General features: G+C 72.4%; 80 protein-coding genes, 3 rRNA genes and 1 other RNA gene (2 of these 84 only partly in view). 39 read left to right on the top strand and 45 right to left on the bottom strand.

Annotated elements, in window-relative coordinates:
• Nucleotides 1-1,131, bottom strand: partial view of a hypothetical protein gene (locus tag CNQ36_RS13550; RefSeq protein ID WP_121546191.1) — the 5' portion only. Its footprint begins 384 nt before the window's first position; the window shows 1,131 of its 1,515 coding nt (coding positions 1-1,131); it begins with the start codon at nt 1,129-1,131; the stop codon falls past the left edge of the window.
• A gap of 179 nt (nt 1,132-1,310) precedes the next feature.
• Nucleotides 1,311-2,273, bottom strand: a complete 963-nt coding sequence (locus CNQ36_RS13555; protein ID WP_121546192.1) for a LysR family transcriptional regulator — start codon at nt 2,271-2,273, stop codon at nt 1,311-1,313.
• A gap of 83 nt (nt 2,274-2,356) precedes the next feature.
• Here CNQ36_RS13555 and CNQ36_RS13560 point away from each other — a divergent pair, with 83 nt between their 5' ends.
• Both CNQ36_RS13560 and CNQ36_RS13565 read left to right on the top strand, forming a co-directional pair.
• A complete protein-coding gene (locus tag CNQ36_RS13560; RefSeq protein WP_121546193.1) occupies nt 2,357-3,670 on the top strand; it encodes an MFS transporter in 1,314 nt (437 codons plus the stop codon).
• A gap of 90 nt (nt 3,671-3,760) precedes the next feature.
• Nucleotides 3,761-4,768: a LacI family DNA-binding transcriptional regulator gene (locus CNQ36_RS13565; protein WP_121546194.1), complete on the top strand. Its 1,008-nt coding sequence runs from the start codon at nt 3,761-3,763 to the stop codon at nt 4,766-4,768.
• A gap of 9 nt (nt 4,769-4,777) precedes the next feature.
• On the opposite strand, the gene CNQ36_RS13570 is transcribed toward CNQ36_RS13565, so the two are convergent.
• From CNQ36_RS13570 to ftsE, 6 genes are all read right to left on the bottom strand, one after another.
• Complete coding sequence (locus tag CNQ36_RS13570; protein WP_176117386.1) at nt 4,778-5,758, bottom strand: extracellular catalytic domain type 1 short-chain-length polyhydroxyalkanoate depolymerase; 981 nt, start codon at nt 5,756-5,758, stop codon at nt 4,778-4,780.
• 130 nt (nt 5,759-5,888) lie between these two features.
• Nucleotides 5,889-6,292: a transfer-messenger RNA gene (gene ssrA / locus CNQ36_RS13575) on the bottom strand.
• Between the two features lie 117 nt (nt 6,293-6,409).
• Complete coding sequence (gene smpB, locus CNQ36_RS13580) at nt 6,410-6,889, bottom strand: SsrA-binding protein SmpB (protein ID WP_004930759.1); 480 nt, start codon at nt 6,887-6,889, stop codon at nt 6,410-6,412.
• A 60-nt stretch (nt 6,890-6,949) separates the two neighbouring features.
• Nucleotides 6,950-8,110, bottom strand: coding sequence for a S41 family peptidase (locus tag CNQ36_RS13585; protein ID WP_206278453.1), 1,161 nt, complete (start codon nt 8,108-8,110; stop codon nt 6,950-6,952).
• Between the two features lie 67 nt (nt 8,111-8,177).
• Nucleotides 8,178-9,095 (bottom strand): permease-like cell division protein FtsX, encoded by a 918-nt coding sequence (gene ftsX, locus CNQ36_RS13590; protein WP_004930754.1) that lies wholly within the window; start codon nt 9,093-9,095, stop codon nt 8,178-8,180.
• A gap of 29 nt (nt 9,096-9,124) precedes the next feature.
• Nucleotides 9,125-9,814: a cell division ATP-binding protein FtsE gene (gene ftsE / locus CNQ36_RS13595; protein ID WP_004930751.1), complete on the bottom strand. Its 690-nt coding sequence runs from the start codon at nt 9,812-9,814 to the stop codon at nt 9,125-9,127.
• A 206-nt stretch (nt 9,815-10,020) separates the two neighbouring features.
• Between ftsE and CNQ36_RS13600 the strand changes: the two genes are divergently transcribed.
• Nucleotides 10,021-10,212 (top strand): hypothetical protein, encoded by a 192-nt coding sequence (locus CNQ36_RS13600; RefSeq protein ID WP_004930749.1) that lies wholly within the window; start codon nt 10,021-10,023, stop codon nt 10,210-10,212.
• A 95-nt stretch (nt 10,213-10,307) separates the two neighbouring features.
• On the opposite strand, the gene CNQ36_RS13605 is transcribed toward CNQ36_RS13600, so the two are convergent.
• The 4 genes from CNQ36_RS13605 to CNQ36_RS13620 all read right to left on the bottom strand — a co-directional run bounded on the left by CNQ36_RS13605 (nt 10,308) and on the right by CNQ36_RS13620 (nt 15,705).
• A complete protein-coding gene (locus CNQ36_RS13605) occupies nt 10,308-10,979 on the bottom strand; it encodes an LPXTG cell wall anchor domain-containing protein (RefSeq protein WP_121546197.1) in 672 nt (223 codons plus the stop codon).
• Between the two features lie 310 nt (nt 10,980-11,289).
• Nucleotides 11,290-12,396, bottom strand: a complete 1,107-nt coding sequence (gene prfB, locus CNQ36_RS13610; RefSeq protein WP_121546198.1) for a peptide chain release factor 2 — start codon at nt 12,394-12,396, stop codon at nt 11,290-11,292.
• Between the two features lie 305 nt (nt 12,397-12,701).
• Entirely contained in the window at nt 12,702-13,946 is a 1,245-nt protein-coding gene (locus CNQ36_RS13615; protein WP_121546199.1) for a serine/threonine-protein kinase, read from the bottom strand.
• A gap of 109 nt (nt 13,947-14,055) precedes the next feature.
• On the bottom strand, nt 14,056-15,705 hold the full coding sequence (locus CNQ36_RS13620) for a serine/threonine-protein kinase (RefSeq protein ID WP_121546200.1): 1,650 nt from the start codon (nt 15,703-15,705) through the stop codon (nt 14,056-14,058).
• A 497-nt stretch (nt 15,706-16,202) separates the two neighbouring features.
• Here CNQ36_RS13620 and CNQ36_RS13625 point away from each other — a divergent pair, with 497 nt between their 5' ends.
• The 9 genes from CNQ36_RS13625 to CNQ36_RS13665 all read left to right on the top strand — a co-directional run bounded on the left by CNQ36_RS13625 (nt 16,203) and on the right by CNQ36_RS13665 (nt 33,690).
• Nucleotides 16,203-19,664, top strand: coding sequence for an FHA domain-containing protein (locus CNQ36_RS13625; protein WP_121548450.1), 3,462 nt, complete (start codon nt 16,203-16,205; stop codon nt 19,662-19,664).
• A gap of 458 nt (nt 19,665-20,122) precedes the next feature.
• Nucleotides 20,123-21,535: an ABC transporter substrate-binding protein gene (locus CNQ36_RS13630; RefSeq protein WP_163013261.1), complete on the top strand. Its 1,413-nt coding sequence runs from the start codon at nt 20,123-20,125 to the stop codon at nt 21,533-21,535.
• Between the two features lie 7 nt (nt 21,536-21,542).
• Nucleotides 21,543-22,892, top strand: coding sequence for a carbohydrate ABC transporter permease (locus tag CNQ36_RS13635; protein ID WP_163013262.1), 1,350 nt, complete (start codon nt 21,543-21,545; stop codon nt 22,890-22,892).
• A complete protein-coding gene (locus CNQ36_RS13640; RefSeq protein WP_121546201.1) occupies nt 22,889-23,779 on the top strand; it encodes a carbohydrate ABC transporter permease in 891 nt (296 codons plus the stop codon). The genes CNQ36_RS13635 and CNQ36_RS13640 overlap by 4 nt, the downstream gene beginning before the upstream one ends.
• Before the next feature lie 149 nt (nt 23,780-23,928).
• Entirely contained in the window at nt 23,929-26,196 is a 2,268-nt protein-coding gene (locus tag CNQ36_RS13645; RefSeq protein ID WP_163013263.1) for a bifunctional glycosyltransferase/CDP-glycerol:glycerophosphate glycerophosphotransferase, read from the top strand.
• Nucleotides 26,197-26,342: 146 nt separating this feature from the next.
• Nucleotides 26,343-28,547, top strand: a complete 2,205-nt coding sequence (locus tag CNQ36_RS13650) for a CDP-glycerol glycerophosphotransferase family protein (RefSeq protein ID WP_121546203.1) — start codon at nt 26,343-26,345, stop codon at nt 28,545-28,547.
• A 7-nt stretch (nt 28,548-28,554) separates the two neighbouring features.
• Nucleotides 28,555-30,777 carry a bifunctional glycosyltransferase/CDP-glycerol:glycerophosphate glycerophosphotransferase gene (locus CNQ36_RS13655; RefSeq protein WP_121546204.1) on the top strand — a complete coding sequence of 741 codons (2,223 nt, stop codon included), beginning with the start codon at nt 28,555-28,557 and terminating at the stop codon, nt 30,775-30,777.
• Nucleotides 30,774-32,063: a hypothetical protein gene (locus tag CNQ36_RS13660; protein WP_121546205.1), complete on the top strand. Its 1,290-nt coding sequence runs from the start codon at nt 30,774-30,776 to the stop codon at nt 32,061-32,063. The genes CNQ36_RS13655 and CNQ36_RS13660 overlap by 4 nt, the downstream gene beginning before the upstream one ends.
• A 73-nt stretch (nt 32,064-32,136) precedes the next feature.
• A complete protein-coding gene (locus CNQ36_RS13665; protein ID WP_121546206.1) occupies nt 32,137-33,690 on the top strand; it encodes a hypothetical protein in 1,554 nt (517 codons plus the stop codon).
• On the opposite strand, the gene CNQ36_RS13670 is transcribed toward CNQ36_RS13665, so the two are convergent.
• Nucleotides 33,680-34,093, bottom strand: coding sequence for an organic hydroperoxide resistance protein (locus tag CNQ36_RS13670; protein WP_121546207.1), 414 nt, complete (start codon nt 34,091-34,093; stop codon nt 33,680-33,682). The genes CNQ36_RS13665 and CNQ36_RS13670 overlap by 11 nt on opposite strands.
• Before the next feature lie 130 nt (nt 34,094-34,223).
• On the opposite strand from CNQ36_RS13670, the gene CNQ36_RS13675 reads away from it, so the two are divergent.
• The 3 genes from CNQ36_RS13675 (at nt 34,224) to galE (ending at nt 37,444) form a co-directional block, all read left to right on the top strand.
• Nucleotides 34,224-34,730, top strand: a complete 507-nt coding sequence (locus CNQ36_RS13675) for a MarR family winged helix-turn-helix transcriptional regulator (RefSeq protein WP_121546208.1) — start codon at nt 34,224-34,226, stop codon at nt 34,728-34,730.
• 74 nt (nt 34,731-34,804) lie between these two features.
• Nucleotides 34,805-36,406, top strand: a complete 1,602-nt coding sequence (locus CNQ36_RS13680; RefSeq protein ID WP_121546209.1) for a glycosyltransferase family 2 protein — start codon at nt 34,805-34,807, stop codon at nt 36,404-36,406.
• 57 nt (nt 36,407-36,463) lie between these two features.
• Nucleotides 36,464-37,444 (top strand): UDP-glucose 4-epimerase GalE, encoded by a 981-nt coding sequence (gene galE, locus CNQ36_RS13685; RefSeq protein ID WP_121546210.1) that lies wholly within the window; start codon nt 36,464-36,466, stop codon nt 37,442-37,444.
• Nucleotides 37,445-37,563: 119 nt separating this feature from the next.
• Here galE and CNQ36_RS13690 read toward each other — a convergent pair whose 3' ends face one another.
• The gene (locus CNQ36_RS13690) at nt 37,564-38,190 is read right to left on the bottom strand and encodes a TetR/AcrR family transcriptional regulator (RefSeq protein ID WP_040908681.1); all 627 of its coding nucleotides are present in this window, start codon (nt 38,188-38,190) and stop codon (nt 37,564-37,566) included.
• A gap of 186 nt (nt 38,191-38,376) precedes the next feature.
• On the opposite strand from CNQ36_RS13690, the gene CNQ36_RS13695 reads away from it, so the two are divergent.
• The 4 genes from CNQ36_RS13695 to CNQ36_RS13710 all read left to right on the top strand — a co-directional run bounded on the left by CNQ36_RS13695 (nt 38,377) and on the right by CNQ36_RS13710 (nt 44,129).
• Nucleotides 38,377-39,306 carry an ABC transporter permease gene (locus CNQ36_RS13695; RefSeq protein WP_121546211.1) on the top strand — a complete coding sequence of 310 codons (930 nt, stop codon included), beginning with the start codon at nt 38,377-38,379 and terminating at the stop codon, nt 39,304-39,306.
• A complete protein-coding gene (locus CNQ36_RS13700; RefSeq protein ID WP_121546212.1) occupies nt 39,299-40,144 on the top strand; it encodes an ABC transporter ATP-binding protein in 846 nt (281 codons plus the stop codon). Before CNQ36_RS13695 ends, CNQ36_RS13700 begins: the two co-directional genes overlap by 8 nt.
• A 101-nt stretch (nt 40,145-40,245) precedes the next feature.
• On the top strand, nt 40,246-42,438 hold the full coding sequence (locus tag CNQ36_RS13705) for a CDP-glycerol glycerophosphotransferase family protein (RefSeq protein ID WP_121546213.1): 2,193 nt from the start codon (nt 40,246-40,248) through the stop codon (nt 42,436-42,438).
• Nucleotides 42,435-44,129, top strand: a complete 1,695-nt coding sequence (locus CNQ36_RS13710; protein ID WP_121546214.1) for a glycosyltransferase family 2 protein — start codon at nt 42,435-42,437, stop codon at nt 44,127-44,129. Before CNQ36_RS13705 ends, CNQ36_RS13710 begins: the two co-directional genes overlap by 4 nt.
• A gap of 106 nt (nt 44,130-44,235) precedes the next feature.
• Here CNQ36_RS13710 and CNQ36_RS13715 read toward each other — a convergent pair whose 3' ends face one another.
• From CNQ36_RS13715 to CNQ36_RS13730, 4 genes are all read right to left on the bottom strand, one after another.
• Nucleotides 44,236-45,756, bottom strand: a complete 1,521-nt coding sequence (locus CNQ36_RS13715) for a hypothetical protein (protein WP_410177118.1) — start codon at nt 45,754-45,756, stop codon at nt 44,236-44,238.
• A 184-nt stretch (nt 45,757-45,940) separates the two neighbouring features.
• The gene (locus CNQ36_RS13720) at nt 45,941-50,887 is read right to left on the bottom strand and encodes an NAD-glutamate dehydrogenase (protein WP_121546216.1); all 4,947 of its coding nucleotides are present in this window, start codon (nt 50,885-50,887) and stop codon (nt 45,941-45,943) included.
• 920 nt (nt 50,888-51,807) lie between these two features.
• Nucleotides 51,808-52,479, bottom strand: coding sequence for an HAD family hydrolase (locus CNQ36_RS13725; protein WP_121546217.1), 672 nt, complete (start codon nt 52,477-52,479; stop codon nt 51,808-51,810).
• Between the two features lie 46 nt (nt 52,480-52,525).
• A complete protein-coding gene (locus CNQ36_RS13730) occupies nt 52,526-53,032 on the bottom strand; it encodes a DUF6912 family protein (protein ID WP_121546218.1) in 507 nt (168 codons plus the stop codon).
• A 320-nt stretch (nt 53,033-53,352) separates the two neighbouring features.
• Between CNQ36_RS13730 and CNQ36_RS13735 the strand changes: the two genes are divergently transcribed.
• Entirely contained in the window at nt 53,353-53,943 is a 591-nt protein-coding gene (locus tag CNQ36_RS13735; RefSeq protein WP_121546219.1) for an Rv3235 family protein, read from the top strand.
• A gap of 83 nt (nt 53,944-54,026) precedes the next feature.
• Here the strand turns inward: CNQ36_RS13735 and secA are convergent, their stop codons facing one another.
• Nucleotides 54,027-56,873 carry a preprotein translocase subunit SecA gene (gene secA / locus CNQ36_RS13740; RefSeq protein WP_121546220.1) on the bottom strand — a complete coding sequence of 949 codons (2,847 nt, stop codon included), beginning with the start codon at nt 56,871-56,873 and terminating at the stop codon, nt 54,027-54,029.
• Nucleotides 56,874-57,152: 279 nt separating this feature from the next.
• Between secA and CNQ36_RS13745 the strand changes: the two genes are divergently transcribed.
• Complete coding sequence (locus tag CNQ36_RS13745) at nt 57,153-57,722, top strand: GNAT family N-acetyltransferase (protein ID WP_004930689.1); 570 nt, start codon at nt 57,153-57,155, stop codon at nt 57,720-57,722.
• A 49-nt stretch (nt 57,723-57,771) separates the two neighbouring features.
• Nucleotides 57,772-58,959, top strand: a complete 1,188-nt coding sequence (locus tag CNQ36_RS13750) for a winged helix-turn-helix domain-containing protein (protein ID WP_121546221.1) — start codon at nt 57,772-57,774, stop codon at nt 58,957-58,959.
• Between the two features lie 20 nt (nt 58,960-58,979).
• On the opposite strand, the gene CNQ36_RS13755 is transcribed toward CNQ36_RS13750, so the two are convergent.
• The 7 genes from CNQ36_RS13755 to mtnA all read right to left on the bottom strand — a co-directional run bounded on the left by CNQ36_RS13755 (nt 58,980) and on the right by mtnA (nt 67,669).
• Entirely contained in the window at nt 58,980-59,726 is a 747-nt protein-coding gene (locus tag CNQ36_RS13755; RefSeq protein ID WP_040907016.1) for a response regulator, read from the bottom strand.
• Between the two features lie 203 nt (nt 59,727-59,929).
• Nucleotides 59,930-60,622 carry a ribosome hibernation-promoting factor, HPF/YfiA family gene (gene hpf, locus CNQ36_RS13760; protein WP_040907014.1) on the bottom strand — a complete coding sequence of 231 codons (693 nt, stop codon included), beginning with the start codon at nt 60,620-60,622 and terminating at the stop codon, nt 59,930-59,932.
• Nucleotides 60,623-60,932: 310 nt separating this feature from the next.
• A complete protein-coding gene (locus tag CNQ36_RS13765; RefSeq protein ID WP_121546222.1) occupies nt 60,933-61,847 on the bottom strand; it encodes a ComF family protein in 915 nt (304 codons plus the stop codon).
• Between the two features lie 89 nt (nt 61,848-61,936).
• On the bottom strand, nt 61,937-63,748 hold the full coding sequence (locus CNQ36_RS13770) for an LpqB family beta-propeller domain-containing protein (protein ID WP_121546223.1): 1,812 nt from the start codon (nt 63,746-63,748) through the stop codon (nt 61,937-61,939).
• A complete protein-coding gene (gene mtrB, locus CNQ36_RS13775; protein ID WP_121546224.1) occupies nt 63,735-65,825 on the bottom strand; it encodes an MtrAB system histidine kinase MtrB in 2,091 nt (696 codons plus the stop codon). Before mtrB ends, CNQ36_RS13770 begins: the two co-directional genes overlap by 14 nt.
• 1 nt (nt 65,826) lies before the next feature.
• On the bottom strand, nt 65,827-66,516 hold the full coding sequence (gene mtrA, locus CNQ36_RS13780) for a two-component system response regulator MtrA (protein WP_004930665.1): 690 nt from the start codon (nt 66,514-66,516) through the stop codon (nt 65,827-65,829).
• A gap of 4 nt (nt 66,517-66,520) precedes the next feature.
• On the bottom strand, nt 66,521-67,669 hold the full coding sequence (mtnA, locus tag CNQ36_RS13785; RefSeq protein WP_121546225.1) for an S-methyl-5-thioribose-1-phosphate isomerase: 1,149 nt from the start codon (nt 67,667-67,669) through the stop codon (nt 66,521-66,523).
• Nucleotides 67,670-67,809: 140 nt separating this feature from the next.
• Between mtnA and CNQ36_RS13790 the strand changes: the two genes are divergently transcribed.
• Genes CNQ36_RS13790 through CNQ36_RS13810 form a run of 5 tightly spaced genes read left to right on the top strand, consistent with a single transcriptional unit; the run spans nt 67,810 to nt 73,345 of the window.
• Entirely contained in the window at nt 67,810-69,099 is a 1,290-nt protein-coding gene (locus CNQ36_RS13790; protein WP_121546226.1) for a DUF7847 domain-containing protein, read from the top strand.
• A gap of 4 nt (nt 69,100-69,103) precedes the next feature.
• Entirely contained in the window at nt 69,104-69,853 is a 750-nt protein-coding gene (locus CNQ36_RS13795) for a DUF4129 domain-containing protein (RefSeq protein ID WP_121546227.1), read from the top strand.
• Nucleotides 69,850-71,046, top strand: coding sequence for a DUF4350 domain-containing protein (locus tag CNQ36_RS13800; protein ID WP_121546228.1), 1,197 nt, complete (start codon nt 69,850-69,852; stop codon nt 71,044-71,046). Before CNQ36_RS13795 ends, CNQ36_RS13800 begins: the two co-directional genes overlap by 4 nt.
• Nucleotides 71,046-72,035, top strand: a complete 990-nt coding sequence (locus CNQ36_RS13805; RefSeq protein ID WP_121546229.1) for an AAA family ATPase — start codon at nt 71,046-71,048, stop codon at nt 72,033-72,035. Before CNQ36_RS13800 ends, CNQ36_RS13805 begins: the two co-directional genes overlap by 1 nt.
• The gene (locus CNQ36_RS13810) at nt 72,035-73,345 is read left to right on the top strand and encodes a DUF58 domain-containing protein (protein WP_121546230.1); all 1,311 of its coding nucleotides are present in this window, start codon (nt 72,035-72,037) and stop codon (nt 73,343-73,345) included. The genes CNQ36_RS13805 and CNQ36_RS13810 overlap by 1 nt, the downstream gene beginning before the upstream one ends.
• 82 nt (nt 73,346-73,427) lie before the next feature.
• Here the strand turns inward: CNQ36_RS13810 and rrf are convergent.
• From rrf to CNQ36_RS13835, 4 genes are all read right to left on the bottom strand, one after another.
• Nucleotides 73,428-73,544 (bottom strand): 5S ribosomal RNA (gene rrf, locus CNQ36_RS13815).
• Between the two features lie 84 nt (nt 73,545-73,628).
• A 23S ribosomal RNA gene (locus CNQ36_RS13820) occupies nt 73,629-76,752 on the bottom strand.
• A 312-nt stretch (nt 76,753-77,064) separates the two neighbouring features.
• A 16S ribosomal RNA gene (locus CNQ36_RS13825) occupies nt 77,065-78,590 on the bottom strand.
• The 16S, 23S and 5S rRNA genes sit together here, the layout of an rRNA operon.
• Before the next feature lie 556 nt (nt 78,591-79,146).
• Nucleotides 79,147-80,154, bottom strand: coding sequence for a stage II sporulation protein M (locus CNQ36_RS13835; protein WP_121546231.1), 1,008 nt, complete (start codon nt 80,152-80,154; stop codon nt 79,147-79,149).
• A 149-nt stretch (nt 80,155-80,303) separates the two neighbouring features.
• Between CNQ36_RS13835 and CNQ36_RS13840 the strand changes: the two genes are divergently transcribed.
• On the top strand, nt 80,304-81,290 hold the full coding sequence (locus tag CNQ36_RS13840; RefSeq protein WP_121548452.1) for an RDD family protein: 987 nt from the start codon (nt 80,304-80,306) through the stop codon (nt 81,288-81,290).
• 26 nt (nt 81,291-81,316) lie between these two features.
• Here CNQ36_RS13840 and CNQ36_RS13845 read toward each other — a convergent pair whose 3' ends face one another.
• From CNQ36_RS13845 to CNQ36_RS13890, 9 genes are all read right to left on the bottom strand, one after another.
• The gene (locus tag CNQ36_RS13845) at nt 81,317-81,931 is read right to left on the bottom strand and encodes a hypothetical protein (RefSeq protein ID WP_004930633.1); all 615 of its coding nucleotides are present in this window, start codon (nt 81,929-81,931) and stop codon (nt 81,317-81,319) included.
• 154 nt (nt 81,932-82,085) lie between these two features.
• The gene (ahcY, locus tag CNQ36_RS13850) at nt 82,086-83,543 is read right to left on the bottom strand and encodes an adenosylhomocysteinase (RefSeq protein ID WP_121546232.1); all 1,458 of its coding nucleotides are present in this window, start codon (nt 83,541-83,543) and stop codon (nt 82,086-82,088) included.
• A gap of 312 nt (nt 83,544-83,855) precedes the next feature.
• Nucleotides 83,856-84,836 (bottom strand): cation diffusion facilitator family transporter, encoded by a 981-nt coding sequence (locus CNQ36_RS13860; protein WP_121546233.1) that lies wholly within the window; start codon nt 84,834-84,836, stop codon nt 83,856-83,858.
• A 134-nt stretch (nt 84,837-84,970) separates the two neighbouring features.
• Nucleotides 84,971-86,131 carry a mannose-6-phosphate isomerase, class I gene (manA, locus tag CNQ36_RS13865; protein WP_121546234.1) on the bottom strand — a complete coding sequence of 387 codons (1,161 nt, stop codon included), beginning with the start codon at nt 86,129-86,131 and terminating at the stop codon, nt 84,971-84,973.
• A gap of 88 nt (nt 86,132-86,219) precedes the next feature.
• The gene (locus tag CNQ36_RS13870) at nt 86,220-87,347 is read right to left on the bottom strand and encodes an SIS domain-containing protein (protein ID WP_121546235.1); all 1,128 of its coding nucleotides are present in this window, start codon (nt 87,345-87,347) and stop codon (nt 86,220-86,222) included.
• A gap of 85 nt (nt 87,348-87,432) precedes the next feature.
• A complete protein-coding gene (locus CNQ36_RS13875) occupies nt 87,433-87,603 on the bottom strand; it encodes a Trm112 family protein (RefSeq protein WP_004930620.1) in 171 nt (56 codons plus the stop codon).
• A gap of 541 nt (nt 87,604-88,144) precedes the next feature.
• Nucleotides 88,145-89,509 (bottom strand): phosphomannomutase/phosphoglucomutase, encoded by a 1,365-nt coding sequence (locus CNQ36_RS13880; protein ID WP_121546236.1) that lies wholly within the window; start codon nt 89,507-89,509, stop codon nt 88,145-88,147.
• Between the two features lie 101 nt (nt 89,510-89,610).
• Nucleotides 89,611-91,227, bottom strand: a complete 1,617-nt coding sequence (locus CNQ36_RS13885) for an L-lactate permease (RefSeq protein WP_121546237.1) — start codon at nt 91,225-91,227, stop codon at nt 89,611-89,613.
• A gap of 131 nt (nt 91,228-91,358) precedes the next feature.
• Entirely contained in the window at nt 91,359-91,781 is a 423-nt protein-coding gene (locus tag CNQ36_RS13890) for a DUF3499 domain-containing protein (RefSeq protein WP_040907000.1), read from the bottom strand.
• A 283-nt stretch (nt 91,782-92,064) separates the two neighbouring features.
• Here CNQ36_RS13890 and CNQ36_RS13895 point away from each other — a divergent pair, with 283 nt between their 5' ends.
• Nucleotides 92,065-92,559 carry a metallopeptidase family protein gene (locus CNQ36_RS13895; RefSeq protein ID WP_121548453.1) on the top strand — a complete coding sequence of 165 codons (495 nt, stop codon included), beginning with the start codon at nt 92,065-92,067 and terminating at the stop codon, nt 92,557-92,559.
• 475 nt (nt 92,560-93,034) lie between these two features.
• Here the strand turns inward: CNQ36_RS13895 and CNQ36_RS13900 are convergent, their stop codons facing one another.
• The 3 genes from CNQ36_RS13900 to CNQ36_RS13910 form a co-directional block, all read right to left on the bottom strand.
• Nucleotides 93,035-94,540: a DUF5719 family protein gene (locus tag CNQ36_RS13900; protein WP_121546238.1), complete on the bottom strand. Its 1,506-nt coding sequence runs from the start codon at nt 94,538-94,540 to the stop codon at nt 93,035-93,037.
• Entirely contained in the window at nt 94,537-98,238 is a 3,702-nt protein-coding gene (locus CNQ36_RS13905) for a glycosyltransferase family 2 protein (RefSeq protein WP_121546239.1), read from the bottom strand. The genes CNQ36_RS13900 and CNQ36_RS13905 overlap by 4 nt, the downstream gene beginning before the upstream one ends.
• A gap of 211 nt (nt 98,239-98,449) precedes the next feature.
• Nucleotides 98,450-98,713 (bottom strand): WhiB family transcriptional regulator, encoded by a 264-nt coding sequence (locus CNQ36_RS13910; RefSeq protein WP_004930599.1) that lies wholly within the window; start codon nt 98,711-98,713, stop codon nt 98,450-98,452.
• A gap of 714 nt (nt 98,714-99,427) precedes the next feature.
• Between CNQ36_RS13910 and CNQ36_RS13920 the strand changes: the two genes are divergently transcribed.
• The 4 genes from CNQ36_RS13920 to CNQ36_RS13935 are packed head-to-tail and all read left to right on the top strand — an operon-like array spanning nt 99,428 to nt 103,292.
• The gene (locus CNQ36_RS13920) at nt 99,428-99,934 is read left to right on the top strand and encodes a cysteine dioxygenase (protein WP_121546241.1); all 507 of its coding nucleotides are present in this window, start codon (nt 99,428-99,430) and stop codon (nt 99,932-99,934) included.
• 33 nt (nt 99,935-99,967) lie between these two features.
• Nucleotides 99,968-100,939, top strand: coding sequence for a 2-phospho-L-lactate transferase (cofD, locus tag CNQ36_RS13925; protein WP_004930594.1), 972 nt, complete (start codon nt 99,968-99,970; stop codon nt 100,937-100,939).
• The gene (locus tag CNQ36_RS13930; RefSeq protein ID WP_121546242.1) at nt 100,936-102,231 is read left to right on the top strand and encodes a coenzyme F420-0:L-glutamate ligase; all 1,296 of its coding nucleotides are present in this window, start codon (nt 100,936-100,938) and stop codon (nt 102,229-102,231) included. The genes cofD and CNQ36_RS13930 overlap by 4 nt, the downstream gene beginning before the upstream one ends.
• Nucleotides 102,232-102,290: 59 nt before the next feature.
• On the top strand, nt 102,291-103,292 hold the full coding sequence (locus CNQ36_RS13935) for a DNA-3-methyladenine glycosylase family protein (RefSeq protein ID WP_121546243.1): 1,002 nt from the start codon (nt 102,291-102,293) through the stop codon (nt 103,290-103,292).
• 375 nt (nt 103,293-103,667) lie between these two features.
• On the opposite strand, the gene manB is transcribed toward CNQ36_RS13935, so the two are convergent.
• Nucleotides 103,668-104,750 (bottom strand): mannose-1-phosphate guanylyltransferase, encoded by a 1,083-nt coding sequence (gene manB / locus CNQ36_RS13940; protein WP_121546244.1) that lies wholly within the window; start codon nt 104,748-104,750, stop codon nt 103,668-103,670.
• A 94-nt stretch (nt 104,751-104,844) separates the two neighbouring features.
• Nucleotides 104,845-106,266: a peptidoglycan recognition protein family protein gene (locus CNQ36_RS13945; protein ID WP_121546245.1), complete on the bottom strand. Its 1,422-nt coding sequence runs from the start codon at nt 106,264-106,266 to the stop codon at nt 104,845-104,847.
• A gap of 138 nt (nt 106,267-106,404) precedes the next feature.
• Between CNQ36_RS13945 and CNQ36_RS13950 the strand changes: the two genes are divergently transcribed.
• The 5 genes from CNQ36_RS13950 to CNQ36_RS13970 all read left to right on the top strand — a co-directional run bounded on the left by CNQ36_RS13950 (nt 106,405) and on the right by CNQ36_RS13970 (nt 114,121).
• Nucleotides 106,405-107,166 (top strand): TIGR03089 family protein, encoded by a 762-nt coding sequence (locus CNQ36_RS13950; RefSeq protein ID WP_121546246.1) that lies wholly within the window; start codon nt 106,405-106,407, stop codon nt 107,164-107,166.
• Nucleotides 107,167-107,363: 197 nt separating this feature from the next.
• The gene (locus tag CNQ36_RS13955) at nt 107,364-108,569 is read left to right on the top strand and encodes an LCP family protein (protein WP_121548454.1); all 1,206 of its coding nucleotides are present in this window, start codon (nt 107,364-107,366) and stop codon (nt 108,567-108,569) included.
• A gap of 242 nt (nt 108,570-108,811) precedes the next feature.
• Entirely contained in the window at nt 108,812-110,590 is a 1,779-nt protein-coding gene (locus tag CNQ36_RS13960) for an LCP family protein (RefSeq protein WP_121546247.1), read from the top strand.
• A 77-nt stretch (nt 110,591-110,667) separates the two neighbouring features.
• The gene (locus tag CNQ36_RS13965) at nt 110,668-112,350 is read left to right on the top strand and encodes an LCP family protein (protein ID WP_228312969.1); all 1,683 of its coding nucleotides are present in this window, start codon (nt 110,668-110,670) and stop codon (nt 112,348-112,350) included.
• A 229-nt stretch (nt 112,351-112,579) separates the two neighbouring features.
• Nucleotides 112,580-114,121 (top strand): LCP family protein, encoded by a 1,542-nt coding sequence (locus CNQ36_RS13970; RefSeq protein WP_228313133.1) that lies wholly within the window; start codon nt 112,580-112,582, stop codon nt 114,119-114,121.
• Nucleotides 114,122-114,174: 53 nt separating this feature from the next.
• Here the strand turns inward: CNQ36_RS13970 and CNQ36_RS13975 are convergent, their stop codons facing one another.
• Nucleotides 114,175-115,212 (bottom strand): glycosyltransferase family 2 protein, encoded by a 1,038-nt coding sequence (locus CNQ36_RS13975; RefSeq protein ID WP_121546249.1) that lies wholly within the window; start codon nt 115,210-115,212, stop codon nt 114,175-114,177.
• Nucleotides 115,213-115,341: 129 nt separating this feature from the next.
• On the opposite strand from CNQ36_RS13975, the gene CNQ36_RS13980 reads away from it, so the two are divergent.
• A protein-coding gene (locus CNQ36_RS13980) for an LCP family protein (protein WP_121546250.1) crosses the window boundary here: on the top strand, nt 115,342-115,343 show a 2-nt sliver of it. The gene runs 1,474 nt beyond the window's last position; a 2-nt sliver of its 1,476-nt coding sequence is all that appears in the window; its start codon straddles the right edge of the window (only 2 of its three bases are visible, at nt 115,342-115,343); its stop codon lies beyond the right edge, outside the window.

Genomic DNA, 115,343 nt, shown 5'->3' on the forward strand with positions numbered 1-115,343 from the left:
CGGCGTGGCGTCGGGGTCGAGGCTGCTGCCGGAGCCGGGCGTGGTGTCCGTGTCGTCGGCCGGCTGCGGGGTGGTCTCCACCTTCCCGGCGGGCTTGTTCTCCTGGCCGGGGACGGGCATCCAGGGGGCGTCGGAGTTGCCGGACAGCAGGGTGGCGACCATCACGACGGCATAGCCGGCGCAGGCGAGGCCGACGGCCATGCCGATACGGCGGTAGAGCCGGCTGCGCCGCCCGGACTCGTCGACGAATACCGGCCCGGCGGCGTCCTGTCCCGTGCTCGGCCCGCCCTGCGAGCGGCGCAGCTCCAGGCCTTCGCCTATCTGTACGGAGTCGAGCTGGACCGTCACCTCGTGCGGGTCGTGGGTGGCCTCGCCGGAGTCGCCCGCCTCCTCCTGCCAGGGGTCACGGGCGGGAGTGCGGGCGGCCGTCGGGAAGCCGGGGCCGGAAGGGCCCTGGGGCGCCGTCGCCGGGGCGGGCGACGGCCGCCGGGCCTCGGAGGGGCGGGGGATGCGCAGGGCGGTGGTGCGCTCGGTGTCCCAGACACCGTCCGGACCATCCTGTGCCGCTGGGTCCCGGCCGTCACCAGCCGCCCCGGCCCGCGCAGCGGGATCCGGACGGCGGGCAGCTTCGGGCAGCACCTCGGTCCGGTCAGCGTCCCAGGAAGCGGTGCCCCGACCCCCGAACGAACCCGGGCGGTCCGCACCCGACCCATGACGCGCCTCACCAGCCGCCCCGGCCCGCCCGGCAGCTTCGGGCAGGACTTCGGTCCGGTCGGCGTCCCAGGACGTGTGGGCCCGACCGGCGAACGAGCCCGGGCGATCCCCGCCCGACGCGTGGCGGGCGTCACCCGCCGCCCCGGCCCGTGCGGCGGGATCCGGGCGGCGGGGAGTCTCGGGCAGGACCTCGGTCCGGTCGTTTCCGCCGGGGAAGACTCCGAGGCGGGCCCAGCGGTCGTCGAGGGAGCCGGGGCCGGAATCGGCCACGCGGGTGTCCGCGCCGGCTGTCGCGCCGGGCTTGTCGCTCAGGGGGAGGACCCGCGTCTCCCGCAGGTTCTCGTCCTCGGCGTTCCGCCCGAACCTCCCGGCGGAGTCCGGCCGTTCCGGTTGGGCGTCTTCTCGCCAGTTTTCCACGCGCACGCACTTCCCCCCACAGGACAGTTCCGGCGCGCGTACGACTTGAGCACCCGCCGGCGGACCGGGCCCCCACCCGCTCCGAGCGCCCCGCTTATCACACTGTGCTCGGGCAATGAATGTAGCGCACGCGGAGGTTTTGTGTTTGCCGCGCTGCCATTCGTATCAGGAGTGAGACATCATGGCACCGCCATCACCGCGGTGTCCCGATCGGGAAGCCAGCACTCCGGGGACTGCCGCAGCCAGCCCTCCTCCTCCGCGACCAGGGCCGCGGCCCGCCGCAGTGCGTCCAGGCCGGGATGAACCAGCCCTTTTCGCCACACCAGGGACACCGGCGACAGCGGGACCGGGTCCACGAGAGGGCGTAGCACCGTCGAGGGCAGTGGCGGAAAATCGACCACGGCGAGGATCGGATGACGCGTTCTCGCCATGATCCGCTGGAACTCCTCGTCCCCGACGGCCAGTGGCGCGGGCGGCGCGAGGGCGATGTCCCGGCCCTCGAACAGTGACCGGGCGAGGTCCGTCCACTCAGGTGTGCGAGGGTTTCCGGCCCCCGCGTACACCGTCTCGCCGGCAAGCGCGGCCAGCGGCACCTCGGCCCGCGCGGCCAGGAGGTGGTCCTCGGGCAGTACGAGCGCCATCGGCTCGTAGCGCACGGGCTGGTGGCCGAGTCCGGACCGCAGGGCGGGGGCGAGCCCCGCGAACCGTCCGAAGGACGCGTCGAGGCGCCCGGCGAGGAGTTGCTCCGCCGCGCCGGTCAGGCCGCTCTCGTAGCGGGCCATCAGTTCGTGGCCGGGGGCGAGTTCGCGGGCGCGGTGCAGCACCCGGCGCGGGGTCGGCAGGCCCGGGGAGTTGAGGTCGACCAGCAGGGGCCGGGTCTGTCCGGCGGCGGCGAGGAGGTCGTCCTGCGCCTGGAGCACGGCGTGGGCGTACGGCAGCAGGCGCTCACCGTCGGCGGTGAGCGTCACCTGGCGGGTGGTCCGGACGAACAGTTCGCTGCCCAGTTCGCGTTCCAGTCGCCGTACGTCCCTGCTGAGGGCCTGCTGGGCGACGTAGAGGCGGGCGGCGGCCCGGGTGAAGTGCAGCTCCGCGGCGACGGTCACGAAGGCGCGGAGCAGACGGGGGTCGAGGTGGGCGGGCACCGGGCGAACTTACAACACGGGTGCGTCAATCGGCACCGGGAAGGTGTTGGACCGGCGGCACGGCCACGGGTGACGGTGGGGCCATGCCTCAGCCGACCTCCCCGGACACTCCCCTGCTCACCGTGACCGCCGACACCCTGGTCGTCGCCGACTTCCGTCCGCGCGGGCCCTCCGCGCCCCGCCCGAAGGGTCCGTACCGCCGTCTCTTCGATCTGCCCGGCGCCCGCGCGTTCACGGCCGGCAACCTCATCGCGCGGCTGCCGATGGGCATGCTCAGCGTGAGCGCCGTCGTGATGATCGCCGGGACGCGGGGGTCGTACGCGCTGGCCGGCGCCGTCACCGCGACGGGCCTGGCGGCCACCGCGGTGGTCGCCCCGTGGACCGCGCGCCTGGTCGACAGGTACGGGCAGGCCCGGATCGCCCTGCCGGCCACCGTGTTCGCCGTGCTCGGCTCGCTGGCGCTACTGCTCTGCGTGCGTCACGGCGCCCCCGACTGGACCCTGTTCGCCTGCTACGCCGCGACCGCCACCACCCCCAACACCGGCGGGATGTCCCGGGCCCGCTGGGCCCATCTGCTGAAGGGCGACGCCGAGGCCCTGCACACCGCGAACTCGTTCGAGCAGGCCGCCGACGAACTGTGCTTCATGCTCGGCCCGGTGCTCGCGGCCTTCCTGTGCGCGACGTTCTTCCCCGAGGCGGGCACGCTGGTGGGCGCCGTGCTGCTGCTGACGGGCGTGGCGCTGTTCACCGCGCAGCGCTCGACCGAGCCGCCGGCCGGGCGGCGTTCCACCGCGCGGGCGCCCTTCCGCGCGCCGGGGATGCGTCCGCTGCTGCTGGTCTGCCTCGCGACGGGAGCGGTGTTCGGCTCGATGGAGGTCGTCACCATCGCCTTCGCGGACGCGTCGGGGCACCACGCGGCGTCCGGCGCGGTGCTCGCGCTGCAGGCGGCCGGTTCCTGTGCGGCGGGACTGCTGTACGGGGCGGTGCGCCCGGCGGGGTCCGCGCGGGCACGGCTGCCGTGGTGCCTGGCGGCGATGGCCGCGCTGATGACGCTGCCGCTGCTGGCGGCCGGTCTGACCGGCTCGCTCCTGGTGCTGGCGGGGGCGCTGCTGGTCGCCGGGATGGCGACCGCCCCGACGATGGTGACGACGATGACCCTGGTCCAGCGGTACACGCCCGAGGGCCGGCTGAACGAGGGGATGACGCTCGCGGTGACCGGGCTGCTCGGCGGGATCGCCTGCGGCAGCGCGGCCGGCGGCTGGACGGTGGAGCACGTCTCGGCGGCGGCCGGATACGGCGTGCCGGTGACGGCGGCGGCGACCGCCCTGCTCGTCTGTCTGGCGGCCTTCCGGTTCGGGCCGTCGAACCGCTCCACCGATTTCCGCCCGGCCCATTGACGCGCACAGGTCCCGCACATACCTTCACCCGTCGAAGCGCTTCGAAACCGCTTTCTATCCCCCCACGGACAGTGCCAGTGAGGACCCCCGATGGTGAAGATCACGGATGTGGCCCGGCGCGCCGGGGTCTCCCCGAGCACCGTCTCCTACGCGCTGAGCGGCAAGCGTCCGATCTCCGACGCCACCCGGCTGCGCGTCCAGGCGGCCGTCCGTGAGCTGGGCTACCGCGCCGACGGCGGCGGCCGCTCCCCGGCCGGCCGCCGGACGAAGGTGCTGGCCCTGGCGGTCCCGATGCGCTCCGGCGTCCATGTGCCGGTGGTGACGCAGTTCGCGGTGTCGGTGGTGACGGCCGCCCGCGCCCATGACCACGACGTCCTGCTGCTCACCGAGGGGGAGGGCGAGGAGGCGCTCCGGCGCGCCGCGGACACGGGGCTCGCGGACGCGGTGATCGTGATGGACGTACAGCTCCAGGACCCGCGGCTGCCGTTGCTGCGGTCGCGCGGCTTACCGTCCGTGCTGATCGGCGTGCCGGCCGAGCCGGACGGACTCACCTGCGTCGATCTGGATTTCCGGGCGGCCGGCGAGCTGTGCGTGGGCCATCTGGCGCGGCTGGGGCACCGGGTGGTGGCGCTGGTCGGTTCGCCCCCGGAGGTGTACGTGCGGCGGACCGCGTTCGCGCGGCGCCTCGTGGAGGGGTTCACCTCCGCGGCCCACCGGCACGGGCTCACCTGCGCCGTACACCCGTGCGGGACCGGCCGGGACGCCGCCCGCGCGATCGCCGAGCGGCTGGTGCGCGAGCTGCCCGCGCTGACCGGGGTGGTCGTGCACAACGAACCGCTGCTCGACCCGCTGATCGACGCCTTCGAGCGGCTGGGGCTGAGCATCCCCGGCGATCTGTCCCTGACCGCCGTCTGCCCGTCCCCGCTCGCCGCGTCGGCCCGCGTCCCGGTCACCTCGGTCGCCGTGCCGTCGGCGGAGCTGAGCACCCGCGCGGTGCACCTGCTGGTACGGAAGCTGTCCGGCGCCCCCGTACCCGGGGCGACCCTGCTGCCGCCCCGGCTGACGGAACGGGCGAGCACGGCACCGCGCGGGGCGTGACGCACCGGTTCAGCCCAGCTGCCAGGCCTTCCCGAGCCGGTGGGCGGCGCACAGGCCGACGTCCAGGAAGTACGCCCCGGCCGTCCCGCACTGCTCGGTCCCGCTGCCCGGGTCGACGGGCTGGCCGTGCCCCATGCCGTCGATGCTGTACGTCTCGACGACCGCCTTCCCGTCCGGGCCGCGGAAGATCTGGTGCGGGTGTCCGGCGACGGTGTCGCTGACGTCGGCGGTCCGGTCGGCGCCCTGCACATCGGTCCACTGCTCGACCAGGTCGGTCATGTTGACCGGCTTCACCGTGTAGTCGGCCGTGCCGTGCAGGACGGTGAGGGCGGGCCAGGGGCCGGTGTACCCGGGCCGCGCGGCGCGCACCCGGTCGCCCCACTGGGCCGGGGTCTGGGTGGCGCCGACGTACATGCACACGAACGGTGATCCGGCGGCCTGCGCGCACCCGTAGGGCAGCCCGGCGACGACGCCGCCCGCGGCGAACTTCTCCGGGTAGGCGGCCATCATCACGGCGGTCATCCCGCCGCCGGCGGACAGGCCGGTGACGTACACGCGCGAGGCGTTCCCGGAGACGTCGGCGAGCTGCCGGTCGACCATCTGGGCGACGGAGGCGGCCTCTCCCTGCCCGCGCCGGATGTCGGCGTCCTGGAACCAGTTGAAGCACTGGCTGGAGTTGTTGCCGCTCTGCTGCTGGGGCAGCACGACGGAGAAGCCCCAGCGGTCGGCGAGCGTCGTCCAGCCGGTGCCGGTGGCGTAGCCGGCGGCGTTCTGGGTGCAGCCGTGCAGGGCGACCACCACGGGCCGGCCCGCGGGCAGCCCGTCGGGGACGTACCGGTACATCTTCAGGGCGCCCGGGTTGCTGCCGAAGCCGGTGACCTCCTGGAGGGAGGCGGCCGAGGCGGGGGTGGGGGTCAGCAGGACGGAGAGGAGGGCGGCCAGGAGGGCCGTCAGCACGGTGGGGCGTAGTGCGGCTCTGGTCTGTGTCATGGAGAGCGAAGGTAGAACCGTGAACCACCGGTCGATATGGGTGTGGTCCCCACATCGCCAAGCTCGATCATGTGGCCGCATGACAGAGGCCCCGCCGCTACCAGCGACGGGGCCTCTGCCCACATGGGATGAGTGGAGATGGCGGGAATCGAACCCGCGTCCAACGGTGCGGAACCAGGGCTTCTCCGTGTGCAGTCGGCTGTGCTTTTCTCGGCCCCGGAGATCACGCCGACAAGTCTCCGACGGGCCCAGTCACTGTGTGGTTTCCCTCTTCACCCCGTGACCAGGATCAAGGTTTAGTCCCCTAGATGATGCCAGGATCCGGGTCGGGAACATCCCCGGGCTGACACTCCCTTAAGTAGGGGAGCCGCTGCTCGCTACCTGAAGATCAGGCAGCGAGGGCGAGCTCGCCCTGGGAGATGGATCGCTTGGAATTGGCGATTATTTTTTTCGGCCTGTGGTTTACGAGATCATGGCCGCTTCCTCGACACGCTTCCCCTGCTTCGACAGCCGCTGTCGAAACCGATCATCCCCATGTTGATTTTTCAAAACCCTCCGGAGAGGGGGCTCGCACCCGCTGTGAGGTGCTGTCGCCATCGTACGTGACCAACGCGGGTCGGTGCCAGCGTATTCCCGCGCCCTCGGCGGTGCCTAGGCGCGCTGCTTCCTGCGGACCGCGGAGATCGCCTTCTCGGTCTCGCGCCGGTCCTGCTTCTCGCGGAGCGTCTGCCGCTTGTCGTACTCCTTCTTGCCCTTGGCCAGCGCGATCTCGACCTTCGCACGGCCGTCCTTGAAGTACAGGGCGAGCGGCACGATGGTGTGCCCCGTCTCCTGCGACTTGGACTCGAGCTTGTCGATCTCCTCGCGGTGCAGCAGCAGCTTGCGCTTGCGCCGCGCGCTGTGGTTGGTCCAGGTGCCCTGGCTGTACTCCGGCACGTGCACGTTGTGCAGCCACGCCTCGTGGTCGTCCAGCTGGACGAAGCCGTCCACCAGCGACGCCCGTCCCTGGCGCAGGGACTTCACCTCGGTGCCGGTGAGGACCAGGCCGGCCTCGTAGGTGTCGATGATGAGGTAGTCGTGCCGCGCCTTCTTGTTCTGCGCGATCAGCTTGCGCCCTTTTTCCTTAGCCATAGTGCCGCCCATTTTCGCACTACGGAGGGGGTCGGCGGGAAGCCGATTATCGCCGGTGGCCTACCGGCCGAGTCCGCCGAGGACCGTCTCGGCCCGCCGGAGCGCCTCTTCCTCCCCGGCCTCCAGGTCGGGGGTGAGGCCGTGGCCGTCGACGCCCCGGCCGGAGGGGGTGCGGTAGTGGCCGACGGTCAGCTCGGCGACGGAGCCGTCGGGCAGCGTGGTCGGCATCTGCACGGAGCCCTTGCCGAAGGTGCGGGAGCCCACGACGACCGCCCGTCCGCGGTCCTGCAGGGCGCCGGTGAGCAGCTCGGCCGCGCTCATGGTCCCGCCGTCGACGAGCGCGACCAGGGGCCTGGTGGTGTCGCCGTCCGGCTCGGCGTGCAGGGCGCGCTGCTCGCCGTCGACGTCGTAGGTGGCGACCAGGCCGCCGTCGAGGAAGGCGGAGGCCGCGGTGACCGCCTCGGCGACCAGTCCGCCGGAGTTGCCCCGCAGGTCCAGGACGAGGCCGGCGCCGGCCGGGGCCTGCCGCACGGCGGTGCGGACCTCGTCGCCCGAGCCCTTGGTGAAGGCGCCGACCTTGATGACGGTGACGCCGGAGGCCAGCCGGCGGACGCCGACGGTGTCCCGGGAGAGCCGGGCCCGGCGCACGGTCTCGTGCCACGAGCGGCTGCCGCGTTCCAGACCGAGGCGGACGGTGGTGCCGGCCCGCTCGCCGGTGGTCTCGCCGCGCAGTATCGAGACGACCTCGGTGACGGGCCGCCCGTCGACCTTCTCCCCGTCGACGCTGCGCAGCCGGTCGCCCACGCGGATTCCGGCGTCGGCGGCGGGCGTGTCGTCGCCGACCTTCGTCACCTCGATACGGCCGTCCCGCTCCCGGGCCCAGAGGCCGACGCCGGTGTAGCGGCCGTCCAGGGCCTCCTCGAACTCCTCGTACTCGGACTCGGAGTAGACGGCCGCCCAGCGGTCCCCGCTGCGGCTGACGGCGCGCCGGGCGGCCTCCATGGGGGAGGTGCCGTCGGCGGCGGCCTCCTCGGCCGCCTCGGCGATGTCGGCGTGGTGGCGGGAGGGAGCGGCGGGGGCCCCGTCCGCCGGGGTCCCGCCCTCGGTCCCGGGGAGGTTGCCGGTGGCGGCGCCGGCGACGAGCACGCTCGCGAACACCAAGGTCAGGGCGGCCCCGCGGCGGATGCGGCGGGGCTGACAGAACAGGGCACGACCTGACATGCCGGTGAGTCTAGGACAACGCGAAGGGGCGCACGGTCCGTTGACCGCACGCCCCTCTTGGCAAGAGTCACACCTTCAGATACTTGCGCAACGCGAAGAACGCGGCCAGCGCGGGCATCAGGAGACTCGTCGCGAGGATCAGCGGAAGCTTCGTCAGGACGGCGTCCCAGCCGATGAAGCTGATCAGGGTCAGCTTCTCGGACAGGGCCAGTCCGTGGTCGATGAGGAAGTACCGCCCGACCAGAAGGAATCCGCACGCGAGCATGCCGCCGATGAGTCCGGCGACGGCCGCCTCCATGATGAAGGGCGCCTGGATGTAGAAGCCGGAGGCGCCTACCAGCCGCATGATGCCGGTCTCGCGGCGGCGGCTGAACGCGGAGACGCGCACCGTGTTGACGATCAGCATCAGGGCGACGATCAGCATCAGCGCCATCACCGCGAGAGCGGCGACGTTCATGCCTTCCAGCAGCTCGAAGAGGTTGTCCAGGAGCCCCTTCTGGTCCTGCACCGACTGCACGCCGTCACGCCCGTTGAAGGCGGTCGCGATGACCTGGTACTTCTCCGGGTCCTTCAGCTTGATGCGGTAGGACTCCTGCATCTGGTCCGGCGTCAGGGAGCTGGCCAGCGGGGAGTCGCCGAACTGCTCCTTGTAGTGCTTGTACGCCTCGTCCTGCGACTCGTACGTCACCGAGTCGATGACCGTCATCTTCTCCAGGTCGGACTTGATCTGACCCTTCTGGTCGTCGGTCACCGCGCCCTTGGCGCAGTTGGGGTCGGACTCGGCGTCGCTCTTGTTGCACAGGAAGATGGAGACGTTGACCTTGTCGTACCAGTAGCCCTTCATCGTGTTCACCTGGTCGCTCATCAGGAGCGACCCGCCGAACAGGGCGAGCGACAGGGCGACGGAGACGACGACGGCGAAGGTCATCGTCAGGTTGCGGCGGAGACCTACGCCGATCTCCGACAGGACGAACTGGGCGCGCATGGCGTCTGATCAAGCCTTTCCGTGGAGCGTCAGTGCTGGTAGCCGTAGACGCCGCGTGCCTGGTCGCGGACGAGACGGCCCTGCTCCAGCTCGATGACGCGCTTGCGCATCTGGTCCACGATGTTCTGGTCGTGCGTCGCCATCACCACGGTGGTGCCCGTCCGGTTGATCCGGTCGAGCAGCTTCATGATGCCGACGGAGGTCTGCGGGTCGAGGTTGCCGGTGGGCTCGTCGCAGATGAGCAGCTTGGGCCGGTTGACGAAGGCCCGGGCGATGGCGACGCGCTGCTGCTCACCGCCGGAGAGCTCGCCGGGCATCCGGTCCTCCTTGCCGCCGAGCCCGACGAGGTCGAGCACCTGCGGCACGGACTTGCGGATCTCGCCGCGGGACTTGCCGATGACCTCCTGCGCGAAGGCGACGTTCTCGGCGACCGTCTTGTTCGGCAGCAGGCGGAAGTCCTGGAACACGGTCCCCAGCTGGCGCCGGATCTGCGGCACCTTCCAGTTGGAGACGCGCGCGAGATCCTTGCCCAGGACGTGCACCTGCCCCTGGCTGGCCCGCTCCTCGCGGAGGACCAGCCGCAGGAAGGTGGACTTTCCGGAGCCGGAGGACCCCACGAGGAAGACGAACTCGCCGCGCTCCACTTCCAGGGAGACATCCCTGAGCGCAGGACGGTTCTGCTTGGGGTAGGCCTTGGACACGTTGTCGAATCGGATCACGGATGCACCACGGGTAGCCGGGGGTAGATGAGCGTGACCATACGCGACCCGGGGAGGCGAGCGCAGGCACCGGAGGCGTTGTGCAGCGGTTCGCCCTTTTGTTCCGGCCCCGGGCGGCAGCCGCGGGAACCTGGCACAGTGGAAGGGGAACGTTCGCGAGGAAGTGGGCGTTGTTCATCTGGAACAGGTGCGAGGAGGGCGAGCGCATGACGTACGACAGGCTGGTGTGCGCGAACTGCGCCGCGCCCGTGAGCGAGGGCCGGTGCCCGGTGTGCCGCGCGAACCGTGAGCGGCTGCAGCAGGAGAACTTCTTCGCCGGGCTGAACCCCATGATGCTGATCGCCCTGCTCGCGGTGCTGATCGCGGCGGTGGCGCTGCTGGCCCACCAGACCGTCTGACACGCCCCGAAACGTAAGCGAGGGCCCGGAGCGCGGTTGCGCTCCGGGCCCTTCGCCTCAGCTCACGCGTACGGTGCGTGCGCGGGCGGCCACCGTCAGGCGGCGGCGCCCCCGCGGCCGTCCATCAGGCGCGGCAGGATCCGGAAGCCGATGCCGCCGGCGATCATCGTGGCGGCGCCGATCAGCAGGAAGGTGGTCTCGGCGGCACCGGTCTCGGCGAGCTCCTTGCCGTTGCCCTGGGCCGAGGTGGCCGGGGCCTCGTCGCCGGTGTCGGTGAGGGCGGAGGAGCCCTCGTCCTGCGGGGAGGCGCCGCCGTCGGGGTCGGCGGCGTTGCCGCCACCGTTGCCGCCGCCGTTGCCGTTGCCGTTGCCCGGGTTCTCGGAGGGCTCCTCGGTGGGCTCGGTGGGCTCCCCGGTGGGCTCCTCCGGGTCCGTGGGGTCGGTCGGGTCGGTGGGGTCAGTCGGATCGGTCGGGTCCGTCGGGTCCGTGGGGTCAGTCGGATCGGTCGGGTCCGTGGGGTCCGTCGGGTCCGTGGGGTCCGGGTCCCCCGGGATCGAGGTCGGCGGGTCCGTGGGCTCCTCCTCGCCCGGGTCGTCCTCATTGCCGGCGTTGGCGCTGACACCGAGGCCGAGGCCCTCGTCGCTCGCCGAGGCGCTGACGCCGATGTCGAGTGCGGAGGCCGCGCCGGCCGCCGTCAGCGAGGCACCGGCCGCGATCACGGCGCCCGCCGCGATCCGTGCGACACGGATCCGCGTCTTCTTGGTCATGTGGTTGCTACCCCCAGTAGCTCATCGTCAATGAGGCGGCGCTCGGGGCCGTGATCAACGGGGGTGCTGCTGCGGTGGAACGCCCCCCGGTTCACATGCGCCCCAGAGATACGCATGCCACACTCCACCCTTCCGATTTTCCAAAAGAACGTCAAGGCCGTTGCGTACGCGATGTCCAACTAAGCGCGCTTTGCGGAACATTGAAGCTGTGAGTGTGATGTAAATCCCGGACATCCCCGGCACGCAAAAGGCAACTGCCGCCTCAGGGGCGGCAGTTGCCTTGTCGACAAAGCGGCGTTCGCGCCGGCAGTTACTTCTCCTGCTGCTTGCGCCAGCGAATTCCGGCCTCGAGGAAACCGTCGATCTCACCGTTGAATACGGACTCGGGGTTACCGACTTCGTGCTCCGTGCGCAGGTCCTTGACCATCTGGTAGGGGTGCAGCACGTACGAACGCATCTGGTTGCCCCAGGAGTTGCCGCCGTCGCCCTTGAGGGCGTCCATCTTGGCCTGCTCCTCCTGGCGGCGCCGCTCGAGGAGCTTGGCCTGGAGCACGTTCATCGCGGTCGCCTTGTTCTGGATCTGCGAGCGCTCGTTCTGGCAGGAGACCACGATGCCGGTGGGGAGGTGGGTGAGCCGCACCGCGGAGTCGGTGGTGTTCACGCCCTGGCCGCCGGGGCCGGAGGAGCGGTAGACGTCCACGCGCAGCTCGGACTCGTCGATCTCGATGTGGTCGGTCTGCTCGACCACGGGGAGGATCTCCACGCCCGCGAAGGAGGTCTGGCGGCGGCCCTGGTTGTCGAAGGGCGAGATGCGCACCAGGCGGTGGGTGCCCTGCTCGACGGAGAGGGTGCCGTAGGCGTAGGGCGCCTGGACGGAGAAGGTGGTCGACTTGATGCCGGCCTCCTCCGCGTACGAGGTCTCGATCAGCTCGGTCTTGTAGCCGTGCTGCTCGGCCCAGCGCAGGTACATCCGCTGGAGCTTCTCGGCGAAGTCGGCGGCGTCGACGCCACCGGCCTCCGCGCGGATGTTGACGAGCGCCTCACGGGAGTCGTACTCGCCGCTGAGCAGCGTCCGGACCTCCATCTCGTCCAGCGCCTTCTTGACGAGGGTGAGCTCGGACTCGGCCTCCGCGCGGGTGTCCGGGTCGTCCTCCTCCTCGGCCATCTCGAAGAGCACGGCGAGATCGTCGATCCGGCCGCGCAGCCCTTCGGCCTTCCGCACCTCGGCCTGGAGGTGGGAGAGCTTGCTGGTGATCTTCTGCGCCTCGTCCGGGTTGTCCCACAGGGACGGCGCGGCCGCCTGCTCCTCGAGCACGGCGATGTCTGCCCTCAGCTTGTCGAGGTCCAGGACGGCCTCGATCGACTCCATGGTCGAGGAGAGGGACTTGAGCTCTTCGGATACATCGACGACTGCCACGCCCTCCAGCGTAACGGCTCCGCCGGGCGGCCCACGCAGTGCGCCGTGGCGGCTGCCGCCCGGGGCGCCGCCCCCGGCCCCCTGCTCACCCCGCCCGCCACGGCGGAGCCGCCCGCCGACAGGGGCTGACCGGGGACACCCCGGGGGACTGAGGTCCACGCCTGCCCCCTACCGCCCCGGCGGCAGAGCCGCATGTCGGCACGAGCTCACGGCGCTGGGGAAGGCGGGTGGGAGGGGGCCTCGCTCCGGGGCCCTTGCGTCCCCGTGGCGGGGGCGGAGACCGGCACGGCGTCGTGCCCCTGGGGTCACGGGTTGGCCGGGGCCGAGTTGCGGGTGTCGTCGGGGGTGGGGGGCTCGTCGTCCGTGGTGGCGAGCCAGGTGCCGATGCCGGCCGCGGCGAGGAGCACCGCCGCCACCGCCAGGGTCAGGCGTCGCCGGCGGGTCACGGCGCGGTTGCGGGCGGAGCCCGGTCTGCGGGCGCCCGTCGCGCGGGGCGCGCGGGCCGTGCCGCGGGCGCCGCCGGCCAGCTCGTCGGGGGCCGGGACCCTCATCGACGTATGCGTGTCGCGGTTGGAGTCGGCCGGCTTCGCCCCCGGCACCAGCGGGACGGCGCCGCGGCGGCGTACCGGTTGCCCGGAGGCCGGGACGGAACCGGAGGGCGGCAGGTCCTCTCCCTCCTCGTCCGGCTGCTCGGTGTCCGGCTCGTCCACGTCCAGCGGCGGCATGCCCTCCAGCATCGGCAGCAGCTCGCGCAGCCGGGCGCCCAGCTCCGAGGCGCGCAGCCGGGACGCCGGGGCCTTCGCCAGGCACTGCACCAGCAGCTGCCACAGCTCGTCCGGGATGCCGGGGAGGGGGACCACCGTCTCGGTGACGTGGCGGCGCAGGACCGCCCCCGGGTGCCCGCCGCCGAACGGCGTGAAGCCCGCGAGCAGCTCGTACAGGACCGTGGCCAGCGCGTAGATGTCGACCGACGCGCGCGGCGGCAGGCCCTCCACGATCTCCGGCGCCAGATAGTCCGGAGTGCCGATGATCTTCGTGGCGCGGGTGCGGCGCGGCGTGTCGATGAGTTTCGCCACGCCGAAGTCCGTGAGCAGGGCGCGGTGCGAGCCGCCGGGGCCGAGCGGGCCCTGCATGTCGAGCAGCACGTTCTCCGGCTTGACGTCGCGGTGCACGACCCCGGCCGCGTGCGCCGCGGCCAGCCCGTCGGCGACGTCGGCGACGATCGCCACGGCGGCCTCCGGCGCCAGCCTGCGCTCCCGGTCGAGGCGGGTGCGCAGGTCCGTGCCGCGGACCAGGTCCATCACCAGCGCGAGATCGTTGCCGTCGACCACCAGGTCGCGCACCGAGACGACGTGCGGGTGCTCCAGACCGAGCAGCGCGGTCCGCTCCTGCACGAAGCGGCCGACGAGCTCCTGGTCCGAGGAGAGATCCTCACGCAGCAGCTTGATGGCGACGGGCCCGTCGGGGCCGTCGCCCAGCCACACCGTGCCGGCGCTGCCCCGCCCGAGGATCTGATGGGCGGTGTACCGGCTGCCGATTCTCCGTGCCAAGACTGCTCCTACCGACGCGTGTTGTCGCCAAAGCTACGCGTCCGGAGCACCGGCCTTCACGCGGGATCCGGAAATCAGCCCTCAGATGTCGACAAATCAGCAAACAGGCTCAGTTGGAGCCGGAGGGCACCGAGGGCTCGTCGGGGCCGCCCAGGTCCTCGATCCAGCCCGTCACCGAGCCGAACCAGTCGCTGAGCTGCTCCCAGTAGCCCTTGCCGGTGCCGATCCAGTCCTGGAGCGGGCTCAGCTCCCAGATCAGCCAGCCGGCCACGAACAGGATGACGAGGGTGAACAGACAGCCCTTGAGGCAGCCCAGACCGGGGATGCGCATCGGGTTCGCGCTGCGCTGCCGGGGCGGCCGGGGCTCCCGGGCCGGGCGCTGCGGCTCCGGCGCGTACCGCTGGGGCTGCGGCTGCTGGGGCCGCTGCGGCGGCGGGGCGTACTGCTGCGGCTGGTGCTGCTGCGGGTACCCGTAGCCGGGGCCGGGCTGCTGCGGCTGCCGGCGCTGCGGCGGCTGCTGCGGCGGCTGCTGCGGGGGCCGGGCGACCTGCCGCTGGGGGCGGCGGCGCAGCGGGTCCTGGTTCGGGTCGAGGTACTGGACCTGGGTCTGCTCGTTGCGGTCGCGGGCCGCGCGGAGCTGGTTCTGCCAGGGGTGCGGGTCCTCGGGGCCGGCTCCGGGCTGCCCGGGCGGCACGGGGGGCATGACGGCCGTCGGGTCGGCCGCGCCGCCCGGTCCGCCGGTCTGCGGCAGGACGCTGGTCGCGCCGTTGGGGTCGTAGGTGCCCGCGCCGTGCGGCAGCACCTGCGTCGGGTCGGCGGCGCCGGGTTCACCGGGGACGGGGGCGGGCGCCGGGTCGGGCAGGAGGAGCGCGCCGACGTTCTCGGCGGCGGCGATCTGCCCGGAGTTCGCGTGCACGCCGATGCCGTCGGCGACGACCCGCAGGCCGCGCGCCAGGTTCTCGGCGCTGGGCCGCTGTTCCGGGTTCTTGCGCAGGCAGCGCTCGATGACCGTCCACAGCGGGTCGGGGACGGTGGAGGGGCGGCGCGGTTCGGCGCTCAGGTGCTGGTGCAGCACCTCCAGGGCGGAGCCGCCGGAGAACGGCGGGCGCCCGGTGACCAGCTCGTACAGCAGGATGCCGGCGCCGTAGATGTCGACGGCGGAGGTCTGCGGGCGGCCCTCGGCGGACTCGGGCGCGATGTAGGCGGGCGTGCCGACGAACTCGTGGGTGCGGGTCAGGCCCGGGGAGTCGGCGAGGCGGGCGATGCCGAAGTCGGTCAGCATCGGGTGCATCTCGCCGCCCTGCTGCTTGAGCAGGACGTTGGCGGGCTTCAGGTCGCGGTGCACCACCCCGTCGGCGTGGCTGGCGCCGAGCGCGTCGGCGATCTGCGCGGTCAGCAGGGCCGCGGCGACCGGGGTGAACGGGCCGTTCTCGCGGAGGTGGCGGTGCAGGTCGGGGCCCTCGACGAGGTCCATGACCAGGGCGAGCAGATCGCCCTCGACCACCAGGTCGCGGACCCGGACGATGTTGGGGTGGGTGAGCCGCAGCAGCACGGAGCGCTCGCGGAGGAAGCGCATCACGACGTCGGCGTCGTTGGCGAGCTCCTCCTTGAGGACCTTGATCGCGACGGTCTCGCCGGGCTGTCCGGCCACGGCCGCCTCGGCGCCCGCGGTCTCCCGCTGGCGGGCTCGCCACACGGTGCCCGTGGCGCCGCGTCCGAGCGGCTCCTCGAGCAGGTACTTGCTCCCTACCGGCCGCACGTCATGGGCTCCCTGCTGCTTGCTTGGCGTACACCGCGGTCCACTCCGTGCTCACGGAATGTTCCGACCCACTGTAGTGCCGCCGCGCGTGATACCGGATGGTCGTCTTCGACGCGGTCCCACTACAGGTCGTACGTATACGGGTCCTACGCAACGGCCCCCGTTCCTGTTCGACGGTTCGACGTTCGAAGGTTTGGAGGAAAGACGCTCCACTCGGTCCGTTGGTTGCCGCGTGCCGGACATGACCGATCTCAAGTGGAACCGAATCGATCATTCACCCGTCACCGGTCAGGCACTTTTGCGGGCAGAGCCGACCAATCAAGATCATTTGATGCCCGGGGGCGGGCGCGTTGTCGGTGGCAGGTGCGAGGATGCCTGCAGTACTGGCCGTACGTGCGCGTGTGGCGGTGGGGGAAGGCCGTGGTCGGGGGGAGACCGCGGTGGGGCTGGGTCCCCCCGCGTCGCGGGCGCCCGCGCAGAAGGGACAGCTGACGGCGATGCAGATCCGGCTGACCGTCGTGGACCCGCTGGGCCCCTCCTCCCCCACGCGGGAGCGGGCCGCGAGCTGCGACGTGCTGGTCACGGCGCCCGCGGGCACGGCCCTGGCCGCGGTCGCCACCGCGCTGGCCTCCGTGGTCTCCGGCGGCGACGGCGCGCCCGGCTCCTCGGGCACACCCGTGCTGTACGCCGGTGACCAGCGCCTGGACGCCCAGCGCTGCACGCTGGGCGAGCCGCCGCTGATCGACGGCGCGGTGCTGGCCGTGGGCGCCCCGGGTGAGCCCGAGCCGCATCCCGAGCTGGACGAGGCCCCGACCCGGCTGCATGTCGTCGCCGGTCCCGACGCGGGCGGCGTGCACCTGCTGCACGGCGGCGAGATCCGCATAGGCCGGTCCGCCGACGCCGACGTGCCGCTCGACGACCCGGACGTCTCCCGGCTGCACTGCGCGGTGACGGTCGGCTCCGACGGCCGCGTCTCCGTCGCCGACCTCGGCTCCACCAACGGCACGACCCTGGACGGCCGGCGCGTGGGCCCCCGCCCGGTCCGCCTCGCTCCGGGCTCGCTGCTCCGCATCGGCGAGTCGGCCCTGCGCCTGACCCCGGCGGCGGGACCGCGCGCCCGGGCTGCGACCACGCCGGACGGCGAGGGGTACGTACGGGTGCCGGGGGCGGGGGGCGGAGGCGGCGGTGCCGCCGGGGCGGACGTCCCCGCGCGGGATGCTCCGCGCCCGCGCGCCGCACCGCCGGAGGCGCCGTCCGCACGGACGCACCACGCCTACGGCACGGCGGACTGGACGACACCCGGCACGGCGGACCGGACGACGCCCGGCGGGGCGGACGGGGGCGGGGCGCGCGAGCCCGGCCGGGGTGGACCGGACACCGGCCGGGAAGCGGTGGTGCCGGGGCAGGGCGGGGCGCCGGCCGCCGAGCGGCAGGGTCACGCCGGCGGCGGGCGGACGGTGCGGGTCGCGGCGCGCGGGGACGAGGTGCCGCGGATGCCCAAGGGGCGGCGGGTGTCGCAGCCCCGGCCCGCCGGTGACGAGACGCACGCGGGAAGCGGCGCGCTCGACAGCGGCTTCGGTCACGCCCCCGTCGGCGGCGGCGCGGCGCACGGCGCCTCACGGGACGAGGCACCCGGCGCGCTGCGCGGCGCGCCCCCGGACGGCGCGGCCGGTGACGGACGGTACGAGCACGGCTCCTCCCGCAAGGGCACGCCCCCGCGCGGGACCGACTTCCCCGAACCGCCCGCCGGGCGGAAGCGGGGCGGCATCGGCGCCTGGGCACGGCGGCTGGCCGGGGGACGGCAGGAGCGGGACGCAGCGGACGCGTGGGACGCGCACGGGGAGGCCGCGGAAGGGCCCGCGACACAGCCGGCGCCCGCCGCCCCCGTACTGCCCGAGACCTGGCCGGACCCCGCCACCCTGCTGCTGACCGCGCTGGGCCCCGGCCCCCGGCTGTGGGAGCGCGGCCCGGGCCATCCGGAGGCGCTCGCGGTGCGGCTCGGCACGGCCGACCGTCCGGCGCCGGACGGCTCCGGCCTGCTGCCCGCCGTACCGGTGACCTCGGGACTGCGCGAGGCCGGCGCGCTGGGCCTGGCCGGCCCGCGCGACCGCCTCGCCGGACTGGCCCGCGCGGTGCTGGCCCAGCTCGCCGCGCTGCACTCCCCCGAATTCCTGGAGATCGTCCTGCTCGCAGCGGACCCCTCCCGTCCCCTCGCGGAGCGCACCGCCGAGTGGTCCTGGCTGGGCTGGCTGCCGCACGTACGCCCGGCGCACGGCCAGGACTGCCGGCTGCTCCTCGCGCACGACCGCGAGCAGGCCACGGCCCGCGCCGAGGAACTGCTGCGCCGGCTGGACGACCACGACCACGCGGGCCCGGCCGCCCGGATATCCGACGAGGGGCCGTGCACCGTGGTCGTCGTGGACGGCGACCCCGGGAGCGCCGAGGTCCGTGAGGCGGTGGCCCGGCTGGCCCTGGAGGGCCCGCGGGCCGGGATCCACGTGGTGTGCCTCGCCGAGACGGCCGCCGCCTCCCCCGCGTCCCCGGTCACGGAGACGTACGAGGCGGCCTGCTCGGTGGCGCCTGCGTTCCGGCAGTGCGGGGCGGTCGCCCTGCTCAGCGGGGACGTGGCGACCACGCTGCGCCTGCTGCGGGTGGCCGGGACCGGATCCGGCACACCCCCCGGGCCGGTCGGGCACGGCACCCTCGCCACCGTCGACGCGGTCTCCCCCGCCTGGGCCGAGCGCTTCGCGCGGGCGCTCGCCCCGCTGCGCACGGACGGCGCCCACGGCGAACGGCACGCGCGTGTGTCGGCGCCGCTGCCCCAGTCGGCGCGGCTGCTGGACGAGTTGGGCCTGGCCCGGGCCACCCCGGCCTCGCTGATGGCCCGCTGGGCGGACGCCGCCGACGACACCCGGGCGCTCGGCGGACGCGTCACCGCGATACTGGGCGCCGGACCGCGGGGCCCGGTCACCGCCGACCTCGCCGCCGACGGACCGCACCTGCTGATCGAAGGTCCCTCCGGCAGCGGCCGTACGGAACTGCTGCGGGCGGTCGTCGCCTCGCTGGCCGCCGCCGAGCGTCCCGACCGGCTGGGGATCGTGCTGGTCGACGGCCGGGGCGGGCCCACGACGGGCGCCGCGCACGGCGAAGGACTGCGCGTGTGCACGGACGTCCCGCACGTCACCACCCATCTCTCCGCCAACGACCCGGTGCTGATGCGGGAGTTCGCCCAGTCCCTGAGCGCCGAGCTGAAGCGGCGCGCGGAGCTGCTGGGCCGGTCCGACTTCGCGGAGTGGCACACCGGGCGGGAGCTGTCGGACCGCATGGTCGCCCAGCGCACGGCCGGCGGGGAGCAGAACGGGGACCTCGACGGGCCGCCCAGTTCGACGATCCGGCTGCGGCCGGGCGCGGAGCGGCGCAGGACGGAGGCGGCGCCGCCGCTGCCCCGGCTGGTGGTGGTCGTGGACGACCTGGACGCGCTGGTCTCACCGCCGCTCGGTGCTCCGGGCCGGCCCGCCGCCGGTTCGGTGATGCGCGCGCTGGAGGCGGTGGCGCGGGACGGGGAGCGGCTGGGTGTGCACCTGGTGGCGGCGACCGGGCCGTGCGCCCGGACGGCGCAGACGGAGCCCGCGCGGCGGGCGTCGTTGCGGGTGGCGCTGGACGCGCCGGTGCCGGGGGGCGGACCGGAGGAACCGGCGCCGGGGCGGGGGCGGTTGGCACGTCCGGGGGACGGGCCGGAGACGGCGTTCCAGGGTGGACGGGTGACCGGCCGTATTCCGCGGACGGCGACGATGCGGCCGACGGTGGTGCCGCTGGAATGGCACCGGATGGGGGATCCGCCGGCTCGGCGGCAGGTGCGGGAGCTCGGTAACGGGCCTACGGATCTGGCGTTGCTGGCGAGTGCGTTGGAGCGGGCGGCGCGGGAGGTGTCCGCGGCGGAGGTGCCGTCACTGCTGTGACGGGCGCTTCGGTGCCTTTACGTGGCTGTGCCTGTGCCCGGTGCTGGGGCTGAAGCTGGGCGGGGGTGGGTTGCGCGGCCCGGCGCTTGCGGGGTGCCGTCGCGCCCACCCGTGCCGCCCCAGCGGCACGACTGCCCGCGGAGTGCGGAAGCCCGGCTGCCCGCGGAGGGCGGGGGAGGGCGGAAGGCCGGCTGCCCGCGGAGGGCGAGGGAGGGCGGAAGGCCGGCTGCCCGTGGAGGGAGGGGGAGGGCGGAGGCCCGGCTGCGCGCGGAGGGCGGGGGAGGGCGGAGGGTCGGCTGTCCGTGGAGGGCGGGGGTTGGTGGTGACGGGTGGTTACGACGGGGTCACGATCGGTCGGTTGGCGTGGGGGGTGGTCTTGCCACCCCTGACGGCCGGGCGTAGACCAGTGCGCACGGGACAGCGCTCGACGTTCGACGAGTTCGAAGAACGGGGCAGTGATGCGCGGAACGAGCAGGATCATCCGGATACCCAGGTCGCCCGACGGTTACGTGACGACTCCCCGCACCCGAAGAGCCGCGGCGCTGCTCGCCGCGGGTGTGCTCGCGGTCTCCCTCACCGCGTGCGGAGGCGGCGACGACGACGAGGACAAGGGCGGCGACAAGGGCAGGGGCGGCGGGACCCCCGGCACCGTCACCCTCCCGAAGCTGGACGGCGAGACCCTGGAGGTCGCCGCCGTGTGGACCGGCGCCGAGCAGAAGAACTTCAAGCAGGTCCTCGCGGAGTTCGAGAAGCGCACCGGCGCCAAGGTGACCTTCGTCCCCGCCCAGGACCCGATCATCAACTTCCTCGGCTCGAAGATCGCGGGCGGGGCCCCGCCGGACGTGGCGCTGCTGCCGCAGCCGGGCGCCATCAAGCAGGCCGTCGACAAGGGCTGGGCCAAACCGCTGGGCGCCGGGGCGACGAAGGAGCTCGGCAAGAACTACTCGCAGGGCTGGCAGGACATCGGCAAGGTCGACGGCAAGCAGTACGGCGTCTACTACAAGGCCGCCAACAAGTCGCTGATCTGGTACAACGCCCAGGTCTTCGAGAACGCGGGGGCGTCCGAGCCCAAGACGTGGGACGAACTGCTCACCACCGCGCAGACGGTGTACGACTCCGGTGTGACGCCGTTCTCGGTCGGCGGCGCCGACGGCTGGACGCTCACCGACTGGTTCGAGAACATCTACCTCTCCCAGGCGGGCCCGGAGAAGTACGACCGGCTCGCCCGGCACGAGATCAAGTGGACGGACCCGTCCGTCAAGGAGGCCCTGACCACGCTCGCCGAGGTCTGGGGCAAGAAGGACTACGTCGCGGGCGGCCCGTCCGGCGCGCTGCAGACGGAGTTCCCGGCGTCCGTGACGCAGACCTTCACCGGTGGCGACCAGCCCAAGGCCGGCATGGTCTACGAGGGCGACTTCGTGCAGGTCAACATCGGCGAGACCAAGGCCGAGGTGGGCACCGACGCGAAGGTGTTCCCGTTCCCGGCCGTCGGTGACACCGCGCCGGTGGTGTCCGGCGGCGACGCGGCCGTGATCCTGGAGGACTCGAAGGCGGCGCAGGCGCTGGCCACCTTCCTGGCCTCGCCGGACGCGGCGGCGATCCAGGCGAAGCTGGGCGGCTTCCTCTCGCCGAACAAGGCCATCGACCCGTCGGCGTACCCGAACGACGTGCAGAAGAAGATCGCCGAGGCGCTGATCGCGTCCGGCGACGACTTCCGTTTCGACATGTCCGACCAGGCCCCGCAGGCGTTCGGCGGCACACCCGGCAAGGGTGAGTGGAAGGCGCTGCAGGACTTCCTGAAGAACCCCAAGGACGTCGCCGGCGCGCAGGCGAAACTGGAGGCCGACGCGGCCGCGGCGTACGGGAACTGAACCGGCGATGGCGTCGGACACGGCGGCGGGGGCCCCGAGGACGGCCCCTGTCGCTCCCAAGTCGCGCAAGAGTGTCACCGGCACCCGGAGAACGGTCGCGGCGCTGTTCCTGCTGCCCGCGCTCGTCCTGCTCGGTGCGCTCGTGGTCTACCCGATCGGGTACTCCGTCGTCCGCAGCTTCTACGACCAGTCCGGCGACGGCTTCGCCGGATTCGACAACTACCAGTCCCTGTTCACCGACGACGGCATCCGCACCGCCCTGAAGAACAACGTCCTGTGGGTGGTGTTCGCGCCCACGGTGGCGACCGCGCTCGGCCTGGTCTTCGCGGTGCTGACCGAACGGGTGCGCTGGGGCACGGCGTTCAAGCTGGTCGTCTTCATGCCGATGGCGATCTCGATGCTGGCGGCCGGGATCATCTTCCGCCTGGTGTACGACCAGGACCCTGACAAGGGCGTCGCGAACGCGGTGTGGGTGGGGGTGCACGACACCTTCGCCCAGTCGTCGGCGTTCCCGAAGGCGCATCCGGGCCGTGAGTCGCCGCTGGAACCGGCGGGCGGGGGCGCGTTCGTCACCAAGGGGACGGTGAGCGCCGGGGACACGGTGACGCTGCCGCTGGTCGGTGTCGCCCCGGACCTGATGCCGGACGGGGCGAAGCGGGCCGCCGCGCCGAAGCCGGACGGCGACCGGATCAACGGCACCACCTGGCAGGACTTCACCCGCGGCAAGGGCGTCGGCACGCTGAACCAGGTCGACGCCGCCGAACTGGGCTATGCCGGGATGCGCGTCGAGGCCGTCAAGGACGGCGAGGTGGTGGAGACGGCCACGGCGGGCGACGACGGCTCCTTCTCGCTGTCGGCCGAGGCGGACGGGGCCCGGCTGCGGCTCCCGGCGAGCAACTTCCAGGAGCCGTACAACGGGCTGGACTGGCTCGGCCCGTCGCTGGTCACGCCCGCGATCATCGGCTCTTACATCTGGATGTGGGCGGGCTTCGCGATGGTGCTGATCGCGGCCGGGCTCGCGGGGATGCCCCGGGAACTGCTGGAGGCCGCGCGGGTCGACGGCGCGAACGAGTGGCAGGTGTTCCGGCGGATCACGGTGCCGCTGCTGGCGCCGGTCCTCGCGGTCGTCACCGTCACCCTGATGATCAATGTGCTGAAGGTGTTCGACCTGGTCTTCATCATCGCCCCGGGCTCCTCCCAGGACGACGCGAACGTCCTCGCGCTGGAGCTGTACCGCAAGGGCTTCTCCGAGGACCAGCCGGGCGTCGCCAGCGCGATCGCGGTGTTCCTGCTGCTGCTGGTGATCCCGGTGATGTGGTTCAACGTGAGGCGGCTGCGGCGGGAGGTCAGGCGATGAGCGCCACGAAGGCGGGCGCGGCGCCCGCCGCGGCCGGACGGTCGCTGGGCTCCCGGCTGAGCGAGTGGGTGAGCGGCGGTCTGGTGCGGGTGTTCCTGATCGTCGTGGGGCTGTTCTGGCTGGTCCCCACGGTGGGGCTGCTGCTGGCCAGTCTGCGCACCCCGCAGGACATGGCCGCCGACGGCTGGTGGACGGTGTTCACCGAGCCGTCGCAGCTCACCTTCGGCGCGTACGAGACGCTGCTGGAGAACGACGACATCACCGGCTCGCTGCTGAACACGGTGTACATCACCGTCCCGGCGACCGTGCTGGTGGTGGTGATCGGCTCGCTCGCCGGGTACGCCTTCGCCTGGATGGAGTTCCCGGGCCGGGACTGGTGGTTCCTGGCCGTGGTGGGGCTGCTGGTGGTGCCGGTGCAGGTGGCGCTGATCCCGATCGCCGAACTCTTCGGCAAGCTGGGCGTCTTCGGCTCCCTGACGGGTGTGGTCCTGTTCCACGTCGGTTTCGGTCTGCCGTTCGCGGTGTTCCTGCTGCGGAACTTCTTCGCGGAGATCCCGAGGGAGCTGCTGGAGGCGGCCCGGCTGGACGGGGCGGGTGAACTGCGGCTGTTCGTGCGGGTGGTGATGCCGCTCGCCGGGCCGGCGATCGCCGCGCTCGGCATCTTCCAGTTCCTGTGGGTGTGGAACGACATGCTGGTCGCGCTGATCTTCACCGATTCGGGGAGCCAGCCGATCACGGTCGCCCTGCAGACACAGGTACGGCAGTTCGGCAACAACATCGACGTGCTGGCGCCCGGCGCGTTCATCTCGATGGTGGTCCCGCTGGTCGTGTTCTTCGCGTTCCAGCGGCAGTTCGTGTCCGGGGTGATGGCGGGCGCGGTGAAGTAGCCGACGCCGGACGGATGTACGAAGGGGCGGGTCCGCGCGGGTCCGCCCCTTCGTGTGACGGGCGTCCCCCGGATGCCGCAGGGGGCGTAACCAAGTCGGCCCAGGGGCCGTTGCCGGGCCGAACGCCCGCACCGACCGTTGGATGCCCCTTGCCCAGGTTCAGTGTCATTGTCCCCGCGTACCAGGTTCAGGCGTATCTGCACGAGTGCCTGGAGTCGGTGCTGTCGCAGTCGTATCCCGATCTCGAACTGATCGCCGTCGACGACTGCTCGCCGGACGCCTGCGGTGAGGTGATCGACGAGTTCGCGGCCCGCGACCCGCGCGTACGGGCCGTGCACCTGCCGCACAACTCCGGTCTCGGCGGCGCCCGCAACGCCGGGACGGAGCGGGCGACCGGCGACTACCTGGTGTTCCTGGACGGCGACGACACCCTCACGCCCGACGCGCTGCTCGCCCTCGCCGACCGGCTGAAGGAGACCGGCGAGCCGGACGTCCTGGTCTACGACTACGCGCGCACCTACTGGTCGGGCCGGTCCGTGCGCAACCGGGCCGCCGCCGAACTCACCGAGCGGGGACCGGCGCCGTTCCGGCTGACGGACCGGCCGGGGCTGCTGAACGTGCTGATGGTGGCCTGGAACAAGGCGTACCGGCGGGAGTTCGTGCGGCGCGCGGGGTTCGCCTTCCCGCCGGGGTACTACGAGGACACCCCGTGGACGTACCCGGTCCTGATGACTGCGGAGTCGATCGCCACCCTGGACCGGGTGTGCGTGCACTACCGGCAGCGCCGGACCGGCGGCATCCTGCACACCACCAGCGATCGGCACTTCGACGTCTTCGACCAGTACGACCGGGTCTTCGCCTTCCTCGACGAGCGGCCCGCGCTGGAGTGCTGGCGGCCGGTGCTGTTCCGGCGGATGGTCGACCATCTGGTGACGGTGTACGGGCGGCGAGACCGGCTGCCGCGCGGCTCGCGCGCCGCGTTCCTGCGCCGGGCCCGCGCCCACTACCGGCGCCACCGGACTCCGGGCGCGTCCGTGTCCGCGCGCACCCGTGTGCACCACACGCTGACGCGGTTCGGGCTGCACCGCACCTACCAGGCGCTGCGGCTGGCGGCGGCCCTGCGCCGGGGGGCTGCCCGGCTCGCCCGGAGGCTGCTGCGCGTCCTGGGCCGCACCGCCCTGCGCCTGCACTACCGCTTCCAGCGACTGCTCCCGCTGCGCGACGACCGGACCGTCTTCACCGTGCACGGACACCACGGTCACGGCGGGGACCCGGGCGCCCTGGAGTCCGCGCTGCGCGCGCTCGCCCCGCACATGCGCACCGCCTGGGTGGTGCGCCCCGAGCACCGCGGCACCGTGCCGCCGGGGGTGCGCGCCCTGGTCCCCGGTTCGGCCGCGCACTGGACGGCGCTCGCCCGCTCTGCGTACCTGGTGACCGACGCCGACGCCGTCCCCGGGCTGGTCAAGCGCGAGGGGCAGGTGCTGGTGCAGACGCGGCGCGGCACCCCTCTCGGACACGAGGGCCTGGACCTGCTGGAACGTCCCGCCGCGGCCGGCGGGACCGACTTCGCGCGGTTCCTGCGAGGCGTCGACCAGTGGGACCACGTCGTCTCCGCCGACCGGCACTCCACCCTGACCTGGGAGCGGGTGTGCCCCGGCCGCTACACCACCCTGGAGTACGGCCGGCCGCGCACCGACCGGTTCCACACGGCGACCGCGGCGGACGTGGCCCGGCTGCGGGAGTCCCTGGGGATCCCCGAGGGGTCGGTGGCGCTGCTGTACGCGCCGGCCCACCGCGACTACCGGCGCACCCAGCGGCCGACACTCGACCTGGAGCGCGTGGTGCGCCGTCTCGGCCCCGGGTTCGTCGTGCTGTCCCTGGCCCCCCGGCCGTGCGCGGGGCCGCTCGAGGCGGCCTCCGACCGGGTCCTGGACGTCAGCGGCCATCCGGACCCGGTGGCGCTGTGCCTGGCCTCGGACGCCCTGGTCACGGACTACTCCTCGCTGATGTTCGACTACGCGGGCCTGGACCGGCCGGTGGTGCTGTACGTCGACGACTGGGAGGCGTACGAGGCGGCCCGCGGCGCCTACTTCGACCCGCGGGCCCTCCCACCGGGCGCGGTCGCGGGCGACGAGGACGAGCTGATCGACATCTTCGCCACCGGCCACTGGTGCGGCGCCCGTTCCACCCGGCTGCGGACGGAGTTCCGCGCCCGGTTCTGCCCGCACGACGACGGCCGCGCCGCCGAGCGGGTGGTGCGCCGGGTCTGGCTCGGGGAGACGGCGCTGCCCCCGGTGGTCCCGCCGGACGAACGCCGTCCGGTGCCGTCGGCCGCCGCCGCGTCCGGCCCGTCGTCGCTCACGACGGTGCCGCCGCAGCAGCCCGCCGGTCTGCTGACCGTCACCGATCACGGCTGAACGCCGTTGCCCCCGCAGGGAGTCCCATGCCCCACGGTTCGTCGCGCCCCACCCCGAGCCGGCCGCCCACCTGGCGGCCGGCGGGGCGGCCCGGCCGGCGCCCCGCCCGCTGAGGGCGTCCCGACCCCGTCAACGGAAAGAGGAGTATGCCCCGCTTCAGCATCATCGTCCCGTCGCACGGGGTCGCCGGCCGGCTGGGCCGGGCCCTGGACTCGGTCCTCGCCCAGTCCTTCGGCGACTTCGAGCTGATCCCGGTCTGCGACGCGCCCGGGTCCGCCGCGGCCGACGTCGCCGCCGGGCACGCCGCCCGGGACTGCAGGGTGGCCCCGGTGCACGCGCCGCCGTCGGCCGGGCTCGCGGGGGCGCGCAACGCGGGGATGCGGGCGGCCACGGGGACGTATCTGCTGTTCCTCGACGGCGACGACGTCCTGGTGCCGGGCGCGCTGGCGGCCCTGGACGCCCGGCTGACGGAGACCGGGCCCGTGGACGTGCTGCACTTCGAACACGAGCGGGCGCCCTGGTGGGAGGGCGAGCCCGGCAACCCGGCCGCGCCGCTGCTGGCGGACGCCCCGGACGGCGTCTTCGCCCCCGGCCGCGCCCCGCGGCTCACCGGCGTGCTCCTTCCGGCGTGGAGCGCGGCCTGGCGGCGCGCGTTCACCGTCGAGCGGGGCCTCGCCTTCCCCGGCGGTCACTTCACGGACGTCGGCTGGGGCGCGGTGGCGATGCTCGGCGCCGAGCGGGTGGCGGTGCTGCGGTCGGTCGTCGTACGGCATCTGGTGCGCCGGCAGGGCAGCCGGCTGAACCTGCCCGGGCACCACCACGCCGAACTCCTCGACCAGGTCGAGCTGGTGCTCACCCGGGCCGCCCGAGAGGGGCTGCCCGCCGAGCGGTCGGGGCCGCTGTTCGAGCAGCTCTTCGGCCTGGTGCTGAAGACGGCCGCCCATCCGCGGCGGCTCCGGTCGGACCGCCGCGCCTTCTTCCGCCGGGCGGGCCGTCTGTACCGCCGGCACCGCCCGGCCGGGTACCGGCCCCCGGGCGGCAGCCTGGGGGTGCAGCACCGGCTGCTGGCGTCCGGCTGCTACCCGGCGTTCGCCGCCCTGCGCGGCGCCCGCCGCGCGGTGACGGGGGCGACGGCGCTGCTTCCGCGCCCGCGCGGGCTGCGCACCCGGCTGCGGTACCGGGCCCAGCTGCGCCGCCCGCTCGATCCGCACCTCGCCGTGTACTGCGCGTACTGGGGCCGCGGCTACGCCTGCAACCCGGCCGCGATCCACGCCAAGGCCCGCGAACTCGCCCCGCACATCCGCTCGGTGTTCCTGGTGGAGGCCGAGCACGCGCACACCGTGCCGGACGGCGTCGAGTACGCGGTCGTCGGCAGCCGCCGCTACTGGGAGGTGCTGGCCCGCGCGACGTACCTCGTCAACAACGCCAACTTCGCGGAGGGCGTGGTCAAACGCCCCGGCAGCGTCCACCTGCAGACCCAGCACGGCACCCCGCTGAAGACCATGGGCGTCGACCAGTCGGTGTACCCGGTGGTGGCCGCCGCGACCGGCAGCTTCACCAGACTGCTCGGCCGGGTGGACCGCTGGGACTACAACCTCTCCTCCAACCCCCACTCCACCCGGGTGTGGGAGCGCGCCTTCCCCGGCTCCTACGAGCACCTGGAGTACGGCTATCCGCGCAACGACGTGTACTGCACGGCCGGCGCCGGGGACGTGGCCCGGATCCGCGCGGAGCTGGGCGTCCCGGAGGGCGCGCGGGCCGTGCTGTACGCGCCGACGCACCGCGACCACCACACCGGCTTCGAGACCGGCCTCGACCTGGAGGCGTTCTGCGAGGCGGCCGGCGACGACGTGGTGGTGCTGCTGCGCGCCCACTACTTCTACGACCGGGGCGGGCGCAGCGGCGGCGGCCGGGTCATCGACGTCACCGCGCACCGCTCCTCCGAGGACGTGTGCCTGGCCGCCGACGCGCTGGTCACCGACTACTCGTCGATCATGTTCGACTACGCCAACCTGGACCGTCCGATCGTCGTGTACGCCGACGACTGGGACGTCTACCGGGAGACCCGGGGCGTCTGCTTCGACCTGATGGACGGCCCGCCGGGCCCGGTCGCCCGCACCCCCGACGAGCTGGCCCGGGTGTTCCGCGACGGCTCGTACGCGAACGCGGAGTCGGACGCGCTGCGGGCCCGTTTCCGGGAGCGGTTCTGCCCGTTCGACGACGGGCGGGCCGCCGAACGGGTGGTGCGCCGGGTGCTGCTCGGCGAGCCGCCCGAGGCGCTGCCGCCCGTGATCCCGCTCGCGGAGCGGGTCCCCGCCCCCGCGGCCGCCGCCACCCTGGTGAGGAGCTGACACCGCAGTGCCCCGCTTCAGCGTCATCGTCCCCGTCCACAAGGTGCAGGGGTACCTGCACGCCTGTCTCGACTCGGTGCTCGGGCAGTCGTACCGCGACATCGAGGTGATCGCCGTCGACGACCGCTCCCCGGACGGCTGCGGGGCGATCCTCGACGCGTACGCGGCCCGCGACGAGCGGGTCCGGGTGCTGCACCTCCCGGAGAACGTGGGCCTCGGCCGGGCCCGCAACGCCGGGATGCCGCACGCGACGGGCGACTACCTGTTCTTCCTGGACAGCGACGACACCCTCACGCCGGGCGCGCTGCGCGCCCTGGCCGACCGGCTCGACGAGACCGGCGACCCGGACGTCCTGGTCTTCGACTACGCCCGCACCCACTGGTGGGGCGGCACCCGCCGCAACGTCCTGGCGCCGCTGCTGGCGGAGACGTCCGGCGGCACGTTCACGGCGGCCGAGCGGCCCGCGATCCTCGATCTGCTGATGGTGGTGTGGAACAAGGTCTACCGCCGCGACTTCGTCGAGCGGGAGGGCTTCACCTTCCCGCCCGGCTACTACGAGGACACGCCCTGGACCTTCCCGGTGCTGCTCAGCGCGGAGCGCGTCGCCACCCTGGACCGGATCTGCGTGTACTACCGGCAGCGCCGCCGGGGCAGCATCCTGTCCACCACCAGCCGCAAGCACTTCGACGTGCACGAGCAGTACGCGCGGGTGTTCCGGTTCGTCGACGCCCGCCCGGCGCTGGCGCACTGGCGGCCCTTCCTGCACGCCAAGATGGGCGAGCACTGTCTCGACATCCTGGCCAAGCCGGACCGCCTGCCGCCGTCCGACAAGGCGGAGTTCTTCCGCCGCACGGCCGAGATGTTCCGGGCGCACCGGCCGGAGGGCGTCCGGGTCCCCGACGAACTGCGGGTGCTGGAGGGGAGCTACGCCGGGTACGTGCTGCGCCGAGGGGCCGGGCGGGCGGGCCGTGAGCTGGGGCGGCGGGCCGCCCAGGCGCGTGCGGCGACAGCGGCGCGGGCCTCCCGGGCCCGGTCCTCGCTCAACCCGTACCGGCCGCTGGACCCCGGCCTCGTCGTGTACTCGGCGTTCTCGCACCGGGGCGTGCTCGGCGACCCGGCGGCCGTCCACCGCGCGGCGCGCGAGATCGCCCCGCACCTCAGGGGCGTGTGGGTGCTGGCCGACGAGGAGGGGGTGGCCGGGCTGCCGCCGGACACCGAGTACGTGCTCCTGGACTCGCCGGGCTACCGCAGGGTGACCGAGCGGGCCACCTTCTTCGTCAACAACGTCAACTGGCCCGGGGCGCTGGTCAAACGCCCCGGCAGCGTGCACATCCACACCCATCTGGGCACCCCGCTGAAGTACATGGGCGCCGATCTGCTGGACCGGCCGGGCGCCCGGCACGGCACCGACGTGCCGCGGATGCTGCGCCGGGCCGACCGCTGGGACTACAGCCTGGTCGCCAACCGGCACTCCGAGCTGGTGTGGGAGCGGGCGTACCCCTGCCACTTCACCTCCGTGCGCACCGGCAGCCCCCGCAACGACGCCCTGGCCGGCGCGGGCCCGGACAGCGGCCGCGCGGTCCGCGAGCGGCTCGGCATCCCGGAGGGCGACACGGTGGTGCTGTACGCGCCGACCCGCCGCGACTACCGCAGGGACGGGCTGGTGGAGCGGATCGACTACGCCCGGTTCGCCGCGGACCTGGGCGAGGGCCGCACCCTGGTGGTCCGGCTGCACCCCTCGCTGGCCGCCGGGCCGGCGCGCGGACTGGGCCTCGCGGAGCTGCACCGGCGGGGCGTGCTCGTCGACGCGACGGACGAACCGGAGGCGGGGGACGTGCTGCTCGCCGCCGACGTGCTGGTCACCGACTACTCGGCCCTGATGTTCGACTACGCCGTGCTGGACCGGCCGATCGTGATCCACGCCGACGACTGGGCCGCGTACCGGGCGAGCCGGGGCGCCTATCTGGACATCACGGCGGAGGCGCCGGGCCATGTCGCGCGGTCCTACCCGGAGCTCGCCTGGCTGTTCGACTCGGGGACCTGGCGGGACGCGGAGGCGGCGCGGCTGCGGTCGGCGTTCCGGAAGCGGTACTGCGAGTTCGACGACGGACGGGCCGCGGAGCGGGTGGTGCGGACGCTGATGCTGGGCGAGCGGATGCCCGAGCGGCCGGCCGGACCGGCCCGGGTGCCCGGCCAGGCCACCGGCCGCGACCGGCTGACCCCGTCGTGAGGCCGCGCACCCGGGTGCTGCTGCTGGCCGCCGTCTTCGCGCTGCTGCAGCTCGCCAACGTGACTGGCCGGGACACCCCCGACAGCAAGAACTACCTGTCGTACGCGCTGAGCCTGACCGGTGCGGACAAGCGGGAGGCGGCGTCCGCCACCATCGACTACTTCTGCGCCGGCCGGGCGACGATCGCGCACCGCGGGCAGAACGTCGACGTGGTCCGCTTCCACGCCCCGGACCCCGCACCGCGGGTGGTGCGCGAGTGCCGGGAGCGGGAGTGGCGGCAGGTGGAGGCGCGGCTGAGGGCCGGGCAGACCGGCGGGCACACGGTGCCGTTCATGCCGGAGCGGTTCATGCGGATCTTCGAGGTGCGGCCCGGCTATCCGCTGTTCCTGGCCCCGTTCGTCGGGCTGTTCGGGGTGACCTGGGGGGTGTGGGCGGCGGGCGTGGTGGTCACCTGCGCGGGCGGGGTGCTCGCCTTCCTGGTGCTGCGCGCCCTGGCGGTGTCCGTGCCGCTCGCGCTCACCGGGCAGGCGCTGTTCCTGTTCCTGCCGTGCGGGACGACCGCGATGCGCCCGATGGCCGAGGGGCTGCTGCTGGCGCTGACGCTGGCCGCGCTGTGGGGCTGCGCGCTGGTGCTGGAGGGGCGGCGCGCCCGGACGGGTCTGGCGCTGGCGGGCGGGGCGCTGCTCGCACTGTTCACCGTCAAGCACTCGCAGGCGCTGTTCCTCGGGCTGTGCCTGGCGGGCGCGGGCGGGGTGATCGCCGTATGGCGCCGGTGGCGGGGACGGGGGCCGGGGCGCGGGGTGGCGGCGCTCGCCGCGACGGGGTGCGCGGGGGCGCTCGGCGCGGTGCTGCTGGCCCGGCTGCTGGACCATCCGTCGATGTCGGAGAGCGTGCAGGACCTGCTCACCGATCACTTCGCCCGCCCCGACCGGGAGCGGCCGTGGGCGGAGTTCTTCCAGCTCCAGGGGAACTTCTGGACGGAGTGGCTGCGCCGGCAGCTGTGGGAGCCGGTGTTCGTGGCGTTCCTGGCGGCCGGTGTCATGGGGGCGCGGCGGCGCCCGGTGTTCGGCGCGTTCCTGGTCGCGGCGGCCGCCACGGGGGTCCTCAACCAGGCCGGGCATCCGGACATCAACATCTGGGGCGAGCGGCTGATCACGGCGGCGTGGCTGCTGCCGGTGCTGGGGGTGCCGCTGCTGCTGGAGCCGCTGGCGCGGCGGGCGACGGTGCCGGCGCAGGGGGCGCGGCCGACGGCCGCCCCGGACCATCAGGATCACTCGATGAGGTGACTCGAGGTCATCCCCTTGACCTCGGCGGGAACATACGCCAAATGCCTCACACGCTCCCCTCCCCCACCGCCCGATGAGCGCCCCGGTCCTCGTCCGGCGGACGGTGCGCGGTGCCACGGCGCTGCGCGGCGGCGGGGCCTGGCGCCCCACCCCGTACCAGCTGTTCGGGTTCCTGTTCTGGCTGGTGATGTCGCTGGCGTACTGGAGGGTGCCGCTGTGCTGCGACGCCGGGCAGCACGCGGCGGTCGTCGAGCGCCTCAAGGACGATCTGCTCCACCCCCGGCACCCGATGGCGGACCTGCCGGGGGCGGGCAGCCCCTACTACTCGCCGTTCGCGCTGGCGCAGGGCGGGTTCGCCCGGCTGACGGGGCTGGGCGGCTGGGAGGTGCTCCGGCTCACCGGGCCGCTGAACCTGCTGGTGCTGCTGAGCGGGATCGGCCGCTTCGTGCGGGTGCTGACCCCGCGCCCCTGGGCGCCGGTGCTGGCGCTCGGCGCGATGACGCTGCTGTGGGGGCTGGAGCGGGCCTGGTGGAGCGGCTACCTAAACCTGATGTCGATGACGGGCAACCTCGCCTACCCGTCGGCGCTCGCGATCGGTCTCGCCTTCTGGGCGTGGGCGCTGACCGGGGCGCTGGCCCGGAACGCGGGGGCCGTGCGGTACGTGGGGCCGAGCGGGCTGCGCCCGGTGCCGGGGTACGCGGCGCTGGGCGCGCTGTACGGGCTGATCCTGCTGGTGCATCCGATCACGGCGGTCGCGGCCGCGCTGGGGGCGGTGGCGCTGATCGCCGGCTGGCAGCGGCGCTGGGGGCCCGCCGCCCTGGGCCGGTGGGCCCTGACCGGGGCGGTGGCGCTGCTGACGGCCGCCTGCTGGCCGTACTTCGACGTGTTCGCGCTGGCCGGGGACGACAGCGTGGACGCGATGCACCGGCGGCTGTACCTGGACCTCGGCGGGCAGTTCGGGCTGGCGCTGCTGGGGCTACCGGCGCTGTGGCTGCGGGCGCGGCGCACCTCGTGGCGTGATCCGCTGGTGCTGATGTTCGTCCTGGACTGCCTGATGGTGACGTACGGATGGGTCAGCGGGCACTACACGTACGGCAGGATCCTCGGGCTCACGCTGGTGGCGCCGCAGTTCGCGCTCGCGGTGGAGCTGGCGGCGCCCCGGCCGTGGCCGGTGTGGCGGCGGCTCCTGGGCGGGGCCGCGGCGGCGGGGGCGTGCGCCGGGTTCCTGACCGTGCAGGCCGGGGCGGTGGTGCCGGCCGGTTTCGAGCAGCCGCCGAGCTGGCCGGACTACGCGTGGGCCGCACGGCACATCGGACCGGGCGAGGTGGTGATCGCCGACGGCTACTACGCCGTCCACGCGATCGCCGGGTACGGGCCGAACCTCGCCGCGCCGGCCTGGCCCGACGCGGCGCTGGACGAGAAGGAGCGGCTGCGGCGGGCGGCCGATGTGCGGGCCTACCTCGACCCGGGTTCGAGCCGCGCCGAACGGGCCGCGGTGGTCCGCCGGTACCACGCGCGCTGGGTGCTGCTGACGCCCCGGCAGCGGGTGCCCGGGGAGGCGGTGGTGGTGGCGTGGAGCCGGCGGACGGGGGAGGTGCTGGCGCGGCTGCCGGGGACTACTCGATGACGAGGTCGACGTCGATGTTGCCGCGGGTGGCGTTGGAGTAGGGGCAGACCTGGTGGGCCTGCTCGACCAGCTTGCGGCCGGTCTCCTCGTCCACGCTGTCGGGCAGCTCGACGCGGAGCGTCACGGCGAGCCCGAAGCCCTCGCCCTGCTTGCCGATGCCGACCTCGGCGGTCACCGCGGCGTCGCTGACGTCGACCTTCGCCGCCCGGCCGACCACACCGAGGGCACTGCCGAAGCAGGCCGCGTAGCCGGCGGCGAAGAGCTGCTCGGGGTTGGTGCCCTGGCCGTCGCCGCCGAGCTCCACGGGGGCGCTCAGACCGAGGTCCAGCTTGCCGTCGGAGGTGACGGCGCGGCCCTCGCGGCCGTGGGTGGCGGTGGCGACAGCGGTGTAGAGCGCGTCCATGGAAGGACCTTCCCTCTCGAGTCGGTGGCGCGGCCAGGCCGGTGGTGGCCTCGGTCGCCGTGCGACCACAAGTAGAGCACACAACTCAATTGCGCACAACTAAATGGCCCACCAGAGCTATCCTGGAGGCATGACACCGACTCCGACTCCCCCACCCGCCGCACAGGCGCCACCCCCACCACAGGGCGCCGCGGACGACTGGCTCCGCCTCGACCAGCAGATCTGCTTCACGCTGAACGCGGCGTCCCGCGCCTTCAACGGCGTGTACCGGGTGGTCCTCAAGGACCTCGGGCTCACCTATCCGCAGTACCTGGTCATGCTGGTGCTGTGGGAGCACGGCGGCCTGCCCGTGAAGCGGCTCGGCGAGCATCTGCGGCTGGACTCCGGCACGCTGTCCCCGCTGCTCAAGCGGCTGGAGGCGGCCGGCCTGGTGAGCCGGGAGCGCAGCGCGCGCGACGAGCGGTCGGTGGAGGTCCGCCCCACCCCCGAGGGCGTCGCGCTGCGGCAGCGGGCCCTGGAGGTGCCGCGCCGGATCGTGGCCGCGACCGGCTTCGAGATCGACGAGATCGTCGAACTGAGCAGCCGGCTGCACCGGCTCACCGCGGCGCTGGACACGGCGGCGACGGAAGGCGCGTAGCCCGCCGCACGTGTACGGAACGCCCCTTTCCGGGCAAAGGGTAGGAACAGCCCGTAAAGCGCCCCGAGGACGTCATGCACCCCCCTCACCCCCAGGTCTCCGTGGTCGTCATCGGCCACAACGACGCCGCCCATGTGGCCGACGCCGTGCGCTCCGCGCTCGGACAGGGACCCGCCGTCCGCGAGGTCGTCGCGGTCGACGACTGCTCGACGGACGGCAGCGCCGCCCTGCTGGACCGGCTCGCCGCCGGCGAACCGCGGCTGCGGGTGATCCGGCGCCCGGTCAACAGCGGCGGCTGCGGCACTCCGCGCAACACCGGGCTCGCCGCGGTGACCTCGCCGTACGTGATGTTCCTGGACAGCGACGACGTCCTGCCGCCCGGCGCGGCCGACGCGCTGCTGACCGCCGCGACCGGCGCGGACGCCGAGGTCGCCGCCGGACTGTGCGTGCGCCGCGAGCTGCCGTCGGGGCGCGAGGTGCCCTGGGAGCCGGGCCTGTACGCCTCGCCCGCCGTGCTCGCCCGCCCGGCGCGGCGCCCGCGCCTGGTCCACGACACCCTGTGCGTCAACAAGCTCTACGCCACCGCCTTCCTGCGCGCGCACGCCATCCGCTTCCCCGAGGGCCGGTTCCCCTACGAGGACCTCGTGTTCACCGCGCGGGTGTGGGCCGCGGGGCCGCGCGTCGCGCTGGTCCCCGACCCGGTGTACGTGTGGCACGTCCGCCGGTCGGCGCGCCGGCTGTCGATCTCGCTGGACCGGGCGGACGTCGACAACTGGCGGGCCCGCACGCACGCGTGCCGCACCGCCCACGAGATCCTGCTGGCCGCCGGCCAGAAGCGGCTGGCCCGCAGGGCACGGGCCAAGTTCCTCGACCACGACCTGCGCATGTACGTCCGGGAGCTGCCGCTGCGCGACGAGGAGTACCGGCGCGGCTGGTGGGCGCACACCCGGGCGTTCCTCGCGGACTACGACGCCGCCGACTGGGCCCGCGACCCCGTCGCCCCCGGCCGGCTGATCGGACGGGTGGTGCTGGCCTCCCCCGAGCCGTGCGACCTGCCCCGGCTGCGGGAGCTGGCGGCCCGGCCGGCCCGGCTGTGCCCGCCCTACGTCCGCGCGGAGGACGGCACGCCCCGCTGGTCGGACGGCCTGCCCGGGATCACCCTGGAGACTCTGCTGACCCGCCCCGCGCCGCTGCTCCCGCTCGCCGTGGACGCGGAACTGCGCCCCCGCGCACGCGGCGTACGGCTGCGGCTGCGCCTGCACGAGCTGTACGGCCGGGTGGCGCAGGCGGGACCGCGGTCGGTGGAGGTGGAGTGGCGGCACCGGGACCGGGACGGCACCGCCGTCCGCCGTACCGTGCCGCTGCGGGCGGCTCCCGGGCACACCTGGGTCGCCGGGACGACCGTACGGCTGGACCGGCTCGCCACGCTCGGCACCGGCGCCTGGGACCTGCGGCTGCGGGTCCGCTTCCGGGACGGATCGAGCCGCCGGGTCACGGCGCACGCCCTCGCCGGGCCGGGCCTGCTGCGCCGCCGCGCGGTGCCGAGCCCCCGGCACGGCGTGGTGCTGGTCCGCCCGTACGCCACGCACTCCGGCTCGCTGGCGCTGCGTGTGGCAACCGGGGTACGCGGAGTCGTGCCGGTGCTACGCGCACGGCTGTGGCGCCTGCTTCACTGAGCACCGACCATTTCCGGACCGGACGGGCACGGGCCACAGACAGGGGGCGACCATCCCATGACCTGGTTGATCACCGGCGGCGCCGGTTACATCGGGGCGCACGTCGTGCGGGCGATGACCGCGGCGGGCGAACGGGCGGTGGTGTACGACGACCTGTCCACCGGCCTCCCCGGCCGGGTGCCGGACGGGGTCCCGCTGGTGACCGGCTCCACCCTGGACGGCGAGCGGGTGGCGCGCGCCCTCGCGGACCACGAGGTCACCGGCATCGTCCACCTGGCGGCGAAGAAGCAGGTCGCCGAGTCGGTGTCGCTCCCCCTGTACTACTACCGGGAGAACGTCGAGGGCCTGCGCGTCCTGCTGGACGCGGGCGCCTCGGCCGGCGTCCGCTCCTTCGTCTTCTCCTCCTCGGCGGCGGTGTACGGCATGCCGGACGTGAAGCTGGTGACCGAGGAGACCCCGTGCCTGCCCATGTCGCCGTACGGCGAGACCAAGCTGGCCGGCGAGTGGCTGGTCCGCGCGGCCGGCGCGGCCGCCGGGCTCGCGACGGCCTGCCTGCGCTACTTCAACGTGGCCGGCGCGGCCCGCCCGGACCTCGCCGACACGGGCGTCCACAACCTCATCCCGATGATCTTCGAGAAGCTGACGGACGGCCTGCCGCCGCGCGTGTTCGGCGACGACTACCCGACCCCCGACGGCACCTGCGTCCGCGACTACATCCACGTCCTCGACCTGGCCGAGGCCCATGTGGCGGCGGCCCGCGCGCTGCGCTCCGCCCCCGGCCGGAACCTCACCCTCAACATCGGCCGCGGCGAGGGCGTCTCCGTCCGGGAGATGATCGACCGGGTCAACGCCCTCACCGGTCACGACCGCCGGCCCACGGTCTCTCCCCGCCGCCCCGGCGACCCGGCCCGCGTCATCGCCTCGGCCGACCGCGCGGCCGTGGAGCTGAACTGGAAGGCCCGCCACGACACCGATGCCATGATCACCTCGGCCTGGTCCGGCTGGCTCCGCCTCCACCCCTCGGCGGCCCGCCCCTGACAGCCGGCGGCCCGGCACCGCGTGATCCGTCCGTCCCGGACGGTCCAGAGCGACACGACCCGGTGGACGCCCATCGTCTCGTGGGGGACCCAGGGGCCGCCGACAAGCCCCGGCCGGTCTCACAGGGCCTTCAGGGCCTCCGTGGTGGCCCGCGTCAGGGCGTCCAGGTAGCCCTTCGGGAGCCGGGGGCTGCGGATGACCACCGAGCGCCAGTAGAGGGGGCCGGAGATCAGGTCGACGGCCAGGGCGTGGTCGGCGCCGGGGCGGAGGTCACCGCGCTGCTCCGCCGCCGCGACGATGCCCTTCGCGACTCCGTCCTGGCCCTCGCGCAGCGCCTTCTGCAGGGCCTCGGCGATGTCCGGGTTACGGGCGGCCTCGGCCTGGAGGTCGGGGAGGATCTGGGAGGCCACCGGGTGGCGCAGCGCGCGGGAGGTGACCTCGTACAGCAGCCGCAGGTCGCCCTCCAGGGAGCCGGTGTCCGGGGCGGGCAGGCCCTGGACGGCGATCGCCGACACCAGGTCGAGGACCAGGTGCTGCTTGGAGCGCCAGCGCCGGTACACCGCCGTCTTGCCGACGCCCGCGCGGCGCGCGATCCCCTCGATGGACATCCGCGCGTAGCCGGCCGCGGCCAGTTCCTCGAGGACGGCCGCCCGGATGGCCTCCGTCACGTCCTCCCTCAGTACGGCGGCCCCGGCGGGGGCCCTGCGGCGCGGACGCGGCTGGGGCTCGTCGGAGTTCGTCGTCATGCCGACCAGCATAGGGCGACGACGGAACGGTTGCGTTCCGACGTACGCTCCGATTACGCTCGCGTCGCGACGATACGGTGCCGTTCCGACGTATGAGCCGTACGAGTCGGGTCACGTCACGTCGATGTCGCGTGACGACTGCGTACGAACCGTTGCCACCCCCTCCCCCTAGCGAAAGCAGCGGATGTGAGTCAGGTCCTCCACACACCGCCCCCCGCTCCGACGGGCCCGATACCGCCCGAGGGCGACCTCGCGGCCCTCGCCGCCCGGCACGGCCTCACGGTCAGCGGCGCCCGGCCGTCCCTCTTCGAGTACGTCCGCCAGCTCTGGGGACGGCGGCACTTCATCCTCGCCTTCTCCCGGGCGAAGCTGACCGCCCAGTACAGCCAGGCCAAGCTGGGCCAGCTGTGGCAGGTGGCGACCCCGCTGCTGAACGCGGCCGTGTACTTCTTCATCTTCGGTCTGCTGCTGAACGCCCGCCGGGGCATCCCGCACGAGATCTACGTGCCCTTCCTGGTGACGGGCGTGTTCGTGTTCACCTTCACCCAGAGCTCGGTGCTCACCGGCGTGCGGGCGATCTCCGGGAACCTCGGACTGGTGCGGGCCCTGCACTTCCCGCGGGCCTCGCTGCCCGTCTCCTTCGCGCTCCAGCAGCTCCAGCAGCTGCTGTTCTCGATGGCCGTGCTCGTCGTCGTGATGATCGCCTTCGGCAGCTACCCCGGCCTGTCCTGGCTGCTGGTGATCCCCGCGCTGCTGCTGCAGTTCGTGTTCAACACCGGCCTCGCGCTGATCTTCGCGCGGATGGGCAGCAAGACGCCCGACCTGGCCCAGCTGATGCCGTTCGTGCTGCGCACCTGGATGTACGCGTCCGGCGTGATGTTCAGCATCCCGGCGATGCTGCACGACAAGGACGTGCCGGGCTGGCTCGCCGACGTGCTGCAGTGGAACCCTGCGGCGATCTACATGGACCTGATGCGCTTCGCGCTGATCGACGACTACGGGACCTCCTACCTGCCCCCGCACGTGTGGGCGTTCGCGCTGGGCTGGGCGGTACTGGCCGGCGTGGTCGGGTTCGTCTACTTCTGGAAGGCTGAGGAGAGGTACGGCCGTGGCTGACACCGGCGACAACAAGATCCCCACGGTCGTCGCGGACCGCGTCGACATCGTCTACCGGGTCAACGGCACCGGCGCCGGGCGTGGCTCCGCCACCGCCGCCCTCAACCGCATCCTGCGCCGCGAGCAGACCGAGAAGGCGTCGGGTGTGCGCACGGTGCACGCCGTGAAGGGCGTGTCCTTCGTGGCGTACCGGGGCGAGGCGATCGGGCTCATCGGCACCAACGGCTCGGGCAAGTCGACCCTGCTCAAGGCGGTCGCCGGCCTGCTCCCGGTGGAGAACGGCCGTATCTACACCGACGGCCAGCCCTCCCTGCTCGGCGTCAACGCGGCGCTGATGCGCGATCTGACCGGCGAGCGCAACGTCCACCTCGGCGGGCTCGCCATGGGCATGTCCCGCGAGGAGATCAAGGCGCGGTACCAGGAGATCGTCGACTTCTCCGGGATCAACGAGAAGGGCGACTTCATCACCCTGCCGATGCGGACGTACTCCTCCGGCATGGCGGCCCGGCTGCGCTTCTCCATCGCCGCCGCCAAGGACCACGACGTCCTCCTCGTCGACGAGGCGCTGGCCACCGGCGACCGCTCCTTCCAGAAGCGTTCCGAGGCCCGGATCCGGGAGCTGCGCGGGCGGGCGGGGACGGTGTTCCTGGTCAGCCACAACAACAAGTCGATCCGCGACACCTGCGACCGGGTGCTCTGGCTGGAGCGGGGCGAGCTGCTGATGGACGGGCCGACGGAGGACGTGCTCAAGGAGTACGAGGCGTTCACCGGGGGGACGGACAAGGCCCGCAAGCCGAAGCCGAAGCCGAAGCCGAAGGCGGCGCCGGTCCCCTCCTGACGCGCGGACCGCGTGCCCTCGCGACCTTTTCATCGTATTGGTGTCAATATGACTGAAGCGGGAAGCCCGGTGGGACGTCGAGCAGCCGAAGGAGCCCCGAGATGCCCGAGCTCAGCGTCGTCGTCCACGGGCCGAACACCCAGGACCACCTGACCGGCCTGCTCGACTCCCTCGCCGACCGCCCCCTCCCGGACACCGAGGTCGTCGTCGCCGCCGTCGGTGACTGGGCCCGTCGTACGGCGGAGCGGCACGCGCCCGACGTCCAGGTGCTGTCCCTGCCCGAGGGCACGTCCGACGCGGCGGCCCGCGCGGCGGGGGCCGCCCGGGCCGGCGGACGCTGGCTGCACTTCGTCCGCGCCAAGGACGGCCTGCCGCCCGGCAGCACCCGTACCGTCGCCGAACGGGTCGCCGGACTCACCGGCACCGCGGACGTCCTCCTCCTCGACCACCTCCGCAGCACCTGGCGCGGCTCCGGTCTGCCCTCGGCGGACGGCCCGCTGCTCGCCCGCGCCGGCCGCACCGGCCTCGCCCTCGACGACAGTGCCTATCTGCTGCGCCTGACCCCGCTGCTCGGCGCCCGCGTGCTGCGCGCCGGCTTCTGGCGGGCGCACGAGGAACAGCTCAACGGCGACGACGAAGCGGGCACGGCGCTCGCCGCCCTGCTGCTCGCCGACCGCGTCGCCGCGCTGCCGCACATCGCCTACGAGGACCGCCGGCTGCGGCCCGCCGGACTCCCCCCGAAGACCCCCGAACAGCACTACGCGCTCGTCGACCGCTACGAGCGTCTCCTCGACCTCGCCCGCGAACGCCCCGCCGTGTACACGGTGCTGTACGAGATCATGGTCCGCGACTGCCTGCGCGCCTTCACCCGCGACGGCATGCCCGAGGACGTGGCCCGGGAGTTCTTCCACCGGGCCTCCGTCGCCGCGCTGCGCCGCCGCCCCGAGGGCCACCGGCGCCCGGCCGGCCTCGAGGGCATCCGCCGCTCGCTGCTCGAGGAGGGCGCCTACACCAAGTACCGGGCCTTCCAGGCCGCCAACCGCACCCGGCGCGCGGTGCGGTCCACGGTGCGCGCCGGCAGGCGGCAGCTGGGCACCCGGGTCCGCGACCTCCAGTACCGCCGGGCCCTGCACCGGCCCGTCGACCCCCATCTCGCGGTGTTCGCCGCCTACTGGAACCGCGGGGTCTCCTGCAACCCGGCCGCGATCGCCGCCAAGCTCGCCGAACTCGCCCCGCACATCCACCCCGTGTGGGTGGTGACCGACCGCAACGCCGCCCTGCTCCCGCCCGGCACCGACCACATCGTCCCCGGCACCCGCCGCTACTGGGAGGTGCTCGCCACCGCGAAGTACCTCGTCAACAACGTCAACTTCCCGAACGCGGTGGTCAAGCGCCCCGGCACGGTCCACGTCCAGACCCACCACGGCACCCCGCTCAAGCGCATGGGCGTGGACCAGCTGCCGTTCCCGGCCGCCGCCCAGGGCCTGGACTTCGAGGCGCTGCTGGAACGCGTCGACAAATGGGACTACAGCATCTCCAGCAACAGCCACACCACCCGGATGTGGGAGAGGGCCTACCCGTCCCGGTACGTCTCACTGGACCACGGCTATCCGCGCAACGACGTCTACTACACGGCCGGCGCCGCCGAGATCCGCGCCGTCCGCGAACGCCTCGGCATCGCGCCGGGCCGCCGGGCCGTCCTGTACGCGCCCACGCACCGCGACTACGAGGCCGGCTGGACCCCGCGCCTGGACCTCGCCGCCCTCTCCGACCGGCTCGGCGAGGACACCGTCCTGCTGGTGCGCGGCCACTACTTCTACGACGGCGCCGCCTCCCCGCTCACCAGCCTGCGCCGCTCCGGCCGGGTGGTGGACGTCTCGTCCTACGACCCGGTCGAGGAGCTGTGCCTGGCCGCCGACGTCCTGGTCACGGACTACTCGTCGATCATGTTCGACTACGCCAACCTGGACCGCCCGATCGTCATCCACGCCGACGACTGGGAGACGTACCGCACCACGCGCGGCGTCTACTTCGACCTGACGGCCGAGGCGCCCGGTCCGGTGGCCCGCACCCAGGAGGAGCTGACCGGGATCCTCACCACCGACGCCTGGCGCGACGAGAACGCGGCGAAGGCGCGGGCCGTCTTCCGGCGCCGGTTCTGCGAGTACGACGACGGCCGCGCCGCCGAACGCGTCGTGCGCCGGGTCTTCCTCGGCCAGGACGAGGCGTCACTGCCGCCGGTGCTGCCGGTCGGGGAACGCACCCCGGCGCCCACGCCCGAGGAGGCGGCATGAGCACCCCGCCGGTCCCCGACGTCACCGTGACGGTGATCGTCCACAACGACGCCGAACGGCTGCCCCGCGCGGTGGAGTCGGTGCGCCGGCAGACCCACCGGAACCTCGAGATCGTCATCAGCGACGACCACTCGACGGACGACACCCCCCGGGTGGCGCGGGCGCTGGCCGCCACCGACGGCCGTATCCGGTACCTGCGGCTGCCGGAGAACAGCGGCGGGTGCAGCGCGCCGCGCAACAGGGCACTGGAGCTGGCGCGGGCGCCGTACCTGATGTTCCTCGACAGCGACGACGAACTGCCCGAGGAGTCGGTCGCGGCACTGCTCGCCGCACACCGGGAACGCGAGATCGACTTCGCGATGGGCGCCGTGCGGCGGGTCCGGGTGGACACCGGCCGCCGCTCCACCTGGATGCCGCACCTCGTGCGCGAGCGCCGCACCCTGGACGGCATCGCGGCCGACCCGCGACTGTTCTTCGAACACCTGTCGACCAGCAAGATGTACGCCCGCGCCTTCCTCGACCGGCACCGACTGCGCTTCCCCGAGGGCATCCACTACGAGGACCAGCTGTTCTCGGCCCAGGCGTACTGCCTGGCGGAACGCTTCACGATCATCCCCGAGCCGGTCTACCTCTGGTACGTCGCCCCGTACGCGGGCTCCGGCGCGGCGTCCATCTCCAACCAGCGGCATCTGCTCACCAACGTCCGCGACCGGATCCACGTCCAGCGGCTGATCGACGCGTTCCTGGACGACAGCGGGCACCGGGCGCTGCGCGAGGACAAGGACCACAAGTTCCTCAAGCACGACTTCCGGATGTACGCGGGTGATCTGCCCTACCGGGAGGAGGAGTGGCTGGAGACCTTCGCCGACCTGGTGAACCCGTACCTGGGGACCCTGTCGCCGGGCGCGTACGCCCGGCTGCCCCGGGCCGAGCGGGTGGTGCTCCAGCTGATCCGCGACCGGCGGCTTTCCGAGGTCCGGTGGGCCGCCCGGGGGCTCGGCCACGGCGTCGCCCCGAGGGAGCTGAGCACGGGCGCGGACGGGCGCGTCTACTGGGGCGGGCAGGTCCCCGGGTCGACCGGCGCCCGCCGTGAGCTGGACCTGACCGAGCTGGAGCTGGACACCCGCCCGTTCCCCGGCGCCCAGTTCCGCCACGAGATCACCGAGATCGCCCGGGGCCCGGGGGCCTCCGTCGACCTGACCGTGCGCACCTACGACCCGGCCCTGCGCCTCCCGGTCGGCCCGCAGCGCGCGAGCCTCCTCCTCTCCCCCGGCCGGCGGCGCCTCTCCGTCCCCTTCCGGCTGCTCCCGGTCCGTCCGGGGGTCTTCGAGGGGCGGGTCCGTCTCGACCCGGCGGCCGCACGCCTCCCGCTGAGCGGCTTCGCCGGGGTGCGTCATCCGATGGTCCGGCTCACCTGCCGGGGCCAGGGCAACCGGGGGCTGCTGCTGGCCCCGCTCGCCTTCCCCGCCCTGACCGCCCACGTCCCCTACCGCTCGGGCGCGGCCCCGCACCGGATCACCGTCGAGCCCGAGGGCCACGGCCCCGGCCGCCTCCAGCTCCGCTGGGAACCCACCGGCCTCACGGCCACCGTCCTGCGCCCCACCGCCCACCACCTGGCCCACCCCCGCCTCCGCCGCGCAGCCCACCTGGCAGCGACCATCTTCAGGCTTCTCAGCCCGTCCGGCGTTTGAGGACAAGGCCCCTTCAGGGCCGAAGGGGGGTCTGGGGGCACAGCCCCCAGGGGACGGGAACGGGAAGGGGCGGCGGGGGCGAAAAAACCACCACCACACCCCCCTTTCACGGCACCGCGTACAGCACCTCCCCCTCCGGCCCCCGGGCCACCTCCCGCAACCCCGCGCCACCCGGCCACCCACCCCGCCCCACCACCCACCGCACCCCGTACTCCCGCTCGATCCCCCGCCGCACCCCCTCCGACGTCCCCTCCGCGAAGTACCGCACCGTCGCCCCCACCCGCCCCCGCTCATCCGGAAGGAAGAAGTCGGGGTACCCCGGAGCCACCGTGTAGGGCCCGTACGCCGGCACCTGCCGGGCCGCCCGCCCCTCCGCCATCACCACATCCCCGTACCGCACCCACGGCGTGATCCAGTGGTACCCCGTCCACGGCGGCCGGTACCCGTCCTCCACCACCCCCGGCAGCACCCCCCGCGGAAGCACGTACCCCAGCGTCCCCGCCTGCGCCCACGCCCCGACCACCAGCGCCCCGCCCAGCAGCACCGCCCAGCAGGCCCGCAGCCGCCGGCGCCCCGCGCCGGTCACCTCCAGCGCCACCGCGAGCTGGGCCGGGATCAGCGCGGCGGGCAGCGCGCGCCCCCACGAGTAGTGGCCGCTCACCCATCCCGCCCCGGCGACCAGCACCCCCAGCGCGAAGAAGAGCACCAGTGGATCCCACCGGTCGCGCCGCCATCGCGGCACCAGCGCGGCCACCCCGAGCAGCACCAGCCCGTACCGCGCCACCGGATGCCCGTACAGCACCCGGTGCACGTCCTCCAGCGCGGCCCCGGCGCCGAACAGGGCGTAGAAGTCGTAGTACGGCCAGGCCCACAGGACCAGCGCCCCCAGCAGCAGCCCGGCGGCCGGCCGCGGCCAGACCGCGCGCCGGGGCCGCGCCGCGAGCACCGTGGCGACGGCGCCCAGGCCGGCCACCACCCCCGAGAACTGGTGGCAGAGCAGGATCACCGCGCACAGCACCCCCAGACCGAGCCACGTCGGCCAGGCGGCCTCCCGGCGCAGCGCCCCCGTCAGCCACGCCCAGAAGTGGAAGGCGAGCCCGAGCGTGAACGTGCTCGGATACGACACCGTCAGCGCCAGCGAGTTCATCCCCGTGAAGCCGCTCCACAGGAACGCGGTGGTGCCCCACAGCAGCAGCAGGCTCAGCAGGGCGAGCGCGGGCGCGGCCCGGTGCGCGCTCAGCGTCCGCACATACCGCCACACCCCTGTGACCAGGAGCGCCAGCCCGGCCACGGCGGCCAGCCGCAGCACCACGAACACCGACAGCCCCGGCAACCGGGCGACGATGCCGAGCAGGAGCATCCACGGGGAGTAGTACGGGCTCGGCGTGTCCGCGTCGACCAGGGGGTTGCCGGGGTCGAGCGGGCTGTGCCGCAGCCGCTGCACGGTCGCCGCGTGCATGCCCAGGTCGCCGACCCAGGGGAGCCGCACGATCACCAGGACCATCAGGACGAGGACGAGTACGGCGGCGGCCAGGGCCGTCGTCCGTCCGACGGCCGAGGGACGCACGGCGGCGCGGCGCCCACCGTCCCTCCCCGGCGGAGCGGACAACGAGAATCGGACAGTCACCCATGAGCCATTGCCCTGAACGGCGGGCCCGCACCGCATCCCGGCCCGATGCCCACCTAAGGCACCACAGGCACCACGACGTCACGACGTCACGACGTCACGACGCCGCGAGGGCGTCCCGGGCCGGTCGACGGCCCGGGACGCCCTCGCGTCCGCCTGCTCAGGTGCTCAGCTGCTCAGGTGGTCAGGAATGCGACCGCAGCAGCGTCCGCATCGTCCGCATCGCCACCGACAGGTTGGCGAGATCGAACGAGTCGGAGCCCTGGATCTCCTCCAGCGTGCTACGGGCCCGGCCCAGCAGCGCCGCGTTCTTCTGCTCCCACAGCTCGAACCGCTGCTGCGGCGTCGACGAGCCGTTGCCCTCCGCCAGCACCTCCGCGGCGACCGCCGCGTGCGCCGCGTACAGGTCCTCGCGGATCGCCGCGCGGGCCATGGACTGCCAGCGGTCGGCGCGCGGCAGCTCGATGATGCGGTCCATCAGCTGTGTGATCCGCAGCCGGTCACCGAGGTCGTAGTACACCTCGGCGACCTCCATCGGGTCCTTGCCGGTCCGGTCGGCGACCGACACGATGTCGACCGTCGGGAACGCGGAGGAGAACCCGGCGACCCGCGTGGCGAGCTCGTCCGGCACACCGGCTCCGCTCAGCTCGTCGTAGATCTTCTGGTACCAGTCCAGGTCCGCGCCGCGCAGCAGCTTGGGCAGCTGCGACCAGACCTGCTCGACCCGCTCGGCGAAGAACGACACCGTCTCCTCGAGCTCCAGCGGCTGCGGCCGGTTGTTGAGCAGCCAGCGCGTGCCGCGCTCCACCAGCCGGCGCGAGTGCAGCCGGATGCGGGTCTGGACCTCCGCGTCGACCGTGTTGTCGAGCGCCTCGACCCCGTCCCACACCACCGAGGAGCGGAAGATCGCGCGAGCCGCGGTCTGCGCCCGGACGATCTCCTCCAGCGACGCGCCGGTCTCCTCGCGCATCCGGTGCAGATACGTCGTACCGCCCGTGTTGACGGTGTCGTTGACCAGCACCGTCGTGGTGATCTCGCGGCGCAGCGGGTGGGAGTCGATGTGCTCCATGAACTGCTCGCGCAGCGCCGTCGGGAAGTACGCGTGCAGCAGGACCTTCAGATACGGGTCGTCGGGCAGCGTGGTGTGCAGCAGCTCCTCGGCGACCGTGATCTTCGTGTACGCCAGCAGCACGGCCGTCTCCGGCCCGGTCAGGCCCTGCCCGGAGGCGAGCCGCTCACGGATCTGACGGTCGGTGGGCAGGAACTCCAGGGCCCGGTCCAGATGCCCCTCGCGCACCAGGTGCTTCAGGAAGCGCTGCTGCGCGTGCATCATGTCCTTGGACTGGGCCAGGGCGTTGGCGATGGCCGTGTTCTGCGCGTAGTTGTTGCGCAGCACCAGCGCGCCGACCTCGTCGGTCATCTCGGCGAGCAGCTTGTTGCGCTGCTTGACGGTCATGTCGCCGTCCTTGACGAGACCGTTGAGCAGGATCTTGATGTTCACCTCGTGGTCGGAGGTGTCCACGCCGGCGCTGTTGTCGATCGCGTCGGTGTTGATCCGGCCGCCGTGCAGGGCGAACTCGATCCGGCCGAGCTGGGTCATGCCCAGGTTGCCGCCCTCGCCGACCACGGAGACCCGCAGGCCCTTGCCGTCGACGCGGATGGCGTCGTTGCCCTTGTCGCCGACGTCCGCGTTCGACTCGGTGGACGCCTTGACGTAGGTGCCGATGCCGCCGTTCCACAGCAGGTCGACCGGTGCCGTGAGGATGGTCTTCATCAGGTCGGCCGGGGTCATCTTGGTGATGCCCGGCTCGATGCCGAGGGCCTCCCGGATCTGCGCGTTCACCTGGATGGACTTGGCGCTGCGCGGGAAGATCCCGCCGCCGGACGACAGCAGCCCGGTGTCGTAGTCGGCCCAGGAGCTGCGCGGCAGCTCGAACAGCCGGCGGCGCTCGGCGTAGGAGACGGCCGCGTCCGGGTTCGGGTCGATGAAGATGTGCCGGTGGTCGAAGGCGGCGACCAGGCGGATGTGCTCGCTGAGCAGCATGCCGTTGCCGAACACGTCACCGGACATGTCGCCGATGCCGACGACCGTGAAGTCCTGGGTCTGGGTGTCCACGCCCAGCTCCCGGAAGTGCCGCTTCACGGACTCCCAGGCGCCGCGGGCGGTGATGCCCATGCCCTTGTGGTCGTACCCGGCGGAGCCGCCGGAGGCGAAGGCGTCGCCCAGCCAGAAGTTGTACGACTCGGCGACCTCGTTGGCGATGTCCGAGAACTTGGCGGTGCCCTTGTCGGCGGCGACGACGAGGTAGGTGTCGTCCTCGTCGTGGCGGACGACGTCCGCCGGGGGCACGACCTCGCCGGCCACCATGTTGTCGGTGATGTCGAGCAGCGCCGAGATGAACGTCCGGTAGCTGGCGACGCCCTCGGCCATCCAGGCGTCGCGGTCGGCGTTCGGGTCGGGCAGCTGCTTGGCGACGAAGCCGCCCTTGGCGCCCACCGGCACGATGACGGTGTTCTTCACCATCTGCGCCTTGACCAGGCCGAGGATCTCCGTGCGGAAGTCCTCCCGGCGGTCCGACCAGCGCAGACCGCCGCGCGCGACCTTACCGAAGCGCAGGTGCACGCCCTCGACGCGCGGCGAGTACACCCAGATCTCGAACGCCGGGCGCGGCGCCGGGAGGTCCGGGATGGCCTGCGGGTCGAACTTCATGGAGACGTAGTCGTGCGGCAGGCCGCCGGTCGCCTCCTGGAAGAAGTTGGTGCGCAGCGTCGCCTTGATGACGGTGAGGAAGGAGCGCAGGATGCGGTCCTCGTCCAGCGAGGCGACCTGGTCGAGGGCGGCGTCGACCTCCTCGAGCAGCGCGTCCACCAGCTCGTACCCGGCGCGCTGCCGGTCCGGCGACATCCGCGCCTCGAACAGGGAGACGAGCAGCCGGGTGGTGTGGACGTTGTTGCGGAGGGTGTCCTCCATGTAGTCCTGGCTGAACGTGGAACCGGCCTGGCGCAGGTACTTCGCGTACGCCCGCAGCACCACGGCCTGCCGCCAGGTCAGTCCGGCGCCCAGCACCAGGGCGTTGAAGCCGTCGTTCTCCGCCTTGCCGGTCCAGGTCGCCGCGAAGGCGTCCTGGAAACGTTCACGGGCGTCGTCGCCGATGTGATCGGCGCCCGCTCCCGTGGGCATTCGCAGACCGAAGTCGTAGATCCAGGCGACGCTGCGGTCCGCGCACCGCAGCTCGTACGGCCGCTCGTCGACGACCTCGACGCCGAGCCGCTGGAGCACGGGCAGCACCGCGGACAGGGAAACTGCCTCGCCCTTGCGGTAGATCTTGAAGCGGCGCTCCTCGGCGGCCGCGCCCACCGGTTCGTACAGGCTGAGCGCGAAGTCGCGTTCCTCGCCGAGCTGCTCCAGGCGCACCAGGTCGGCGACGGCGGTGCGCGGGGAGTGGTCGGCCTTGTAGCCCTCGGCGAAGGCGCCGGCGTAGGCGCGCAGCAGCTCGGCGGCGCGTTCCTCGCCGAACTCGGCGTTCAGCGCCTCGGCGAAGCCGTCGGCCCAGGAGCGGGCGGCCTCCACGAGGCGGGCCTCGATGCGCTCCTTGTCGGCGTCGGACAGCTCGGGCAGCTCGGTGCCCTGCGGGACGCGGACCACGAAGTGCAGCCGGGAGAGGACCGACTCGGTGTTCCAGGCGGTGAAGTCGACGCTGATGCCGCCGAGCTCCTCCTTGAGGATGTCGATGATCCGCAGGCGCACACCGGTGGTGTAGCGGTCGCGCGGCAGGTAGACGAGGGCGGAGTAGTAGCGCCCGTACTCGTCCTGGCGCAGGTAGAGCCGCAGCCGGCGGCGCTCCTGGAGGTAGAGCACCGAGGTGGCGATGGACTGGAGCTCGGCGGCCGGGGTCTGGAACAGCTCGTCGCGCGGGTAGGTCTCCAGGATCTGGAGCAGGTCGCGTCCGTCGTGGCTGTGCGGCGAGAAGCCGGCGCGCTCGAGGACCTCCTCGACCTTGCGGCGGATCACCGGGACCCGGCGCACGGACTCGGTGTAGGCGGCCGAGGAGAACAGGCCGAGGAAGCGCCGCTCACCGACGACGTTGCCGTCCGCGTCGAACTTCTTCACGCCGATGTAGTCCAGGTACGACGGCCGGTGCACGGTTGCCCGGCTGTTCGCCTTGGTCAGCACCAGCATCTTGTGCTCGCGCGCCTTCGCGCGGGCGTCGGCGGGAAGCCGCTCGAAGGACGGGCTGACCGGGTGGCTCTCGTCGGCGTCGTGGTGCGGGTCGGAGCGCAGGATGCCGAGGCCGGTGCCGGGGACGGCGGCCAGCGAGTCGTCCTCGCGCAGCTGGTACTCGCGGTAGCCGAGGAAGGTGAAGTGGTCGTCGGCGAGCCAGCGCAGCAGCTCGCGGGCCTCCTCGGCCTGCGGGCCGGGCAGGTCGGCGGGGACGGGCTCGTCGGTGAGCGCCTCGGCCAGGGAGGTCGCGGCCTGGCGCATCTTGCCCCAGTCCTCCACGGCCTCGCGGACGTCGGAGAGGACCCGCAGCAGGTCGGCGGTGATCTGCTTGAGGTCGCCGCGGTCGGTCTCGCGGTCGATCTCCACGTGGATCCAGGACTCGACGTGCGCGTCGTGCGGGAGCTCGCGCGCGTCCTGCGGGAGGTCGCCGGCGGGCCGGGTGCTGAGCACCTCGATGAGCTTGCCGGTGAGGTCCCTGCGGACCACGACCTGCGGGTGGATGACGACGTGGATGCCGCGGCCCTGGCGGGTCAGCTCGTTGGTGACGGAGTCGACCAGGAAGGGCATGTCGTCGGTGACGACCTCGACGACGGAGTGGCTGCAGGTCCAGCCGTTCTCCTCGACGGTCGGGGTGTGCACGCGGACGTTGGCCGTGCCCTGGGGACGGCCCTCGGCGAGCCGGTAGTGCGAGAAGGCGGCTCCGAAGATGTCGACCGGGTCACGGTCGGTCAGGTCCTCCGGGGCGGTGTGCAGGTAGTAGCGCTGGAGGAACTCGAGCACGGTGTCCCGGTCGGGCATGCCCTTGTCCGTCGTCCCAGTCGGCAGTTTGCCGCCGGCCGGGCTGTTCTCAGCTACCCGGGCGGCCCTTTCGAGCAGCTCGGCCTTGGCTTCGTCCAGCTTGGTCTGCATGGTCCTCTGGCTCCTGTCGCGCGCCGTTGCGTGACGTAGAAGAAAGTACGGTCTCCGACCCGGTGGTGCGGTGGTACGACGCGGGGTGTCCGGTCTGTTCCGACGCTATGCCGCGAGGTGGAGTGTGCGGGGGCTTCTCGGCCACATCCGGCACGCCCGAGGGGTGTGACGCCGCTCTCTGCGACGCCGGTCCCGGGGAGGTGCGGCGTGCCCCGGGTGCCCTCTTGGACCCGTGCCGCCCGCGAAGACCAGCGACTGCCACCCGGTCACGGATGTCGTCCGTGCCCACCGGGCGCACAGCAGGGACGCCGAGGCCCCCGCGAGCTATCGCGCTGATCACGCCACCAAGGCTATCGCTCCCTGCGGGGCCCCCGTCATGAGCCGTATGTGTACAAAACCAGACCCCGAACTTTGACGTTCTGCACAGTGCGCCCCGGCCCGTCCGCGCCCCGGATCCCCTCCCCGGACACGATCCCCCACGTACCGACAACGCCACGCGAACCGAACACGACAGAAGCGAACCGCGCGGCCGGCACGACGGCGCGACGCACCGGCCGACACCCCTCCGGACGCCACCCGCTCGGCCGACGCGTTTTCGGCCACCTCCGGGATGCCGGCCGGCCGTGTCGCAGCCGCGGGACATCGCCGCCGGGGCACCCGACGTCCGTGTCACCTCGACACACGCGACGCGTGCCGCACGGGCGTGTGCCGCGGACCGGCCGCACGGCCTGCTTCCGCGGGCGGGGCCGACCCGCGCCCGTGACGGGCGGGTCCGGGCCGCCGCCGGACGTTGGACACCCGCGACATGGCTCCGAGGAGCGGCCACGGGCTCGCCGACCGGGTGCGCCCGGAGCACCGGCCGTGCCGGCCGTGCCGGCCGGGTGTCCGAGCCATGCCTGCTCGCCCCGCGAGGGGCGGGGTCAGGCCGCCGCCGCCAGGCGTTCCGCCTCCGCCACCGCCTCCTGGAGGGAGTCCACCACCGGGACGCCCACCGCTTCCAGGCTGGCGCGGCCGTGGGAGCCCCCGGTGTACAGCACGGCGCGCGCTCCCACGTGCCGTGCGGCCAGCGCGTCGTCGGCGGCGTCCCCGATCACCACCGTGCGCTCCGGGTCGATCCCGGTCAGCGCGCCGAGGTGGCGCACCATGTGCTCGGCCTTGCTGCCGCCGGACGGTCCGGTCCGCCCGTCGACCCGTATGAAGTGCGCCTCGATCCCGAAGTCCCGGACCAGCGGGACCAGGTCCTCGTGTCCGTACATGCTGAGGATCGACTGGCTGCGGCCCGCCGACGCCCAGCCCGCCAGCAGGTCCGTCACGCCCTCGGCGAGCCCGCACCGTACCCGGTGCTCCGTGTAGTACCGGTGGAAGGTGGCGTCCATCAGCCCCCACTCGGCCTCGCTGGGCAGCCGCCCCATCAGCCGCTCGTAGAACCTGGGCACCGGCACGCAGTACAGCTCCCGGTACCGCTCCAGTGTGATGGGCTCCAGGCCCAGCTCGCCGAAGGCCGCGTTCGTCGCCCCGATGACCGCGTCGACATCGTGGAACAGCGTGCCGTTCCAGTCCCAGACGATGTGCGCGTCCGTGTGCATCCCCATGCCCGAAAACGTACCCGCCCCCACTGACAATGAGGAGACCCGCAGGTCAGCCCACCAGGTGGGGGATCTCCTGGGTGGCGTACCAGAGCAGCTCATGGTCCTCCGCGCCGTCCACCGTGGACTGCGCCTCGTCGTCCCCGCCGTCCGCCGCGGCCAGCGCGTCCGCGGCCGCCGCCACATCCGTCTCCGCGTCCGCCGCGTCCACGTGCACCGCGGCCGCCCTGGCCAGCCGTACGGCCCCGGCGACCCGCACCTCGCCGAGCGCGGCCGGATCGGCGCTCCGGTCGGGGTCGGCCGAGGCGGTGTCGTCGGACACTTCCACGGCGACCACGACCCTGCGCCGCGGCGCACCGGGGTCCGCCGCCAGCAGCCGCAGGGAGGCCAGCGCGGCACGGCCGAGCGCGGCGTACTCCAGCTCCTCGAGGTCGTCGGAGAGGTACCACCCGCGCAGCGCGGGCGTCACGGCGTACGCGAGGAAGGGCCCGTCGCCCAGCGCACCCGTCCCGTACGCCTCGGCGAGCGCGGGGAGAGTCAGGGGGACGTAGACGCGCATGGTGGGTCGCTTTCGTGTGATCGGGGACTCCGCGAGGGCCTTCAGGATACGTGCGGGCGTCCCCCATCGGGGTCGTGCCCGGGACCCCGGCCGCGTCCACTTCCGTCCCGGACTTCACCCGGTCCGCCCGCCGCAGCGCGGGCCCGAGCGGCCGCCGGCCACCCGGATAGGTGAACTTCCCCGCCCCCGGGACACGCGCAGGGCTTGCTTGCCCTTGACGCCCGGAGCCCCGTACAAGATCCCCAGACAGGAAGTTACTGCCCGGTATCCCCCGGCTCCCCCAGCCGCCCGGATGCCCGGGCCCGTCGAAACGGGGTCCCATGAACAAGGTCATGACCAGGGTGCAGCACCGCCCCGGCGGCCGTCCCCCCGCCCGCCGCGACGCACGCCGCCCCGGCGGTGCCCCGCCCTCCCGCCCGACCGCGGCCAGGACCGCACCCGCCTCACCGCCCCGCACCCCCGCCGGAAGGACGACATCCGCCCCCTCCCCCGACCGGCGCCGGCCCGGCGTCACGGCGCGTTCCACTCGGCCCGCCGACAACCGTCCGCCGGTCCGGGACGCCGTCCCCCAGCCCCGGCCCACCGACCGCTTCGCCGAGCTGCTCCTCGCCGTCCTCAGCGGCCAGCGCCCCGTCCACGCCATGCTGCGGCACACCGCGGGGCGGGCCTACGACGAGCTGGTCCGGCTCGCCGAGCGCGGGCCCCTGCGCACCCGCGGCGTCCGGCCCGTCGTACGGGACATCGGCTGGTTCGAGCCCCGCGAGGGCGCCATCGAGGCGTTCGCCCGGATCGGCGCCGGCGACCGGCTGCGCGCCATGGCCTTCCGGCTGGAGCAGGGACGGGACCTGCGCTGGCGCTGCACCGCGGTGGAGCTGGGCGGCCCCCGCCCGCACGCCGCGGACGGCCGCTGAGCGCACGGACGCCCGAGGGCCGGGCACCCTGGGGTGCCCGGCCCTCGGCCTGCTCACGGCCGCTCCGCACGGAGCGGCGGCGCTCACTTCTTGCGGCGACGCCCGCCCCGCGCCTGCTTGCGGCGCTCGGCGCGGGTGAGGCCGTCGGCCTCGGAGCGCACCGGCTCCTCGTCGCTGGCGAAGTCGCCCTCGACGGTGCCGCCCTCGCCGTCCACCGTCGGCGCGGAGAAGTGCAGGTTGCGACGCTGCGGGGCGTCGAGCCCCTTGGCCCGGATCTCGGGGCGCGACCCGGCCTGCGCGGGCACCGCGTCCTGCTTCTCCAGGTCGGCCACCGGCTTGACGTCCTCCACCGGGACCTCCTCGACCTGCTGCTCGACCTGGACCTCCAGGTTGAACAGGTAGCCGACGGACTCCTCCTTGATGCCGTCCATCATCGCGGAGAACATGTCGAAGCCCTCGCGCTGGTACTCGACCAGCGGGTCCTTCTGCGCCATCGCGCGCAGGCCGATGCCCTCCTGGAGGTAGTCCATCTCGTAGAGGTGCTCGCGCCACTTGCGGTCCAGGACCGACAGCACGACCCGGCGCTCCAGCTCACGCATGATCTCGGAGCCGAGCTGCGCCTCACGGGCCTCGTACTGGGCGCGGACGTCGTCCTTGATGGACTCGGCGATGAACTCGGCGGTCAGGCCGGCCCGGTCGCCCGCGGCCTCCTCGAGCTCCTCGATGCTGACACTCACCGGGTAGAGCTGCTTGAAGGCGCCCCACAGCCGGTCCAGGTCCCAGTCCTCGGGGAAGCCCTCGGCGGTCTCCGCCTGCACGTAGGCGTCGATCGTGTCGTCCGTGAAGTGCTGGATCTGCTCCTGCAGGTCCTCGCCCTCCAGGACGCGGCGCCGCTCGCCGTAGATGACCTCGCGCTGGCGGTTCATGACCTCGTCGTACTTCAGGACGTTCTTGCGCGTCTCGAAGTTCTGCGTCTCCACCTGCGACTGGGCGGACGCGATCGCGCGGGTGACCATCTTGTTCTCGATCGGCACGTCGTCCGGCACGTTCGCCATGGACATCACGCGCTCGACCATCTGGGCCTTGAACAGGCGCATCAGGTCGTCGCCGAGCGAGAGGTAGAACCGGGACTCGCCGGGGTCGCCCTGACGGCCGGAACGGCCACGCAGCTGGTTGTCGATGCGCCGCGACTCGTGCCGCTCGGTGCCGAGGACGTAGAGGCCGCCGTTCTTCTCGACCTCCTCCTTCTCGGCCTTGACCGCCGCCTCGGCCCGCTCCAGGGCCTCGGGCAGGGCGTGCGCCCACTCCTCGATGTGCTCCTCGGGGTCGAGGCCGCGCTGGCGCAGCTCCGCCTCGGCGAGGTCCTCGGGGTTGCCGCCGAGCTTGATGTCCGTACCGCGGCCGGCCATGTTGGTGGCCACGGTGACGCTGCCCTTGCGGCCCGCCTGGGCGACGATCGACGCCTCCCGCTCGTGGTGCTTGGCGTTCAGCACCTCGTGCTGGATGCCGCGCTTGCTGAGCTGCTGCGACAGGTACTCGGACTTCTCCACCGAGGTCGTGCCGACGAGGATCGGCTGACCCTTGCGGTGCTTCTCCTCGATGTCGTCGACGACCGCCTCGAACTTGGCGACCTCGGTGCGGTAGATCAGGTCCGACTGGTCCTTGCGGACCATCGGCCGGTTGGTCGGGATGGGCACCACACCGAGCTTGTAGATCTGGTGGAACTCGGCGGCCTCGGTCATCGCCGTACCGGTCATGCCGGACAGGCCGGGGACTTCCTTGCCGCTGTGGTCGTGGCGCTTGTAGAGGCGGAAGAAGTTCTGCAGCGTGATCGTGGCGAGGGTCTGGTTCTCGTCCTTGATCGGCACCGCTTCCTTGGCCTCGATGGCCTGGTGCATGCCCTCGTTGTAGCGGCGGCCGGCGAGGATACGGCCGGTGTGCTCGTCGACGATCATGACCTCGTCATCGATGATGACGTAGTCCTTGTCCTTCTTGAAGAGCTCCTTGGCCTTGATGGCGTTGTTCAGGTAGCCCACCAGCGGGGTGTTCACCGACTCGTAGAGGTTGTCGATGCCCAGCCAGTCCTCGACCTTGGCCACACCGGACTCGTGGATCGCGACCGTGCGCTTCTTCTCGTCGACGTCGTAGTCGCCGGTCTCCTCGATGCCCTTGAGCGGCTGGCCGGCCTCGCCGCGCTTGAGGCGCTTGACCAGCTTGGCGAAGTCGCCGTACCACTTGGTGGCCTGGTCGGCCGGGCCGGAGATGATCAGCGGCGTACGGGCCTCGTCGATGAGGATGGAGTCGACCTCGTCGACGATGGCGAAGTTGTGGCCGCGCTGGACGAGTTCGTCCTTGGACCACGCCATGTTGTCGCGCAGGTAGTCGAAGCCGAACTCGTTGTTCGTGCCGTAGGTGATGTCGCAGGCGTACTGCTCGCGGCGCTGGGCCGGCGTCATGTTGGCCAGGATGCAACCGACGTCCAGGCCCAGGAAGCGGTGGACGCGGCCCATCATCTCGGAGTCGCGCTCGGCCAGGTAGTCGTTGACCGTGATGATGTGGACGCCCTCACCGGACAGGGCGTTCAGGTACGCGGGCAGGGTGCCGACGAGGGTCTTGCCCTCACCGGTCTTCATCTCGGCCACGTAGCCCATGTGGAGAGCGGCGCCGCCCATGATCTGGACGTCGTAATGGCGCTGGCCCAGCACGCGCTTGGCGGCCTCGCGGACGGTGGCGAAGGCCTCGGGGAGCAGGTCGTCCAGGCTCTCACCGTCGGCGTACCGCTGCTTGTACTCGTCGGTGAGGGCCCTCAGCTCGGCGTCGGAGAGGCCTTCGAAGTCCTCTTCGATGGAGTTGACCTGGTCCGCGATGCGGTGCAGCTTGCGCAGGATCTTGCCTTCGCCTGCACGCATGATCTTCGAGAGGACGGACACGGGGGTTGGTCTCCTTGCCGGTCGGGCCTGGGACGGTCGGTTTCCATTTGACTGACTGAGCAACGGCCATCGTATGCGAGGACCCCGCCACGCCGGGAGGCCTGCCGTGGGGGTGACCGTCGGCTGGTTCCTATCCGATTCACCGCTGCTTCAAAAGAACAACGTCCGGGGCCCCCGGATGGTGCCACGACACCCCGGCGAATTGCGCGAAGGGTGATCGTCGCCTCACGCACCGCTAAGGGATGGCGCCCTTCGCCGCCGCGAGCGCAGAATCGCCCGATGGAACCCGTCACGCTCACCACCGACCGTCTCCTGCTGCGCACGGTCGGCCCGCAGGACACCGACACCGTGTACGCGATCTGCCAGGACCCGGACATCCAGCGCTGGACCACGATCCCCTCCCCGTACCTGCCCGAGCACGCGCGGGGCTTCACGGAGCAGATCGCGCCGGACGGCTGGGCGAACGGTTCGATGTTCACCTTCGGCGTCTTCCTGCCCGGCGGGGAGCTCACGGGCATGCTCGGCATCACCATGCGGGCCCTGGGGACGGGCGAGATCGGCTACTGGGCGGCGAAGGAGCACCGGGGCAACGGCTACATCACCGAGGCCGCCCTCGCCGCCTCCCGCTGGGCCTTCACCCGGATGTCGGTCGACCGCGTGGAGTGGCGCGCGGAGGTGGGCAACACCGCCTCCCGCGCGGTGGCGGAACGCGCGGGCTTCACCGTCGAGGGCGTGCTGCGCTCGTCGCTCAACAACAAGGGAGTGCTGCGGGACTGCTGGGTGGGCTCCCTCCTCCCGTCCGACCTGGGGCTTCCCTCCACGGCGCCCTACGTGCCCGGTCTGGGGTGACGCCCGGGCGCGCGCCGGTTGTCAGTGCCGCCCTCTATGGTGCGGACCCATGACGACCCTTCCGCGACCGACCACGGCGCTCTCGGCAGACGAGGCCCGCCGCATCGCCCTGCGGGCCCAGGGCCTCCTCGGCGCCCCCGACCGCCGCGCGGGCGTCCGGGGGGTCCTCCGCCATCTCGGCGCGGTGCAGCTCGACACCATCTCCGTCCTCGCCCGCTCCCACGAGCTGATCCCCTACGCCCGCCTGGGCGCCGTGGGGCGCCGGACCGTCGAGGACGCCTACTGGACGACGGGCTCGGAGCCGCCGCACGCGTTCGAGTACTGGTCGCACGCCGCCTGCGTCCTCCCCATCGAGGAGTGGCCCCACTTCGCGTTCCGCCGCCGCGCCTACCGCGCCCGGCCGCACTGGAACCACGAGCTCCCCGAAGGCGCCTACGACCAGGTGATCAAGCAGCTCCGCACCGAGGGTCCCCTCACCGCGACGGAGCTGGGCGGCGCCAAGCGCACCAGCGAGTGGTGGGACTGGTCCGGCACGAAGGTCGCCGTCGAACGCGCGCTGATGTACGGCGAGGTGGTGTGCGTCGAGCGCCGCGGCTGGAAGCGGGTCTACGACCTCGCCGAGCGCGCGATCCCGGCGCAGTTGCTGCACGACGAGCTGGACGACACCGAGTGCCTGCGCCGCCTGGTCCGCCTGGCCGGCCGGTCCCTCGGGGTGGGCACCCGCGCGGACATCGCCGACTACCACCGGCTCAAGGGCGAGCAGTTCGACGCGGTGGTCGACGCCTCGGGTCTGGTCCCGGTGACGGTGGAGGGCTGGTCCAAGCCGGCCTGGGCCGATCCGGAGGCCCTGGCATCGCCGCCGCGCGGCCGGCACCGTACGACGCTGCTGTCCCCGTTCGACTCGCTGATCTGGGAGCGGGCGCGCACGGAGCGGCTGTTCGGCTTCACCCACCGCCTGGAGGCCTACGTCCCCAAGCAGAAACGGGTCTACGGCTACTTCGCGATGCCGGTGCTCGCGGGCGGCCGGATCGTCGGCCGGGTCGACCCGGCGCGTGAGGGGCGCACGCTGGTGGCCAAGCAGGTCACGCTGGACGGAGCGAAGGCGGTCCCCGCCGTGGCGCAGGCGCTGGTGGAGGCGGCGGGCTGGGTGGACTGCACCGACGTCCGGGTGGAGCGGGCCGACTCGCCCGAGCTCCGTGAGGCCCTCACCGTGGAGCTCGCCCGGGCGCTCGCCTGACCCCCCTCCGGCGCGCGCCGTCAGCGGATCTCGAGGATCTTCTCCCGCATCGCGTAGACCACCGCCTCCATCCTGGAGTGCAGCTGGAGCTTCTCCAGGATGTTGCGCACGTGGTTCTTCACGGTGTTCTCGGAGATGAAGAGTTCCTTGGCGATGTCGCGGTTGTTCATCCCGGTGGCCACGAGCTTGAGGACTTCGAGTTCACGGTCCGTCAGCCGGGGCGCGGGCACGAGCCGGCGCTCGTCGGTGCGCTGGATCATCGACTTGAACTCGGTGAGCAGTTTCGACGCCATGGACGGACTGATCTGCGACTGCCCGTCGGCCACCGCGCGAATGGCGGTGGCCACCTCGTCGGTGGAGATCTCCTTGAGGAGATAACCGGTCGCGCCCGCCTTGATGGCGTCGTAGAGATCGGCTTCCTCGTCGCTGATCGTCAGCATGATGATCTTCGCGCTGGGGGCGACCTCCTTGATGGAGGTGCACGCCTCGATCCCGCCCCGCTTGGGCATCCGCACGTCCATCAGCACGATGTCGGGCAGCAGGTCGGCCGCCTTCTCCACCGCCTCCGCGCCGTCCCCCGCCTCGCCGACGACCTGGATGTCCTCCTCGGCCGCGAGCACGATCTCCAGACCGCGGCGGAACAGCGCGTGGTCGTCCACCACAAGGACCCTGATCGGCTCCTTGCGTGGAGTGTCCGCGCCCGGGCCCATGCCGACGACGCCGTCGTCGGCATCCTCGTCACGCATCGGTCCGAAGCTGTCCGCCATCGTTCCTCCCCCTGAAGGCTGTGGCCTGTGGTCCTGACCATCGCCAACCCAAGGCAGCGGCCCACCGGTTGGGCCGTTGCAGCCATGATTCCATGCCCCGCCGACAGCGGGGTGCCGGTGTGTGCGCCGAGTGGTCGCACACCGGTGCCCCCGGGGGCGCACGCGCGCACCCAGGGGCACCGGTGTGGTCGCCACGCGGCGGATCAGCCGCCGAGCGTCCCGCCCGCCTCGGGGGCCTGCGTCTGGGTGACCATCGTGTCCGTGCTGAGGTGGATCACGCCGTAGTCGTAGGCGTGCCGCCGGTAGACGACGCTGGGTTCCTTGGTCTCGGAGTCGACGAACAGATAGAAGTCGTGCCCGACCAGCTCCATCTCGTAGAGAGCCTGGTTGAGCGTCATGGGTGCTGCCACGTGGGTCTTCTCGCGGACGACCAGGGGTCCGTCACCCTGCACCTCCAGCGAGCCGATCTTCTTCGTCGGGACGGCGTCCGAGTCCTCCTGGGCGGAGCCCGCACCGGTCCCGTTGAGTGTCGCCGCGCCCGGAACATGGTCGGGGACCTCGGCTGCCGAGATCCTGCGCGCGCCGCGCCGCGAGAAGCGCTTGTCGTGCTGCTTGCGCAGCCGGGCGTCCAGCTTCTCCGCCGCCAGGTCGAGCGCCGCGTAGGCGTCGCTCGCGGCCGCCTCCGCCCGGATCACCGGTCCGCGGGAGCGGAGTGTGATCTCCACCCGGTCGCTGCGGTCGGCCTGCCGGGGGTTGGGCTCCTTGGACACCTCGACGTCGAGGCTGATCACCTTGCCATCGAGCTTCTGGATCTTCTCCAGGTTCAGCTTCTCGGCCACGTGCTTCCGGAACCGCTCGGGCACCTCGGTCTTGCGGCCCTTGACGACGATGTCCACGCAGAACTCCGTTCCCGGATCACTCCGCCTCGATGCGGAGCGTCTCCCTTTTGCACCAGATTCCGGTGACGCCCGGAATCTCGGACTCGGTGACGTCCACCTCCTCCCCCATGGGCGAGATCTCCACTCCACCGGCACGGGTGATTGCGAAAAACCCGCAGCACGGCAATCGGATTCGAGAGGTGTGGCCTGCGGCTTTCCCTCACAACCGAACATATCTCGCCCGGACGGATGTCGTCACCCTCTACCGCGCCGTACCTCCATTCTGGTGAATTGACCTGTCATTACCTGCAACGACGCAAGATCTCAGTCAGTTCCGGCTTATTTCGAAAGCGTCCGGAGACGCCGCGACGACGGCCGCGCACATCACGTCGGTGATCCCCTCGGCGCCCTCCGCGCCCGCGGTACCCGACGGCCGGCCGGACCGCCGGCCCGCCCTCTGTTGAACTGGTCCGTTCCGTTGTTCCCCTCTCCTTTCCCCCGTCTCACCCCTGTACACGAACGCGGGCCCCGAAATACTCGATCCGGCGCCCGGATCCGGCGCCGGGGCCCAAGCCCGCCCCCGAACCGCGCGTGCCGCCTCGGCGAGTGACGCGCCGGTCGTCATCAGGTCGTCCACCAGCACGACCCGGCCTGCCGACAGCAGCCGTTCGCAGCCGCGCGTCACCGTCAGGGCACCCGCGAGATTGGCCAGCCGCTGCCGGGAGCCGAGCCCCGACTGGTCGGCCACGTCCCGTCGTTGCCGCAGTGCGGAAAGCACTCGAACGGGTACCCCCGAGCGCCGCAGCTCACCCGCCGCCGCGTACGCGATCCGCCGCGCGGGATCGTGGCCGCGCGCCCGCACGGCCCGCCGCGCGGAGGGCACCGGGACGAGCAGCACCGGGCGCGGGCCGGCGGACGGCCCGCCGTCGCCCGCGCACGGTGTCCGGGCCGCCCGGAGCCCCGCCCGCACGGCGTCCGCGAGCGCCTCGCCGAGCGGCCGTGACAGGGCCAGGGCACCCCGCTCCTTGTGGGCCAGCAACGTGGCGCGCACCTCGTCCGCGTACCGCGCCGCGGCGTGCACCGGCGGCAGCCCGGCCGGCTCGGGCACCGGCCGCACCCGGCACGGCCCGGCCCCGCTCAACGCCCCGCGGCACCGGGCGCAGAGCACCGCCCGGGGTCTGCCGCAGCCGCCGCACTCGGCCGGGAGCACCAGATCGGTGAGGTCCTGCCACCAGTCCCGCATGCGCCCACTGTGCCAACGCCCGCCGCACCCGGCCACCCCTGTGGATAACCCGGAGGACGGGGCGGGGACGGGCCGGCGACGGGCCCGGATCACCCCGGATAGACCGGCGCGGTTCCCTCCGTCACCTTCTGCCACTGCGCCCCCGAGGGCAGCCGTACGATCCCGTCCACGGAGTGCGCCACCAGCGGCGCCTGTTCGTCCCCGGGCGCGGTGACGGCCTTGACCCCGGTGAGGGCGGCGGGCGGCGGCACGTCCGGCGTGGAGCCGTCGACCTCGACGTACTTCATCTGCTCCACACCCCCCTCCTCGCGCCCGACCACCACGAGCCGGCTGTCCCCGGCCCAGGACATGGCCGTGACCTGTTCCAGTTCGGGCGTCGCGGAGCGCAGGTCCCGCACCGTGACCGCCTGCTGCTCGCCCGCTTCCCGTTCGATCCGCCCGACGAACAGGGAGCGCTGGTCGCCCTTCTCCACGACGAGCGCGATCCGCACCCCGTCCGCGGCCACCCGGACCGCCCGCACCCGGCCGTCCAGCCCCGGTGTCCGCACCTGGACCGGCTCTCCGGCGTCCTGCTCCAGCAGGTACAGCCGCGGGGCTGTGGGGTTGCGGTCGGCCACCCACAGCCCGCCCCGCGCGTCCCAGCTGGGCGTGGTCAGCCTGTCCTCCTCGGTCTTGCCCGTGCTGCGCAGCACGGGCTCCCCGAGGGAGCTCCCCGCCGACAGCGGGGCGACGAACAGCGACCTGCCGTCGATGCCGACACCGGCCGCGGTCCGCTCGTCCCGGGCGACCGCCACCGACCGCAGCGCCTGCTCCCCGTCGCCCAGCGCCCCCGGCACCGGATCCGGGTCGCCGTCGTCGGTGCCCGAGGTGATCCGCACCAGCTTCTGCTCGTCGTCGAGGAAGTAGAGGAAGCCGGGCTCGTGCAGCGCGCCCCGGGTGGCCACGATCTCCGCGCCCTCCCGGGCGAGCGAGCACAGCTGCCCGCCGCCGGCCCGAAGCTCGACCTCCTCCACCGCGGGACTCAGCGTGCGCAGCGTGAACAGCAGCTGGGCCGCCATCTCCTCGCACCGGCCGGTACCGGCCTCGGCGGCCTTGTCGTTGAGCGGCACGGTCAGCCTGCCCCGGTCGTCCGGGGTCAGCGGTCCCGCGCCCTTGCGCAGCGCCGTCCCGCGGGGGAAGGCGGTCCTGACGGCGGGGTCCAGCCAGGTGGTGGGCCCGCTGACGAGGGAGCGCACCATCTGGGTCGTGGGGTCCACGTGACTGCGCACGTAGACGGGGTCGGCGACCGTCATCGGCGGGGCGTCGCCGGAGTCGTTCGAGGCGAAGTAGTACTTGTTGACGGACATGTAGTTACGCTGGAAGTCCGACTTGCCCATGACGACGCCCTGCGGCACCGCGTCGATGCGCCACTGCTCGGTCTTGGCGTCCTTGGCGAGCCGCACCGTCTTGTTGTACGGCCCGTCCGTGGGCGAGTAGGACTGCTGCGCGTCCACCGTGGCGACCCTGGTCCCGGTCAGCGTGTAGGAGAGGGTGTCGGCGTCCTCCGCGTCCGTGCTGTCCGCCGGACCGGCACCCGGCCCGTCCGCGAGGACGGTGGTGGACAGCTCCGGCTGCCAGGTCTTCGCCGCCTCGGGGGTCAGGTACTGGCGCGCGGTCTTGTAGTCCGGGTCGTCGCTGGTCAGCGCCTCCAGGAAGCCCTGCACGATCTGCGTGGGATTGGCGTCCTCGCTGGGCGGCATGGCGAACACCCGCACCTGCGCGTCCTGCCGCGGCGTGGACTCGACGCCCCGCAGATCACCGCTGTCGGGCATCGAGGCGCACCCGGCCAGCAGGACGACCCCGCCGGCGGCGTACGCCACCGTCCGCACCGACACCCCCCGGCCCCGTTCACCGACGCCCACGCGAAGCCTCCCCGTCCCTGTCCGCGTCCCGCGCCGCACTCCGGTCACCGGGCCCCTCACCGTCGTCCCCGCCGGGTGGCGGGCCGTCGCCCTCCGGGGGCGTCGTCCGCGTGCTCCCGGTCCGTGCCTGTGCGGCGGGCCGGGACACCACGCGTGCGCCGTTGCCGGGCAGTGCCGTGGGGTCGGCCGTCGGGGTCGCGGTGGTCTGCCGCAGCGCGAGCGGGTCCCGCGCCGGCCCGTCGGCGGGCTCCTGCGCGGCGACCGTGGCGCGCTTCTCGCCGTCCCGGCCGCCGCGCGGCAGTCCGGCGTCGTCGAGTCCCCGGTTGCGCCGCGAGTCCTTGGGCTCCAGCGGTATCGGCGACCCCCGCAGCGGCTCGTCGGCGGTCCTGGGCAGCGTCAGCCGGAACTGCGAGCCGCCGCCGGGCTCGCCCCACGCCTGCAGCCAGCCGCCGTGCAGCCGCGCGTCCTCCAGGGCGATGGACAGCCCCAGACCCGTACCGCCGGTGGTGCGCGCGCGTGCCGGGTCGGCCCGCCAGAAGCGGCTGAAGACCCGGGTCGCCTCACCGGGCTTGAGGCCGACGCCGTAGTCGCGCACCGCCACCGCCACCGCACCGCCGGCCGCGGCCAGCTTGACGACGACGTCCTTGCCCTCGCCGTGCTCGACCGCGTTGACGACGAGGTTGCGCAGCACACGCTCCACGCGCCGTGCGTCGGCCTCGGCGACGACGGGCTGCTGGTCGCCGGTGACCCTGATCCGCGTGCCCTTCCGCTCGGCGAGCGGCTCCGCCCCGCTGACCACGCGCCGCACGACCTCGCGCAGGTCTATCGGCTCCGCCTCCAGCGCCGCCGCGCCCGCGTCGAAGCGGCTGATCTCCAGCAGGTCGGCGAGCAGCGACTCGAACCGGTCCAGCTGGTCGGCGAGCAGCTCGGCCGACCGCGCCGTCACCGGGTCGAAGTCCTCGCGCGCCTCGTGGATGACGTCCGCCGCCATCCGCACGGTCGTCAGCGGCGTCCGCAGCTCGTGCGACACGTCGGACACGAAGCGGCGCTGCATCCGCGACAGGTCCTCCAGCTGGTTGATCTTCAGCTGGAGGTTCTGCGCCATCTTGTTGAAGGCCTCGCCGAGCCGCGCGATGTCGTCCTCGCCGGTGACCTTCATACGTTCCTGGAGCCGCCCGGCGGACAGCCGCTCGGCAATGCCTGCCGCCATCCGCACCGGTGTGACGACCTGGCGCACCACGAGCCAGGCGATCGCCCCGAGGAGCACGACGACGAACAGCCCGGCGGTCGCCAGGGTGCCCTTGACCAGGCTCAGCGACCTCTCCTCCTGGGTGAGCGGGAAGAGGTAGTACAGCTGGTACGGGTCGCCGTTGGGGTCGTTGACCTGCTTGCCGATGACCAGTCCGGGCTGGGAGTCCTTCCTGGCGTCGTAGACGATGCGGGTGTAGCTCTGGGCCGCCGACGTGCTGGTGTCGATCCGCTCCCGGAGCGCCGCCGGCACACTCGCCGTCGGGTTGACCTCACCGGAGGCGCGCGGTCCGCGCCCGCTGCCGCTGGCGTCCCCCGCGGGCAGGGTCACCACGTCGAAGGCGCCCTGACCACCGCTGGAGAGCGACTCCACGAGATCGCTCATCCACTGGATGACGCTCTGCGAGGGACGGCCGTCCGCGCCGTCGCCGCCCATGACGCCCACGTCCTCGTCGGCCTGCTGCTTGGCCACCGCGAACCCGCCGGTGGCCTGGCTCTGCGACGCCCTCACCTTGGCGTCCAGCAGACCGTTGCGCACCTGGCCGATGACGACGAAGCCCAGCAGCAGGACCACGCCCAGCGACATCAGCAGGGTGGTGACGACGACCTTGAGCTGGATGTTGCGCCGCCAGAGCCGCATGACGGGCAGCAGCGGCCGGCGCACCCAGCGCATCAGCAGCCGGATGACCGGGCTGCCCTGGACCCCGCCCTGCAGCAGCCCGCCCTCGAAGAGCCGGCCCCAGCGGGACCCCGGAGCCTTCCGGCCGACAGGCCGCCCCGGACGGCCACCGGACCCGCCGGGCGCCGAAGCGGCACTGTCACCGGACATGTCAGCTCGGTCCTGCCTTGTAGCCGACACCACGGACGGTCACCACGATCTCCGGCTTCTCCGGGTCCTTCTCGACCTTGGAGCGCAGCCGCTGCACATGCACGTTCACCAGACGGGTGTCCGCCGCGTGGCGGTAGCCCCAGACCTGCTCCAGCAGCACCTCGCGCGTGAACACCTGCCACGGCTTGCGGGCGAGCGCGACCAGCAGGTCGAACTCCAGCGGGGTCAGCGCGATCGACTGCCCGTCCCGCTTCACCGAGTGCCCGGCCACGTCGATCACCAGGTCGCCGATGGCGAGCTGCTCCGGCGCCGGCTCCTCCGACCTGCGCAGCCGCGCACGGATGCGGGCCACCAGCTCCTTCGGCTTGAACGGCTTCACGATGTAGTCGTCGGCACCGGACTCCAGGCCCACCACGACATCGACGGTGTCGCTCTTCGCCGTGAGCATCACGATCGGCACCCCGGACTCCGCCCTGATCAGGCGGCACACCTCGATGCCGTCCCGGCCGGGCAGCATCAGGTCCAGGAGCACCAGGTCGGGCTTGGCCTCACGGAAGGCGGCCAGCGCCTTGTCGCCGTCGGCTACGAAAGACGGCTCAAAACCTTCACCGCGCAGCACGATGCCGAGCATCTCGGCCAGTGCGCTGTCGTCGTCGACGACAAGGACTCGTCCCTTCATAAACGACATCATCCCATTAGCTAATCGTGACCTGGCGTGACCTGGCACACAGCGCGGCCAGAGCATCGGCGGTCACGGGTGAAACAACGCCTTCCTCGGTGACGATCGCCGTCACCAGCTCCGGCGGCGTCACGTCGAACGCGGGGTTGTACGCCTGGGTCCCCAGGGGCGCCACCGGAATCCCCCCTCCCGCTTCCGTTCCGGCCACCGGCACCTGCGGCGCCGTGACCTCCGTCACCTCATGACCGGGGCGCTGCTCCACCTCGATGGACGCCCCGTCCGGCGTCGCCGGGTCCACCGTCGTCACCGGCGCCACCACGATGAACGGCACATGGTGGTACCGCGCGAGCACCGCGAGCGGATAGCTTCCCACCTTGTTCGCCACCGACCCGTCGGCCGCGATGCGGTCCGCCCCGACGAGCACCGCGTCCACCTCGCCCGCGGCGAACAGCGATCCCGCCGCGCTGTCGGTGAGCAAGGTGTACGCCATGCCGCTGCGGGCCGCCTCGTATGCCGTCAGGCGAGCACCTTGCAGCAACGGACGCGTTTCGTCCACCCACAGCCGCCGGAGCCGCCCCGCGCGGTGCGCCGCCAGCGCCACCGCGAACGCCGTCCCCTCACCGCCCGAGACCAGCGAACCGGTGTTGCAGTGCGTCAGGACCCGGTGCCCGCCGGCCGGCAGCAGCTCGTCCAGGAGCGCCAGCCCGTGCCCGGCCATCCGGGCGCTGGCCTCGGCGTCCTCCCGGTGCAGCCGCCGCGCCGCGGCCAGCGCCGCCCCGGCCGCCTGCCGGGGGTCGCCGCCGTCCGCGATTACCGCCCGGTACGCCGCGTGCGCCCGGCGCACGCCGACGGCCAGGTTCACCGCGGTGGGCCGGGCGCTCTCCAGCGCCGCCGCCGCCTCGTCCACGTCGTAGCCCCGTACGGCGGCGAGCGCGACGCCGTACGCCCCCGCGACGCCCAGCAGGGGAGCACCCCGCACGGCGAGCGAGCGGATCGCCTCCACCAGCGCGGGCGCGTCCGTACAGACGAGTTCGACCTCCTCGGCCGGAAGCCTCGTCTGGTCGAGCAGCACCAGGACGGGGCCTTCGGGTGGCTCTTCCCAGCGCAGTGCAGGGATCTCGGTCGGCCGCTTGCTGTCACCGTTGTCCGCGTACTGATCAGCCATGGGGTCAGTCTGCCCCCTGTCGCGCGGACAATTGAAGGTAAGCGGCCCTCACCTCGGCAGGTCACCCGATGACCACCCCATGGCACGATGGCTGCCAAGCTGCCGCCGCGACCGCGGACGGGCACCGTGAAGGAGCGACGATGAAAGACACTCCGGGCTGGGCCTCGCCCGGATCCGCCCCGTCCGAAGGGCAGGACCAGGGCACGTCCCAGCCTGCCGAGCCCGCCGACCAGCCCGATGGGGCCACTCAGGACACCCCGGGCGTGAAGTGGTCGAAGGAGCAGCCGCCGCCCGCACAGTGGTCCGCGCCCACCGGCCGGCCCTCGCCCACGGACTCCGGACGCGCCGCCCCGCCCCCACCGCGGGGCCCGGGCTGGGGCGCCCCGCCCCCCGGCGGCTCCGGTGGCCCCGGCGGCGGTCACGGCGGCTGGGGAGCGGGCTGGGGAGGCCCCCCGCCCGCGGCCAAGCCCGGCGTCATCCCGCTCCGCCCGCTCGGAGTGGGCGAGATCCTCGACGGCGCCGTCTCCACCATGCGCACCCACTGGCGCACGGTCCTCGGCATCTCGCTGACCGTCGCCGTCCTCACCGAGATCGTCGTCGTGCTCCTCCAGGGCCTCGTCCTGGACAACAGCGGCACCGACGTCCTCGACGACCCCAGCGCCACCCTCGACGAACTGACCGCCGCCATGGGCGACGCCCTGCTCAACTCCGGCGTGGTCTTCCTGGTCACCCTGGTCGGCACCGTCGCCGCCACCGCCCTGCTCACGACCGTCACCAGCCGCGCGGTACTCGGCAAGCCGGTCACCACCGGCGAGGCCTGGCGCGACGCCCGCCCCCAGATCGTCAAGCTGTTCGGACTGATCTGCCTGCTGCTGCTCATCACCGCCGGCATCGTCACCGTCGGCGCGCTGCCCGGCTTCCTCGTCGCCCTCGCGGCCGGCAGCGAGGTGGGCGCCGCCCTCACCGTCCTGGGCCTGATCGGCGCCGGTGTGGCCGCCCTCTGGCTCATGATCCGCCTCTCGCTCGCCTCGCCCGCGCTGATGCTGGAGAAGCAGGGCATCGTCAAGGCGATGAGCCGCTCCGCCAAGCTGGTGCGCGGCTCCTGGTGGCGGGTCTTCGGCATCCAGCTGCTCGCGACGATCATCGCGAACGTCGTCGCGTCGATCATCGTCATCCCGTTCACCTTCCTCGCCGCGACCGTCGGCGGCGACGGCGCCTCCGGCTTCCTGAACAGCGGCGGCGACATGGGCTGGACCTTCCTCGTCATCAGCGGCATCGGCTCGGTCATCGGCGCCATGATCACGTTCCCGATCACCGCCGGCGTCACCGTGCTCCTCTACGTCGACCAGCGCATCCGCCGCGAGGCCCTCGACCTCGAACTGGCCCGCGCCGCGGGCGTCCAGGCCCCCGGCACCACCTCGGGGGGCTGACGGGGTGACCGCCTCGGGGGGAGTTCTCACGGCCGTACAGGCGCTGCCCACGGCCGCCGACACCGCCGTACGCCTGCTGCTGCGCGGCGACGGCGAGCCGCCGGTCACCGTCCCGCGCGACCCCGCGCGGGACGCCGCCCGGCGCGAGCTGTCGAAAGGCATGTACCACGAGAACGACCCCAGCTGGTTCCAGCGGGCCCTCGACGCCTTCTGGGGCTGGATCGACGACCTGTTCGGCGCCGCCTCCACCGCGACGCCCGGCGGCGCGCTCGGACTGATCGTCGTCATCGCGGCCGTGCTCGCCGTCCTGGGCGCCCTGTGGTGGCGCCTGGGCACCCCGCGCCGCCGGGCCAGCTCGGCGCCCGCCCTGTTCGACGACCGCCCCCGCAGCGCGGCAGAGCACCGCGCGGCCGCCGAGGCACACGCCGCCCAGGGCCACTGGAACCAGGCCGTCCAGGAAGGCATGCGGGCCGTCGTGCGCGCCCTTGAGGAACGCGCCCTGCTCGACCCCCGCCCCGGCCGCACCGCCGACGAGGCCGCCGCGGAGGCCGGCCGCGCCCTGCCCGACCACACCGGCCGGCTGCACACCGCCGCCCGCGTCTTCGACGACGTCACCTACGGCGGCAGGACCGCGACCGAGCAGTCGTACCGGCAGCTCGCCGCACTCGACCACGACCTGGAGCGCGCCAAGCCACGGCTCGCGACCACCGGCGGCGGCACGGACACCCACGCGCACCGGGGAGCCGCCGGATGACGACCGAGGTCACGCCCCCGTCCACCTCGGCCTCGCCCACCGCCCGCCAGGTGTGGACCCGCACGCGCGGCATCGCCCTCGCACTGGTGCTGCTGCTCGCGGCGGCCGTCGCCATCGCCGTGGTCCGCTCCGACGCCCGGCACGGCGAGCTCGACCCGCGCTCCGCCGACCCCAACGGCAGCCGCGCCGTCGCCGAACTCCTCGCCGACCGCGGCGTGGACACCCGCGTGGTCACCACCCTCGACGCGGCCACCGCCGCGGCCGGACCCGACACGACCCTCCTGGTCGCCGTCCCCGACCTCCTGACCGCGCCCCAGCAGACCCGGCTGCGCTCCGCCACCGCGGACTCCGCCGGCCGCACCGTCCTGGTGTCCGCCGGCAGCCGGTCCGTGGAACAGCTCGCCCCCGGCGTCACCGCAGACCCGGCCACCAGCTTCGACTCCACCCTCGCCCCCCGCTGCGACCTGCCCGCCGCACGACGCGCGGGCACCGCCGACACGGGCGGCATCCGCTACACCACCACCGTCCTCGGCGCCGACGAGTGCTACCCCAGCGAACGACTCTCCACCCTGCTGCGCGTCCCGGCCCCCTCCGGCGACGGCGACACGGTCCTCCTCGGCTCCCCCGACATCCTCCTCAACGACCGCCTCGCCGAGCACGGCAACGCCTCGCTCGCCCTCCAGCTCCTCGGCTCCCGCCCCCATCTCGTCTGGTACCTCCCCTCGCTCGCCGACGCCTCGGCCGCCTCCGAGGAGGGTGAGCGCGGCTTCTTCGACCTGCTCCCCTCCGGCTGGCTGTGGGGCACCCTGCAACTCTTCGTCGCGGCGGCCCTGGCCGCCCTGTGGCGGGCGCGCCGACTCGGCCCCCTGGTGCCCGAGAGACTCCCCGTGGCGATCCGCGCCTCCGAGACCGTCGAAGGCCGCGCCCGCCTCTACCGCAAGGCGAACGCCCGCGACCGCGCGGCCACCGCTCTTCGCTCCGCCACCCGCACGCGCCTCGCCCCCCTCGCCGGCGTCCCCGTCACCCAGGCGCACGCGCCCGAGGCCCTGCTGCCCGCCCTGTCCGCCCACCTCCAGGGCGACGGACACGATCTGCACGCCCTCCTCTTCGGCCCGCCCCCGGGCGACGACGCCGCACTCATCCAGCTCGCCGACCGACTCGACGCCCTCGAAAGAGAGGTACGCCGTCCATGATGGACCCGACCACTGACAACGCCGCGCACACCGGGGACCCGGCCGCCGCCCGGGCCTCCCTGGAGGCCCTGCGTGCCGAGATCGCCAAGGCCGTGGTCGGCCAGGACCCCGCGGTGACCGGCCTCGTCGTCGCCCTCCTCTGCCGCGGCCACGTGCTGCTCGAGGGCGTCCCCGGCGTCGCCAAGACCCTCCTCGTCCGCGCGCTCGCCGCGACCCTCGAGCTCGACACCAAGCGCGTCCAGTTCACCCCCGACCTGATGCCGAGCGACATCACCGGCTCGCTGGTCTACGACGCCCGCACGGCCGAGTTCTCCTTCCAGCCCGGCCCGGTCTTCACCAATCTCCTCCTCGCGGACGAGATCAACCGCACTCCCCCGAAGACCCAGTCCTCCCTGCTGGAAGCCATGGAGGAACGCCAGGTCACGGTCGACGGCACCCCGCGCGCCCTCCCCGAGCCCTTCCTGGTCGCCGCGACCCAGAACCCGGTGGAGTACGAGGGCACCTACCCCCTCCCCGAGGCCCAGCTGGACCGCTTCCTCCTCAAGCTGACCATCCCCCTGCCCTCACGCCAGGACGAGATCGACGTCCTCACCCGCCACGCCGGCGGCTTCGACCCGCGTGACCTGCGCGCCGCCGGCGTGCGCCCCGTCGCGAACGCCGCCGACCTGGAGGCCGCCCGCCGCGCGGTCGCCGAGACCGGCGTCTCCCCCGAGATCACCGCCTACGTCGTCGACATCTGCCGTGCCACCCGCGAGTCGCCCTCCCTCACCCTCGGCGTCTCTCCCCGGGGCGCCACCGCGCTGCTGGCCACCGCCCGCGCGTGGGCCTGGCTGACCGGCCGCGACTACGTCATCCCCGACGACGTGAAGGCTCTCGCCCTGCCCACGCTCCGCCACCGCGTGCAGCTCCGCCCGGAGGCCGAGATGGAGGGCGTCACGGCCGACTCGGTGATCAACGCGATCCTCACCCACGTCCCCGTCCCCCGCTGATGGCACCCACCGGACGCGCCGCCCTGCTGGCGGCCCTCGGCTCCCTCCCGGTCGGCATCTGGGAACCCGGCTGGACCGGCATCCTCGCCGTCAACGCCCCCCTGGCGGTGGCCTGCGCCTGCGACTTCGCCCTTGCCGCCCCCGTACGCCGGCTCGGCCTGACCCGCTCGGGCGACACCTCGGTACGCCTGGGCGAGTCCGCCGACGTCACCCTGACGGTCACCAACACCTCCCGCCGCCCGCTGCGCGCCCGCGTCCGCGACGCCTGGCCGCCCAGCAGCTGGCAGCCCGGCACGGAGACCACGGCCTCCCGCCACCGTCTGGCGATTCCCGCGGGCGAGCGCCGGCGCGTCACGACCCGGCTGCGCCCCACCCGCCGTGGCGACCGCCAGGCCGACCGCGTGACCGTCCGCTCCTACGGCCCCCTCGGTCTCTTCACCCGCCAGGGCACCCACAGGGTCCCGTGGACGGTACGTGTCCTCCCGCCCTTCACCAGCCGCAAGCACCTGCCGTCGAAGCTGGCCCGCCTGCGCGAACTGGACGGTCGCACCAGCGTGCTGACGCGGGGCGAGGGCACGGAGTTCGACAGCCTGCGCGAGTACGTCCCGGGCGACGACACCCGTTCCATCGACTGGCGCGCCACCGCCCGCCAGTCCGCGGTCGCGGTACGCACCTGGCGTCCTGAGCGGGACCGCCACATCCTGCTGGTCCTGGACACCGGCCGCACCTCCGCCGGCCGGGTGGGCGACGCTCCGCGCCTGGACGCCTCCATGGACGCGGCCCTGCTCCTCGGGGCCCTGGCCTCCCGCGCCGGCGACCGCGTCGACCTCCTGGCCTATGACCGGCGCCTGCGCGCCCTCGTCCAGGGCCGTACGGCGGGCGACGTCCTTCCGTCCCTCGTCGACGCCATGGCCACGCTCGAGCCCGAACTCGTCGAGACCGACGCCCGGGGGCTGACGGCCACGGCACTCCGTACGGCTCCGCGCAGGTCCCTGATCGTGCTGCTCACCACGCTCGACGCGGCCCCCGTCGAGGAGGGCCTGCTGCCCGTGCTGGCCCAGCTGACCCAGCGCCACACGGTCGTGCTCGCGTCGGTGGCGGACCCGCACATCGCCGGTATGGCCAAGGCACGCGGAAACGCGGACGCGGTCTACGAGGCGGCGGCGGCAGCGCAGGCCCACGCGGAGCGCGACCGCACCGCGGAACAGCTCCGTCGCCGTGGCGTCACGGTGGTGGACGCGACCCCGGAGGAACTGGCGCCGGCACTCGCGGACGCATACCTCGCGCTGAAGTCGGCGGGCCGCCTGTGATTCACCGCCCGGGGGGCCGGTGAATCACGTGAAAACGCAGAAAGCCCCCGTGCCGAATGGCACGGGGGCTTTCTCAATATTTGTTCGGCGGCGTCCTACTCTCCCACAGGGTCCCCCCTGCAGTACCATCGGCGCTGTAAGGCTTAGCTTCCGGGTTCGGAATGTAACCGGGCGTTTCCCCTACGCTATGACCACCGAAACACTATGAAACTGACAACCGCACCATGTGTGGCACATGGGGTTGTTCGTGGTTTCAGAACCAACACAGTGGACGCGAGCAACTGAGGACAAGCCCTCGGCCTATTAGTACCGGTCAACTCCACACGTTACCGTGCTTCCATATCCGGCCTATCAACCCAGTCGTCTACTGGGAGCCTTACCCTCTCTAGGAGGTGGGAGTCCTCATCTCGAAGCAGGCTTCCCGCTTAGATGCTTTCAGCGGTTATCCCTCCCGAACGTAGCCAACCAGCCATGCCCTTGGCAGAACAACTGGCACACCAGAGGTTCGTCCGTCCCGGTCCTCTCGTACTAGGGACAGCCCTTCTCAAGACTCCTACGCGCACAGCGGATAGGGACCGAACTGTCTCACGACGTTCTAAACCCAGCTCGCGTACCGCTTTAATGGGCGAACAGCCCAACCCTTGGGACCGACTCCAGCCCCAGGATGCGACGAGCCGACATCGAGGTGCCAAACCATCCCGTCGATATGGACTCTTGGGGAAGATCAGCCTGTTATCCCCGGGGTACCTTTTATCCGTTGAGCGACGGCGCTTCCACAAGCCACCGCCGGATCACTAGTCCCGACTTTCGTCCCTGCTCGACCCGTCGGTCTCACAGTCAAGCTCCCTTGTGCACTTACACTCAACACCTGATTGCCAACCAGGCTGAGGGAACCTTTGGGCGCCTCCGTTACTCTTTAGGAGGCAACCGCCCCAGTTAAACTACCCATCAGACACTGTCCCTGATCCGGATCACGGACCCAGGTTAGACATCCAGCACGACCAGACTGGTATTTCAACGACGACTCCCCCTGAACTGGCGTCCAGAGTTCAAAGTCTCCCAGCTATCCTACACAAGCCGAACCGAACACCAATATCAAACTGTAGTAAAGGTCCCGGGGTCTTTCCGTCCTGCTGCGCGAAACGAGCATCTTTACTCGTAGTGCAATTTCACCGGGCCTATGGTTGAGACAGTCGAGAAGTCGTTACGCCATTCGTGCAGGTCGGAACTTACCCGACAAGGAATTTCGCTACCTTAGGATGGTTATAGTTACCACCGCCGTTTACTGGCGCTTAAGTTCTCAGCTTCGCCCACCCGAAAGTGAGCTAACCGGTCCCCTTAACGTTCCAGCACCGGGCAGGCGTCAGTCCGTATACATCGCCTTACGGCTTCGCACGGACCTGTGTTTTTAGTAAACAGTCGCTTCTCGCTGGTCTCTGCGGCCACCCCCAGCTCGAGCAGCAAGTGCTCTCACCAGACGTGGCCCCCCTTCTCCCGAAGTTACGGGGGCATTTTGCCGAGTTCCTTAACCATAGTTCACCCGAACGCCTCGGTATTCTCTACCTGACCACCTGAGTCGGTTTAGGGTACGGGCCGCCATGAAACTCGCTAGAGGCTTTTCTCGACAGCATAGGATCATCCACTTCACCACAATCGGCTCGGCATCAGGTCTCAGACTATGTGCCAGGCGGATTTACCTACCTGACGTCCTACACCCTTACCCCGGGACAACCACCGCCCGGGATGGACTACCTTCCTGCGTCACCCCATCACTCACCTACTACCAGCTCGGGTCACCGGCTCCACCACTCCGACCTCGTCCGAAGACTCAGCCGGCGGCTTCACGGGCTTAGCATCACTGGATTCGATGTTTGACGCTTCACAGCGGGTACCGGAATATCAACCGGTTATCCATCGACTACGCCTGTCGGCCTCGCCTTAGGTCCCGACTTACCCTGGGCAGATCAGCTTGACCCAGGAACCCTTAGTCAATCGGCGCACACGTTTCTCACGTGTGAATCGCTACTCATGCCTGCATTCTCACTCGTGAACCGTCCACAACTGCCTTCCGGCGCTGCTTCACCCGGCACACGACGCTCCCCTACCCATCACGATCCCCGTTGGGGGTACATATCGCAATGACACGACTTCGGCGGTACGCTTGAGCCCCGCTACATTGTCGGCGCGGAATCACTAGACCAGTGAGCTATTACGCACTCTTTCAAGGGTGGCTGCTTCTAAGCCAACCTCCTGGTTGTCTGTGCGACTCCACATCCTTTCCCACTTAGCGTACGCTTAGGGGCCTTAGTCGATGCTCTGGGCTGTTTCCCTCTCGACCATGGAGCTTATCCCCCACAGTCTCACTGCCGCGCTCTCACTTACCGGCATTCGGAGTTTGGCTAAGGTCAGTAACCCGGTAGGGCCCATCGCCTATCCAGTGCTCTACCTCCGGCAAGAAACACACGACGCTGCACCTAAATGCATTTCGGGGAGAACCAGCTATCACGGAGTTTGATTGGCCTTTCACCCCTAACCACAGGTCATCCCCCAGGTTTTCAACCCTGGTGGGTTCGGTCCTCCACGAAGTCTTACCTCCGCTTCAACCTGCCCATGGCTAGATCACTCCGCTTCGGGTCTTGAGCGTGCTACTGAAACGCCCTATTCGGACTCGCTTTCGCTACGGCTTCCCCACCCGGGTTAACCTCGCAACACACCGCAAACTCGCAGGCTCATTCTTCAAAAGGCACGCAGTCACGAGGTAGGAACAAGTTCCTACCCGACGCTCCCACGGCTTGTAGGCACACGGTTTCAGGTACTATTTCACTCCGCTCCCGCGGTACTTTTCACCATTCCCTCACGGTACTATCCGCTATCGGTCACCAGGGAATATTTAGGCTTAGCGGGTGGTCCCGCCAGATTCACACGGGATTTCTCGGGCCCCGTGCTACTTGGGTGTCTCTCAAACGAGCCGCTGATGTTTCGACTACGGGGGTCTTACCCTCTACGCCGGACCTTTCGCATGTCCTTCGCCTACATCAACGGTTTCTGACTCGTCCCACGGCCGGCAGACCGTAGAAGAGAGATCCCACAACCCCGTATGCGCAACCCCTGCCGGGTCTCACACGCATACGGTTTGGCCTCATCCGGTTTCGCTCGCCACTACTCCCGGAATCACGGTTGTTTTCTCTTCCTGCGGGTACTGAGATGTTTCACTTCCCCGCGTTCCCTCCACTTGCCCTATGTGTTCAGGCAAGGGTGACAGCCCATGACGACTGCCGGGTTTCCCCATTCGGAAACCCCCGGATCAAAGCCTGGTTGACGACTCCCCGGGGACTATCGTGGCCTCCCACGTCCTTCATCGGTTCCTGGTGCCAAGGCATCCACCGTGCGCCCTTAAAAACTTGGCCACAGATGCTCGCGTCCACTGTGCAGTTCTCAAACAACGACCAACCACCCATCACCCCGAGCAAGCAGCTCGAGTGCACTGGGGCCGGCACTGAAGGCAGCCATACGGCCGTGCCCTCAGACACCCAACAGCGTGCCCGACCAGTCCCCGTCCGAAGATCATGCATTCCACGCTCCGAAGAGCAGTACTAGCAGCCTCCGATCCGAGGTACCGGCCGAGTAGTCAACGTTCCACCCATGAGCAACCAGTGCGAGACGTTCGCCCGCATGCTGGCCTCTGAACCGGGCAAGCCCGGCTTAGAAGTGCTCCTTAGAAAGGAGGTGATCCAGCCGCACCTTCCGGTACGGCTACCTTGTTACGACTTCGTCCCAATCGCCAGTCCCACCTTCGACAGCTCCCTCCCACAAGGGGTTGGGCCACCGGCTTCGGGTGTTACCGACTTTCGTGACGTGACGGGCGGTGTGTACAAGGCCCGGGAACGTATTCACCGCAGCAATGCTGATCTGCGATTACTAGCGACTCCGACTTCATGGGGTCGAGTTGCAGACCCCAATCCGAACTGAGACCGGCTTTTTGAGATTCGCTCCACCTCGCGGTATCGCAGCTCATTGTACCGGCCATTGTAGCACGTGTGCAGCCCAAGACATAAGGGGCATGATGACTTGACGTCGTCCCCACCTTCCTCCGAGTTGACCCCGGCGGTCTCCCGTGAGTCCCCAGCACCACAAGGGCCTGCTGGCAACACGGGACAAGGGTTGCGCTCGTTGCGGGACTTAACCCAACATCTCACGACACGAGCTGACGACAGCCATGCACCACCTGTACACCGACCACAAGGGGGCGCCTGTCTCCAGACGTTTCCGGTGTATGTCAAGCCTTGGTAAGGTTCTTCGCGTTGCGTCGAATTAAGCCACATGCTCCGCCGCTTGTGCGGGCCCCCGTCAATTCCTTTGAGTTTTAGCCTTGCGGCCGTACTCCCCAGGCGGGGCACTTAATGCGTTAGCTGCGGCACGGACGACGTGGAATGTCGCCCACACCTAGTGCCCACCGTTTACGGCGTGGACTACCAGGGTATCTAATCCTGTTCGCTCCCCACGCTTTCGCTCCTCAGCGTCAGTATCGGCCCAGAGATCCGCCTTCGCCACCGGTGTTCCTCCTGATATCTGCGCATTTCACCGCTACACCAGGAATTCCGATCTCCCCTACCGAACTCTAGCCTGCCCGTATCGACTGCAGACCCGGGGTTAAGCCCCGGGCTTTCACAACCGACGCGACAAGCCGCCTACGAGCTCTTTACGCCCAATAATTCCGGACAACGCTCGCGCCCTACGTATTACCGCGGCTGCTGGCACGTAGTTAGCCGGCGCTTCTTCTGCAGGTACCGTCACTTTCGCTTCTTCCCTGCTGAAAGAGGTTTACAACCCGAAGGCCGTCATCCCTCACGCGGCGTCGCTGCATCAGGCTTTCGCCCATTGTGCAATATTCCCCACTGCTGCCTCCCGTAGGAGTCTGGGCCGTGTCTCAGTCCCAGTGTGGCCGGTCGCCCTCTCAGGCCGGCTACCCGTCGTCGCCTTGGTGAGCCGTTACCTCACCAACAAGCTGATAGGCCGCGGGCTCATCCTGCACCGCCGGAGCTTTCGAACCGCCTGGATGCCCAGGCGGGTCAGTATCCGGTATTAGACCCCGTTTCCAGGGCTTGTCCCAGAGTGCAGGGCAGATTGCCCACGTGTTACTCACCCGTTCGCCACTAATCCCCACCGAAGTGGTTCATCGTTCGACTTGCATGTGTTAAGCACGCCGCCAGCGTTCGTCCTGAGCCAGGATCAAACTCTCCGTGAATGTTTACCCGTAATCGGGTGCGCACACACGAGAGCGGAACCACCGGAGGAATAGTCCGGTGGTTCACAGCGTCCTCGCTGTGTTTTTCAAAGGAACCTCGACCATCCGAACCGGATGGACGGGGTATCAACATATCTGGCGTTGACTTTTGGCACGCTGTTGAGTTCTCAAGGAACGGACGCTTCCTTTGTACTCACCCTCTCGGGCTTTCCTCCGGGCACTTCCCTTCGGTCTTGCGTTTCCGACTCTATCAGATCTTTTCTCGACCCGATTTCCTCGGTGCTTTCCAGGTTCTCGCTTTCGCGTTTCCCTTTCCGGCGGTTCCGACTTTATCAGAAGTTTCAGGGCGGACTGACCGGCCTTCGTTTTCCGATTTATCGGGAGGTGCTTCCTCGAAAGCTGCGTTTCGACCGGAAGCTGCTAGACGCTCACTGTCGCCCTGCGGGGTAGGCCCCGTCTCCAGGCAACTGTTCGAATCTACCTCCCCGCCGGGTCCGTGTCAACGGCTCCTGCGGGGCGAAGAGGAGACTAGCAGCTCAACGGAGCCTGACGCACATCAGGCGGCCGTCGGCACGGCGGCGCTGCGCTCGGACTCCTCCAGGTCGCCGGTCTCGCCGGCGCGCGCCGCGCGTCCGCCCACGACATAGACGTAGGCCAGGAAGGCGAGCTCGGCGATGACGCCGATGGCGATGCGCGCCCAGGTGGGCAGGCCGGAGGGGGTGACGAAGCCTTCGATGGCGCCGGAGACGAAGAGGACCAGGGCGAGGCCTATCGCCATGGCCAGGGCCGCTCGGCCTTCCTCCGCGAGCGCTGTGCGCCTGGTGCGGGGGCCCGGGTCGATGACGGTCCAGCCGAGCCGGAGACCGGTTCCGGCCGCGACGAAGACCGCGGTGAGTTCGAGGAGGCCGTGCGGCAGGACGAGACCGAGGAAGGTGTCGAGGCGGCCGGCCGAGGACATCAGGCCGAAGCCGACGCCCAGGTTGAGCATGTTCTGGAAGAGGATCCAAAGGACCGGCAGGCCCAGGAAGACACCGAGGATCAGGCAGAGGGCTGCGGCCCACGCGTTGTTCGTCCAGACCTGGGCGGCGAAGGAGGCCGCGGGGTGGCTGGAGTAGTAGGTCTCGTACTGGCCGCCGGGGCGGGTGAGCTCGCGCAGTTCGCTGGGGGCGGCGATGGACGCCTGGACGTCGGGATGGGTGCCTATCCACCAGCCGAGCAGTGCCGCCACGGCCGTCGAGAGCAGTGCCGTGGGCACCCACCAGTGGCGTGACGTGTAGACGGCGGCCGGGAAACTGTGGGTCAGGAAGCGGGTGACGTCCCGCCACGATGCCCGCCGGGCGCCTGTCACGGCGCTGCGGGCGCGCGCCACCAGTTGGCTGAGCCGGCCGGTCAGCTGGGGGTCGGGGGCCGCCGACTGGATCAGGGAGAGGTGGGTGGCGGTGCGCTGGTAGAGGACGACGAGTTCGTCGGCCTCCGCGCCGGTGAGGCGGCGCCGGCGCCTCAGGAGGGCGTCGAGGCGGTCCCACTCCGCGCGGTGGGCGGAGACGAAGACATCGAGGTCCATCGGTGTGCCTGCTCCTCGGCTGTTCGTGGGCGGTCGGCCGGACCGGTGGAACGATGATCCGCTTGATCGACTGGTCGTACTGCGGTGCGATGTGTCATCAGCTTGGCAGACTGACGGTGTTCGAGGCAGGGCAGGGAAGGGCGGCGGGCGTGAGTGAGCTGGTGACGGGCGAGGCGGTGGCGCTGGAGCTGCGCCCCGCGAGGCTGCCCAGCAGGGCGCTTGCCGTGCTGCTCGATCTGGCGGCGGCCGTCGCCGTCTATGTCGCGGTGACCATCGCCCTGGTGGCTGCCACGGCCTCGCTGGACGAGGCGGCGCAGACGGCGATCTCGATCGCGATGTTCGTGCTGGTGCTGGTGGGCGGGCCGATCGTGGTCGAGACGCTCAGCCAGGGGCGGTCGCTCGGGAAGATGGCGTGCGGGCTGCGGGTGGTGCGCGACGACGGAGGGCCGATCCGGTTCCGGCACGCGCTGGTGCGGGGTCTCATCGGTGTGATCGAGATCCTGATGACGTTCGGGGTCGTGGCCTGTATCGCTTCCCTGGTCTCGGCGCGGGGGCGACGGCTCGGGGATGTGTTCGCGGGGACCCTGGTCGTGCGGGAGCGGGTGCCGGCCGGGCAGGCCGGCTTCGTGCCGCCGCCTCCGCCCTGGCTGGCCGGGCGTTTCTCGGGGCTCGATCTGTCCGCCGTGCCCGACGGGCTGTGGCTCGCCGTCCGCCAGTACCTGACGCGGATGCGGCAGCTGGATCCGCAGGTCGGCTGGTCGATGGCGGAGCGGCTGGCCGGGGACCTGGCCGAGCGCACGGGGACGCCGGTGCCGCCGGGGGTCCCGCCCGCGGCGTACCTCGCGGCGGTTCTCCAGGAGCGGCAGGCCCGGGAGGCCCGCCGGGCGTTCGGGAACGGGGCGGCCGTGGGCGGCGGACAGGCGGGCCCCGCAGGCGCGGGCTGGGCGGGCAACCATGCCCCGCCGCCCGCTCAGCCGCCCGTGGCCGTGCCGCCGGCCGTCCATCGGCCATCCGGATATCCGTCACCCGGGCATTCGTCGGCCGCGTATCCGCCGGCTGGTCCGGGTGCCGCGTCGCCGCGGGCGGACGGAGCGGCTGACGAGCGGCCCTCGACGGGGTTCGTCCCGCCGGCGTAGGTGGCGGGGCCTTCGGGCGGCGCGGGTCAGTCGAAGACCGACGGGGGTGATTCCAGGTCCTCCAGCTCGACGCCGGGGGCCGCGAGGACCACGTCCCCGGCGAGGTGCACGCTGTGCTGCTCGCCCGTGTCCAGGGCTGTGACCTGGTATTCGTCCACGGTCAGGGGGCCGTTGTCAGTGGCGTGTGCTTCGCTCTTCACCAGCGCCCAGGACTGGTCCAGGGTGCGGGGGGCGAGGACCGGTTCCGTGAAGGCGACGAGGCGTACTCGGGTGGGCGTACGGGAGGGGGTGAGGCGCAGGAGGCGGGCGGTGGCGACCAGGAACGCGGGGGACGAGCCGGTGAAGGCGTGGGCGCGCACATTGCCTTCGGTGGCGTGGGTTCCGGTGGGGTCGGTGCGGACCCAGGTGACGCCGTCGAGGGCGGCGCCGCGGATCTGCCAGCTCGCGGCGTGGAGTTCGAGGCGGACGGGGCGGCCGAGGTCGTCGAGGGCGAGGTCGACCGAGCCCAGGTGATCGCCGGAGGGGGCGGTGAGCTGGGAGACGTAGCGCCATCCGGAGGGGCCGGTGGCGCAGTGGAAGTGCTCTTCGGCGAGGGGGGTGTGGTCGTGCGGATCGTGGAGCGAATAGCGGCCGCGGGGCATGGGGGTCCTGGGTCGTGACGGGCTGGGCCGGTCGCCGGTCCGCTCATGGGGCAGGCCCCCGGCACGGGGGTGCGGGGGCCTGCCTCGGTGGACCTGCCGCCGGTGGGCGTCCGTCCGTGCGCGGACGGGCGCCCACCGCGGGGAGAGCGTGGGCTCAGTAGCGGTAGTGGTCCGACTTGAACGGGCCCTCGACCTGCACGCCGATGTACTCGGCCTGCTCGGGGCGGAGCTTGGTCAGCTTCACGCCGAGCGCGTCGAGGTGAAGGGCGGCGACCTTCTCGTCGAGGTGCTTGGGCAGCACGTAGACGCCGGTCGGGTACTCGTCGGGCTTGGTGAACAGCTCGATCTGGGCCAGGGTCTGGTCCGCGAAGGAGTTGGACATCACGAACGACGGGTGGCCGGTGGCGTTGCCCAGGTTCAGCAGGCGGCCCTCGGAGAGGACGATGATCTTCTTGCCGTCGGGGAAGGCCCAGGTGTGGACCTGCGGCTTGATCTCGTCCTTGACGATGCCGGGGATCTTGGCGAGGCCGGCCATGTCGATCTCGTTGTCGAAGTGACCGATGTTCCCGACGATGGCCTGGTGCTTCATCTTGGCCATGTCGGCGGCCATGATGATGTCCTTGTTGCCGGTCGTGGTGATGAAGATGTCGGCCTTGTCGACGACCTCGTCGAGCGTCGTGACCTGGTAGCCGTCCATCGCGGCCTGCAGGGCGCAGATCGGGTCGATCTCGGTGACGATGACACGGGCGCCCTGGCCGCGCAGGGACTCCGCGCAGCCCTTGCCCACGTCGCCGTAGCCGAACACGACCGCGGTCTTGCCGCCGATCAGGGTGTCGGTGGCGCGGTTGATGCCGTCGACCAGGGAGTGGCGGCAGCCGTACTTGTTGTCGAACTTCGACTTGGTGACGGCGTCGTTGACGTTGATCGCCGGGAAGAGGAGGGCGCCGTCGCGCTGCATCTCGTACAGGCGGTGGACGCCCGTGGTGGTCTCCTCGGTGACACCGCGGATCTCGGACGCCAGCTGGGTCCACTTCTGCGAGCCGTCGGTGATGGTGCGGTTGAGCAGTTCGAGGATGACGCGGTGCTCGTCGTTCTCGGCGGTGTCGACCGAGGGGACCTTGCCGTCCTTCTCGTACTCGACGCCCTTGTGGACGAGGAGGGTGGCGTCACCGCCGTCGTCGAGGATCATGTTGGGGCCGCCGGTGGGGCTGTCCGGCCAGGTCAGCGCCTGCTCCGTGCACCACCAGTACTCCTCCAGGGTCTCGCCCTTCCAGGCGAAGACCGGGACGCCCTGCGGGTTGTCGGGCGTGCCGTTCGGGCCGACGGCGATGGCGGCCGCGGCGTGGTCCTGGGTGGAGAAGATGTTGCAGGACGCCCAGCGGACCTCGGCGCCGAGGGCGACCAGGGTCTCGATGAGGACGGCGGTCTGCACGGTCATGTGCAGGGAGCCGGTGACGCGGGCGCCGGCCAGCGGCTGGGCGTCGGAGAACTCCTTGCGGATGGCCATCAGGCCGGGCATCTCGTGCTCGGCGAGGGTGATCTCCTTGCGGCCGAACTCGGCCAGGGAGAGGTCGGCGACCTTGAAGTCCTGTCGGTTCTCGACAGTCGTCATTGCGAGCTGCTCCTCGGGGTGTGGGTCGAGGTGGGTACGGCTGGTCTGCGCGGCGGCGGACACAGGGGTGCCCGAGGAGGACACAGGCATGCCCGCGTACGCGCAGCGCAGTCCGTCGGAGGCCCTCTCTCCCTCGGCCGGTCCCCGGTGGGACCGCCCGACCGCCATCAGCAGCGACGTCTGGCTCCGTCCCAAGCTACACCGCCGGACCCTGCCGTCCCCAGTCCGGCCGCGTACACATCAGGCCGATCCGGGCCGCGGACGGCGAAGGGCCCCGCCGGACGACCGGCGGGGCCCCTGGCCCGGAAGGGCTCAGTGAGCGGCGTCGGGAGAGGTCGGGCCGCCGGGGGTGGCCTCGGGGTCGGCGCCCTTGGCGGCTTCGGCCTCGCTGTAGATGTCCGGCTCGAGGTAGATCACCCGGGCGATCGGGACGGCCTCGCGGATGCGCGTCTCGGCGGCGTTGATGGCCGCGGCGATCTCGGCGGCCGTGTCGTCGTGCCGGACGGCGATCTTCGCGGCGACCAGCAGCTCCTCGGGGCCGATGTGGAGGGTGCGCATGTGGATGATGCGGGTGACGGTGTCGCCGTCGACGACCGCGGCCTCGATCTTCTGGGTCGCCTCGGGGCCCGCGGCCTCACCGAGCAGCAGCGACTTCGTCTCGACGGCGAGGACCAGGGCGATCAGGATGAGCAGGACGCCGATGCAGAGGGTGCCGATGCCGTCCCAGACGCTGTCGCCGGTGGCCAGGGCCATGCCGACACCGCCGAGGGCGAGGATCAGGCCCACGAGTGCGCCGAGGTCCTCCAGAAGGACGACCGGCAGCTCGGGTGCCTTCGCGTGGCGGACGAACTCCTTCCAGGAGCGGTCGCCGCGCAGCCCGTTGGACTCCTTGATGGCGGTGCGGAAGGAGAAGGACTCCGCGATGATCGCGAAGACGAGGACGCCGACCGGCCAGTACCAGTGCTCCAGCTCGTGCGGGTGCTTGATCTTCTCGTAGCCCTCGTAGAGGGCGAACATGCCGCCGACCGAGAAGAGCACGATGGAGACGAGGAAGGCGTAGATGTAGCGCTCACGGCCGTAGCCGAAGGGGTGCTGCGGGGTCGCCTGGCGCTGGGCCCTCTTGCCGCCCACCAGCAGCAGCCCCTGGTTGCCGGAGTCGGCGAGCGAGTGCACGGACTCGGCGAGCATCGACGAGGAGCCGCTGAAGAGGAACGCCACGAACTTCGCTACCGCGATCGCGAGGTTGGCGGCGAGTGCCGCCACGATCGCCTTGGTGCCGCCTGACGCGCTCATGTGTCCGCGTTGTCCCTTCGTACGCCGTGTGGGGCCCGGGCGGGCGTGTGCGTACGCCGCCCGGGACTCTCCCCCGTCCTGTGACGGTGGGCCATTGTTGCAGCCCGGCCGGACGACGGGATGTCAGGTCTCCGTCACGGCCGTCGGACGACGACCGTGGCACGGAACAGCGTTCCGGTACCCGAGACCTCGGCCTTCTCACCCGCCGGGACGAAGACGGAGGCACCCGGGGACAGTTCGTGCTCGCCCGCCCGCACCGAGCCGGCCGTGCAGAGCAGGATCTGCGGGGTGGTCAGGGTGAGGTCGCGGGTGGTGCCGCCGGCCGGAAGGACGTAGCGGGACAGCCGGAACTCGTCGATGGGGGTCTCGTAGACCTCCTCACCGTCGGGACCGGCCTCCGGGCGCAGTACGCCGGGGTCGCCGGCCTCGAAGCGGACGATGCGCAGGAGTTCGGGGACGTCGACGTGCTTGGGGGTCAGGCCGCAGCGCAGGACGTTGTCCGAGTTGGCCATGATCTCGACGCCGAGGCCGTCGAGGTAGGCGTGCGGGACGCCGGCGCCGAGGAAGAGGGCCTCTCCCGGCTGGAGACGGACGTGGTTGAGGAGCATCGCCGCGATGACACCGGGGTCGCCCGGGTAGTGGTGGGCGATGTCGGCGTACGGGGCGTAGGCGCCGCCGAGGCGGTCGCAGGCGGCGGCCGCCTCCGTGACGGTGCGGGCCATCTCCTCGCGGTCGGCGGTGAGGATCGCGGTGAGGACCTCCCGCAGCGCCGCCTCCTCGGGGTGGGCGTGCAGCAGGTCGACGTAGGGCTTCAGGGTGTCGACGCCGAGGCCGTCGAGGAGCTCGGCGGCGCGCAGCGGGTCGCGGAAGCCGCACAGTCCGTCGAACTCGGTGAGGGCGCAGACCAGTTCGGGCTTGTGGTTGGCGTCCTTGTAGTTGCGGTGCGGGGCGGTCACCGGGACGCCGCGCCGCTCCTCGTCCGCGTAGCCCTCCTTCGCCTGCGTCAGATCGGGGTGGACCTGGAGGGAGAGCGGGCCGCCGGCGGCGAGCAGCTTGAGGAGGAAGGGCAGCCGGGGGCCGAACCTGGCGACCGAGTCCGGGCCGAGTTCCTTCTCCGGGTCGGCGTCGATGACCTCGACGAGCGTGCCCCGGCCGGTGCGCGAGGGCGCGCCGGGGTGGGCGCCCATCCACATCTCCGCCTGCGGCTCTCCCGTCGGTTCGGTGCCGAGCAGCCGCGGGAGGGCGGTGGTGGAACCCCAGGCGTAGGGGCGGATGGTGTTGTCGAGGCGGTCCATGGCGTCTCTGCGTTCCTTCTGCCGGTTCTCGTGCGGGCGCGCGGTGTCGTGCGTCTGCGCGGGGGAAGTCAGGGTGTCCCGGGCATGATCAGGCTCCCGAGGCGAGCGCCAGGTAAACGGCGGCGAAATCCGTGACGGCGATCAGTTCCGCGAGGGTCTCCAGTTCGCCGCCCGCCTCCGGCTCCAGCTCGCTGATCGGCACGTCGTGGGTGAGGGCCAGGTCCCGGGCGGCGGGGGCCGCGGTGAGGCCGCCGATGGGCCGGTCGCGGAGCAGCACCACGCGGGCGTGCAGGGCGGGCTTCTCCTCCACGCGGTCGCGGAAGAAGTCGTCCGGGTCCGCGCCGGCGGCGAGCCGGCCGGCCAGCAGGGCGCCGTGTGCGGCGAGCGCCTCGGGCAGTTCGGCGACGACGGCGGGGGTGCCGGACAGTTCGGCGAGCGCGGCGGCGAAGCGGCGGCCCGCCGGGCCGGCCGAGACGCCCTCCGTCCACACGACGGGCAGCGTGTCGGCGAGTTCGGCGGCGAGGGTCTTGGCGGGGTTGCTGTACGTCACGATGGCCGGCCCGCAGCGTTCGGCGATGCCGTCGAGGCGGTCGGCGATCGCCTCCAGGGCGTCCGGCGGGGCGGTGAGCAGGCCGGTGCGGTCCAGGAGGGCGAGCAGCGGGGTGAGCAGCGCCCACAGGACGCCGGGCGCTGCGGCGGCGAGGGGTTCGTCATGGTCGTAGGGCGCGGTGGCCATGGGGACGAACATGCCGTGGGAGCCGCCGACCGCGTCGGCGAGCGGGGTGCCGGCGGGGGCGACCGCGACGACGGTGCAGCCGCGGCGGTATGCCTGCTCGAAGAGCAGCGACAGGCCGGGCTCGGTGCCGTCGGGGGTGGCGATGAGGAGGAGGTCCACGGAGCCGGCCCAGCCGGGGAGCTCCCAGCGCAGGGCGCCTGCCGCGGGGGCGACGCCGGTGGGGGCGAGGCGGGTGACGGGGCTGCCCGCGCCGGCCAGGGTGCCGAGGAGGTCGGCGGTCTGGGTGGCGGCGGCGCCGGGGCCCGCGATGAGGACCGCGCGGGGGCGGCCGTCGGGTTTGAGCCCGTTGACGCCGGCCTCGGCGGCGAGCCGTGCGGCGGTGCGGACGCGGGCGCCGGCCTCGGCGGCGCCGCGGAGCAGGGCGCGGCGGTCGGCCTCGGCGAGGCCCTCCGGGGAGTCGAGCAGCGATTCGTCGAGCATGGGCGGCAGGCTCCGATCTTCGATCGGCGGGGGCGGCGGGGCGGTGCGTGGTGCGCGTTACGCGGGCGCGGGCGCCGGGTGCGTGTTACGCGGGGCGGCGGGCCTCGTCGACGAGGAGTACGGGGATGCCGTCCCGGACGGGGTAGGCCAGGCCGCAGTCCGCGCCGGTGCAGATCAGCTCCGAGTCCTGCTCCTTGAGGGGGGAGTGGCAGGCCGGGCAGGCGAGGATCTCCAGGAGGCCGGCTTCGAGTGGCATGGGGGTCCCTTCGCTGGGGTCGATGTGCTGGTCAGGGTACCGCCGGTGCGGGGCGGGTGGCGTTGGGGCCGGTCGGGGGGTGGTTGCGCAGCCCGGCGCCGACGGGGCGCCGTCGCGCCCACCCGTGCCGCCCCAGCGGCACGACTGCCCGCGGAAGCGGGTGGGGCAGCTGCGCGCGCCCGCCTTAGGGGCGGAGGGGCTATGCGGCCCGGCGCCGACAGGGTGCCGTCGCGCCCACCCGTGCCGGCCCAACGGCACGACTGCCCGCGGGAACCGGAAGGGGCGGCTGCGCGCGCCCGCCTGAGCGGGAACGGAAGGGGCAACGCGGCCCGGCGCCCGCGGGGTGCCGGCGCGCCCCCTCGCCCACCGTCCCAGCGGCACGGCTGTCCGCGGCAACGGGAGGGGCGGCTGCGCGGCCGCACGCCTCAGCGGGAACGGAAGGGGCAACGCGGCCCGGCGCTCGCGGGGTGCCGTCGCGCCCGCCCTCCCCCAGCGGGACGACTGCCCGCGGGAACGGGAGGGGCGGCTGGCTCGGTGGGGGTCAGGTTCGGATGAGGGTCAGGGCCTCGTCGCGGATTTTTGCCATGGTGGCCTCGTCGCGGGCCTCCGCGTTCAGGCGGAGGAGGGGTTCCGTGTTGGACGGGCGGACGTTGAACCACCAGTCGGCGGCGGTGACGGTGAGGCCGTCGAGTTCGTCGAGGGTGATGCCCTCGCGGCCCTCGTAGGCGGCCCTGATCGCGGCGAGGCGGGCGCTCTGGTCGTCGACGGTGGAGTTGATCTCGCCGGAGCCCGCGTAGCGGTCGTACTGGGCGACCAGGGCGGACAGGGTGCCGTGCTGTCCGCCGAGGGCGGCGAGGACGTGCAGGGCGGCCAGCATGCCCGTGTCGGCGTTCCAGAAGTCGCGGAAGTAGTAGTGCGCGGAGTGCTCGCCGCCGAAGATCGCGCCGGTCCTCGCCATCTCGGCCTTGATGAAGGAGTGGCCCACGCGGGTCCGCTCGGGGGTGCCGCCGTTCTCCCGTACGACCTCGGGGACCGACCAGGAGGTGATCAGGTTGTGGATGACCGTGCCCTTGCCGCCGTTGCGGGCCAGCTCGCGGGAGGCCACCAGTGCGGTGATCGCGGACGGGGAGACCGGCTCGCCGCGCTCGTCGACGACGAAGCAGCGGTCGGCGTCGCCGTCGAAGGCGAGGCCGAGGTCGGCGCCCTCCTCGCGGACCCGCTCCCGCAGGTCGACCAGGTTGGCCGGGTCGAGGGGGTTGGCCTCGTGGTTGGGGAAGGTGCCGTCGAGTTCGAAGTACATCGGGACGAGGGTGAGCGGCAGCCCGTCGAAGACCGTCGGGACGGTGTGCCCGCCCATGCCGTTGCCCGCGTCGACGACGACCTTGAGCGGGCGGACGGCGGTCAGGTCGACGAGCGAGCGCAGATGTGCCGCGTAGTCGTCCAGCGTGTCCCGCCGGGTGATCGTTCCGGCACTCGCCGCCGGCTCCGGGGCGCCCGACTCGCTCCACTCTTCGACGAGTTCCCGGATCTCGGTCAGGCCGGTGTCCTGGCCGACCGGGGCGGCGCCCGCGCGGCACAGCTTGATGCCGTTGTACCGGGCCGGGTTGTGCGAGGCGGTGAACATCGCACCCGGCAGGTTCAGCGCGCCCGAGGCGTAGTAGAGCTGGTCCGTGGAGCACAGGCCGATCTCGGTGACGTCGGCGCCCTGGGCCGCGGCTCCGCGCGCGAAGGCGCCCGACAGTCCGGGGGACGACGGCCGCATGTCGTGGCCGGTGACGACGGCGGTCGCGCCGGTCACCCGGACGAAGGCGGCGCCGAAGAGCTCGGCGAGCTTCTCGTCCCACTGGTCGGGGACGACTCCGCGCACGTCGTACGCCTTAACGATCTGCGACAGATCAGCAGCCACGGCCAGCCCTTCCGGAAGTCCTGTCGGTCACCACAAACTACCCGTAGCGGGGTGACACTCCGGCCGGGGTCACCGGCCGGGCCGGCGGGCGTCGCGGGAGCTCAGGGCAGCATCCAGCCCAGCACCGCCGTGCTCTGGCCCACCACGACCAGGCACATCACGAGCAGCAGGCCGAGGCTCCAGGGCAGCACCTTGCGCAGCAAGTCGCCCTCGCGGCCCGCCAGTCCGACGGCCGCGCAGGCGATGGTGAGGTTCTGCGGCGAGATCATCTTGCCCAGCACGCCGCCGGAGCTGTTGGCGGCGGCGAGCAGTTCGGGGGAGAGCCCGGACTGCTGGGCGGCGGTCACCTGGAGGGCGCCGAACAGCGCGTTGGAGGAGGTGTCCGAGCCCGAGACGGCGACTCCGAACCAGCCCAGCACCGGGGAGAGGAAGGCGAGCCCCGCCCCCGCCGCCGCGACGAAGTGGCCGATCGTCGCCGCCTGGCCCGAGAGGTTCATGACGTAGGCCAGTGCCAGCACCGATGTCACCGTGAGGATGGCGAACCGCAGTTCGTGCACCGTCGCCAGCCACTCCTTGACCGCCGCCCCCGCGCGCACCCCGATCACGGCCGCCGTGAACACCCCGGCGATCAGCACGAGGGTGCCGCCGGTGGAGACGATCGGCCAGGTGAACACGTTGCCGCCCACGGGCTCCCCGTCCGGGCCCGCGACGTCCAGGAAGGGCCAGTCGTAGGTCTGGGTGGCACCGGCGAGCCAGTCCTTCACCGCCGGGATCTGCGCGACCGAGAAGATCGCCACGATCAGCGCGTACGGGGCGTAGGCGCGGACCACCTCGCCGCGCGGGTCCTCCTCGTCCAGTTCCTCGCTGCGGGCGCCGGTCAGCACGGAGGCCCGTACGGACTCGGTGGCGGGCACCCGGGAGCGCGGCACGGCGACGAGCGCGCCGGCGCCGGCCAGGGCGGCGCCGATGTCGGCGAGTTGGGCGGAGACGTAGTTGGAGGCGACGAACTGGGCCACGGCGAAGGCGACTCCGCAGACCAGCGCGGGGACCCAGGTCTCGCGCAGGCCGCGGCGGCCGTCCACCAGCCAGACCAGCACGAGCGGTACGACGAGGGCGAGCAGCGGGGTCTGGCGGCCGACCACCGACGCCACGGAGTCCAGCGGCAGGCCGGTGACCTGGGCGAGCGTGACGACCGGTGTGCCCATGGCGCCGAACGCCACCGGCGCGGTGTTGGCGACCAGCGCGACCACGGCGGCGCGTACGGGGTCGAAGCCGAGGGCCACCAGCATCACGGCGGAGATCGCGACGGGGGCGCCGAACCCGGCGAGGGCCTCCAGGAGGGCGCCGAAGCAGAAGGCGATGACGAGCGCCTGGATGCGTGGGTCGTCGGAGAGGCGGCCGAAGGAGCGGCGGAGGACGTCGAAGTGCCGGGTGCGGACGGTCATCCGGTAGACCCAGAGGGCGTTGACGACGATCCACATGATGGGGAAGAGGCCGAAGACGGCGCCCTGGACGCCGCTGGAGAGCGTCTGGTCCAGTGGCATCCCGTACGCCAGGCAGGCGACCAGGACGGCGGCCAGCAGGCCGATCAGGCCCGCGAGGTGCGCCTTCATGCGGACGCCGCCGAGCAGGACCAGGACGATCACGAGGGGCAGGGCCGCCACGAGCGCGGAGAGGCCGAGCGAGCCGGCGACGGGTTCCAGTTCCTGGACGTACACGGGCGCCTCCCGGATTCCGCCATGCGAAAGCGATTTCTCGCTTCGTTCTCACGGAATGGTCGTGTTCGCGACAAGGAGGCGTCAATGGTTGTGCGGTGGTTTATGTGACCCGTGAGCTCAGAGGGAGCGCGTCAGTTGTCCGGGGAGCGGAGAACGCGCAGGTGGCCGCGGCGGGCGACCTCCATGGGGTCCGCGGTACGGGAGCCGCCGCCGGCGCCCGCGGCCCGCTCCTGGGGACGGGCCGCCTCACGCACCGCGTTCGCGAGCGCTTCCAGGTCGTCCCCGCTGGGCTGGGCCGGAGCCGAGCCGTCGAGCAGGCGGACGACCTCCCAGCCACGCGGCGCGGTGAGGCGCTCGGAGTGCTCCGCGCACAGGTCGTAGCAGTGGGGTTCGGCGTAGGTGGCGAGCGGGCCGAGGACCGCGGTCGAGTCGGCGTAGACGTACGTCAGCGTCGCAACGGCGGGACGGCCGCAGGCGGTGCGCGAACAGCGACGTACAGGGCTCACGATGTTGGACGGTACCGCACTCTTGAGCGGGCCGCGACGACTCTCCACCAGGTCACTCCCCCGTGTCGTGGCGTGAAACGCCCCACATACCCCTTTGGCCACACCTTGCTGACCTGGGTCGACGCGAGGCTCCGACGCGCTTGCCGGTTCTGATTCCGGTCACCAGTTGGTACAAACACCGTCAATTGCCTTGAGGTCATCGGTCTCGAAGAGATATGAAATCGAGCCCAACCTTGGCTGGAATGGTCATGTTGTGACATGCCGTGCAGGTCGGCCGGAAGGCGTACGGGGTTCGGGCGGGGCGGCGACGTGACGACTACCCTTCGCAGTGATGGACAGCCCCGTGACGCCCCGTACCGCCGGCCCCGGGCCCGGCTCCGGCCCCGGACCCCGCCGCCGTGATCGCCACGGTCGGGGCATGCGGGGCCCCATCGCACCTCCCCAGGTGCCGCTTGCCGCCAGCAGGGCGGAGACGTTCGCCGATCTCGTGCAGGACTCCGTGGAGCGGCTGGAGCGGCGGTGGCCGCAGCTCGCCGACGTCGACTTCCTGGTGCTGGACGTGCCTCGGCTGGACGGGGGTGCGGGCTCGGGTGCGGCGGGCGCGGCGGGGGCGGGCTGGAGCGACGAGGCTGTGCCGCTGGGTGGGACGGTGGCTGCTCGGGACGGGCGTCCGGCGCGGGTGGTGATCTACCGGCGGCCGGTGGAGATCCGGACCAAGGGGCGGGACGAGCGGGCGGCGCTGGTGCACGAGGTCGTGGTCGAGCAGGTGGCGGAGGTGTTGGGGCTGACGCCGGAGACGGTGGATCCCCGGTACGGGGAGGACTGAGGCGGGCGTTGCGGCGCCGTGATTGCCGGGTGCCCGGCGTGGGTGTGGGCCGGGGGGTGTTGCGCAGCCCGGCGCTTACGGGGTGCCGTCGCGCCCACCCGTGCCGCCCTGCGGCACGACTGCCCGCGGAAACGGCGGGACGGCTGCCCGCGGGAACGGCGGGGCGGCTGCCGGCGGAGAGCGGGGGGCGACTGCGCGCGGAGAGCGGAGTGCGGCTGCGCGCGGAGAGCGACACGGGTGGCTGGGCGCGGAGAGCGGAGAGGGCGGCTGCGCGGAGACGGTGGGGTAGGCGCGTACGGCGGAGACGGTGGGGGTGGGCGCGTACGGCGGGGAGGGGGTGGGGTGGGGGTGGGCGCCCGCAGTGGCTGGCGCGTCCGCGTCCCGCACCCCTTTAACTGGCACAGTCGCGCCAGTCCGAGGACGGGCACCCCCACCCCGCCCCCGCTCCACCCACCGGCATCAGCGCAGCACGACCCTACTTCTGCAGGATCGACAGGTCCTCGCTCGCCTCCGGCACCGCCACCGACCCCCGGTCGTCCGGAAGCGGCTGGACCGTGAAGAACGGCACGTCGTCCTCCTTCGTCGCCAGCGTCCGGGACGCGTAGACCGGTGTGCCCGACTCGGGTTCCACCGTGAGGGCGTACGTGCCCTTCACCCCGGCCGGCACGGGCGCCTCGACGTTCTGCGTCGTACCCGCCTTGACCGTGAACGTCTTCGAGGCCGCCGTGCCGCCCTCCGTCCCCGCGGACGCCGTGACCTTGACCTTGGCCGTGCCCTCGGGAGCCGTCACGGCGAGCGTCGTGCCCTTGGCCGTGTTGTCCACGGACGTGGCCCGCGTGCCCACCGGCCGCGCCGCCGGGATGAACGCCGACTCCTGCTTGCCGTCCTCGCCCCGCAGCACCCGTACCGCCGCCACCACCGGCACCGAGGCGTCCGCCGCCGTCAGGACCAGGGAGCCCGCCTCCCCGCGCGTGATGTCGCCCAGGTCGACGGCCGCCGTCATGCCGCCCTTCACATGCAGCGTCTCGTTGCCCGCCGGGGTGATCAGACCGGACGGGGAGGCCAGCCGCACCTTCAGGTCGACGTCGGCCCCACCGGGCGTGAAGGCGACCAGCCGCACGGCCGTCGCGTCCTTCGGGATGCCCGGCAGCACCAGGCTGCCCGAGGGGTCGGCCGACGCGGGCAGCCAGTCGCCGCCCAGCTTGTCGTCCAGCGCCTGCACCGCCGCGCCGACCCTGCCGCTGCGGACCACCACGTGCACGGTCACATTGGCCTGCTTCTCGTCGGTGAGCGTGGACAACAGCACCGGCTCCGCCGAGTGCGGCTTGACGGTGATGCCCTCCCCCACCGCCGTCTTGAGGGCGCCGTCCTTGCCGTAGAGCTCGATGTCCACGACGGCCGCGGAGTCGTCCGGGTTGATCACGTGCACGTAGTCGGTGCGGTCGGCGTCCGTACTCGCGCCGGGGAACCAGAACTCCGTGTCGGGGGCCGTGCAGGCGGCGCCGAGCATCCCCCGGCCGGTGCCCGCGGTGACCGTGGTGGTCTGCTGCACGGTCCAGCCGGGCGCGAAGCGTCCCTCGGCGGTGCCCAGCAGGGCAGGAGCCTCGCCCCCGCTGGTGTCCCCGACGACCGGCTTGCCGGGCTCCTTGGGCTCCAGCACGGACTTCTCGCCCTTGCCGTCCCCGCCGTCCCCGCCGTCCTTGCCGTCCTCGTCCGCGGCCTGCACCGCCGGCTCGAGCGCGGCCTTCCCCTCGCCCTCCGCCCCCTTGGTGACCGGCGTGAAGGACGTGTACGCCGTCTCGGCCAGGTCCGAGGTGCTGGGCGGAGGGCACACCAGGCTCGTGCGCTCCACGGGAAGGCGGGCCGCCGCCCCCGCCGCCTCGTTCGCGGCGCCGGCGTCCGGCGAGGACACCGCGGCGAAGCCGGTGACGGCGGCGAGCGCGGTCACGCCCGCGATCAGGGACAGGGTGGTGCGGTTCACTGCTGGCTCCCGTCGGAACGCTCACTGCCCGTGCCGTGGGGGTCGTACGACGTGTCGTAGCCCTGCGGGTAGTTCGGGTCGTAGCCCTGGGTGTAGCTCTGGTCGTACGGGGTCTGCTGGGTGCCGTAGGAGTACGGGTCGTACTCGCCGCCCTGGGGGTAACCGTCCGCCTGGTAGGGGCGGCCGTAGGCGTCGGTCGGGTACTGCTGGTACTCGTCCGGGTAGCCGTTCGCGTACTGCGCGGCGTCCCAGTCGCCGTAGTCGGCCTGGTGCGGAACGGCCGCGGGCGGCTGCCCCGGCGGGGCCGGGAAGTCCTCACCGACGGCCGGTTCCCCGGCGCCGGACTCCGCCTCCGTACCCTCCGCCTCAGCCTCAGCCCCAGCCCGGGCAGCGGCCGCGGTCCCGGCCGCCGCCTCCGCGTCCGCCTGGGCGCGCAGCCGCCGTGCGCGGCGGCCCTCGCCCGCCAGGTCCTCGGCCGTGACCGCCGGCTCCTCGGGCAGGTCGTCGTCGACGTCGCGGCGGCGGCCGGGCAGGGCCATGACCACGAGGACGACGGCGAGCAGGCCCTGGGCCCACAGCCACGCGGTGTGGCTGATCGGGTCGTCGTAGGTGACGTCCAGCGTGCCGCCGGCGGCGGGGAGTTCGAAGCCCTGGGCCCAGCCGTCGACCGTGGTGCGGGTCAGCGGCTTGCCGTCGAGGGTGGCGGTCCAGCCCTCGGCGGCGGTGTCGGCGAGGCGCAGGACACGGCCGTCGGCGCCGCTCGGGATCTTGGTGTGGATCTCGACCGGGCCCGCGGCCACCGGCTGGGGCTCGCCGCCGTCGTCCTCGCCGGCGACGATGCCGGCGCGGGCGACCTCCCGGTCGACCCGCCACAGCGCGCCGTCCGACTGCTGGCTGAGCCGGGACAGGCCGGGGGTGGCGTCGAGGACGCGGGCGACCTCGCGGGGCGCGCCCGCGTGGACGAGGACGTAGCGGACGGCGAAGCCGCCGAGCTGGTCGGCCTGGTCGGCGCCGGAGCCGGCGACGAGGTTGGCGACGACCTTGTCGAGCCTCGTGTTCTCGCCGTCCTCGGCGGCGATCTCCGCGTCGCCCATGCGGGCGCCGGAGCCGCGGACCAGTACGTAGCCGACCCGGTCGGTGGAGTCGCTGTCGAGGACGAGGGTGCGGGCCTGGTCGCGGGTGCCGCTCTCCTCGGCGACGAACGCGGGCACCTGGACGGGGTCGCGGCGCTGCACCGGGCCGTCGGCGCCGCCGATCATCCAGCCGGCGGCGGCCACCAGCGGGCCTACGGCGCAGGCCAGGGCGATGAGCGCGGCGACCGGCTGGCGCCAGCCGAAGCTCTGCTCGGCAACCCGGGAGCGTGCCCCGTCGGCGCCGAGCGCGGCGGCGGCCAGGACGGCGATGCCGTAGACGAGGGTGGCGGGGCCCGCCCAGGCCGAGTTGTTGGACAGGACCGCGAAGACGAGGCCCACCAGGGCGGCCGCCCACGCGGTGAGGACGGCCGGACGGCGCTCGGAGCGGAGCAGGGCCGCGAGCGCGGCGAGCACCAGACCGATGAGCAGCAGTCCGCCGACGGTGCCGGGGCCGCCCGGGCCGGCTCCGAGCAGGTCGAGCGGGGAGGCGGCGGAGGCGCCGTACTCCAGGCCCGCCTCGCGGAAGAAGCCGAAGGGGAGGAGGGAGAGCGACCACGGTGCGAGGACCAGCAGGGGGGTGCCCAGCTGGGCCAGGAAGCGGAGTCCGTAGGCCGGGAGGTCGGTGCGGCGCACGGCGAGCACGCCGGCGCCGAGGACCAGCGCGATGGGCCACACGATGGGGGTGAACGCGGTGGTCAGGGTGAGCAGCAGGGCGTACGCCCAGGTGGCGCGCCAACTGCCGCGTGCGTCCGTGGTGTTCGCGAGGCCGCTCGCCGCGATGCCGGCCCGGGCGACGAGCGGCAGCAGGACGGCGAGTACGGCGGTGCCGATGCGGCCGCCGGCCAGGGCGCCGGTCGTGGCGGGCAGGAAGGCGTAGGCGACGGCCGCCCACGCGCGCAGCAGCCGGGACTCGACGAGCGGGCGGGAGGCGAGGTACGCGGTGAAGCCAGCCAGCGGTACCGAGCAGACCAGGAGGATGGTGACGGCGACGCCGGTCGAGCCGAGCAGGAGGGAGGCGAAGGCCGCCACGAGCGCGAGGTAGGGCGGTGCGGAGCCGGTGCCGCCCGCGCCCACGGTGTGCCAGGCGTCGGTGTAACGCGCCCACAGGTCGCCCGAGTCGGCGGGCGCGGGCAGCAGGGCGCCGCCCGCGAGCGCGCCGCCGCCGAGGAGCTGGCGGCAGGCCGCGAGGGAGACCAGCAGCAGCAACAGGAAGAGCACCGGGCCGGGATTGCGGGCGATGCGCTTGAGCCGGGCGAACTGCTCGACCTGCAGGAAGTCGGCGTCGTCGCCGCCGGGTCCGGACTCGATGGCCCCGCCGTGCCGTCCCGCGCCGGTGGTGGCTTCGGGGTCGGAGCGGCCGACGAGGTTGCCCGCGACCTGTTCCACGGTGACGCGGACGGTCGCGCCGGGCGGCGGGAACAGCGGCCGCAGTTCGCCCTTGTCGACCTGCGGGCTGCCGCGGTGGCGCCGTCCGGCGAGGATCCGTTCGGGCCTGAGCAGGGTGCCCATGAGGCCGCGGATCTCGTCGACGGCCTGTCCGGGGGCCTTGCCGACGAGGTAGGCGAGGGTGCGCAGCAGCGTGCCGAGGACGACGCGCAGCAGCACCCAGGGCAGGGCGGCGGTGCGGGTGTTGACGAGCAGGGTGTGGACGGCGCCCGCCTTGTCCACCTTGTGCGGGGAGGCGGAGGTGCGGCCCACGCAGTCGACGGTACGGCGCTCCCGGGAGGCCGCCTCGGCGTGCCGGACGACGGCGTCGGGGGCGATCAGGACCCGGTGTCCCGCGGAGTGGGCGCGCCAGCACAGGTCGACGTCGTCGCGCATGAGGGGCAGGTGCCGGTCGAAGCCGCCGAGCCGGTCGAAGACGTCGCGGCGGACCAGCATGCCGGCGGTGGACACCGACAGCACGGGCCGTACATGGTCGTGCTGGCCCTGGTCCTGTTCGCGGCGGTCCAGGCCGGTCCAGCGGCGCCCGGAGTTGGCGATGGAGACGCCGACCTCGAGGAGCTGCCGGCGGTCGTACCAGCCGCGGAGCTTGGGGCCGACGACGGCCACGTCGTCACGGCCGAGCTCGTGCTCGTTCTCCACGACGCGCAGCATGTGGGCCAGCGCGTCGGGTTCGGGCGCGCAGTCGTCGTGCAGCAGCCACAGCCACTGCACCGGCTCCCCGTGCGGGAGTTCCGGCATGTCGTAGGCGTCGTCGCGCCAGCTGCGGGTGGCCGGGTCCCAGCCGCTCGGCCGCTTCAGGTAGGGCAGCTCGTCGGGCGTGAGGTGCGGCGCGGCGCGGTGGCACTCCTCGACGGCCTGGCCGAAGCCGGTGCGCCGGGCGAGGTGCAGCACGTGGTCGTCGCCGAGGGCCTCGCCGACCAGCCGGGCGGAGTCGTCCGCGCTGCCGGTGTCGGCTCCCATGGCGAACTGGACGGGGCGTTCCTGGCCGAGCAGCCCGGCGAGCGCGTCGGGCAGCCAGCGGGCGCCGTCGTGGGAGACGAGGACCGCGGTCACCACATGACGCGGGAACTCAGGAGTGGCGGCAACGTCTTGGGCTGCCGTGTGGCTGTGCACGGACATCGAGGTACGGGCCCCGGTTCGGTGGACTGTGGGGGACGCCTGTGCCCGGTGGGGCAGCGGGCGTCTCGGACGAGCGACCACACTATCGGCTGGCCAACGCGGCGGCCCGCCGCCTGTGGACAACCACCTGCGACGGGCCTTAAGTGACCTATGTGCGAATGACGTGCGTGCGACGGCGATGTGCCGGTTCGTCAGGGAAGAGCCGCCTTCGTCAGATGGCGGCCTTCTTCAGCCGGCGGCGCTCCCGCTCGGACAGGCCGCCCCAGATGCCGAAGCGTTCGTCGTTGGCGAGAGCGTACTCGAGGCATTCGGAGCGGACCTCGCACGCGAGGCAGACCTTCTTGGCCTCCCGGGTCGAACCGCCCTTCTCGGGGAAGAAGGACTCGGGGTCGGTCTGGGCGCACAGCGCGCGCTCCTGCCAGCCGAGCTCCTCGTCCGCGTCGTCGACCAGCAGTTGCTCCACCAGCTCGGTCATGTGCGCCCCTCGTCCGTCTTTCGCGTCCCCGTGTGATCCAGCCGTTACCGATTCAGGCTGAACGACACGAGTGAAATTACAAGTGTGCTGCTCCGGGCGAGTCAAGCCGAGATCTGCTATTGAGCCCCTTATTCACTCTGCGGAACCAAGCCCAAGCGGAAAGTGTTCAAATCACCCTAAACCTCGACACACCTACGGGCCACGCGGGAGCTCGCCGCCCCACGCGAAGCCTCGACGGAGAAGACGCCGACGCGATCGGTCCCGTTCCTGCAGCCGCGCCGAAGCGAGGCCGATCACAGTCGGATCACGGGATCGCAACGGCGTCGTGCGGCTTCCAGCCGTGCACACCCTGTGTCCCATGAACGAGTGAGCAAACCTTTCGTCAGCGAGATGCACCGGATGAGGTGAACCTCGTCCCACCAACGGGGCTCCGAGTTGACAGTCGAGGAGTGAACCGCTGTCCTTGTGGGCATGCTCGCGAATCCGGCACTCACCTCGACCCGCTCCGCCGGGTTCCTCGGTGCTGCCCGCGCTCGCTGTAGCTGTCGCTGTTCCGGCTGTTGAGCCTCTAGCTCCAGCCCTCGCCGGGCCACCGCCTCGGCCGCCGCTTCCTTCGCTCCCACCGGGGCACCCCTCGCGCCGCCGCCCGCGACCCGGGCACATCCGCCGCGACACCGCACCCCCACCGCTTCTTCCGCCAAGGAACCTCCGCCCATGAACAGCGACAGCGACCTCCAGATCGCCGGCGACATCCTCGAAGTCCCCCACCTGCTCCAGCCCCCGCGCGAGCACCCGGCCACCGTCGCCGAGTTCGCCGGACTGGCCCGCTCCCTCGCCGCCGACCGCTCCCAGTGGGAGCACCTCGTCCGGTACGACGCCACCAGCCGCTGGTACCACCGGCTGCGCACCGGACCCGGCTACGAGGTGTGGCTGCTGTCCTGGGTGCCGGGCCAGGGCAGCGGGCTGCACGGCCACGGCCGCTCCTCCGGGGTGCTGACCGTCCTGGACGGCACACTCACCGAACGCACGGAGCGCGGCACACGCGCGCTGGCGTCCGGCGCGCAGCGCGTGTTCGCGCCCGGCTATGTGCACGAGGTGGTCAACGACGCGCTGGAACCCGCGGTCAGCCTGCACATCTACCACCCGGGCCTCACCGAGATGCCGATGCACACGGCCCCGCACTGCGAGGCGCGCCCGGAGCCGGGCCCGGTGACTGCCTGACGCGATGCCGTAGCGGCCTGCAAGGATGGCCCCATGCGCATTGTGGTTCTGGCAGGCGGCATCGGCGGTGCCCGTTTCCTGCGCGGTCTGAAGCGGGCCGTGCCGGACGCGGACATCACGGTCATCGGCAACACCGGGGACGACATCCACCTCTTCGGGCTGAAGGTCTGCCCGGACCTCGACACGGTGATGTACACCCTCGGCGGCGGCATCAACGAGGAGCAGGGCTGGGGACGGTCCGACGAGACCTTCCACCTCAAGGAGGAGCTCGCGGCGTACGGCGTCGGCCCGGAGTGGTTCGGGCTCGGCGACCGGGACTTCGCCACGCACATCGTGCGGACGCAGATGCTCGGCGCCGGCTTCCCGCTCAGCGCGGTGACCGAGGCGCTCTGCGACCGCTGGAAGCCCGGCGTGCGCCTGATCCCGATGACCGACGACCGCGTGGAGACGCATGTCGCGGTCACCTTGCCCGACAGCGAGTCCGGCGAACGCAAGGCGGTCCACTTCCAGGAGTACTGGGTGCGGCTGCGGGCCTCGGTCCCGGCCGAGGCGGTGGTGCCGGTCGGCGCGGAGCAGGCGAAACCCGCGCCGGGCGTCCTGGAGGCGATCGGCGAGGCCGACGTGATCCTCTTCCCGCCGTCGAACCCCGTCGTCTCGGTCGGCACGATCCTCGCCGTCCCCGGCATCCGGGAGGCGATCGCCGACGCCGGCGTGCCGGTGATCGGCCTGTCGCCCATCGTCGGGGACGCGCCGGTGCGCGGCATGGCCGACAAGGTGCTCGCGGCGGTCGGCGTGGAGTCCACGGCCCCCGCGGTGGCCGAGCACTACGGCTCGGGCCTGCTGGACGGCTGGCTGGTCGACACCGTCGACGCGGGCTGCGTGGAGCGTGTCGAGGCGGCCGGCATCCGCTGCCGGGCGGTCCCGCTGATGATGACCGACGTCGACGCCGCCGCGCGGATGGCCCGGGAGGCGCTGACGCTGGCGGAGGAGGTGCGGGCGGTATGAGCGGCTACCGGGTCTGGGCCGTGGCCGGCCTGCCCGAGGTCCGCGGCGGCGACGACCTCGCCAAGCTGATCGCGGACGCCGCACCGGAACTGTCCGACGGCGACGTCCTGCTGGTCACCTCGAAGATCGTCTCCAAGGCGGAGGGCCGGATCGTCGAGGCGGCCGACCGGGAGGCCGCGATCGACGCGGAGACGGTACGGGTGGTGGCCCGGCGCGGCCCCCTGCGCATCGTCGAGAACCGTCAGGGCCTCGTCATGGCCGCGGCCGGCGTCGACGCCTCCAACACTCCCGCGGGCACGGTCCTCCTGCTGCCCGAGGACCCGGACGCCTCGGCGCGGGCGATCCGCGAGGGCCTGCGCGACACGCTCGGCGTCGAGGTCGGCGTGATCGTCACCGACACCTTCGGCCGTCCCTGGCGCGCGGGGCTCACCGACGTGGCGATCGGCGCGGCGGGCGTCCGCGTGCTGGACGACCTGCGCGGCGGCACCGACGCGCACGGCAATCCGCTGGGCGCCACGGTCGTCGCCACCGCCGACGAGCTCGCCGCGGCGGGCGACCTGGTCAAGGGCAAGGCGTCCGGCCTGCCGGTGGCCGTCGTCCGCGGACTGCCGCACCTGGTGGCGTCCGACGACGGCGAGGGCGCACGGGCGATGGTGCGCGGCGCGCGCGACGACATGTTCCGCCTCGGCACGTCCGAGGCCGTGCGCCAGGCGGTGACCCAGCGCCGTACGGTGCGGGCCTTCACGGACGAGCCGGTCGACCCGGACGCGGTGCGCCGGGCGGTGGCGGCGGCGGTGACCGCCCCGGCGCCGCACCACACCACGCCCTGGCGTTTCGTGCTGCTGGAGTCCGCCGCGTCCCGCACCCGGCTCCTGGACGCCATGCGTGAGGCCTGGATCACGGACCTGCGGCACGACGGCAAGACGGAGGAGTCCGTCGCCAAGCGCGTCCGGCGCGGGGACGTCCTGCGCAACGCGCCGTACCTGGCCGTGCCCTGCCTGGTCATGGACGGCTCGCACACCTACGGGGACGCCCGGCGGGACGGCGCGGAGCGGGAGATGTTCGTGGTCGCCACGGGCGCCGGCGTCCAGAACTTCCTGGTCGCGCTGGCCGGGGAGCGGCTGGGCTCGGCCTGGGTGTCGTCGACGATGTTCTGCCGCGACGTGGTCCGCGAGGTCCTGGACCTGCCGGCGGACTGGGACCCGATGGGGGCGGTGGCGATCGGCCACCCGGCCGCGGACCCGAGCCCCCGCCCGGAGCGGGAACCGGACGTGTTCATCGAGGTCAGGTGAGGCTGGGCCTACCCTCGTAGGGACCCGCGCATCACTTCCACTCCACCCCGGGACCTCTAGTGGCAGGACGTTTCACCCCGCGCCCCACGCGTACCACCGTGCGCGGCGGGCACGTCGCCGTACCCAGGGGTGTCCCCCGTCAGGCGCCGGCTCCCGCCCGCGTACGCACCTGGGTGCCGGAGTGGCCCCTGGACCTCGGCCTGGTGCTCGGCCCGCTGCGGCGCGGAGGCGGTGATCCGACGTTCCGGGCGCTGCCGGACGGCTCCGTGTGGCGGGCCAGCCTGACTCCGGCGGGCCCGGGGACGCTGCGGGTGACGGAGCGGGGCGGCGAGATCCGGGGTGAGGCGTGGGGGCCGGGGGCGGACTGGCTCCTGGACAAGCTGCCGGAGATGCTCGGCGCCGCGGACGACCCGGCCGCGTTCGAGCCCCGGCACAGGCTGCTGGCGCACACCCGGCACCGGCGTCCGGGGCTGCGGCTGATGCGGACCGGGCTGGTGCTGGAGTCGCTGATCCCGTCGATCCTGGAGCAGAAGGTCACGACGGGTGAGGCGTACCGGGCGTGGCGGCTGCTGGTACGGAAGTACGGCGAGCCGGCCCCCGGGCCCGCGCCGGAGCGGATGTCGGTGATGCCGGCGCCGCGGACGTGGGCGCTGATTCCCTCCTGGGAGTGGCACCGGGCCGGGGTGGACGACAAACGGGCGTCGACGGTGCTTCGGGCGGTGCGGGTCGCCGCGCGGCTGGAGGAGGCGGTGGGGATGCCTCCGGAGGCGGCGCGGGAGCGGCTGGAGCTGGTGTCGGGGATCGGGGTGTGGACGTCGGCGGAGACCGTGCAGCGCAGTCATGGGGCGGCTGACGCGGTGACCGTGGGGGATCTGCATCTGCCGGGGATCGTGGGGTGGGCGCTTGCCGGGGACCGGCATGCGGACGACTCGGTGATGTTGTCGTTGCTGGAGCCGTATGCCGGGCAGCGGCATCGGGCCGCGCGGTTGATTCTGCTGAGCGGGAGGGTGCCGGGGCGGCGGGCGCCGCGGATGCCGTACGGGGACATCGGGCGGCTCTGAGGCCGCTGCCCCGCGTGGGGGGTGCACTCACCGGTGCGGTGCGGGTGCCCCGCGTTGGGGTGGGCCGGGGGTGGGTTTGCGCAGCCCGGCGCCTACGGGGTGCCGTCGCGCCCACCCGTGCCGCCCTGCGGCACGACTGCCCGCGGCTGGCGGCTGGCGGCGGGCGGCGGGGCGGCTGGCGGCTGGCGGCTGGCGGCGGGGCGGCTGCTCGCGGAGACGGTGGGGATCGGTGTCGACGGCGGGGAGGGGGCGGGGTGGGGGTGACCGCCCGCAGTGGCTGGCGCGTCCGCGCCGGGCCACCTTCCAGCGTGGGCAGTCGCGCCAGTCCGAGGACGGGCACCCCCGCCCCGCCCCCGCACCACCCACCACCCGGGGCTACTGGTCCGACGAGAAGCGGAGTGCGCCCGCTGGGATCGTCGCGTCGCACCACACCCGGACACCCTCGCGGAGTTCGTTCCGCGGCCCGACGACCGCCCCGTCCCCTATCACCGTCCCGGTGAGCACCGACCGCTCCCCCACCCGCGCCCGCGTCCCGATCAGCGAGTCGGTGACGACCGCGCCCGGCTCGATCACCGCCCCCGGCAGGATCGTGCTGCCGAAGACCCGCGCGCCCTCCGCCACGAACGCGCCCTCGCCCACCACCGTCCCGCCCGCCAGCTTCGCGTCCGGCGCCACGGTCGCCGTGGGGAGCACCAGCCGGTCCCCGCAGCGCCCCGGCACCGCGGGCGACGGCGCACGTCCCAGCACCAGATCCGCCGACCCCCGCACGAACGCCGCCGGCGTCCCCAGGTCCAGCCAGTACGTCGAGTCGACCATGCCCTGCAGATGCGCCCCCGCCGCCAGCAGCCCCGGGAAGGTCTCCCGCTCCACCGACACCACCCGCCCCGCCGGGATCGTGTCGATCACCGACCGGCGGAAGACGTACGCCCCCGCGTTGATCTGGTCGGTGACGATCTCCTCCGGCGTCTGCGGCTTCTCCAGGAACGCCAGCACCCTCCCCGACCCGTCCGTCGGCACCAGCCCGTACGCCCGCGGATCCGTCACCTTCGTCAGGTGCAGCGAGACATCCGCACCCGTCGTCTCGTGCGTCCGCACCAGCGCCCGGATGTCCAGCCCCGTCAGGATGTCCCCGTTGAAGATCAGCACCGGCTCGTCCGGCCCCGACCGCAGCCGTGACGCGACGTTCCGGATCGCCCCGCCGGTACCGAGCGGCTCATCCTCCGTCACGTACTCGATGTGCAGACCCAGCGCCGCCCCGTCGCCGAAGTACGGCTCGAAGACCTCGGCCAGGTAGGACGTGGCCAGGACGATGTGCTCGACGCCCGCCGCTCTCGCTCTCGCCAGCTGGTGCGTGAGGAACGGCACCCCGGCCGCCGGGACCATGGGCTTGGGCGTGTGCACCGTGAGCGGGCGCAGCCGCGTGCCCTTGCCGCCGACCAGGAGGATCGCTTCTGTCACGTCGTCTCTGCTTCCTGCCGGGACCGGCCGAACTGTCTTTCGGCCGGTCAGTGTATGCAGACCCTCGCCGGCAGGACGGAGCGCCCGGCCCGCCTCAGCGGCCCTGGTAACGGGCGGCCGTGGAACGCGCGGTGCCGAGCTTCTTGTAGAGCTTCCCCCCTGGGCACGAGGTGTTGAACCCGTCCCGGTGACCGGAGATCACGTTCAGTCGTACCTTCTTACCTTTTCGGTAGAGATTGCCACCGCCGGACGTCAGGTATGTCTTGCCCCGCGGATTCATCCCGTACAGCCCGAGTTTCCAGGCGGTGAGCCGGGCGACGGCCTTCACCGCGGAGGACGACGGCTTCTTGGAGCCGTAGGAGCCGATCACCGCGATGCCCGTGCTGTTGCTGTTGAACCCGAGGGTGTGGGCGCCCTTGACCGCCTTCGCGACTCCCCCGGCCCGGCCCTCGTAGATCCTGCCGCACTTGTCGACGAGGAAGTTGTAGCCGATGTCCCGCCAGCCCAGGCTCCTGACGTGGTAGCGGTAGAACCCGCGGACGAGTGAAGGCGCCTGCGAGCACTTGTACTTGTTGCCGGAGGCGGTGTGGTGCACGAAGGCCGCCTTGACCTTTCCGGTGTACACGAACCGCTTCTCGCGCAGGCCCTCGTCCGCCCCCCAGCCGCGCCGCGTGACGATGGCAGGGCGCGGCCCGATGTACGGCTTGGCCAGCTGCCCCTCGGTCAGTTCGGCACCGCGCAGGGTGAGGAGCTCCCGCCGGGTCCGCTCGCCGTCCAGCGCGGGGATCTCGGCGGCGCCGAGCGGCGCCAGCGCGGAGTTGGCGGCGGAGGCGGCGGTCGCCTCGGCGCTCATGACGCCGGTACGGGCCTGGTCCACCGGGTCGCCCTCGGGATCGATGAGCTCGAGCCGCAGCCCCGACGGCATCACCGCCGACGCCCCGGCCCCCGAATCGTCCGCCCCCGGCTCCTCCGCCTCCGCCCCACCGGCCCCGGACTCTCCAGCCCCGCCCCCAGCCCCGGCCTCCTCCGACAACGGCAGAACCCGCACCTCCACTCCGTCCGAACCTCCCACCCACAAGGGCGCGGTGGCCCCCCGGACCCCCTCCGAGGCACCCTCCGCGCTCCCCGGATCGGCCCCGTGGTCGGTGTAGTGCGTCTCGACGTCCTGCCAGCCGGTCCAGTCACCGCCGCCGGCCGGCCGGGTACGGACCTGGACGCGGCCGTGGAGTTCGGCGGCGGGGTCGTCCCAGACGACGCCCAGGAGGGAGAAGTTCCGCACGGCCCGCGGGGCGAGGCCGAGGACGGTGGCGCCGGAGGCGCGGTCGCGGGTGAGGGGTCTCAGGGGCAGCGACTGGGTGCTGCCGGGGACGTCGGGCGGGGCCGTCACCGCTGCGCGCGTGGCCGCCTCTGCCGTCGGCGCCGGTCCCGTGGCCGCCGCGGTGGCGGGCGGGGCGAGCGGGAGGGCGAGGGCGGCGGCGCAGGTGACACCGATTGAGGAAGCAAGAATTCCACGCATGCCCCTGAGCTTGGACACAGTCAGACAAATCTGTCCATCGGGGATATGACGGCCTGTCGGAGCCCGTTCCCCCGAACCGGTGTCCCGCGCGGACGGCGCGCACGGTGCGCGCGATGGGGGCCGCGTACGCTTGCGCGGGTGAACGCCACCGACCGCACCCCTGCCGACCTGCTGGGTTCCGCGCTCGCCGCGGACCCGGGACGCCCCCTGGTGACCTTCTACGACGACGCCACGGGCGAACGCGTCGAATTGTCCGTGGCCACCTTCGCCAATTGGGTGGCCAAGACCGCCAACCTCCTCCAGGACGAACTGTCCGTCGAACCCGGCGACCGGGTGGCCCTGCTGCTGCCCGCGCACTGGCAGACGGCGGTCTGGCTGCTGGCGTGCGCGTCGGTGGGCGTGGTCGCGGACGTGGCCGGCGACCCGGCGGCGGCGGACGTGGTAGTGAGCGGCCCGGAGCCGGAGTCGCTGGAGGCCGCGCGGGCCTGCGGGGGACCGAGGATCGCGCTGGCGCTCCGACCGCTCGGCGGGCGCTTCCCGCAGCCGCCGGAGGGCTTCGCCGACTACGCCGTCGAGGTGCCGGGACAGGGCGACCGCTTCGTGCCGTACGCGCCGGTCGACCCCGAGGAGCCGGCGCTGATCGTGGCGGGCCGGGAGTTCACCGGCGCGGAGGTGGTCGAGCGGGCCCGGGCGCAGGCGCCGGAGCTCGGTCTGACCGGGCCGGGCTCCCGGGTCCTGTCGGGGCTGCCGTACGACACCTGGGAGGGCCTGAACACGGGCCTGTACGGCCCGCTGGCGACCGGCGGCTCCGTGGTGCTCTGCCGGAACCTGGACCTTCTCGGTGACGACGCCCTGGACAAGCGGGTGGAGAGCGAGCGGGCGACGGTCATCGCCCGCTGACGAAGGGCCGACCGGCCACCGCCACCCCCGCACACCGCGCGGGCACCCCGAAACCGGATCCCCGCACCACCACCCGTCCGCACCGCCCGCTCCCCCGTCCGGCGCACCAGCACCCGCCCCGCGGCTCCCTCCCGCGTCATCCTCGTACGCAACGGCACCACCGCACGCCGTACGCGCAGTGAGGGATGGACCCGGTCATGAGCGACACCGCAGGCGCGTCCTCCGAACCGCCGGAGGACAGGCGCGCCCTCGGCCCGGGGACGGGGTCCTCGGCGAGCGGGCGGGGCCGGGCCCGGCGCCGCCGGCGGCGCTGGGCGTGGGGCGCCGGCATCACGGCCACCGTCGTGCTGCTCGCGGCCGCGGGCGCCGGGTGGGCGGTGTACGTGAAGCTGGAGGGGAACATCACCGCGGACGAGGCGGCGGCCGCCGAACTCGCGCGGTACGAGAAGGAACGGCCTACGGCGCTCGTCAAGGACGCCCGGAACATCCTGCTGATCGGTTCGGACTCGCGCTCCGGGGAGGGGAACGCCCGCTACGGACGGGACGCGGGGTCGGAGCGTTCGGACACCGTGATCCTGCTGCATCTCTCCACGGGCCGGCACACCGCCACCGCGGTGTCCGTCCCGCGCGATCTGATGGTGGCCGTGCCCAGCTGCCGCCGCCCCGACGGATCACGCTCCGAACCGGCATTCACGATGTTCAACTCCGCTTTCGCGGTGGGCGGTTCGGCGTGCACCATCCGAACGGTGGAGAAACTCACGGGGATTCGCGTCGACCACCATGTCGTCGTGGACTTCGACGGTTTCAAGGACATGGTCGACGCGGTGGACGGCGTAGAGGTGTGCCTGCGCGAGCCCGTCGACGACAAGGACGCCCGGCTGAAACTGCCGGCGGGCCGGGTGAAGCTGAACGGGGAGCAGGCGCTCGGTTATGTCCGGGCCCGCAAGACCCTCGGCGACGGCAGCGACACCAGCCGTATGGAACGGCAGCAGCGCTTCCTCGGCGCGCTCGTCAACAAGGTCAGCGGCAACGACGTGCTGCTGAATCCGGTGAAGCTCTATCCCGTGCTGGACGCGGCCACCTCGTCACTCACGACCGACCCGGAACTGGCCAGTCTGCGCAGTCTGTACGACCTCTCCCGGGGGCTGCGCGGGATCCCCACGGAAGGCGTGCAATTCCTGACCGTCCCGCGGGAGCCGTACTCCGGGGACCCCAATAGGGACCAACTCGCGCAGCCCGCCGCGGAGAAACTCTTCGAACGGCTGCGCAGGGACGCACCCGTGGCGGTAAACGCGGACGGTAACCGGAAGAACACGCAGGAGGGACCGGGCAAGGCGCCCGATGGCGCTTCTCCGGCCCCGACCTTCTCGGGCAACACCGCCGCCGAGGACTCCTGCGCGTAAAGCAACCTCAAAGCCAACTCCAAGGCTGACAACCTTTGTCCGGGGAAATGGGTGGATTGCCCACTTGTGTGGACGTGGAATGCATCACCGGCGTCGCCTTGGCGCGATCAGGACCGTTAGTGTGAGCGCTCCGGTGCGACCGTTCCTCGGGGCCGTCCTGAGTTCCCGCACTGTGTGACCGAGACCCGAGCGCCTGGGAGGGGCAAGGCGCCGCGTGGCCCCGACGGAGGATTCAAGCGACCGTGGACGCGCAAGACCGTGGGCGGGCGGACAACTTCGATCCCGCAGACCAGTGGGTACTCAACCCGAGCACCGGCGAATACGAACTGCGACTGGGTCCTTCCGCAGCGCAGTCACCTGTTCCCGGCCCTCGTGGGCCGCGTGGCCGCGGCGCGGGCTCCGCGCGCGGCCGGTCGACGCCGCCGGGCGGCGCGTCCGGGCGGTCCCGCCGGGGTGCGCCGGAGCGGGAGACGGCCGACCGTGAGACGTCCGGCCCTGACGTGCCGCCGCAGCGCAGACGCCGGGCCGCGCCGGAGGAGCCGCCCCCCGGGCGGCGCGGACGCCGGCCGGCGAAGAAGTCGAAGGCGAAGAAGGTCCTCATCTGGACCGGCGGCACCATGGCGTTCGTGGTGCTCGCCGCCGGCGCGGCCGGCTACCTCTACCTGGAGCACCTGAACGACAACATCCAGTCCGTGTCCGACGACGGCGCGAGCACCGGTGGCTTCAGCAAGGACAAGGCGATCAACATCCTGCTGATCGGCACCGACAAGCGCACCGGCGCGGGCAACGACGGCTACGGCGACACGGGCAGCGCGGGTCACGCCGACACCACGCTCCTGCTCCACGTCTCCAAGGACCGTACGAACGCGACCGCGCTCAGCATCCCGCGCGACCTGATAGTCGACGTCCCCGACTGCCCCACCGAGCAGGAGGACGGCAGCCAGAAGGTGATCCCGGGCTCCCCCGGCGTCCGCTTCAACACCAGCCTCGGCCAGAGCGGCCGTACCCCAAGCTGCACCATGCGCACCGTGACCGAGCTGACTGGGATCAAGCCGGACAACTTCATGGTGGCCGACTTCAACGCGGTGAAGACGCTGACCTCCGCGGTGGACGGCGTCGAGGTGTGCCTGGCCAAGGACATCGACGACCCGGACTCCCATCTGAAGCTGCCCAAGGGCACGCACACCATCGAGGGCGAGGAGGCGCTGGCGTTCGTGCGCACCCGGCACTCCGTCGGCACCGGCGGCGACCTGAGCCGGATCGAGCTGCAACAGCAGTTCCTCAGCGCGCTGATGCGGAAGCTGAAGTCCAACGACACCCTCACCAGCCCCTCGAAGATGCTCAAGCTGGCGGAGGCGGGCACCGAGGCACTCACCGTCGACTCCCAGCTGAACAGCATCGGCAAGCTCAAGGACCTCGGTCTGGAACTGGGCAAGCTCAACGTCAAGAACCTGACCTTCACGACCGTTCCGGTGCTCGACAACCCCGCGGAGACGGTGAAGGCGACCGTCGTCCTCAACGAGGCCAAGGCCCCGGCGATCTTCGACCTGATCAGCAACGACGTGTCGTTCACCGAGGTCAAGCAGCAGAAGAAGAAGGAGAAGGCCGCCGTCGCCGCCCGGCTGAAGGGCGAGAAGGCGCCGGCCTCCGAGGTCCGGGTGCAGATCATGAACGGCGGCGCCGAAGCCGGCAGCGCCCAGGAGACCCTCAGCTGGCTGCAGGTCGAACAGGGCGTCGCCAAGTCGGAGAACGCCGGCAACGCGCCGGAGGAACTGAGCAAGACCACGCTGGAGTACGCCCCCGACCAGGCCGACCAGGCACGCCGCCTGGCCGACATCCTGGGTCTGTCGGGGTCGGCGATGAAGCCCGGTGAGAGCGTCACCAACTCCCAGGGCGTGCCCGCCATGACGCTGACCCTCGGCAAGGACTTCAAGGGTGCCGGCGTCTCGCTCACGAAGCCGGACAAGGCGCCCGACGACATCGAGAAGTCCACGGCGGACAAGGTCGAGTGCGCCAAGTGACCTGACGGGTCTGTTCCGCGTCCTACAGGGCGCGGGGCAGGCCCGTTCCACGGTGCAAGGGGTGGGGAGACGCAGCGATGACGCAGAGCGGTGTGCACGAGGGAACCGCCCGGCCCGGCCGCCACGGCGGTGAGCGCTCCGGTGGACGTCCGGCTCCGGACGACGACGGCGGCGAAGGGGGCGGTGAAGGCGGTCCGGGGAAAGGCCCGGGCCGGCCGGGCGGGCGGGGCCGGCGCGCGCTGCGCTGGTCGGCGACGACCCTGGCCGTGCTGATACTCGGGACGGCCGGCGCCGGTTACCTGTACTACGAGCACCTGAACGGCAACATCGAGAAGGGCGAGCGCAGCAGCGGTGACTCCGAGGCGCAGAAGGCCGAGCCGAACGCTGCCGGGCAGACGCCGCTGAACATCCTGTTGATCGGCTCCGACAGCCGCGCCTCCGACGAGAACGTGAAGCTCGGCGGCGGCCGGGACACCCGCGGCAACCCGCCGCTGGGCGATGTGCAGATGCTGATCCACCTCGCCGCCGACCGTGAGAGCGCGGCCGTGGTGAGCATCCCGCGCGACACCCGGGTGGACATCCCCCGGTGCGAGGACCCGAAGACCGGTGACGCCTACCCGGCGACCAACGACATCATCAACACCTCGCTGGGCCGCGGCGGTCCCGGCTGCACGCTGGCCACCTGGCAGAACCTCACCGGCGTCTACATCGACCACTGGATGACGATCGACTTCGCCGGCGTGGTGAGCATGGCCGACGCCATCGGGGGCGTCGAGGTCTGCGTCAACCAGAACGTGTGGGACCGCCCGCTGCCCGGCGTACCCGGCGGCTCGGGCCTGAAGATGCGGGCCGGGTCCGAGAAGGTCGAGGGCGAGCGGGCGCTGCAGTGGCTGCGCACCCGGCACGCCTGGGGCAGTGACCTGCTGCGGGCGCGGGCACAGCACATGTACATGAACTCGATGATCCGCACCCTGCGGGAACAGAACGTCTTCACCGACACGGGCAGGCTGACGGACCTGGCGGAGGCGGCGACGACGTCGCTGACGGTCTCGGAGGAGATCGGCTCGGTGAAGAAGCTGTACGACCTGGGGATGCAGCTGAAGACGGTGCCGCCGGAGCGCATCACGATGACGACGCTGCCCACGGTCGAGGACCCGCAGAACCGCAACCACCTGCTCCCGGCCGACGCCGGCGCCGAACAGGTGTGGGCCATGCTCCGCGACGACGTGGCGTTCGACGCCAAGGGCGGCGCGAGCAACAAGGACGGCAAGAGCGACAAGAGCGACAAGAGCGGCAAGGACGGGAAGAAGGCGGCCGCCGCGGCCTCCGGCGACCCGGCCGCACCCGACGGGGAGATCGCCGTCCAGGTGCGGAACGCCACCCGCTCCGCGACCCTCGGCCCGGTCGGCGGCAGGGCGGCCGCGATCGCCGGGACGCTGGTCTCGAAGGGCTTCACCCGGGCCGCCCCGGACACGTCCGCCGCCCTCGCCGAGGAACGGACCGAAGTACGCTACCCGGGCGCCGCGTCGCGCGGGGACGCCCAGCGGGTCGCCGAGTCGCTCGGGATCCCGGCGAGTTCGGTCAAGCGGTCCACCGGTGTCTCCGGTGTCACGGTGGTGGTCGGCGCGGACTGGCGCGAGGGCACGGTCTATCCGGAGCAGCCGGCGCCCGAGGCCGGGGACCTGCCGGAGGACGCCGACGCCCTCAACGGCTCGGAGACGGGCAAGTGCATGGACGTGTACAAGCCCTACCGCTGGTAGTGAGCGCGGGGCGGCTTTCCGACCGCCCGAAACTTGTTGAAGTCGTTGGGTTTCCCGGGGCAACTGACGGGCCCGTCGTGCGTCTAACAGGAGGCAGGATGGGCCTGCTTGACGAGGCGAGGGGTTGCCAGGAGTGGGGAGGACGGGGGAAGTGACGCAGAACGCCGCGCCGGAGACGCTCGGTGACGGCGAGCCGGAGGAGGGCCCGGAAGAGAGCCCGGAAGAAGGCCTGGAAGAGAGCCCGGACGGGAAACCCTCCGACGGCGCCCACGCCCCCCGCCCGCACCGGGTGCGCCGGCTGCTCACCTGGTCCGCGGCGACCCTCGCACTGCTCATGGTCGTCGGGGCGGGCGCGGGTTACCTCTACTACCGGCAGCTGAACGACAACATCAAGAAGGACACCCTCAACCTGGGGGACAACAAGGTCGCCGAGCCGACGCCGAACGCGGCCGGGCAGACCCCGCTGAACATCCTGCTCATCGGCAGCGACGCCCGGGACTCCGAGGAGAACCAGCAACTCGGCGGCGCCCGCGAGACGTTCGGCTCCACCCCGCTCGCCGACGTGCAGATGCTGGTGCACCTGTCCGCCGACCGGTCCAACATGTCCGTGGTCAGCATGCCGCGCGACACCCTGCTCGAGATCCCCAAGTGCACCGACCCCGAGGACGGCACGGTGTACCCGGCGAGCGACGGGCGCACGATGACCAACCAGAGCCTCGGGCACGGCGGTCCCGGCTGCACCGTGGCCACCTGGCAGGAGCTCACCGGCATCCACATCGACCACTTCGTCATGGTCGACTTCGCCGGCGTGGTGTCCATGGCGGACGCGGTCGGCGGTGTCCCGGTGTGCGTCGACGCGAACATCCACTCCCGCGACAGCCAGGGCCACGGCTCCGGTCTGAAACTGGAGGAGGGCACCAACTACATCAAGGGCGAACAGGCCCTGCAGTGGCTGCGTACCCGCTACGGCTTCGAGGACGGCAGCGACCTCGCCCGCGCCAAGGCACAGCACATGTACATGAACTCGCTGGTCCGGCAACTGCGGGAGAACGCCTCCCTGAGCAGCCCCAACAAGCTGCGCAGACTGGCCGAGAAGGCCACCGAGGCGCTCACCGTCGACCCCGGGCTGGACACGGTGAAGAAGCTCTACGACCTGAGCACCGAGCTGCGCAAGGTGGCGCCGGAGCGCGTCACCATGACCACGATGCCCAACCGGTACGTGGGCGCCCGGGTGGAGCCGACGGAGGACGCCGAGAAGCTGTTCCGCCTGGTCCGTGAGGACATCGCCCTCGACGGCAAGGACGCGAAGCCGGCGAAGGCCGAGCCGGAGGCGCCGAAGGGGCCGGCGGACCCGGCCGCCGACGACGCCGACATCGCCGTACAGGTCGTCAACGGCACCCGCACCGACACCCTGGCCGCCGCCGCGGGGCGCACCGGCACGGTCCGCGACGCGCTGAAGGAGAAGGGCTTCACCGGGGCGACCGCCGACACCACCAGCGCGGTCAGCGCCAAGCGGACGGTGGTGCGCTATCCGAGCGCCGACCTGGAGGGCGACGCCCGGCGGGTCGCCGAGGCGCTCGGCATCCCGGCGGGTTCGGTGAAACGGTCCACCGACGTGTCCGGCGTCACCCTCGTCGTCGGCGCCGACTGGCGCGAGGGCACGGCGTACGAGGCACCCGAGGACGACAACACCACACCCGAGTCGGCGCAGGCCCTCAACGGTGCCGACGACGAGGCGTGCATGCACGTCAGCCCCGGCTTCACCTGGTGAACGCGACGAGCCCCTTCCCGGGCCGGGAAGGGGCTCGTCCGTGACGGCTGCGGTCAGGCGGCCGGCGCGTCCGCGGTGACGGCGGGGCGGCGCGAGGCGATGACCTTCTTGGCCAGGGCGCGCGGGCTGGTCAGGAAGCCCCAGCCCCACGACATGTGCATGGTGGCCAGGGCCACCGGGATCTGCAGCCGTGCCTTGAGCGGCAGGCCCTTGCCGGCGGGTACCGACCCCAGCACGATCGCCGCGAGATAGCCGCCGGGCACCAGGAAGCCCCACGGCGTCAGCGCCGCGCCCACCACGATCCCGGCCGCGATCGCGCAGACCGCGGCCGGCGGGGCCAGGTAGCGCAGGTTGATGGAACCGGAGTGGTAGCGGGCCACGACGTGCCGCCAGCGGCCGTAGTCCTTGTACTGCTTGGCCAGCGCCCGCACGCTCGGCCGCGGCCGGTACGACACCTTCAGCTCCGGCGAGAACCAGATCAGCCCGCCGGCCTCACGGATGCGGAAGTTCAGCTCCCAGTCCTGGGCGCGGATGAACTCCACGTTGTAGCCGCCCTGGCGCTCCAGCGCCTCCCGGCGGAACACGCCCAGGTACACCGTCTCGGCGGGGGCGGCCTGGCCGCCGGTGTGGAAGGCGGCGTTGCCCACGCCTATCTTCGAGGTCATCGCGGCGGCGACGGCGTGCTCCCAGTCGTTCTCGCCCTCGGCGTGCATGATGCCGCCGACGTTCTGCGCGCCGGTCTCCTCCAGGAGCCGTACGGCGGTCGCGATGTAGTTCGGGGAGAGCATCCCGTGCCCGTCGACGCGGACCACGACCGGATGGCGCGAGGCCTTGATCGCCGCGTTGAGGGCGGCCGGGGTGCGGCCGGTCGGGTTGGGCACGGTGTGCACCCGGGGGTCCTCGGCCACCAGCTCGGCGGCGATCTCGTCCGTGCGGTCCGTGGACGGACCGAGGGCGATCACGACCTCCATCTCGCCGGCGTACTCCTGGGCGATGATCGCGCGGACGGCGCCGCGCAGGTGCCGCTCCTCGTTGAGCACGGGCATGATCACGGAAACGGCGGGGTGCCGCACGTCGGGATTGGCGTTCATAGGGGGCTCACGTTACCGCGAACGGGGGACACCGGTGCGCGCCCCGGGGCCGGTACGCCGGGCCGCAGATCGTATCGGCCTACCGTGCTCACGATCCCACGTACGGCCGTCGTCCGGAGGTGTCCCCCCTT

Origin of the sequence: Streptomyces fungicidicus, assembly GCF_003665435.1 — a bacterium.
GTDB classification, from domain to species: domain Bacteria; phylum Actinomycetota; class Actinomycetes; order Streptomycetales; family Streptomycetaceae; genus Streptomyces; species Streptomyces fungicidicus.

Bases quoted from the DNA above. Each gene is read 5' to 3' on its own strand.
- CNQ36_RS13805 (WP_121546229.1), top strand. From the start codon at position 71,046: ATGGACCCGACCACTGACAACGCCGCGCACACCGGGGACCCGGCCGCC.
- CNQ36_RS13630 (WP_163013261.1), top strand. From the start codon at position 20,123: ATGCGCGGAACGAGCAGGATCATCCGGATACCCAGGTCGCCCGACGGT.
- ahcY (WP_121546232.1), bottom strand. From the start codon at position 83,543: ATGACGACTGTCGAGAACCGACAGGACTTCAAGGTCGCCGACCTCTCC.
- CNQ36_RS13670 (WP_121546207.1), bottom strand. From the start codon at position 34,093: ATGGACGCGCTCTACACCGCTGTCGCCACCGCCACCCACGGCCGCGAG.
- smpB (WP_004930759.1), bottom strand. From the start codon at position 6,889: ATGGCTAAGGAAAAAGGGCGCAAGCTGATCGCGCAGAACAAGAAGGCG.
- CNQ36_RS13910 (WP_004930599.1), bottom strand. From the start codon at position 98,713: ATGACCGAGCTGGTGGAGCAACTGCTGGTCGACGACGCGGACGAGGAG.
- CNQ36_RS13635 (WP_163013262.1), top strand. From the start codon at position 21,543: ATGGCGTCGGACACGGCGGCGGGGGCCCCGAGGACGGCCCCTGTCGCT.
- CNQ36_RS13585 (WP_206278453.1), bottom strand. From the start codon at position 8,110: ATGTCAGGTCGTGCCCTGTTCTGTCAGCCCCGCCGCATCCGCCGCGGG.
- CNQ36_RS13860 (WP_121546233.1), bottom strand. From the start codon at position 84,836: ATGAGCGCGTCAGGCGGCACCAAGGCGATCGTGGCGGCACTCGCCGCC.
- CNQ36_RS13835 (WP_121546231.1), bottom strand. From the start codon at position 80,154: ATGGACCTCGATGTCTTCGTCTCCGCCCACCGCGCGGAGTGGGACCGC.
- CNQ36_RS13800 (WP_121546228.1), top strand. From the start codon at position 69,850: ATGACGACCGAGGTCACGCCCCCGTCCACCTCGGCCTCGCCCACCGCC.
- CNQ36_RS13905 (WP_121546239.1), bottom strand. From the start codon at position 98,238: ATGTCCGTGCACAGCCACACGGCAGCCCAAGACGTTGCCGCCACTCCT.
- CNQ36_RS13725 (WP_121546217.1), bottom strand. From the start codon at position 52,479: ATGGGGATGCACACGGACGCGCACATCGTCTGGGACTGGAACGGCACG.
- CNQ36_RS13705 (WP_121546213.1), top strand. From the start codon at position 40,246: ATGCCCGAGCTCAGCGTCGTCGTCCACGGGCCGAACACCCAGGACCAC.
- ftsX (WP_004930754.1), bottom strand. From the start codon at position 9,095: ATGCGCGCCCAGTTCGTCCTGTCGGAGATCGGCGTAGGTCTCCGCCGC.
- CNQ36_RS13730 (WP_121546218.1), bottom strand. From the start codon at position 53,032: ATGCGCGTCTACGTCCCCCTGACTCTCCCCGCGCTCGCCGAGGCGTAC.
- CNQ36_RS13565 (WP_121546194.1), top strand. From the start codon at position 3,761: ATGGTGAAGATCACGGATGTGGCCCGGCGCGCCGGGGTCTCCCCGAGC.
- mtnA (WP_121546225.1), bottom strand. From the start codon at position 67,669: ATGGCTGATCAGTACGCGGACAACGGTGACAGCAAGCGGCCGACCGAG.
- CNQ36_RS13720 (WP_121546216.1), bottom strand. From the start codon at position 50,887: ATGCAGACCAAGCTGGACGAAGCCAAGGCCGAGCTGCTCGAAAGGGCC.
- CNQ36_RS13570 (WP_176117386.1), bottom strand. From the start codon at position 5,758: ATGACACAGACCAGAGCCGCACTACGCCCCACCGTGCTGACGGCCCTC.
- CNQ36_RS13640 (WP_121546201.1), top strand. From the start codon at position 22,889: ATGAGCGCCACGAAGGCGGGCGCGGCGCCCGCCGCGGCCGGACGGTCG.
- CNQ36_RS13790 (WP_121546226.1), top strand. From the start codon at position 67,810: ATGAAAGACACTCCGGGCTGGGCCTCGCCCGGATCCGCCCCGTCCGAA.
- CNQ36_RS13680 (WP_121546209.1), top strand. From the start codon at position 34,805: ATGCACCCCCCTCACCCCCAGGTCTCCGTGGTCGTCATCGGCCACAAC.
- CNQ36_RS13675 (WP_121546208.1), top strand. From the start codon at position 34,224: ATGACACCGACTCCGACTCCCCCACCCGCCGCACAGGCGCCACCCCCA.
- CNQ36_RS13690 (WP_040908681.1), bottom strand. From the start codon at position 38,190: ATGACGACGAACTCCGACGAGCCCCAGCCGCGTCCGCGCCGCAGGGCC.
- CNQ36_RS13750 (WP_121546221.1), top strand. From the start codon at position 57,772: ATGACGACCCTTCCGCGACCGACCACGGCGCTCTCGGCAGACGAGGCC.
- CNQ36_RS13930 (WP_121546242.1), top strand. From the start codon at position 100,936: ATGAGCGGCTACCGGGTCTGGGCCGTGGCCGGCCTGCCCGAGGTCCGC.
- mtrB (WP_121546224.1), bottom strand. From the start codon at position 65,825: ATGTCCGGTGACAGTGCCGCTTCGGCGCCCGGCGGGTCCGGTGGCCGT.
- CNQ36_RS13965 (WP_228312969.1), top strand. From the start codon at position 110,668: ATGACGCAGAGCGGTGTGCACGAGGGAACCGCCCGGCCCGGCCGCCAC.
- CNQ36_RS13600 (WP_004930749.1), top strand. From the start codon at position 10,021: ATGACGTACGACAGGCTGGTGTGCGCGAACTGCGCCGCGCCCGTGAGC.
- CNQ36_RS13975 (WP_121546249.1), bottom strand. From the start codon at position 115,212: ATGAACGCCAATCCCGACGTGCGGCACCCCGCCGTTTCCGTGATCATG.
- CNQ36_RS13765 (WP_121546222.1), bottom strand. From the start codon at position 61,847: ATGCGGGACTGGTGGCAGGACCTCACCGATCTGGTGCTCCCGGCCGAG.
- CNQ36_RS13560 (WP_121546193.1), top strand. From the start codon at position 2,357: ATGCCTCAGCCGACCTCCCCGGACACTCCCCTGCTCACCGTGACCGCC.
- CNQ36_RS13810 (WP_121546230.1), top strand. From the start codon at position 72,035: ATGGCACCCACCGGACGCGCCGCCCTGCTGGCGGCCCTCGGCTCCCTC.
- manA (WP_121546234.1), bottom strand. From the start codon at position 86,131: ATGGACCGCCTCGACAACACCATCCGCCCCTACGCCTGGGGTTCCACC.
- CNQ36_RS13665 (WP_121546206.1), top strand. From the start codon at position 32,137: ATGAGCGCCCCGGTCCTCGTCCGGCGGACGGTGCGCGGTGCCACGGCG.
- CNQ36_RS13870 (WP_121546235.1), bottom strand. From the start codon at position 87,347: ATGCTCGACGAATCGCTGCTCGACTCCCCGGAGGGCCTCGCCGAGGCC.
- galE (WP_121546210.1), top strand. From the start codon at position 36,464: ATGACCTGGTTGATCACCGGCGGCGCCGGTTACATCGGGGCGCACGTC.
- CNQ36_RS13745 (WP_004930689.1), top strand. From the start codon at position 57,153: ATGGAACCCGTCACGCTCACCACCGACCGTCTCCTGCTGCGCACGGTC.
- CNQ36_RS13895 (WP_121548453.1), top strand. From the start codon at position 92,065: ATGGACAGCCCCGTGACGCCCCGTACCGCCGGCCCCGGGCCCGGCTCC.
- CNQ36_RS13755 (WP_040907016.1), bottom strand. From the start codon at position 59,726: ATGGCGGACAGCTTCGGACCGATGCGTGACGAGGATGCCGACGACGGC.
- CNQ36_RS13710 (WP_121546214.1), top strand. From the start codon at position 42,435: ATGAGCACCCCGCCGGTCCCCGACGTCACCGTGACGGTGATCGTCCAC.
- cofD (WP_004930594.1), top strand. From the start codon at position 99,968: ATGCGCATTGTGGTTCTGGCAGGCGGCATCGGCGGTGCCCGTTTCCTG.
- CNQ36_RS13605 (WP_121546197.1), bottom strand. From the start codon at position 10,979: ATGACCAAGAAGACGCGGATCCGTGTCGCACGGATCGCGGCGGGCGCC.
- CNQ36_RS13945 (WP_121546245.1), bottom strand. From the start codon at position 106,266: ATGCGTGGAATTCTTGCTTCCTCAATCGGTGTCACCTGCGCCGCCGCC.
- CNQ36_RS13920 (WP_121546241.1), top strand. From the start codon at position 99,428: ATGAACAGCGACAGCGACCTCCAGATCGCCGGCGACATCCTCGAAGTC.
- CNQ36_RS13650 (WP_121546203.1), top strand. From the start codon at position 26,343: ATGCCCCGCTTCAGCATCATCGTCCCGTCGCACGGGGTCGCCGGCCGG.
- CNQ36_RS13625 (WP_121548450.1), top strand. From the start codon at position 16,203: ATGCAGATCCGGCTGACCGTCGTGGACCCGCTGGGCCCCTCCTCCCCC.
- CNQ36_RS13875 (WP_004930620.1), bottom strand. From the start codon at position 87,603: ATGCCACTCGAAGCCGGCCTCCTGGAGATCCTCGCCTGCCCGGCCTGC.
- CNQ36_RS13955 (WP_121548454.1), top strand. From the start codon at position 107,364: ATGAGCGACACCGCAGGCGCGTCCTCCGAACCGCCGGAGGACAGGCGC.
- CNQ36_RS13735 (WP_121546219.1), top strand. From the start codon at position 53,353: ATGAACAAGGTCATGACCAGGGTGCAGCACCGCCCCGGCGGCCGTCCC.
- mtrA (WP_004930665.1), bottom strand. From the start codon at position 66,516: ATGATGTCGTTTATGAAGGGACGAGTCCTTGTCGTCGACGACGACAGC.
- CNQ36_RS13845 (WP_004930633.1), bottom strand. From the start codon at position 81,931: ATGCCCCGCGGCCGCTATTCGCTCCACGATCCGCACGACCACACCCCC.